The sequence below is a fragment of the Chloroflexota bacterium genome, assembly GCA_009840355.1.
Classification (GTDB): domain Bacteria; phylum Chloroflexota; class Dehalococcoidia; order Lucifugimonadales; family JADFKI01; genus Bin90.
Genome location: VXNZ01000033.1, coordinates 1 through 82,868, shown reverse-complemented (window position 1 = coordinate 82,868; position 82,868 = coordinate 1). Strand labels below are relative to the sequence as shown.

71 protein-coding genes and 2 pseudogenes are annotated in these 82,868 nt (G+C 58.5%); 35 read left to right on the top strand and 38 right to left on the bottom strand.

Going from position 1 to position 82,868, the window contains the following annotated elements:
* Positions 1 to 1,085: 1,085 nt before the first annotated feature.
* Complete coding sequence (locus F4X57_09845; GenBank protein ID MYC07455.1) at positions 1,086 to 1,988, top strand: GNAT family N-acetyltransferase; 903 nt, start codon at positions 1,086 to 1,088, stop codon at positions 1,986 to 1,988.
* 20 nt (positions 1,989 to 2,008) lie between these two features.
* Here F4X57_09845 and F4X57_09840 read toward each other — a convergent pair whose 3' ends face one another.
* From F4X57_09840 to F4X57_09810, 7 genes and pseudogenes are all read right to left on the bottom strand, one after another.
* Positions 2,009 to 2,773: a DUF502 domain-containing protein gene (locus tag F4X57_09840; GenBank protein ID MYC07454.1), complete on the bottom strand. Its 765-nt coding sequence runs from the start codon at positions 2,771 to 2,773 to the stop codon at positions 2,009 to 2,011.
* A gap of 75 nt (positions 2,774 to 2,848) precedes the next feature.
* Entirely contained in the window at positions 2,849 to 3,322 is a 474-nt protein-coding gene (locus F4X57_09835; GenBank protein ID MYC07453.1) for a glycosyltransferase family 1 protein, read from the bottom strand.
* A gap of 870 nt (positions 3,323 to 4,192) precedes the next feature.
* A pseudogene (locus F4X57_09830) lies at positions 4,193 to 4,333 on the bottom strand (glycosyltransferase family 1 protein).
* A 117-nt stretch (positions 4,334 to 4,450) separates the two neighbouring features.
* Entirely contained in the window at positions 4,451 to 5,434 is a 984-nt protein-coding gene (locus F4X57_09825) for a GNAT family N-acetyltransferase (GenBank protein MYC07452.1), read from the bottom strand.
* Between the two features lie 174 nt (positions 5,435 to 5,608).
* Positions 5,609 to 6,169: a GTP cyclohydrolase I FolE gene (gene folE, locus F4X57_09820; GenBank protein MYC07451.1), complete on the bottom strand. Its 561-nt coding sequence runs from the start codon at positions 6,167 to 6,169 to the stop codon at positions 5,609 to 5,611.
* A gap of 15 nt (positions 6,170 to 6,184) precedes the next feature.
* Positions 6,185 to 6,388 carry a superinfection immunity protein gene (locus F4X57_09815; protein ID MYC07450.1) on the bottom strand — a complete coding sequence of 68 codons (204 nt, stop codon included), beginning with the start codon at positions 6,386 to 6,388 and terminating at the stop codon, positions 6,185 to 6,187.
* A 113-nt stretch (positions 6,389 to 6,501) separates the two neighbouring features.
* A complete protein-coding gene (locus F4X57_09810) occupies positions 6,502 to 7,557 on the bottom strand; it encodes a threonine synthase (protein ID MYC07449.1) in 1,056 nt (351 codons plus the stop codon).
* A gap of 175 nt (positions 7,558 to 7,732) precedes the next feature.
* On the opposite strand from F4X57_09810, the gene raiA reads away from it, so the two are divergent.
* From raiA to F4X57_09795, 3 genes are read left to right on the top strand one after another with little or no spacing between them, the layout of a single operon-like run.
* Positions 7,733 to 8,368, top strand: coding sequence for a ribosome-associated translation inhibitor RaiA (gene raiA / locus F4X57_09805; GenBank protein ID MYC07448.1), 636 nt, complete (start codon positions 7,733 to 7,735; stop codon positions 8,366 to 8,368).
* Positions 8,369 to 8,424: 56 nt separating this feature from the next.
* A complete protein-coding gene (locus F4X57_09800; GenBank protein ID MYC07447.1) occupies positions 8,425 to 8,649 on the top strand; it encodes a hypothetical protein in 225 nt (74 codons plus the stop codon).
* A 47-nt stretch (positions 8,650 to 8,696) separates the two neighbouring features.
* Positions 8,697 to 9,947: a serine hydroxymethyltransferase gene (locus F4X57_09795; GenBank protein MYC07446.1), complete on the top strand. Its 1,251-nt coding sequence runs from the start codon at positions 8,697 to 8,699 to the stop codon at positions 9,945 to 9,947.
* A gap of 68 nt (positions 9,948 to 10,015) precedes the next feature.
* Here F4X57_09795 and F4X57_09790 read toward each other — a convergent pair whose 3' ends face one another.
* The 4 genes from F4X57_09790 to F4X57_09775 form a co-directional block, all read right to left on the bottom strand.
* Positions 10,016 to 10,759, bottom strand: coding sequence for a hypothetical protein (locus F4X57_09790; GenBank protein ID MYC07445.1), 744 nt, complete (start codon positions 10,757 to 10,759; stop codon positions 10,016 to 10,018).
* Positions 10,759 to 11,457 carry a ribonuclease III gene (gene rnc / locus F4X57_09785; protein MYC07444.1) on the bottom strand — a complete coding sequence of 233 codons (699 nt, stop codon included), beginning with the start codon at positions 11,455 to 11,457 and terminating at the stop codon, positions 10,759 to 10,761. Before rnc ends, F4X57_09790 begins: the two co-directional genes overlap by 1 nt.
* Before the next feature lie 156 nt (positions 11,458 to 11,613).
* Positions 11,614 to 12,195, bottom strand: a complete 582-nt coding sequence (locus F4X57_09780) for a hypothetical protein (protein ID MYC07443.1) — start codon at positions 12,193 to 12,195, stop codon at positions 11,614 to 11,616.
* Positions 12,196 to 12,306: 111 nt separating this feature from the next.
* Entirely contained in the window at positions 12,307 to 12,516 is a 210-nt protein-coding gene (locus F4X57_09775; protein ID MYC07442.1) for a hypothetical protein, read from the bottom strand.
* Positions 12,517 to 12,809: 293 nt separating this feature from the next.
* Between F4X57_09775 and F4X57_09770 the strand changes: the two genes are divergently transcribed.
* The 5 genes from F4X57_09770 to F4X57_09750 all read left to right on the top strand — a co-directional run bounded on the left by F4X57_09770 (position 12,810) and on the right by F4X57_09750 (position 23,560).
* Positions 12,810 to 14,069, top strand: coding sequence for an ammonium transporter (locus F4X57_09770; protein ID MYC07441.1), 1,260 nt, complete (start codon positions 12,810 to 12,812; stop codon positions 14,067 to 14,069).
* A 512-nt stretch (positions 14,070 to 14,581) separates the two neighbouring features.
* A complete protein-coding gene (locus F4X57_09765; GenBank protein ID MYC07440.1) occupies positions 14,582 to 15,592 on the top strand; it encodes a glutamine synthetase in 1,011 nt (336 codons plus the stop codon).
* A gap of 335 nt (positions 15,593 to 15,927) precedes the next feature.
* A complete protein-coding gene (locus F4X57_09760) occupies positions 15,928 to 17,265 on the top strand; it encodes a glutamine synthetase (GenBank protein ID MYC07439.1) in 1,338 nt (445 codons plus the stop codon).
* 203 nt (positions 17,266 to 17,468) lie between these two features.
* The gene (gene gltB / locus F4X57_09755; protein MYC07438.1) at positions 17,469 to 22,010 is read left to right on the top strand and encodes a glutamate synthase large subunit; all 4,542 of its coding nucleotides are present in this window, start codon (positions 17,469 to 17,471) and stop codon (positions 22,008 to 22,010) included.
* 80 nt (positions 22,011 to 22,090) lie between these two features.
* Positions 22,091 to 23,560, top strand: a complete 1,470-nt coding sequence (locus tag F4X57_09750; protein MYC07437.1) for a glutamate synthase subunit beta — start codon at positions 22,091 to 22,093, stop codon at positions 23,558 to 23,560.
* Positions 23,561 to 23,580: 20 nt separating this feature from the next.
* Here the strand turns inward: F4X57_09750 and hpt are convergent, their stop codons facing one another.
* Positions 23,581 to 24,120, bottom strand: coding sequence for a hypoxanthine phosphoribosyltransferase (gene hpt, locus F4X57_09745; GenBank protein MYC07436.1), 540 nt, complete (start codon positions 24,118 to 24,120; stop codon positions 23,581 to 23,583).
* Positions 24,121 to 24,298: 178 nt separating this feature from the next.
* Between hpt and F4X57_09740 the strand changes: the two genes are divergently transcribed.
* Together F4X57_09740 and F4X57_09735 are read left to right on the top strand one after the other, a co-directional pair.
* Positions 24,299 to 24,592 carry a DUF503 domain-containing protein gene (locus F4X57_09740; GenBank protein MYC07435.1) on the top strand — a complete coding sequence of 98 codons (294 nt, stop codon included), beginning with the start codon at positions 24,299 to 24,301 and terminating at the stop codon, positions 24,590 to 24,592.
* Positions 24,593 to 24,636: 44 nt separating this feature from the next.
* Positions 24,637 to 26,925, top strand: a complete 2,289-nt coding sequence (locus F4X57_09735) for a DEAD/DEAH box helicase (protein MYC07434.1) — start codon at positions 24,637 to 24,639, stop codon at positions 26,923 to 26,925.
* 24 nt (positions 26,926 to 26,949) lie between these two features.
* Here the strand turns inward: F4X57_09735 and F4X57_09730 are convergent, their stop codons facing one another.
* A complete protein-coding gene (locus F4X57_09730; protein MYC07433.1) occupies positions 26,950 to 28,116 on the bottom strand; it encodes a hypothetical protein in 1,167 nt (388 codons plus the stop codon).
* Positions 28,117 to 28,236: 120 nt separating this feature from the next.
* The gene (locus F4X57_09725; protein ID MYC07432.1) at positions 28,237 to 28,749 is read right to left on the bottom strand and encodes a Uma2 family endonuclease; all 513 of its coding nucleotides are present in this window, start codon (positions 28,747 to 28,749) and stop codon (positions 28,237 to 28,239) included.
* Between the two features lie 766 nt (positions 28,750 to 29,515).
* Here F4X57_09725 and F4X57_09720 point away from each other — a divergent pair.
* From F4X57_09720 to add, 10 genes are all read left to right on the top strand, one after another.
* The gene (locus F4X57_09720; GenBank protein MYC07431.1) at positions 29,516 to 30,811 is read left to right on the top strand and encodes a hypothetical protein; all 1,296 of its coding nucleotides are present in this window, start codon (positions 29,516 to 29,518) and stop codon (positions 30,809 to 30,811) included.
* A gap of 174 nt (positions 30,812 to 30,985) precedes the next feature.
* Positions 30,986 to 32,062, top strand: coding sequence for an alpha-hydroxy-acid oxidizing protein (locus tag F4X57_09715; protein ID MYC07430.1), 1,077 nt, complete (start codon positions 30,986 to 30,988; stop codon positions 32,060 to 32,062).
* A 196-nt stretch (positions 32,063 to 32,258) separates the two neighbouring features.
* Entirely contained in the window at positions 32,259 to 32,474 is a 216-nt protein-coding gene (locus F4X57_09710) for a hypothetical protein (protein ID MYC07429.1), read from the top strand.
* A 130-nt stretch (positions 32,475 to 32,604) separates the two neighbouring features.
* Complete coding sequence (locus F4X57_09705) at positions 32,605 to 33,429, top strand: tetratricopeptide repeat protein (GenBank protein ID MYC07428.1); 825 nt, start codon at positions 32,605 to 32,607, stop codon at positions 33,427 to 33,429.
* Positions 33,430 to 33,662: 233 nt separating this feature from the next.
* The gene (locus tag F4X57_09700) at positions 33,663 to 34,586 is read left to right on the top strand and encodes an acetylxylan esterase (protein MYC07427.1); all 924 of its coding nucleotides are present in this window, start codon (positions 33,663 to 33,665) and stop codon (positions 34,584 to 34,586) included.
* 88 nt (positions 34,587 to 34,674) lie between these two features.
* Positions 34,675 to 35,589, top strand: a complete 915-nt coding sequence (locus F4X57_09695) for an acetylxylan esterase (GenBank protein MYC07426.1) — start codon at positions 34,675 to 34,677, stop codon at positions 35,587 to 35,589.
* Positions 35,590 to 35,713: 124 nt separating this feature from the next.
* A complete protein-coding gene (locus F4X57_09690) occupies positions 35,714 to 36,046 on the top strand; it encodes a hypothetical protein (protein MYC07425.1) in 333 nt (110 codons plus the stop codon).
* A gap of 19 nt (positions 36,047 to 36,065) precedes the next feature.
* Positions 36,066 to 36,389: an L-rhamnose mutarotase gene (locus tag F4X57_09685; protein ID MYC07424.1), complete on the top strand. Its 324-nt coding sequence runs from the start codon at positions 36,066 to 36,068 to the stop codon at positions 36,387 to 36,389.
* 79 nt (positions 36,390 to 36,468) lie between these two features.
* Positions 36,469 to 37,233 carry an SDR family oxidoreductase gene (locus F4X57_09680; protein MYC07423.1) on the top strand — a complete coding sequence of 255 codons (765 nt, stop codon included), beginning with the start codon at positions 36,469 to 36,471 and terminating at the stop codon, positions 37,231 to 37,233.
* A gap of 63 nt (positions 37,234 to 37,296) precedes the next feature.
* Complete coding sequence (add, locus tag F4X57_09675; protein MYC07422.1) at positions 37,297 to 38,346, top strand: adenosine deaminase; 1,050 nt, start codon at positions 37,297 to 37,299, stop codon at positions 38,344 to 38,346.
* Here the strand turns inward: add and F4X57_09670 are convergent.
* The 4 genes and pseudogenes from F4X57_09670 to F4X57_09655 all read right to left on the bottom strand — a co-directional run bounded on the left by F4X57_09670 (position 38,301) and on the right by F4X57_09655 (position 41,903).
* The gene (locus F4X57_09670; protein ID MYC07421.1) at positions 38,301 to 38,483 is read right to left on the bottom strand and encodes a type II toxin-antitoxin system HicB family antitoxin; all 183 of its coding nucleotides are present in this window, start codon (positions 38,481 to 38,483) and stop codon (positions 38,301 to 38,303) included. The genes add and F4X57_09670 overlap by 46 nt on opposite strands.
* A gap of 81 nt (positions 38,484 to 38,564) precedes the next feature.
* Entirely contained in the window at positions 38,565 to 40,181 is a 1,617-nt protein-coding gene (locus tag F4X57_09665) for a site-specific DNA-methyltransferase (protein MYC07420.1), read from the bottom strand.
* Positions 40,178 to 41,263 carry a hypothetical protein gene (locus tag F4X57_09660; protein ID MYC07419.1) on the bottom strand — a complete coding sequence of 362 codons (1,086 nt, stop codon included), beginning with the start codon at positions 41,261 to 41,263 and terminating at the stop codon, positions 40,178 to 40,180. The genes F4X57_09665 and F4X57_09660 overlap by 4 nt, the downstream gene beginning before the upstream one ends.
* Before the next feature lie 237 nt (positions 41,264 to 41,500).
* A pseudogene (locus F4X57_09655) lies at positions 41,501 to 41,903 on the bottom strand (hypothetical protein).
* Positions 41,904 to 42,102: 199 nt separating this feature from the next.
* Between F4X57_09655 and F4X57_09650 the strand changes: the two are divergent.
* The 4 genes from F4X57_09650 (at position 42,103) to F4X57_09635 (ending at position 45,306) form a co-directional block, all read left to right on the top strand.
* Complete coding sequence (locus F4X57_09650; protein MYC07418.1) at positions 42,103 to 43,323, top strand: hypothetical protein; 1,221 nt, start codon at positions 42,103 to 42,105, stop codon at positions 43,321 to 43,323.
* A gap of 93 nt (positions 43,324 to 43,416) precedes the next feature.
* The gene (locus tag F4X57_09645; protein ID MYC07417.1) at positions 43,417 to 43,926 is read left to right on the top strand and encodes a hypothetical protein; all 510 of its coding nucleotides are present in this window, start codon (positions 43,417 to 43,419) and stop codon (positions 43,924 to 43,926) included.
* Positions 43,927 to 44,118: 192 nt separating this feature from the next.
* On the top strand, positions 44,119 to 44,649 hold the full coding sequence (locus F4X57_09640; GenBank protein MYC07416.1) for a nitroreductase: 531 nt from the start codon (positions 44,119 to 44,121) through the stop codon (positions 44,647 to 44,649).
* Between the two features lie 171 nt (positions 44,650 to 44,820).
* Positions 44,821 to 45,306: a hypothetical protein gene (locus F4X57_09635; protein MYC07415.1), complete on the top strand. Its 486-nt coding sequence runs from the start codon at positions 44,821 to 44,823 to the stop codon at positions 45,304 to 45,306.
* A gap of 428 nt (positions 45,307 to 45,734) precedes the next feature.
* Here F4X57_09635 and F4X57_09630 read toward each other — a convergent pair whose 3' ends face one another.
* From F4X57_09630 to F4X57_09615, 4 genes are all read right to left on the bottom strand, one after another.
* Entirely contained in the window at positions 45,735 to 47,000 is a 1,266-nt protein-coding gene (locus F4X57_09630; protein ID MYC07414.1) for an LLM class flavin-dependent oxidoreductase, read from the bottom strand.
* A 339-nt stretch (positions 47,001 to 47,339) separates the two neighbouring features.
* The gene (locus F4X57_09625; protein MYC07413.1) at positions 47,340 to 47,684 is read right to left on the bottom strand and encodes a hypothetical protein; all 345 of its coding nucleotides are present in this window, start codon (positions 47,682 to 47,684) and stop codon (positions 47,340 to 47,342) included.
* Positions 47,685 to 47,848: 164 nt separating this feature from the next.
* The gene (locus F4X57_09620; protein ID MYC07412.1) at positions 47,849 to 48,259 is read right to left on the bottom strand and encodes a hypothetical protein; all 411 of its coding nucleotides are present in this window, start codon (positions 48,257 to 48,259) and stop codon (positions 47,849 to 47,851) included.
* A 6-nt stretch (positions 48,260 to 48,265) separates the two neighbouring features.
* Positions 48,266 to 49,066: an alpha/beta hydrolase gene (locus F4X57_09615; GenBank protein ID MYC07411.1), complete on the bottom strand. Its 801-nt coding sequence runs from the start codon at positions 49,064 to 49,066 to the stop codon at positions 48,266 to 48,268.
* Between the two features lie 411 nt (positions 49,067 to 49,477).
* On the opposite strand from F4X57_09615, the gene F4X57_09610 reads away from it, so the two are divergent.
* The 4 genes from F4X57_09610 to F4X57_09595 all read left to right on the top strand — a co-directional run bounded on the left by F4X57_09610 (position 49,478) and on the right by F4X57_09595 (position 54,810).
* On the top strand, positions 49,478 to 50,449 hold the full coding sequence (locus F4X57_09610; GenBank protein ID MYC07410.1) for a MoxR family ATPase: 972 nt from the start codon (positions 49,478 to 49,480) through the stop codon (positions 50,447 to 50,449).
* A gap of 169 nt (positions 50,450 to 50,618) precedes the next feature.
* Complete coding sequence (locus F4X57_09605; protein MYC07409.1) at positions 50,619 to 51,722, top strand: DUF58 domain-containing protein; 1,104 nt, start codon at positions 50,619 to 50,621, stop codon at positions 51,720 to 51,722.
* Complete coding sequence (locus tag F4X57_09600) at positions 51,719 to 54,307, top strand: transglutaminase domain-containing protein (GenBank protein ID MYC07408.1); 2,589 nt, start codon at positions 51,719 to 51,721, stop codon at positions 54,305 to 54,307. Before F4X57_09605 ends, F4X57_09600 begins: the two co-directional genes overlap by 4 nt.
* A gap of 41 nt (positions 54,308 to 54,348) precedes the next feature.
* The gene (locus tag F4X57_09595) at positions 54,349 to 54,810 is read left to right on the top strand and encodes a methylated-DNA--[protein]-cysteine S-methyltransferase (GenBank protein ID MYC07407.1); all 462 of its coding nucleotides are present in this window, start codon (positions 54,349 to 54,351) and stop codon (positions 54,808 to 54,810) included.
* Between the two features lie 111 nt (positions 54,811 to 54,921).
* On the opposite strand, the gene dnaE is transcribed toward F4X57_09595, so the two are convergent.
* From dnaE to F4X57_09580, 3 genes are all read right to left on the bottom strand, one after another.
* Positions 54,922 to 59,052 (bottom strand): DNA polymerase III subunit alpha, encoded by a 4,131-nt coding sequence (gene dnaE / locus F4X57_09590; GenBank protein ID MYC07406.1) that lies wholly within the window; start codon positions 59,050 to 59,052, stop codon positions 54,922 to 54,924.
* 336 nt (positions 59,053 to 59,388) lie between these two features.
* Positions 59,389 to 60,999 carry a chaperonin GroEL gene (gene groL / locus F4X57_09585; protein ID MYC07405.1) on the bottom strand — a complete coding sequence of 537 codons (1,611 nt, stop codon included), beginning with the start codon at positions 60,997 to 60,999 and terminating at the stop codon, positions 59,389 to 59,391.
* Positions 61,000 to 61,067: 68 nt separating this feature from the next.
* Positions 61,068 to 61,373: a co-chaperone GroES gene (locus F4X57_09580; GenBank protein ID MYC07404.1), complete on the bottom strand. Its 306-nt coding sequence runs from the start codon at positions 61,371 to 61,373 to the stop codon at positions 61,068 to 61,070.
* 398 nt (positions 61,374 to 61,771) lie between these two features.
* Here F4X57_09580 and F4X57_09575 point away from each other — a divergent pair, with 398 nt between their 5' ends.
* From F4X57_09575 to F4X57_09565, 3 genes are all read left to right on the top strand, one after another.
* On the top strand, positions 61,772 to 62,731 hold the full coding sequence (locus F4X57_09575) for a decaprenyl-phosphate phosphoribosyltransferase (GenBank protein ID MYC07403.1): 960 nt from the start codon (positions 61,772 to 61,774) through the stop codon (positions 62,729 to 62,731).
* Positions 62,732 to 63,018: 287 nt separating this feature from the next.
* Positions 63,019 to 64,002 carry an aldo/keto reductase gene (locus F4X57_09570; GenBank protein ID MYC07402.1) on the top strand — a complete coding sequence of 328 codons (984 nt, stop codon included), beginning with the start codon at positions 63,019 to 63,021 and terminating at the stop codon, positions 64,000 to 64,002.
* A 303-nt stretch (positions 64,003 to 64,305) separates the two neighbouring features.
* A complete protein-coding gene (locus F4X57_09565) occupies positions 64,306 to 64,644 on the top strand; it encodes an L-rhamnose mutarotase (protein MYC07401.1) in 339 nt (112 codons plus the stop codon).
* Between the two features lie 47 nt (positions 64,645 to 64,691).
* On the opposite strand, the gene F4X57_09560 is transcribed toward F4X57_09565, so the two are convergent.
* The 3 genes from F4X57_09560 to F4X57_09550 are packed head-to-tail and all read right to left on the bottom strand — an operon-like array spanning position 64,692 to position 67,173.
* The gene (locus F4X57_09560; GenBank protein ID MYC07400.1) at positions 64,692 to 64,916 is read right to left on the bottom strand and encodes a type II toxin-antitoxin system HicA family toxin; all 225 of its coding nucleotides are present in this window, start codon (positions 64,914 to 64,916) and stop codon (positions 64,692 to 64,694) included.
* Complete coding sequence (locus tag F4X57_09555; protein MYC07399.1) at positions 64,913 to 65,122, bottom strand: type II toxin-antitoxin system HicB family antitoxin; 210 nt, start codon at positions 65,120 to 65,122, stop codon at positions 64,913 to 64,915. Before F4X57_09555 ends, F4X57_09560 begins: the two co-directional genes overlap by 4 nt.
* Positions 65,123 to 65,148: 26 nt before the next feature.
* Positions 65,149 to 67,173 carry a (Fe-S)-binding protein gene (locus F4X57_09550; GenBank protein ID MYC07398.1) on the bottom strand — a complete coding sequence of 675 codons (2,025 nt, stop codon included), beginning with the start codon at positions 67,171 to 67,173 and terminating at the stop codon, positions 65,149 to 65,151.
* 380 nt (positions 67,174 to 67,553) lie between these two features.
* Between F4X57_09550 and F4X57_09545 the strand changes: the two genes are divergently transcribed.
* The 3 genes from F4X57_09545 to F4X57_09535 all read left to right on the top strand — a co-directional run bounded on the left by F4X57_09545 (position 67,554) and on the right by F4X57_09535 (position 72,360).
* Complete coding sequence (locus F4X57_09545; protein ID MYC07397.1) at positions 67,554 to 68,732, top strand: LLM class flavin-dependent oxidoreductase; 1,179 nt, start codon at positions 67,554 to 67,556, stop codon at positions 68,730 to 68,732.
* A 256-nt stretch (positions 68,733 to 68,988) separates the two neighbouring features.
* Positions 68,989 to 70,596, top strand: a complete 1,608-nt coding sequence (locus F4X57_09540) for a thiamine pyrophosphate-binding protein (protein ID MYC07396.1) — start codon at positions 68,989 to 68,991, stop codon at positions 70,594 to 70,596.
* A 63-nt stretch (positions 70,597 to 70,659) separates the two neighbouring features.
* On the top strand, positions 70,660 to 72,360 hold the full coding sequence (locus tag F4X57_09535) for a proline--tRNA ligase (GenBank protein MYC07395.1): 1,701 nt from the start codon (positions 70,660 to 70,662) through the stop codon (positions 72,358 to 72,360).
* 335 nt (positions 72,361 to 72,695) lie between these two features.
* On the opposite strand, the gene F4X57_09530 is transcribed toward F4X57_09535, so the two are convergent.
* The 10 genes from F4X57_09530 to rpsB form a co-directional block, all read right to left on the bottom strand.
* The gene (locus F4X57_09530; GenBank protein MYC07394.1) at positions 72,696 to 73,838 is read right to left on the bottom strand and encodes an alpha/beta fold hydrolase; all 1,143 of its coding nucleotides are present in this window, start codon (positions 73,836 to 73,838) and stop codon (positions 72,696 to 72,698) included.
* A 71-nt stretch (positions 73,839 to 73,909) separates the two neighbouring features.
* A complete protein-coding gene (ispG, locus tag F4X57_09525; protein MYC07393.1) occupies positions 73,910 to 75,052 on the bottom strand; it encodes a flavodoxin-dependent (E)-4-hydroxy-3-methylbut-2-enyl-diphosphate synthase in 1,143 nt (380 codons plus the stop codon).
* A 219-nt stretch (positions 75,053 to 75,271) separates the two neighbouring features.
* A complete protein-coding gene (locus F4X57_09520; GenBank protein ID MYC07392.1) occupies positions 75,272 to 76,975 on the bottom strand; it encodes a DnaJ domain-containing protein in 1,704 nt (567 codons plus the stop codon).
* Between the two features lie 5 nt (positions 76,976 to 76,980).
* Positions 76,981 to 78,123 (bottom strand): 1-deoxy-D-xylulose-5-phosphate reductoisomerase, encoded by a 1,143-nt coding sequence (locus F4X57_09515; GenBank protein MYC07391.1) that lies wholly within the window; start codon positions 78,121 to 78,123, stop codon positions 76,981 to 76,983.
* Positions 78,090 to 79,025 carry a phosphatidate cytidylyltransferase gene (locus tag F4X57_09510; GenBank protein ID MYC07390.1) on the bottom strand — a complete coding sequence of 312 codons (936 nt, stop codon included), beginning with the start codon at positions 79,023 to 79,025 and terminating at the stop codon, positions 78,090 to 78,092. Before F4X57_09510 ends, F4X57_09515 begins: the two co-directional genes overlap by 34 nt.
* 15 nt (positions 79,026 to 79,040) lie before the next feature.
* The gene (gene uppS / locus F4X57_09505) at positions 79,041 to 79,790 is read right to left on the bottom strand and encodes a di-trans,poly-cis-decaprenylcistransferase (GenBank protein ID MYC07389.1); all 750 of its coding nucleotides are present in this window, start codon (positions 79,788 to 79,790) and stop codon (positions 79,041 to 79,043) included.
* A 20-nt stretch (positions 79,791 to 79,810) separates the two neighbouring features.
* Complete coding sequence (locus F4X57_09500) at positions 79,811 to 80,374, bottom strand: ribosome recycling factor (protein ID MYC07388.1); 564 nt, start codon at positions 80,372 to 80,374, stop codon at positions 79,811 to 79,813.
* A gap of 46 nt (positions 80,375 to 80,420) precedes the next feature.
* The gene (locus tag F4X57_09495; protein MYC07387.1) at positions 80,421 to 81,161 is read right to left on the bottom strand and encodes a UMP kinase; all 741 of its coding nucleotides are present in this window, start codon (positions 81,159 to 81,161) and stop codon (positions 80,421 to 80,423) included.
* Positions 81,162 to 81,168: 7 nt separating this feature from the next.
* Complete coding sequence (tsf, locus tag F4X57_09490; GenBank protein ID MYC07386.1) at positions 81,169 to 81,672, bottom strand: translation elongation factor Ts; 504 nt, start codon at positions 81,670 to 81,672, stop codon at positions 81,169 to 81,171.
* Positions 81,673 to 81,828: 156 nt separating this feature from the next.
* The gene (gene rpsB, locus F4X57_09485; GenBank protein ID MYC07385.1) at positions 81,829 to 82,638 is read right to left on the bottom strand and encodes a 30S ribosomal protein S2; all 810 of its coding nucleotides are present in this window, start codon (positions 82,636 to 82,638) and stop codon (positions 81,829 to 81,831) included.
* Positions 82,639 to 82,868 lie beyond the last annotated feature (230 nt).

The window sequence follows — 82,868 nt, the reverse complement described above, 5'->3', positions numbered from 1 at the left end:
AAGTACGGCTTCGCGCAAGTCGAAGGCAATGTCATACCCTTCGACCCAACCGGCGACGAACCATCAACCGACAACTCTGAACTGATAACTGATAACTCTAAACTGACACCCACGCTCAGAGACATCGTAGCCTACCCCATTGCCCGATACATCCGAGACCGCACAAACGAAGGCGAAACCCTAGTCGAAGCCCTCTGCGACATAATCCACGACGACGGAGAATACGACAGTCAAGCAGCGCAGGGCTTCGGATACGGTGGAGTCCGCCCGCCCGCAAAGCCACACCACAAGCTCGCAGCAGCAAGCGAACTCCTGCGCCGCGCATTCGGCGAGTCCGCCAAACGCCGCAGGTCCGCATCCTACGACCCCGAAGCGGACTTAGACGACGCAGCCCCCATCAACGGACACTTGGCAAAGCTAGTCCGAGACAAGACAAACGGCGGCACGGAAGCCGCAGAACTCCTCATACGCATAGCCGAAGACGACCGCAGCGATGGTGACTGGACAGCCGCGCACCGCGTAGCAGCCGCGCGTGAACTGCTCCACCGCGCCTACGACCTCAACTACGAAGCCGTAAGCTGGGAGCATGTGCAGGCGTACAAGCAAGCCACCGACTTCGCAGACGAAGGCGCAACCCTAGAACACGCCCGCATCCAAGCCGGACGCAACGCCCTGCTCCGCGAATTCAACGAAGCATACGAGTCCGGCGACGAAGAGGCAGCACAAGAAGCCGAGGACAAGTACAACGCCTACAACCGCTACATCACCGAAGGCAAAGACCCCGAAGACGCAATGGCATTCGCCACCTGTGGCCCCAACGACCCCGACCCCGAAGAACTACACACCCAAAACCCTGCACATCCTGTTACCCCAGTCCATTCTGAGCCTGTCCTGAGCGCAGTCGAAGGGCCTGTCGAAGGACGCGACCGCAAGCACACCGCCGCCGCCCAAATCCCCACCCCCAAGCTGACCATCCCCATCAACAACCGCAGCCCCTAAAAATCCTGTCCATTCTGTTAAGTATTCTGTTACAATTCAATGCGGGCTTTGCGCTTATACTTCCATAAAGAGAGAGTCAGCCGGCATTGAGGATACGAAAATTCGCGTGGGCGGATATAGATGCGATAACAAGCCTGTCCAATGAAATAGGCGGCGTGAGCGGAACGGGCAGGGCGTTGGACGCCGCCGGGATGCGCGCCGTTCTGTCTGTGCCGGGCACCGATCCTGAGCGGCACTGCTTCATATCAGAGCGCGATGGCAAGGCGGTCGGCTATGCGATAGTCTCGTATGAGCCGCCGATTTCGCGCGCAGTGGCGAGCGGCGGCGTGCTGGAAACACACCGCGGCAAGGGTATCGGGCGCGCGCTGATGCAAGCAGTCGTGGAACACGCAGCCTGTCTTGGCGTGGACGCGCTGCATGTGGAAGCGGGCGTTACGCACTCGACCGCACAGCACCTGCTCGAATCGCACGGCATGAAAGTGGTCAAGAGCCTGTGGAAGATGCGCTGGGAAGGCGGCAACTTGCCGGATGTGGACTTGCCGCCCTCGTTCGCGGTGCGCTCGCTAGTCGCCGGTCAGGATGAGGCAACGCTGACGGACTTGCAGAATACCGCCTTCAGCGAAAACTGGGGCTTCAGTCCGAACACAGTGGAGCAGATAAGCGCGCGCGTGGCGAACAACCGCGGCGGACCGGAGAGCATCATCTTCATCACCGAGGATGGCGAGCCTGCGGCGTACAACTGGACGATGTTCATGCCCGACGGCGACAGTGCGAGCGGCGTTGTGTCGATGACGGGCGTGCATCCGCGCCTTCGCGGACGCGGCATAGGCAAGGCGGTGGTAACGGCGGGCATCGCGTATCTGGTAGAGCGCGGCGCGTCCATAGTGGACCTAGAAGTGGACGCCGAAAACACCCCCGCCCGCGAACTCTACCTGAAGCTAGGCTTCCGCAAAATCGGCAGCAGCGTCTGGTACGAGAAGCGGTTTTAACATCCCGCTATTCAGGCATGCTATTCCTGCGCATCCATGAAAGTTAACCGCTTGAACATCGAAGTCTCGTGCATCTTCATCGTCTCCGGCAGCACGACGCCTCCGGAGAAGACTATCTTCATCGCCTCTTCAACGGTTATGTCTGTGGCGTAAACCTCTTCCTCGCGTACGAAGGCTAGGTTGCCCGATGTGGGGTTAGGCACGGTGGGGATGTACACCACGACCAGCACTGCGTCGTCCGGGCTGCTTGCGCGCGAATGCCCTGCGGTGAACCCCAGCGCGAACAGACCCGGGCGCGGCCATTCGACCAACACCACGCGATTGACCCTCTGTCCGGATGGCATCGTCAGGCTGTCTGTCGCCTGCTTTGCCACGCCGTAGATGTTCTTGACCACAGGGATGTTCGACAGCACGGCGACTTTGATGTTGACAGCCTTCCTGCCGAGGCTCCAGTTTGTCAGCAATCCGAAGATGTACAGCACGGCGAGCGCGCACAGCACGCTTATCGCGCCGGCGGTGAAGACCGCCAAATTGGGGAACGCGATGGCGATGCCCATCCAGTTGACCGCTACGCCGGACAGCCTGCCGAACATGCTGTCCACCAGTCGAAAGCCGAATATGAGTATCCAAGCGGTGATGATAAGCGGCAGCAGCACTAGGAATCCCGCGAGCACCATGCCCCAAAAGTGCCGTTCGATCCGAATGTGCACCGAAGACTCGCGATGTTCCTCAGCGTCAATGTCGCCAGCAGGGGGAATGTGCGAATCAGAGCCGTTCATGCGCATCCTCCCAATGTGTCTCGCATAAGAATAACAGCGAGCTAACAGGATGGTAAAGCTGGTATGGGTGCAAAAATCCCGCTAGTTCTGTCCATCCGTGTCAGTAATAACATTATGGTAACAGGCAATCATATCATTTGCCATAGCCGCCCAGCTCATCCTATTCGCTTTGCGCCGCGCCGACCCGCCCATCGCCTGCCGCAGCGACGGGTTCTCCAGCAGCGTTTCGAGGCTGCGCGCGAAGGCGTCCGGACAGCGCCAAGGCACAAGATAGCCGGTCTTGCCGTGTTCCACAAATGTGGTAAGCCCGCCGACCCGCGACACTACGACGGGCGTGCCGCAAGCCATTGCCTCCACCGCGACAAGCCCGAAGCTTTCGTACCACGAAGGCAGCACGAACACATCCGCCGCATTGTAGTACGCTGGCAGCAGCTCTTGCTCAACCGACCCGGTGAATGTGACCATATCGCCAATGCCAAGTTCCGCTGCAAGCGTCCGCAGCCGCTCAACTTCCGTATCGCCTTCCAGTGTGCCGCCGACGATGAGCAGGCGCATGGTGTCTTCGCTTTTGCCGGAATTGCCGGAATCCGCGCGGTCATGGTCATACCCGATGCGCGACGGCGCCGCGTCTGCTATACCGCCGTCCTCGCTGACATGTTCACTATCGGCAATTCCCCCATCGTGCCTATCGTGCTCATTGTGCCTGTCGTGCTCATTGTGAATGAGAGACGCCGCGCGGATGAGGATATCGAGGCCCTTCAGCGGCTCGATGCGGCCGACATACAGGATGGTGCGCGTATCCGGCAGTCCGAGCGAATCGCGAGATGCGCGCTTGTCCGCTGGGCTGAACAGCGTGGTATCCACGCCCGGCGGAATGACCACGATGGGCGTGCCGTTAACCTGATACAGCCGCGAAATATCATCGCGCTCGATATATGTGGACACGACGAGCGCCTTTGCGGAGTTGATTATGCGCTGCTCGGCATTGGCGCGCTCTAGCGTTTCGCGTTCGCCTGCGCGCGCTCGCTGCTTGGTGCGCGCGAGCGTGTGGAAGGTGGCAAAGTGCGGCGCATCCCACACACGCCCTAGCTCGATGCCGACCACGCCCGACAGCCAGTAGTGGCTATGCACCAGCGCATACTCAACGCCCTCGCGCTGCTGAAACGCCAGCACCGCATCGACAAACTCGCCCGTGTACTGCAGCAGGTCTTCCTTGTCCGCATGCGCGGGACCCGCGTCAAGGTGGATGACGCGTGCGGTGCCGTGCTGTGGTGGCGTATCCGCGCCGCCTGCGTCGCTGGTATGCGCTGCGCTGCGATTATCTCCCATGCCGCTGCCGTCTGATGTGTCGGCCGGTAAAGTGTCAACAGGCGATATGCCCGCAGGGTATATGGGAATAATCTGCGGTTCGTCGCCGTAGTGCGTGCGGGTGAAAATATCGACATCGTTACCCTGCACGGCGAGTTCACGTGCGAGCTGGCGCACATAGACATTCATGCCGCCGGTGTTCTTCTCTCCCAGACGACCAACGGGCGAGCTGTGGAAGCATATCAGCGCGATTCTCATATTACGATTCGCAAAACTCCCTTCTCTCAAGATGGGGAGAAGGTTAGGATGGGAAGAATATCCTGGAGATGTTTGGCACGGTTGACCATCAATAGGTCAGCGTCGACCAAGCTTGCCCTAGGCACGCTGAATAACTAGCTCGTGGATGGTCTGATTCGTACCGCCGAGGTTGTACTTGTAGCGCTCCGAGCCGCGCAGGAAGTCGAAGGTCTTCTTGCCGCTTTCGATCGCGTCCTGGATGCAGAGCGCCTTGTTCAGCAAGCCCACGCTCAGGTTGGAGTATTCCGGGTCGTAGCCGCTGTTGTACAGCAGGTAGTCGCCGTTGTAGTCGAAGCAGATGCATGACGCCACGCGCACATCGTTAAGCTCCAGGAAGAATAGCTTGAACTGCTGCCGCTCCGAGAGCTCCTTCGCGAGTTCGCGGAAAAATTGCTCGCGGTCTGCGGTCAGGAAGTCGTCCTTGTCCGGTCTGCTCGCGCGCATCAGGCGGAAGAATTCGGGCATCGCGTCCGCAATCTCGCCTGCGTCTTGGAAGGCGTACTGCGTGGCTTCGTTGCCGTTGTTCAGACGGCGCAGCTTGCGGCGAAGTTCGTGGCGGTCCTTCTTGCGCAGCCCTGAAACATACTCGTCCCAAGACGGCTGCAAGTGCGTGTACGGCGATACATCTTCGTCCGATATGTCCGCAGACCAGCCGTTAGCCTCCGCCAGCGCGGGGAAGCGGCGCAGCGTCTCCGAGCTGTCTCGCAGCGACTTCAGTTCCATCGTGCGCCAGTCCATCGCCTCGATGCGCTGCCATATCGCGCCGTAGAAGTCATCCTCGCAGCCCTCACGCACAAGCAGGTCGTGGTAGTCGAACAGGTCTGTGTCGCCTAGGAACGACAGCGTGTCGCCCTTGACCATCAGCGGCGCGATGCCCAGCAGCGAATCGCCGTCGCGCACCGAGAATATCTCAAGGCTGGTGTCCGCGTTTCCGTAGCGCCGCCACCAAAGCTGCTGCCACCACGGCGTGATGAAAATGGTGTTGGCGCCGGTGTGCGGTAGAATACACTCCCATTCGTCGGCGATGCTGTTGAAATCCTCTTGTCGGACGCTGATTGTCATCGATCTCCCTATCTCCACTTATGGCACTCCGTCAAGGGCGCTCCATCAATGGCGGCGCGGGCGCGGTGCAAAATGCCATACGCACGCAATTCGTTTCCGGATATTTCGTTTCCCCATTGCCAAATGTCTGGGCCAAATGTCCGGCCCAAGAAATGTCCGGGACGCTGATTGTCGTTATCGAGTCTCCCTGAGCAGGGCGAAGATGTCCTGACGCAATTCGGGCTGGGTCTTCACGCTGCCTCTTGCGGCGGTGGTAACTATCTTGCTGCCCGGCTTGCGCACGCCGCGTATGGACATGCACATATGCTCGGCGCTCATTATGACCGCGGCGCCGGACGGCTGCAGCGTGTCGTACAGCGTATCGGCGAGTTGGCTTGTCAATCGTTCTTGTATCTGCGGCCTGCTCGAGAGTACATCAAGAGCGCGTGCCAGCTTGGATGCGCCTGCTACGCGTCCCGTTGGTATGTAGGCGATGTGCGCGATGCCGAAGAAAGGCAGGAAGTGGTGCTCGCAGATGGAATGGAACGGAATGTCGCGCAGTATGACCGTCTCGTCGTAGCCCTCGTCGAAAGTGGTGGTGAGCACGCTTGCGGCATCCTTGCCGATGCCCCAAAATAGTTCGCCGTACATCTCGGCTATGCGGCGGGGTGTGTCCGCCAAGCCTTCGCGCTGCGGGTCTTCGCCAATGGCGACCAGCACCTCCCTTACGGCGTCTTGTATCTTGGCGTAGTCCATATAATATATCTAATTCTAATCCACTTTCTTGACAGGACTGAATGACCATGCAACGCACACAACCCAGGCAAAAAAAGTCCAACCTAAGAAAATGTTAATCAAGCATATTGGGACTATCTGATGATGTTTCCGTACAAGGGCGATAATGCATGGAATAAAGTATGCCGCTATAAAGGGTGCGAGCAAGATTAGTTCAAAGAGCCCGAGTCTAAATGGCATCAGAGATAACTCTCCTTAAAGCATTTTTCGGCTTGCGATGGGAAACGAAGATATTCATAGACAGCCACCCCAACCCTAACCTTCCCCCATCGAGAGGGAAGGGACATATGTGATTATGCAAGTCCCATGGCGTCTTCGATGGCGGCGGTATCGGCGGGGAACTCTTCCCTGAATACGGGATCCACGCTCACCGCGGTATCAGGGTCTTTCAAGCCGCTGCCGGTGATGACGCAGACGACCTTGCTGTCATCCAGGCGCATGCCGCCGCGAGCCAGCTTCAGCAGCCCCGCAACTGAGGCAGCTGACGCCGGTTCGCAGAAGATACCTTCCTCTCGCGCCATAAGCGTGTACGCTTCCATAATTTCGTCGTCGGTAACGGAGTCTATCGCGCCGCCGGATTCGTCGCGCGCGCGGACTGCCTTCGTCCAGCTCGCCGGGTTGCCCACGCGGATTGCGGACGCGATGGTGTCCGGTGTCTCTATCGGATGCCCCTTGACGATAGCTGCCGCGCCTTCCGCTTCGAAGCCCATCATCTTGGGCAGCGTCCCCGTCCATTCCATCTGATGCGCTTCCTGAAAGCCCATCCAGTATGCGGTGATGTTGCCTGCGTTGCCAACGGGAATGAACAGATGGTCCGGTGCGGTGCCAAGATCGTTGACAATTTCAAACGCGGCGGTCTTCTGACCTTGCAGGCGATACGGGTTGAGCGAGTTCACAAGCACGACGGGATGCTTTGCGGCGAGCTCGCGCACGATGCGAAGCGCGTCGTCGAAGCCGCCGTCGATGAGCATGATACGCGCACCGTAGGTTACCGCTTGCGCCAGCTTTCCCCGCGCGACATACTTGTTCGGCACCACGATGACGGTGTTCAAGCCGCAACGCGCGCCGTAAGCGGCAGCCGAAGCCGATGTGTTGCCGGTTGAAGCGCAGACGATAGTGTCGCCGCCTTCTTCAAGCGCCTTCGCCACCGCAACGACCATGCCCCTGTCCTTGAACGAGCCGGTCGGGTTGCAGATTTCCAGTTTGAAATACAGTTCGCCACAGCCTGCCTCTGCCGCAATCGACTCGGACTTGACGAGAGGCGTGTCGCCTTCGCCCAGTGTGAAGATGGGCGTTTTTTCGGTCAAAGGAAGGTATTCCCCATACCTTTCGAGGACTCCGTTTATCATCTCTCTCCGCTTGAATCGCGCTGGGCTGGCAGGGTTAGCGTATGACGCTCAGACTGCTTGATTTTAACACAAATCGCCCTGAAAGACGAAAATTAACATCCATGTACAGAGGATAGACGGGATTGGGATGATTTTGTCGTGGCGTACTTGAATAGGGGAGTTGGGAGACAATACAATGGATGCTCACCGATTGGGCAAAGAAGGAAGGGCGCTTATGGAGATACAGATATTTTCCAGAAACATGAGGCTTAGTGAGAGGTCTGAGGATTACATTCAGAAGAAGGTGGCACGCTTGGAGCGGCATCTGACCGAACGGGCGGACGCGAAGCTGGAACTTAGGCGCACTTCACGCCGCTCCGAAACCGACCGCTTCGTGGCACAGATGACGATAAGCGCGAGCGGCGCGACGCTGCGCGGACAAGAGACGGGATTGACGCTGTTCGCGGCAATGGACGCCGTCACGGATGTGATGGACAAGCAGATTCGCCGCTACAAGGGCAGGGCGTACAGGACATCGCAGGCGCGCAGATCGGCACGCACTCAGGCGATGCGCGAGGACGCGGGAGCATTGCTCGAAGAACTGGACGCCGCTATCGAGGATGAGGTCGATGAAGCGATGGAGGAATTGGGTAGCCTCGTGCGCGTGAAGCGGTTCGCTATGAAGCCTATGACCGTCGAGGACGCTATAATGGAGATGGAATTGCTCGACCATGACTTCTTCCTGTTCCACAACACGGAGACGAACAAGTACAGCGTGGTGTACAGGCGCGCGGACGGGGATTATGGGATGATAGAACCGGACGCGGCGTAGGGACGGTGGGTAACAGGATTAACAGGATGGGAAGGATAGGACGTAGTGAGGGTGCGATAGACGAAGAGAACTCGACTAGGCACAGAACAGTTGAAGAGGTGCAGCTAGCAGTGTCTCGATTGTCGAGGGAAGAACTCAACGAATTCAGGGAATGGTACGAAGAGTTCGACGCAGAGGTATGGGACAGGGAATTCGAGGAAGATGTGAAGGCGGGAAGACTGGACGCGCTCGCTGAGAAGGCGATGGAGAATTTTCGGGCTGGCAGGTACACGGAGTCGTAACCGCCGCCGATAACGAAGTTCGCTTGGGTTGACGCGCGATTGCGCGAATGAAGGAGTATGGAATGTCACTGATGGCACAGGATCCCGAAATCGGGCGTGCGATTCAGAACGAAATCGAGCGGCAGCGCAGCAATATCAACCTGATAGCGTCCGAAAACTACGCCAGCTCAGCCGTGCTAGAGGCGCAGGGTTCGGTGTTCACGAACAAGTACGCAGAGGGCTACCCGGGGCGGCGCTACTACGGCGGCTGTGAGTTCGTGGATGTGGCGGAACGGCTTGCCATCAGTCGCGCTAAGCAGCTGTTCGGCGCGGAGCACGCGAATGTGCAGCCACACAGCGGTGCGCAGGCGAACATGGCGGCGTACTTCGCCACTGTCCAGCCCGGCGACACCATCATGGGCATGAGCCTCGACCAAGGCGGACATCTGACGCACGGCGCATCGGTGAACTTTTCCGCGAAGATTTACGATGTCGTGCAGTATGGCGTTGACCGCGAGTTGGAGAAGATAGACTACGACGCGGTCGAGCGGCTCGCGAAAGAGCATCGCCCGAAGATCATAGTAACCGGCGCGAGCGCATATACCCGCATCATCGACTTTCCGCGATTCCGCAGCATCGCAGACGAGGTTGGCGCCAAGCTGATGGTTGACATGGCGCATATCGCAGGGCTTGTCGCCGCAGATGAGCACCCGTCGCCCGTCCCGCATGCCGAAATCGTAACCACGACCACGCACAAGACGCTGCGCGGACCGCGAGGCGGCATGATATTGTGCGACGAAGAGCACCGCCGCGCCATCAACAGCGCCGTGTTCCCTAACATGCAGGGCGGACCGCTGGAGCACATCATCGCGGCAAAGGCGGTCGCTTTCGGCGAGGCGATGCAGCCGGAGTTCGTGGAATACCAGAAGAGCATCCGCGCTAACGCGGTCGCGCTCGCGGACGAATTGCAGGCGGGCGGTCTGCGGCTTGTATCCGGCGGCACGGACAACCACATCGTGCTGGTGGACCTGACGCCGGCGGACATCACCGGGCGGCAGGCAGAAGAGGCGCTGGGCGAGGCGAACATCGTGGTGAACCGCAACGCCATCCCTTTCGACCAAAAGCCTCCGCGCACCGCAAGCGGCTTGCGGCTAGGCACGCCATCCATTACCAGCCGAGGAATGGGCGTCCAAGAAGCGCGTCAGGTAGGCCGCCTAATCCTGCGCGTGTTAGGCAACCTATCCAGCGAAACCACCAAGCGCCAAGTCCGCGAAGAAGCCATGTCCCTCTGCGACCGCTTCCCCGCGCCCGGCTTGTAGCCTTGCTGCCCTTGCGGAAGATGGCAAAAATCCTGTTAATCCTGCGGGTTTAAGATTCTCCACCCAAATCACAGCCACACCGAAGTAATGTCCCACTGCCACAGCAGCAGCGACGCCTGCGATTGCAAGTCCAGCATATTGTGGCAGACGATTGCCGCGAGGCGATTCGTTGTCCACGCGCCATTAGGGAGCCGGTATATCCTGCTTGTGCGGTCGTCCGCGTTAGTGTTCGCGGGGTCTGTCGGCGGGCCTGCGAGCTGCCGTCTGATTTCCGGATCTTGGAGCATCACCAGGTGCTGCCGCCACCAGACATGCGGCGCGCCGCCAAGCGCCTCCCGCGATATGACCTCGTTCACCGACTTCGCGCTGCGCATCGTCCGCCGCATCGTGCTGAAATCACGCTCGCGGTCGTAGCCCGCGATGCCCCAGCGGTAGTAGAAGACGGGTGGACGGATGAGTTCGCGCAGGCGGGGCCACTTCAACGACTGCTGATCCGCGACCGACCGCCAAGCGTCCATCGTGTCGTGTTCGATGTGCGCCTCGCCGCCGATTGCATCGGCAATCCAGCCGCCAACGAACTTGCGATTGTAGGCGTAGAATGGGCGGGGGAGTGTGTTCCAGAGGCGTTTGACTTCGGCTGCCAGCGCCTCGCAGTCGGCTTCGTTCTCGGCTTGCAGGATGCGGATTGCGTTGCCGCTGAGCGTGCCGAATGTGAACATCCCATTCGGCTTGGGCGACAGGCTGACGGTTTCGACGTCGATTATCGTGCCTTCGATGGCGATGCCCTTCAGGGTGAAGTCGAGGGTCTGCATCAGCCGTTATTCAACAGGAAGGTTAGGGCGTTCTTTGCGGCTTCTTGCTCTGCAAGCGACTTGCTGCGCCCAGAACCTGTTCCCATAGCGACGCCGTTGACCAAAACTTCCGCAATGAATGTCGGTGCGTGGTCCTGTCCGGACTCACCGGTGATGCGATATTTCGGCGCGGAGAGACCCTTGCCTTGCGCCAACTCCTGCAGCGCGGACTTCGGGTGCTGCGAGTGCGGCGTGGCGTCCGCTAACTCGGCATTCAGCGAGTTGACGCAGAATTCGCGCGCCGCATCGTAACCCTTGTCGAGGAATATCGCGCCGACAATTGCCTCGAACGCGCCCGCCAAGTTGGAATCGCGCGACCTGCCACCGTTCGCTAACTCGCCTGCGCCCATAAGCAGCAGCTGCCCGATTTCAAGGCGTCGGGCAGCTGCTGCCAGCGTTTCATCCTTAACGATGTTGGAACGCATAGAAGTCAGCGCGCCTTCCTGCTGCTCCGGGAATCGGGCGTAGAGCGCTTCCGCGATTGCCATATCAAGCACTGCGTCGCCCAGGAATTCCAGCCGTTCGTTGTCCTCCGCGCCATTACCAGCGTGTTCGTTGATGTACGAGCTATGAGTCAGCGCGGTCGTGAGCAAACTGCTTTCGTCAAGCAAGTTGCCGATGGACTTCTTGAATGTGTCTGTGGGTGTAGTGTCGGGCATGGCGATGGTCAGTGAATACGTCGAATATCTTACAGGTGCTGGAAACTTACATCGATGAATAGGATAGACAGGATTGGGTTGTTGGCGATGGTTGATAGGAGATAGTGCAGTGAAAGGGGCATCCACATTCGGATGCCCCTCTACACTACTAAAAATCTACCCCAGCACGCCCTTGGGCCACGGGGGCTGCGGGCGCTTGATTTCGCCGAAGTAGTTGCGGTGGTTGGCGAGCGCTATGTAGTGCTCGAACGATGCTACCGCGTCCTCGTCGTCGGGGATGAACGCCTTCAGGTATGCCATGTTGCCGTTCTCGAACACATACGTCGGCGTGCCGAATATGCCCTCGGAGATTGCGGCTTCATGTTCTTCGCCAATCTTGCGGCGCAGTTCCGGGTCCTTCATGTCCTCGCGCATCTGGGCGGAGTCCAAGCCCAAGCTCTCGGCGAGTTCCAGGATCGCGTCCTCGTCGCTGAGCGAGATGCGGCCTTCGCCGCCGTGCCGCGCGACCAGCAGCGCCAGGTGGAACTTCGCATGCGCATCTTCGCCCTGTCGTCGTGCCGCCTCAGCAGCAATCTGCGATACGAGCGAGCGGCGCTCCGATGCGTCTTCCTGCTCCCAGACTTTCCAGTTGGAATCCAAGCCCTCTTTCAGATTGTGAGCGTTCTGCTCGAGGGAGAAGTTCTTCCAAGTGATATTCAGGTTGTCTCCGTAAGCCTTCTTTACCTTATCCAGCCACACGGCTGTATTATAGACCCACGGTCAAGCATAGTCGCCGTAAATTTCTACTTTCAGGTTCTCCATAATGCCTGTCTCCTTTCGGCTTGGATGTCTTCGAGTCGATGGCCCGATTCAGCCTGTTGTAATCAGAGCCACTACGATGGCCGTTCCTACTCCTGCGGCAAGGCCTATAAGCCCGATAATCCAGTTCCTGACTTCCCTGATGTCGGCTTCGAGTTTCTCAAAACTTGCTTTGACGTCGTCTCGGCACTCATCGACGCGCTCGTCGGTCGCCGCCCGAGCGGTTTCAAGTTGCGCAATGCGCTGCTCTCGGTTTGCCATACCAACAATCGATGCTTGTCGTGGCTTGATTGTAGCACAAGGGGAAAGAGTTTTCAGTAGACCAACGGTTCACCGTTCGACAGGCTCCAAAGGCTCGTCACAAAAGGAGTTTGGTATGGGTAACAGACTTGCAACTTTCTTGAAACAACCATGTAACATTTGCTTAACATAAATGAAACATTGGTGGCGTAGATTTTCCCCATCGTGTCATTCTCATACACTACATGAAAGGAAGGGAAAGAGAGATGACTTTATTGGGGGCTATGTTGAAGCCTACGACCTTGAAAATGCGCCTGCTGATGATTGGGCTGCTGGCTGTCGGCATCGTGCTGGGCGGCGGCGGCATCGCATACGCACAGAGCGCCGAAGAGGTTATGGGCACGCTGGACAACGCGATTCTGGTGGTCGCGGCGGCGCTGGTGTTCTTCATGCAGGCAGGCTTTGCCTTCCTCGGCGCCGGACTCATCCGCGCCAAGAACACCGTAAACTACATGACGAAGTCCTTCTTGGACTTCTGCATCGCGTCTTTGGGCTTCTGGGCATTCGGCTATGCGCTGATGTTCGGCGGCGGCGCGGCGGCAGGTTTCATCGGCTTGGAAGGTTTCTTCCTCGCTAACTTCAACGACGGCGACCTCGTGAGCTGGTTCTTCCAGATGGTCTTCGCTGGCACGGCGGCGACGATTATTGCCGGAGCGATGGCAGAGCGCACGAAGATCAACGCCTACTTCGCGTATAGCTTCATCGTCGGCGCGCTTATATACCCAATCTACGGACACTGGGCATGGAGCGACCACGGCTGGCTGGCAAGCATGGGCTTCGCTGACTACGCAGGCTCCGGCGTCGTGCACATGATTGGCGGCTTCCTTGCGCTCGCCGGCGCGATGGTCGTCGGTCCTCGCAAGGGCTGGGAGCAGGGCATCACCATTCGCGGTCACAATGTTCCGTATGTGGTCATCGGCACTTTCATCCTGTTCTTCGGCTGGTTCGGCTTCAACATCAACTCCGCGACGCTCGGCTTGAACGCGGTCAACACGCTGCTCGCCGGCGCTGCCGGCGCGACAGCCGCGATATATGTAACGCTGATTCGCACAGGCAAGGCAGACATCGAGATGGCGGCGAACGGCGCGCTCGCCGGTCTGGTCGGCATCACCGCCGGCTGCGCATACGTCGATACTTGGGGGGCGGTCGTCATCGGTCTGATAGCGGGCATCATAATGATCTTCGGCGTCAGCTTCGTGAAGAATGTGCTGAAGGCGGACGACCCGGTAGGCGCAGTTACGGTGCACGGCATCTGCGGCGCTTGGGGCTTGCTCGCGGTAGGCATCTTTGCCACCGGACATAACGATGTAACCGGAATGGTAGTCGGCAACTTCACGCAGATTATTCCGCAGATAGTCGGCATCGTCGCCGCGATAGTCTGGGGCTTCGGCGGCGGCTTCATACTATTCAAGGTGCTAGACCTGACTATGGGCTTGCGCGTTGATGAGCAGGAAGAGGAAGACGGCCTGGACGAGCACGAGCACGGCACGGTCGCCTATCCGGTAGCCGAGTAATCGACAAAGCTAACGCCGGCTAGCGTCAATGGACAAGTAACGGGACGGGATGGGCAGGAAACGGCACGACGAAGCCTATCCTGTCCATCCTGCGTATCCAAGCTGGTTAATCGGCAATATGTAACATCGATGTAACAATTGCGTAACACGCTTGAAACATGCCTGCCGCAAAATGGTTTGTAACTCATACACAACAGACACATTCTTCTATCACGGGAGGCAGTTATTATGGAGTTGATGCTAGCAGGTGTGGCATTCGCCGCGTTGTTCGCCTTGTGGGTGGTTGTTCCCAGCGCGGTTCGCAGGAACCGCAGTAAGTAATCCCGGCTGAATAATTGGAAATCAGCCATAAATCTTGTAAAATTACCAGCGAGGCTTTATCACATGAAAGTCTCGCTGGTTTGCTGTCTAAACCGATTTGCGGCAGCGTATCACACGCCAATCCGCCCGACATGGCGGACCGATAATCCGTTAAGGCGCTCTAGTCATATAGTCCCAACAGGAGGCAAGGAATGAATGTTTACAAGGCGGAATACATCTGGGTGGACGGCACCGAGCCTACCGCCAAACTCCGCTCTAAGGGCAAAGTTGTGCCCGTCGGCGAAGAGCCGCCGGTGTGGGGCTTTGACGGCTCCAGTACTAACCAGGCGCCCGGCGAGGACTCGGACTGCGTGCTGAACCCCGTGTTCACCTGCCCTGACCCGATCCGTGGCGGCGACAACGTGCTGGTGATGTGCGAAGTGCTGCTGCCGGACATGACCCCGCATCCCTCCAACACGCGCGCAGCATGCGCAGCTGCCGCCGAGAAGTACGCCGACCTGGACTTCTGGTTCGGCATCGAGCAGGAATACACCTTCTTCACCGGCGTCAGGTCGCAGCCTCTTGGCTGGCCCGAGAATGGCTTCCCCGCACCGCAGGGCGGCTACTACTGCGGCGTCGGTTCGGACGAAGTGTTCGGCCGCCCGGTAGTCGAAGAGCATCTAGACGCCTGCATCGCAGCCGGCTTGGAAATCTCCGGTATCAACGCCGAAGTTATGCCCGCGCAGTGGGAGTTCCAGGTCGGTCCCGTCGGCTCGCCCGCAGTGGCAGACCAGCTCTGGATCGCGCGCTGGCTGCTGTATCGCATCGGTGAGAGCCACAGCGTCGCCGCCACGCTCGATCCCAAGCCCGTCAAAGGCGACTGGAACGGCGCCGGAGCGCACACCAATTTCTCCACGAACGCCATGCGCGAGAACTACGATGCCTGCATTGCCGCGGCAGAGGCGCTTGGCGGCAACCACGAAGAGCATATCGCCAACTATGGCGCGGACATCGAACAGAGGCTGACCGGCCTCCACGAGACCGCATCCTACAAGGAATTCAAATACGGCGTCTCCGACAGGGGCGCGTCCGTTCGGATACCTTGGCAGGTCGCCCGCGACGGCAAGGGCTACATCGAGGACAGGCGACCCAACGCCAACATGGATCCGTACAAGGTTACGGAACTCATCATCAACACCGTCGGCTCGGCGGCATCGGCGTAACGCCGGCGCATTCCTGACGATATGATGATAAATTGACGGCTGTCATAGCCGAAGAACCGAAGCCTGTGCAGCGCCGGGGATGGAATTGCGCAGGCTTCTTTCGCGTCAAAATGAAGTCGTAGCAAGAGTTAGGCTGGCAATGTGGTGCCTGCTGCCCATGTACGCTTGCTTCCGCGCATTAGATTGACACAATTTTCACAAACTGATATACTATCTCAACCGCGAATTACAGGCGTGCAGCAGTATCATGGCAATCACCGCAGGCACGGCTGTCTGATATTCGTGCATGCCCACATGCCGCAATCGGCGAGCGTGGCGATCATAAAGAGGCTGACATGTTAGCGAGAGACTACGAAGCGACTGAATTCGTTCTGCGTGAGGCGCGAGAGAACGATGTCAAGTTTATTCGTCTATGGTTCGCCGACATACTAGGCAATCTGAAGGGCTTCGCCATCACAGTCGAAGAACTCGAGCACTCGCTCACACGCGGCATGGGCTTTGACGGTTCCGCGATTGAAGGCTTTGTGCGCTCGGACGAGCGCGATATGTACGCGCTGCCCGACCCGAACACCTTCAACGTGCTGCCATGGCGGCCGCGCGAGAACGCCGTTGCGCGCATGTTCTGCGACATCATCACGCCCGACGACGAACCTCTCGAAAGCGACCCGCGCGCCGTGCTCAGGCGCAACCTCGCGGACGCATCGAAACTCGGCTATACATACTATGTCGGCCCGGAAATAGAGTACTTCTATTTCAAAGACGCGAAGGGCACGGTTACCGAGGACAGGGGCAGCTACTTCGGGCAGGGCGCCGGCGACGATGCGACCGACCTGCGCCGCCAGACCGTCCTGACGCTCGAAGACATCGGCATCCCTGTCGAATCCAGCCATCAGGAAGGCGCGCCCAGCCAGCACGAAATCGATTTGCGCCACACAGACGCCCTCACCATGGCGGATACGATTATGACTTATCGGCTGGTGGTCAAAGAGGTCGCGCGGCAGAACGGCTATTACGCGACCTTCATGCCCAAGCCGCTGGACGGCGTGAACGGCAGCGGCATGCACATGCACCAGTCGCTGTTCCAAGGCGACAGGAACGCCTTCTACGACGACGATGACGAACACCATCTGTCCGAGACGGCGAAGTTCTTCATCGCAGGGCTGATGAAGCACGCCCGCGAGATTACCGCCGTAACTAACCAGTGGGTGAACTCGTACAAGCGCCTCGTGCCAGCGTTCGAGGCGCCGACCTATGTTACATGGTCAACTGTCAACCGTGCCGACCTCATTCGTGTGCCCGACTTCAAGCCGGGCAGGGAAGAATCGCGGCGCATCGAGTTTCGCTCGCCCGATCCGGCGTGCAATCCGTATCTGGCGTTCAGCGTGATGTTGGCGGCTGGCTTAAAGGGCATCGAGAATCGCTACGAATTCCCGCAGCCCGCGCAGGTGAACGCCCTTCGCCTGACGCAAGCGGAACGCGACGAACTTGGCATCGAGGCGCTGCCTGCCAATCTGTGGGAGGCAATTGGCATCACCGAACGAAGTGAACTCGTGCAAGACGCGCTGGGAGGGGCTGTGTTCAACAGCTTCATAGAGAATAAGAAGATAGAGTGGGAGAACTATCACAGCCGCGTGGCGGACTACGAGAAAGAGCACTATTTGCCGGTGCTATAACGCCGGCGGCTCGGCAATCGCACTACGGACGCGGCGTTTCGATTCTCTCGCAAATCCTAATTCCCGCCTACGTGTAGTGCGCAATTCCCCGCGCAACCATGCACCGGAGAGCCGCGATTTCCCCACATTATATTTCCCCCTCTATAAGGGGCAATACCTACCTACACCTATGATGTAAAAGGTAACCGACGAGAGGCACGGACATGTCCGAGAGATACATACCCAACTTGACCAAGCAAGGGCTGTACGACCCGCGCTTTGAGCACGAAGCCTGCGGTGTGGGGCTTGTCGCCAATATCAAGGGTGTGCGATCGCACGACATCCTCAAGCGCGGACTTGAAGTGCTGTGCAATCTCGAACATCGCGGTGCGAAGGGCGCTGACCCGGAGACGGGTGACGGCGCCGGCGTGCTAATACAAATGCCGCATGAATTCTTCCGCAAGGAGATGCAGCAACTTGGCGTCGAGCCTCCGCAGCCGGGTAATTACGCGGTCGGCATGGTTTTCATGCCGCATGACGAAGCGAGGCAGCGCCAAGTCGAAGGCATAGTGCGCAGCTTCGTGGAGCAGGAAGGGCAGGCGCTGCTTGGCTGGCGTGATGTGCCTATATCACCCAATGAGATTGGTACATTAGCATACGAAGTAATGCCTGCTATTCGGCAGTTCTTCGTCGGACGCAGCGCAGACTTGCAGACTGACTTCGATTTCGAGATGAAGCTGTATGTCATTCGCAGGCAGTTCGAGGACGCCGTTGCGGAGTCCGGTCTGGACGAACGGAATGACTTCTATGTGTCCAGCCTATCGCCAAACAAGATTGTGTATAAGGGGCTGATTCACGCCACGCAGCTTCAGCATTTCTACCACGATCTGGCTGATGAGAGTGTGGTTACCTCTTTCGCGCTGGTGCACTCGCGCTTTAGCACGAACACGCTCGGCTCCTGGCGGCTGGCGCACCCGTATCGCATGGTGATACACAACGGTGAGATAAACACCCTGCGAGGCAACATCAATTGGATGACGGCGCGTGAAGGCATGTTCGCGTCCGATGCGCTCGGCGATGATTTGGATAAGCTGCTGCCCATCGTCACGAAGGGCGTGCAGAGCGACACTGCCAGCTTCGACAACGCGCTGGAACTGCTGCTCGCCACAGGCCGCTCCCTGCCGCATGCCTTGATGATGATGATACCGGAGGCGTGGGGCGACCATCTGCCGATGGACCAGGCTAAGAAGGACTTCTACGAGTATCATTCCTGCCTGATGGAGCCGTGGGACGGCCCCGCTCTTATCATCGCGTCCGATGGCACGAAGGTGTGCGCTGTGCTCGACAGGAACGGCTTGCGCCCGTGCCGCTATCTCGTTACCACCGACGACTTGCTGGTGATGGCGTCCGAGACCGGCGTGCTGGATGTGCCGGCGGAAGATGTGCTGTTCAAGGATCGCATCCATCCTGGCCGTATGTTCATGCTGGACACCGAAGATGGCCGCCTCGTGGACGACGCCGAGCTGAAGAGCTCGCTTGCCGCACAGCAGCCCTACGGCGAATGGCTGCGCGAGAACCGCGTGTCCCTGGATGACCTGCCGGACGAGCCGGAGCAGCCCACATTAACCAACGGCGGGCTGACTGCGCGCCAGGTGGCATTTGGCTACACGCTCGAAGATATGCGCATGATTATGGAACCGATGGCGGAAACGGGTAGCGAACCGATAGGCTCGATGGGCAACGACACGCCGCTCGCGGTTCTTTCGGAACAAAGCCCGTTGCTCTTCAACTACTTCAAACAGCTGTTCGCGCAAGTCAGCAACCCGCCGCTGGACGCGATCCGTGAAGAACTCGTTACATCGCTCGAATCGCGCGTTGGCAGCGAGCGCAACCTGTTCACCGAGACACCGGAACATTGCCGCACACTGCGCGTAAAGCGCCCGGTGCTGTCTAATCCTGAACTCGAAAAGATACGCCAAATCGACCTGCCCGGCTTGAAGGCGAAGACGATACGCACGCTGTTCACCACAGACGAGAATGACGGCGCACTCGCACGCGCGGTCCGGCAGATATGCGACGAAGTATACGAAGCCGTCGAAGCGGGCAACACAATCATCATCCTGTCCGATAGGTGCGTGGATGTGTACAACGCGCCCATTCCCAGTCTTCTCGCCGTCGCTGCTGTGCATCACCACCTCATACGGCAGGGCGTGCGTACGAAAGTCAGCCTCATCGTCGAATCCGGCGAACCGCGTGAGGTCGCGCATCTTGCCGTGCTCATTGGCTACGGCGCGGTCGCTGTCAATCCATATCTCGCATTCGAGACAATCCGCGATATGGCGGAAGATGGCGGCGCGCTAGCGGGCATGGTCGATTACGAGACCGGCGTGTACAATTACATCAAGGCTGCTGACAAGGGCATCCTGAAGATTATGTCCAAGATGGGCATATCCACAATCGAAAGCTATCGCGGCGCGCAGATATTTGAGGCTGTGGGGCTGAACTCCGAATTCATCGACGACTACTTCACTTGGACGCCATCGCGCATCGGCGGCATCGGCATCTACGAGATAGAGCAGGAAAGCCGCAAGCGCCACGAAGCGGCATTCCACCAACTTTCGCCTACGAGCAGCCTAAACTTGCAGACCGGCGGTTTCTACCAGTGGCGGCGCGACGGCGAATACCACATGTGGAATCCGGACACTATCAGCCGCCTGCAGTTCGCAACGAAGACGAACAATTACGAGACTTACCAGCAGTTCGCGGATTTCGCCAACAATTTCAGCCGCGAACTCTGCACAATCAGAGGATTGCTGGATTTCAAGATGGCGGATACGCCGCTGTCTTTGGACGAAGTGGAACCCGCGGCGGACATCGTGAAACGCTTCGCCACCGGCGCAATCTCGCTTGGCTCCATTAGCCGCGAGGCGCACGAGACGATGGCGATAGCGATGAACCGAATCGGCGCGCGTAGCAACACCGGCGAGGGCGGCGAAGACTTCCATCGCTACACGCCGGACGAAAACGGCGACTCGCGCAACAGCGCCATGAAGCAGGTTGCGTCCGGACGTTTCGGCGTTACCATCAACTACCTCGCCAGCGCGCGTGACTTGCAGATTAAGATGGCGCAAGGCTCCAAGCCCGGCGAGGGCGGGCAGCTCCCGGGGCACAAGATAGACGAGTACATCGGCTGGGTGCGCAACTCCACGCCCGGCGTCGAACTAATCTCGCCGCCGCCGCACCATGACATATACTCAATCGAAGACTTGGCGCAGCTTATCCACGACCTGAAGAACTCCAATCCCGACGCGCGAGTGCATGTCAAACTCGTCGCAGAGGCGGGCGTCGGCACTATCGCGGCCGGCGTATCCAAGGGGCACGGCGATGTCGTGCTAATCAGCGGCGACAGCGGCGGCACGGGTGCATCGCCGGAATCGTCCATCAAGCACGCGGGCTTGCCGTGGGAGCTCGGTGTCGCCGAGACGCAGCAAGTGCTGGTGCTCAATGACCTGCGCGGCAGAATCGTCGTGCAGACGGACGGGCAGCTAAAGACGGGCAGGGATGTGGCAATCGCATGCCTGCTTGGCGCGGAAGAGTTCGGCATGGCGACCGCGCCGCTAATCAGCCTTGGCTGCATTATGCTGCGCAAATGCCACCTGAACACCTGCTCGGTCGGCGTCGCCACGCAAGACCCCGAACTGCGCAAGATGTTCGCCGGCAAGCCCGAATATGTCATCAACTACTTCTTCTTCGTCGCCGAAGAACTGCGGCAGATCATGGCGGAGATGGGCTTCCGTACCATAAACGAAATGGTCGGCCGCATGGACAGGCTCGACACGCGCGAAGCAGTCGCACACTGGAAGGCGCAAGGCTTGGACTTCTCCAACCTGCTGTATATGCCGCAGGTGCCGGACTCGGTTGCGACATACTGCCGTGAAGAGCAAGACCACGGGCTGGAACGCGCGCTGGACAACGAACTTATCGAGTTGTGCGTGGACGCCATCGATTCCAAGAAGGCGGTGACGCTCGACCTGCCGATAAGCAATCGCAATCGCACGGTTGGCACGACGCTCAGTTACGAGATTGCTAAGCGGCACGGCATCGAGGCGCTGCCTGACGATACGATAACGATAAACTTCAGCGGCTCGGCGGGGCAAAGTTTTTCCGCGTTCCTCGCGAAGGGCGTTACGATGCGCGTGCGCGGCGACGCCAACGACTACTTTGGCAAGGGCTTGTCCGGCGGCAAGGTTGTCATCGCACCGCCGCCGGAAGCGTCTTTCACGCCGGAAGAAAACATTATCGTGGGCAATGTAGTATTATATGGCGCTACGGGGGGCAAGGCGTTTATCCGCGGCGTCGCGGGCGAGCGCTTCGCAGTGCGCAACAGCGGCGCGGAGACCGTCGTAGAAGGCGTTGGCGAGCACGGTTGCGAATACATGACGCGCGGCAAGGTGGTCGTGCTTGGACCGACCGGGCGCAATTTCGCCGCAGGTATGAGCGGCGGCGAGGCGTATGTGCTGGACGAGAGCGGCGATTTCGCGTCCCTCTGCAACCATGAGATGGTCGGCTTGGAAAATGTGGAAGACGCCGAAGACGAACACGGACTGCGCAGCCTGATAGAAGAGCATTACGAACAGACCGGCAGCGCAAACGCCCGCCGCGTGCTGGACGACTGGGACGCAATGCTGCCCAAGTTCGTTAAGGTGATGCCCCACGACTACAAGCGCATACTGATGGAGCGCGCAGCCGCAATTGCCGCGGACTAATCTGAACGACATATCATTTACAACCACGACATTCCTGCAATCGCAGGAATGGCTGAGTGAGAGCGCAGGCGAACCGATACATGGGAAAGCCAACGGGTTTCAAGGAATACGGACGGCAGGGACCGCCGCAGCAGGCTGTTAGCGACCGAATCCGGCATTTCAGCGAGTTCTACTACAATTGGGGCGAAGAGCAGGCTAAAGAGCAGGGCGCAAGGTGCATGAACTGCGCCGTTCCGTTCTGCCATACGGGTTGTCCGCTGGGAAACCTGATACCAGACTTTAACGATCTCGTGTATCGAGGCAAGTGGCAGGAGGCTCTGGCTGAGCTTCACGCCACGAACAACTTCCCCGAGTTCACCGGCAGAATATGTCCCGCGCCGTGCGAAGCCGCTTGCGTGCTGAACATCAACCAAGACCCGGTTACCATCGAGTACATCGAAAAGGCGATCGCGGACAGAGGCTGGCAAGAAGGCTGGATAGTCCCTGAATCGCCGTCGCAGCGCACGGGCAAGAAGGTCGCCGTGGTCGGTTCGGGTCCAGCAGGGCTTGCCGCCGCGCAGCAGATCAATCGTTGCGGACACTGGGTTACCGTGTTCGAGCGCGACGACTACATTGGCGGACTGCTGCGGCTCGGCATCCCGGACTTCAAGCTGGAAAAGACCGTCGTGCAGCGGCGCGTCGATCAGATGACGGCAGAGGGTATTATCTTCAAGTGCGGAGTCAATGTGGGCGTTGACATTTCCGGCGAAGAGCTGACGCGCGAGTTCGACGCGGTCGTGCTGACCGGCGGCTGCACCATCCCGCGAGACCTGCCTGTTCCCGGCCGCGAGCTGGATGGCGTGCATTTCGCGATGGATTTCCTGACGCAGCAGAATCGTTTGAACGCCGGCGAGCATATTCCTGACGATGAGCGTATCAGTGCCGAGGGCAAGCGCGTGGTAATACTGGGCGGAGGCGATACCGGCTCCGACTGCCTAGGCACATCGCACCGGCAGGGCGCTGAAATTGTCTATCAGTGCGAGCTGCTGTCCGAGCCGCCGATCGAGCGCGGTGAGAACAACCCCTGGCCTCAGTGGCCTATGATCCTGCGCACATCGTCTTCGCAGGAAGAGGGCGGTGTGCGCGACTATGATGTGCTGACGACGCACTTCTCCGGCAGCAACGGCAACGTGGAGAAGCTGCACGCCGTTCGCGTCAACTGGGGCCCGCCCGACGCATCCGGCCGCCCGAGCATGGAGCGAATAGAGGGCAGCGAGTTCGTGATAGACACCGACCTCGTGCTGCTGGCGATGGGCTTCGTGAGTCCACAGCGCGAAGGCATCGTGGAGCAGCTGGGCGTCGCGCTAGACGGCCGCGGCAATGTGCAGACCGACACGAACAAGATGACCAGCGTAGATGGCGTGTTCGCAGCTGGCGATATGGCGCGCGGGCAGTCGCTGGTAGTCTGGGCGCTCGCCGAGGGCAGAGAAGCGGCGCGCGGCGTTGACCAATACCTGATGGGCACCACCAACCTGCGCCCCGTCCTAGCCGGCGCAATGGAACGCGCGTAAAGCGCCGGCGCCCATTCCATTTATCCGGCCTGCCCATCCCGTTCGGGTGCCAGCGCCGCGACATACGGCAGATTGCGATACTGCTGGTTGTAGTCCAAGCCGTACCCGACCACGAACTCGTCGGGAATCTCAAAGCCGACATACTTGATCGACACATCGACCACGCGGCGCGACGGCTTATTCAGCAGCGTACAGACCGCGATGCTTGCGGGCTGCGCGGCGCGTAAATCCTGCAGCAGGCGGTCGAGCGTAGTCCCCGTGTCCACAATGTCCTCTACGACAATCACATCACGTCCGTTGACATCCGCATCCAACGGCTTGATAATCTCCACTCTGCCCGTGCTCTCCGTGCCGACGTAACTCGAAGCCGCCACAGCGTAGTATTCAATCGGCAAATCAATCGCGCGCATCAAATCGGCCATAAACACCAGCGCCCCATTCAGCACACCAACCAGCACCGGCCGACCGCCTGCATAATCCCGCGCAATTTCTGCGCCAAGATCGTTGACGCGGAGATGTATCGCTTCTTCGGTTATCAGCGTATTGCCCGCGCTATTCATAGGGCATCTCCTGTGTCGCTCCGGTCCAGCATGGCAAAACGGCGCCGGGAACGACTCTTAATATGCTCATACCCGCAACAGAACACCGCCGCATTATACCATTGGACTGTGCTGTTATAATGCGGCTTTGGCGTCATAGTTTGTTGGGCAAGTGTAGGCGGACAGGGAGACAGGCGAAATGAATGTCGGCGTGTGCAAGGTGCGGTTGCAGATACCTGCGAATCAGAGTCTGAAGGGCAAGCGCAGAGTCATCGCGTCTATGGCGCAGCGCATACGCAATCGGTTCGGCGTCGCGGTCGCGGAGGTGGCGGACAACGACTCGTGGCAGATGGCGACGCTTGGCATCGCCTGCGTCAGCGGTAGCGTGCGCCACGCGGACGAAGTGCTGGACAATGTAATCGCCTACATCGAACGCAGCCGCGAGGATGTCGTAGTACTGGATGTTGAGCAGGAAACCATTTCCGGTTTCTAGCGTAATGTTCTTTTCCCCAGTCAGAAGAGAGTAATCTATTCCCGATGGATGTCGCAGCGTTCTTGGACGCTATACAGAAAATGCCGTGGTACATGGAACAGATCGCGTACAGCGAAGATGTGCCTGCGCGCGATGCCAGCTACGGCGTACTGGACCGGCCGCTTGATCCACGCCTTGAATCGGCGCTCGCGGACGCCGGCATCAATAAACTATACACGCACCAAACGGACGCCATCAACGCGCTGCGCAGCGGCAAGAATGTCATCGTGTCCACGGCGACGGCAAGCGGTAAGAGCCTGTGCTACAACCTGCCCGTGCTTGAGGCGCTGCTGCAAGACCGCTCTGCCGGCGCGATGTATCTATTCCCGACAAAGGCGCTCGCGCAAGACCAGCGCAAGGCAGTCGGGCACCTCATCCCCAAGTCCGCGCGGCTGCGATACGACATCTTTGACGGTGACACGCCACGCCACGAACGCAGCGGCATACGGCGCAGCTCGCGGCTGCTAATCACCAACCCGGATATGCTGCATGTGGGCATCCTGCCACACCACAAACTCTGGTACCAGCGCCTCCGCAGCCTGAAATATGTCGTCATCGACGAGGCGCACATCTACCGCGGCGTGTTCGGTTCGCATGTCGCCAATGTCATACGGCGGTTGCGGCGAATATGCCAGCGGCTGGGCAGCAACCCGCAGTTCGTGCTCTGTTCCGCGACCATCGCCAACGCGGGCGAGCACGCTGAGCGGTTGACCGGCTTACCCTTTGAGGTGGTGGACGACGACGGCTCGCCATACGGCGGCAAGGACTTCCTGTTCTGGAATCCTCCGATGCTGGACTTGGCGACCGGCAGCCGTCGCAGCACCAACACCGAGTCCGCGCAATTATTCGCCGAGCTGCTGCGCCGATATGTCCGCACTATGAACTTCGTGCGCAGCCGCCGCGCCGCCGAGCTGCTGTATGTCTATGTGCGCGATAACCTGCGGCTGTCGAACCCGGAAGTGGCAAAGCGAGTGATGCCCTACCGCGCGAGCTATCTGCCGGAAGACAGGCGCGCCATAGAACGCGATTTGGCGCAGGGACGCTTGCTTGGCGTAACGACCACGACTGCGATGGAACTCGGCATTGACATCGGCGACTTGGACGCGACGCTGCTGACCGGATACCCCGGCACCATCGCGAGCGCGTGGCAGCAGGCGGGCAGAAGCGGACGCAGCGGGCATCGTTCGCTCAGCGTGCTGGTGGCGCACGACAACCCGCTCGACCAATACCTGATGCGCCATCCGGAGGCATTCTTCGGCAAGCCGCACGAGAGCGCGCGCGTATCGCCGGGCAACCCGTACATCCTCAAACCGCACCTGCTCTGCGCGGCATACGAAGCTCCGCTCGTCATGTCGGACACGGAATACTTCGGCGCGGAACTGCTGTGGCATGCCGAGGAACTGGTGGACGCCGAACTGTTGCACACGCGAAACTCGCGCTGGTACCTGAGCGCGGACATGGACTATCCGGCGGGCGAGGTGAACATCCGCTCGGCATCGGCGCGGCAATACTCGCTTGTGGAACAGGACAGCGGCGTGATTCTGGAATCTGTCGAGGAAATGTCCGCGTTCATGCAGCTGCACCCCGGCGGCATATACCTGCATCAAGGCGAGCAGTATCTCATCACGAACTTGGACATGGAAGCGGGCATCGCGTACGCCGTGCAGACGGATGTGCCGTACTATACGCAGGCGCGTGACTACACGGACACGCGCGTATTGCGGCAGTTCAAGCAGCGAAAGGCGGGCAGGACGCAGGCGTATTTGGGTGAGGTAAGCGTTACTACGAGCGTTGTGGGCTTTAAGCGTGTGGCGCAGTTCACGGAAGAGCCGCTTGGCGAAGAGTATGTTGACCTGCCGCCGCAAAGCTACGACACCATCGCGCTCTGGTTCGATGTGCCGCCTGACACGCTCGAATACATACGGCGCAACCGACTCGATCTGATGGGCGGGCTACACGCCATCGAGCATGCCGCGATAGGCGTACTGCCGCTGTTCGCCATGTGCGACCGAAACGACATCGGCGGCATATCCACTCCGCTGCATCCGGACACGGGCAGGCCGCAGGTGTTCATACACGACGGCATACCCGGCGGCGTGGGCATCACCGAGCACGGCTACGAAATCATCGAAAACCTGTGGAGCGCGACCCTGCAAGTCGTCAGCGAGTGCCCGTGCGAGAGCGGCTGCCCCGGCTGCATATACTCGCCCAAGTGCGGCAACAACAACGAGCCGCTGAACAAAGCCGTGGCGGAGTTGATTCTGCAGGCGATTCTTGGCGTGGACGGGAACTGACATTGATGTACAAGATGGGGATGATTAGGGGCTGCGGTTGTTGAGGGGGATGGTGAGCTTGGGGATGTGGATGGCGTTGGCGATGCTGCGGTTGTCTGAATCGCACTCACTGTCGTCTTGAATCTGAACGACTTCGCGGTAGAACTTTGCCTGTTCTTCTTCGCTCAGCGGTGTGTTGTAGTAGTCTATATCAGGGTCGGGGTCATTGGGACCTAGCTCGGCATGCCGCAACGCTTCGTCAGGGTCTTCGCCTTCGTTGACACGGGCATTATAGGCGTTGAACTTGTCCTCCACATTACGCATTGCTTCTTCGTTGCCTGCGTCATAAGCCTCGCTGAACTCGCGGATTAACTTCGCTCGCGTGTCCTCTATGCGGGCGCTCTCTATGTCGATTGGCTCGCGTGGATCGGCGTCTTTGGTGCGGTTGTAGGCATCTATGTGGTCCCATGTTACCGCGTCGTAGTTGAGGTCGTAGGCACGGTGCAGAAGTTCTTTCGCTGCGGATAGGCGATGCGCCGGCTGCCAGTCGCCTTCTTCAGTATCGTTTTCTGCGATGCGGATGAGCAACTCGGCGGATTCGATGCCGTTGTTGGTGCGATCGCGGACTAGCTTGGCTAGGTCTGAGTTCAGAGAGTCTGAGCCGACATCGATGGACGGGATATTTTGTCCTTCGACAAGCTCAGGACGAACGGGGTTAGCCTGCGGTGGGTTGTGTTCGGCGAATGCGCGGCGCAGCAGTTCTTTGGCGGCTGCCAGGCGCTCTCTGGGCTTGACGGTCTGCTGCGGTCTGCCTGTGAACGGGTCGGGTTGGTGGTCGCCTCCGTTCATTATGCGGCAGAGTGTGTCAATTAGGATTTCTCCGTTGCCGGTGCGGTCGCGGATGTAGCGGGCTACGGGGTAGGCTATGATGTCTCTGAGGGTGGGCGCGGAGTTAACAGGACTTACAGGATGGGTAGGATTTTCTTCACCACCATCCTGACCTTCCTCCATTGAAGGGGAAGGAAACTTTGTGATGTTGTCGGGTTGGGGGATGCCGTACTTGGTGAGAATGCGAGCAGCGTCAAGACGATGGCAGACCTTGATGGCAGGGTCAGATTGACCTTGCAGGGTGTCTGCCAAGAAGACTGCTATGCTCTCGCCGTTGTTGGTGAGTTCGGCGATTTTGGATTGTATGGTTGTCTGAATGCACATGTAAGCTAACCCGATGTACAGGATGGATAGGCGTGGTTGGTTGGATTATATGTTCTATTATAGACACAAATGTTTGGGGTTGTCAAGGGGAGAGCTGACATCTGTGTTTAGCTATGACAATCAGTCGGCTATGAGACTGCCGACTTCGAGAACCACTTCCGGGAACGCCTGCGGAGCTATGCTTTCGCCGGGAGCGGCATAGCGCACATTGGAGTATTCGCCCTCGACGGGTTCGGTGTAGGCTTCGATGCGGCGGTCTTGCCTAGTGGCAATCCACACTTCCGGAATGCCTGCGCGAGCGTATTCTGACAGCTTGTCGTTGCGGTCGTAGTCAACACTCGTATCGGAGACATCGATGAGTAGCAGCACATCGGCCGGTCCGGGGTGTCCTGCGCCGTAGAAGTCATCGCGCCATCGCAGCAGCATAATGTCGGGCTGAGGCTCGCTGTTGTCGTTTAGGCGTGTCGGGTTTTGGACGCGCACGATTGCCCGTCCCTGCAATCGGGGAGGCAGCATATTGGTAAATCTGTCAACGCTGGCGGCGTGCCAGTCTCCGATGGGCGGCATAACTATCAGGTCTCCGTCCAGCAGCTCGATGCGGTCGTTTTCGTGCAGGATGCCGATGTTTGCCATGGCGTAGTATTCCGCTACGGTGAAGCGTCGGCGCGTCGGCGCTGAATCCGGACGGCTGGCAGTGAAGGTTATCCCCCTGGCGCGCGCGATGTCTTCGAGCGCGGCGGCTATGAGCTTGCCGTCACCGTCTGCCAGCGCCGCCTCCAAGTAAGCGACTATGTCTTCCTGCGTCTTCAGGTGTCCTAAGGGATCCCGATTTTTGGTAATTGTCATTGCCAGCGCCGCCCCCGTTATAATGGGTTTCGGAGTTTTGCCATAGGCTTATTGTATGCTGGCGGATACATTGCTTCAAGACGCAATTAGCTATCGCATAAGACTGACAACCGCGCGGGGATGCGATATGATTGCTGGCAATCATTATTGGGAGAGTAGGATGGCGACGAATACCGCCGAATATACCGCCTGACGTTCCACACTCTGCTGAAGGCTTTCGGGCACGGTATCGGTGGTAAGGACATAAAATGGCGATGCGAGGATGCGATACGATCTGCAGCATTCTGGGGCTTGAAATTTCTTCAACGCTTATTTCTGACCCGCCGCCATCGGTGCCGCCGGTTATCTATACACAGCAATCCTCCGCCGAATTGCGCGACAGTTACGGTAAGGGGCCTCGGCGACCGAGGGGCTGCGGCAGCAGGATAGTCTTGTGGCTGATTGTATTGGCGGTGGTTGCACTAATTGGGGTAACCGCATGGCCCTGGATATGGAGTTTGCTAACCGGAAACCCGGGTATGAATGGCTGAAAGAGGCAAGGACAGGATAGAAAATGGCAAGACGCAGATTTGGGCATGCGGTTACGAGACCCGGACGAGAGCACGGCGACGAGGATGTGGTCATTCCGGTGGCGAAGGACTTGGAGAAAGCGCCGGACTCGCTGCGGCGTGAGCAGGAGATAACCTTCTACGCGCGCGAGTATCCGCTGGAAAGCTTCGCCCTGGAACAAAGCGCATCAGTCGAATGGGCGGACGACATACGGCGCGAAGTTTCGCCTGAAACTCAAGAGCTGTACGAAGAGTTTCAGGACGACATGATGTCTGAAATCAAGTGGGTTCGCTCGAGCGGCGACCTGGAACCGACTGCCGAGCCGAGCGGTGAGGATGTTTCTCAGTCCATCAGGGAGAAGGCGCGCGCGCTGGGATACAGCGAAGTTGGGTTCACGCGATTCGACCGCCGCTACATCTACAAGGCGCGGCTGAACGATGTGCGGCGCGGCTTGCCGAACGCCATCTGCCTCGCGCTCGAACAGGAACACTCCGCCACTCAGACATTGCCAAGCATTCAAGCGGAAGAGGCGCAGGGCGAGACATACCGGCGGCAGGCAACGCTGGTGAAAGACCTAGTCGCGCACATCAATGAGCTTGGTTATCGGGCGCAGGTGTCGGGGCCGACATGGCAGTTCGGTCCCATGATACCGATGTTCGTCGATGCCGGTCTGGGGCAGCTCGGCGTGAACGGGCAGCTGCTGTCGCCGCACTTCGGCTCACGCGCGCGGCTGCAAATCATCATCACGGACGCGCGCGTTACGCACGACCGTCCCGTTGACTACGGCGTGCCGAAGTTCTGCGAGATATGCCAAGTATGCTTTATGCGCTGCCCCGGTCGCGCGATTCAAGGTCAGCGGCTGTGGTATCGCGGCGTGGAAAAGGCGAAGCTCATCGCTAAGCGCTGTCGCCCCGTGATGACGCGCTATTCCGGCTGTGGTGTCTGCATGAAGACCTGCCCAATACAGAAGTACGGCATGAAGCCGGTGATGGAACATTACATCGAGACCGGCGATGTGCTGGGCAAGGGCACGGAAAATCTCGAAGGGTATGAATTGCCGGACAAGGGCTATTTCGAGGTGGGCAAGCTGCCGCGCTTCGATACGGAGTTCTTCAGCATGCCCACGGGCCGCGCGGAAGACTACCTGATGGAAAACTTGCAGGACAGCCTCAAGTCCGCCGACAATGTGGAAGACGAAGAACTAGCCTGGCGCGAATACCGCGACGGCTTAGAGACTACACTAAACAGGCAAACCGCCGTTGTGGACATGGGAATGGACCTAGGCGTTTGGGAACGGTAACGCCGTCCAATAGTCCTTTTGCCTTGAAGTGTGGGCGGTGTGGATCGGGCACGAATAATCGCCAATTCCCAACCGAAGATAGATATTCAACAGATAGATATTCAACAATCGTCTCATCCATCAGGATGAAATAGAGACACGGGATTATCACAGAAACAGCACTAGGAGAAAAGCGTGGTATCACAGTTTTTGAGCAACGAAGAGATAGTGCAGCGAGCGAGGAAGAACCTGCCGCAAGGCGCGTGGGACTACCTCGTTGGCGCGTCCGAGTCGGAGACGACGATGCGGCGCAATCGGCTGGCGTTCGACCGCATCGCCTTCCGTCCGCGCGTATTGCGCGATGTGTCGTCGGTGGACACTTCGACCACATTCCTGGGGCATAATTTGCGCATGCCCGCGCTGCTCGCTCCAATCGGATCTCTGCAAGAGTTTCACCCGGAAGCAGGCGCAGCGTCCACTCGGGCGGCGGCAGAGTTCGGCATTATGCATGTACTAAGCTCCGTCACGAACCCGACGCTTGAAGAGACGGCGGCTGCGGTGGACTATCCTAAGGTGTACCAGCTTTATCTGCACGGCGACTGGGGCTGGATCGAAGAGATGGTCGGACGCATCAAGGACGCGGGCTATATCGGGCTGTGCATCACGGTGGATACTGCGCACTATAGCCGCCGCGAGCGCCCGATGCTCACGCGCTACACGCCGCCCACGCAGCGCACAAGGCCCGACCCTCGACACGCTGCATCGGTTACTTGGGACATGGTTGACCAGATAAAGAACATCGCCGGTCTGCCATTCATGCTGAAAGGCATTGGGACCGCCGAGGACGCCAGAATCGCCGTAGAGCACGAAGTCGATGTTGTGTGGGTGTCGAACCACGGCGGACGGCAGCTCGACCATGACAGAGGCACGATGACAATGCTGCCCGAAGTCGTGGAGGCGGTTGACGGCAAGGCGGACATCGTGCTAGACGGCGGAGTTCAGCGCGGCGCGGACATCCTGAAAGCCGTCGCGATGGGCGCGCGCGCCGTGGCGCTCGGCAAGATGCAGGGCTGGGGACTCGCCGCCGACGGGCAGGCAGGCATCGTCCGAATGCTGGAACTGCTCGAAGACGAAATCATCGTGGCGATGGCGCTGCTCGGCGTAACATCCATCGACCAGCTTGATTCAAGCTATGTATGCCCCGCCGAAGCCGTAACCTCGGCGCACGAAATGAGCGCCTGGACCAACATGCCCGGCAACCGCATACTTTAGGCGTAAACGCCGGTTGACAGTGTAGAATTGGCGTGATACGCTGATTCAACATCAGCGAGTGCCTGTACAGAGATTAGCAAACACTCTCTAATGGGCTTAAATCTTAGCAGGAGGATCAGTTATGGCTGGCGAAGGTCTGTTGGACATTGAGATCATCTACTGCGTACCTTGACAGTACCACAGTGTTGCGGCCTGGATGGTCAACGAGTTTGTGGATGTCGGTGGTAATGCAGTTTCTATCGAGGTAAGGCCGGGTGTCTCCGGTGTGTTGCAGGTCTATGTCGATGGCGACAAGATCTATGACAAGGCCGAAGAGGGCAACGAAACCCCGCACCTTAACCGAGTCAAGGAATTGAAGGCAATCGTTAAGGATAGGGTGGATTCCGTAAGGGCATCTGCCGCCGCTGACTAAGCTCATACGCTTTTGCCATAATAACAAAGCCCCGAACTGGCAACGGTTCGGGGCTTTGTTACGTTTACAGGATGTGCAAGATCGACAGCCGCTTGCCAGTTGCCGATATAATGCGTATTCTGTATCCATCATGGAGCAGCGCGAAGTTTGGACACAGTTTGACCGCATAGTTGGCGAGCCGGACGAAGAGATCGATCTGGGGAGAGCCGCGCTGCTGATTGCCGCCACCGAATATCCGCGCCTCAACTTGGACCGCGAGTTGTTCAAATTGGACGGCATTGCTGAGGGTGTCGCCGGGCGCATGGATGACGACGCGCCGCTCTACCAGCTCAACACGCTCAGCGAGTACCTGTTCGATGAGCTGAAGTTTGCCGGCAACCACACGAACTACCACGACCCGCGTAACAGCTTCCTCAACGATGTTATAGAACGGCGGCTTGGCATACCCATCACGCTGTCGCTGCTGTACCTCGAAGTTGGCAAGCGGTTGGGCGTGCCGCTGCTGGGCATTGGCATGCCGGGGCATTTCATCGTGCGCCACCGCGACGAGTTCGATGTGTTCGTCGATCCGTTCCATGGGGGCATCCTGCTATCCGAAGACGAATGCGCCGAGCGCCTGAAGCAAGTTACGCAAGGCTCGCTCGCGTGGAGTCCTGAATTCCTTGAACCGGTCAGCAGCCGCGAGTTCATCGCGCGTATGCTGCGCAACCTGAAGGTCGTGTCCTTGCAGAGACGCAACTACGAGCGCGTGCTTGCGACAATCGACCGCGTGATCGCGCTGCAACCTGAAGCTGCCGTTGAGTTTCGCGATCGCGGCGTGGTAAACTATCGCCTTGGCAATTACGAGGACGCCCTGGAAGACTTGGGCGCGTATGTCGCGTCCGGCGAGGGCGTATCCGACGGTGCCACCGTAATGCGCCTAATAGACCAAATCCGCGACATGATCGACGAATAGCCTTTGCCGGTCGTATGCTGATTGTGAAAGTTCGATGTCCCCTCCGCTTGAAGGGGGTAAGGCTAGGATGAGGGTGAGAGTCGCAATTTATTGCGTATTAGCCAAATAATCGCAATCAACCTAACAATTACCGTAATCGTCAATCACCACAATCATCACAATCACCACTCACTGTAAGCGCCACAATCCCAGCTCACATAACCAATCACGAACACAACAAGCAGACTTTCAGGATGGACGACATGATTTCGGATTACAAGTGCAGTGTCAGCAAGCCTGACGATTTCGACGAATTCTGGGGCAATGTGCTGGACGAGGCGGCGAATATCCCGCTCAACCCGGAGACGGTATCTCTTCCCTTGCGCAGCTCGGACGAATTGGAGACATTCGAGATTTCCTACGACAGTCTCGACGGCGTGCGGGTCGCCGCGTGGTACTGCGTGCCGAGAGACAGGCAGAGGCCGCTGCCCGCCGTTGTGTTGATGCCCGGCTACCAGAGCGACCCGGCGATACCGAAGGAATGGGCGCGTCAGGGATACGCTGCGGTTACGGCGGCGCCGCGCGGCAAGCTCCGCAGCAATGCGCAGTTCAACCCCGGCTACCCGAACCTGCTGACACATAACATCATTGACCGTAACACATACTCGTACAGGGGCTTCTATGTGGATGCGTGGCGCACCATCGACTACCTGCTGACGCGAGATGAAGTTGATCCCGATCGTATTGGCGTTACGGGCAGCAGTCAGGGCGGCGGGTTGACCATCACGACCGCCGCGATGCGCCCTGAAATCAAAGCCGCATCGGCGGGTGCGCCGTACCTGTGTGGCTACATGGACGCTATCGCGCTCACTAGCTCGTATCCGTATCAGGAAATCAACGACTATCTGAAAGCGCATCCCGACAGCCGTGAGGATGTTGAGCGTACGCTCGCCTACTTCGACGGCATCAGCTTCGCCGACAGGATACAGTGCCCGATTATCATGAACATCGGTTTGCAGGACAATGTATGCCCGCCTGAGACCGGCTATGCCTTGCACAACGCCATAGCCAGTTCCGACAAGCAGCTGTACGCCTACGACGGGCACGGCCATGAAGCAGGCCGTTACAAGCACACAGCAATAACAAACGAGTTCTTCGCCAAGCACCTGCAGCCGTAATAAGGCTAGGACGTGTGCGAGTTTGAAGACTGACAACTGATAACTAACTACTAATGTTTGAATTGAAACACCAGATAAGTCAAAACGAATGGACACAGCCATTATGAATATCGCTAACGATTTCGGACAGTACTGGGAACGGACGCTAGAAGAATTGGCGGGCTATCCTGCTGCGCCTGAAGTAGAACTGCTGCCGATGCGCTGCACGGAGTTCGCCACGATGTACACCGTCCGGCTCACCGGCATCGGGTCATACCGCCTGTTCGGCTACTTGAGCATACCTTCGGGTGAGGGACCGCATCCCGCCATCTATTACGCGCCGAAATACATGAGCGTGCTAGAGCCGATACCGCAAGGCTCGGCGAACGGCCTTCGCAGCCGGTTTGTCGTTTTCTCGCTCGGATCGCGCGGGCAGCGGCTGTCGGACAAGCCGTATTCCGCGGGATTCCCTGGCATGCTTACGGACGACATCGATGACGCGCAGGGCTACATATTTCGCGGCGTCGCTGCGGACAGCGTGCGCGGTCTGGAATATCTGCTAACGCGTCCGGAAGTGGACGCGGGGCGCGTGGTGGCAATCGGCAACGACATTGCGCTGGCAACCGCCGCGCTGCACAACGGCGCGACGCATGTGATATGCCAGCCCGGCGTGTTCGTGAATACGCTCGCAAGGGCAGCGCAAACGGGCGACTACCCGCTTGAAGAGATTAACGACTATCTGAACCTGCATCCGCAGCGCCGGGACGCCGTATCCAAAACGCTGTCGTACTTCGACCTGGGCGGCTTCGCGCCGGATGTGTCCTCAAGAACGCTGCTGATGGCAGGCACTCCGGGCAGCGCGCTCGACGCCGATGGTCTGTCCGCCATATCGGACTCAATACAAGGCGAAGTCAGTGTGTACGAATCGCAAAGCTCCAGCTACCGCGACGGCGTGCATCAAGAAGAATGGTTAGCCCAAGAATTCGGCTACGCAGAAGCCATCCTCCCCGAACACTGGCGCTAGTTTCCCTTCACCTTATTCACCCTGTGGGAGAAGTGCCAGGACGGGAGCAATCCCTATCAATCGAAAGCCGAACAGCCCATTTGATACGCGGATAATACCATCACCCCAGAACGCGGAGGCACCATTGAGCGGCAAGGTGTACACAGGCGAGCGCACCGGACAGGGCGCCAAGTCCGCCGTGTCGGTGGTGGTTGTGCAGGATGACGAAGAGTACCCGCTACCCTCGCGCCTTGATCTGCGCGAGCACTCCGTCAACCTAGAATGGGGATACGGCATGGGAGGTCCGGCGCAGCTCGCGCTTGCTATACTCGCGGACGCCACCGGCAGCGACGCCTACGCCGAGCGCCACCATCACTGGTTCAAGCAGGACATTGTTATGAGGCTGGCGTGGGACGGCTGGGAGTTGTCGGAAAGCCGTGTCCATGATTGGATAGCCGAGCACCATCCCATTAGTTAATTCACCGAAGGGCACTTAAATGAAGCGCGTAGGCTTTCTGCTGAAAGTGAAGCAGGACAGAATCGATGAATATAAGGCGCACCACCGCGCCGTCTGGCCTGAGATGCTGGACGCGCTCTCGCGCAATGGCTGGCACAACTACTCGCTCTTCATGCGCGAAGACGGCTTGATGTTCGGATATTTTGAGACCGAAGATACCTTCGCCGCCGCGCTGGAAGGCATGTCCAAAGAAAATGTCAACACGCGCTGGCAGGACATGATGTCGCCCTTTTTTGAGATACCGGATGGGGCGCATCCTGATGCGATGATGGTGGAGTTGGAGGAAGTATTTCATTTAGAGTAATCAGTTGTCAGTTCACTGGCTGTATGAGTGGACTGATTCCCAATCACTGACTACTGAAACCTGATAACCGGAGACTACCATGAGGCTTGAGGGCAAGGCTGCGATAATTACCGGCGGCGCGTCCGGCATTGGGCGCGCGATATGCGAGCTGTTCGCCGAGGAAGGCGCGCGGCTGACCATCGCGGACATCGACACTGATGGCGGCGAGCAGACCTTGGCGAGTGTCAGGGCTGCCGGCGGCGAGGCGCAGTTCGTGGCGACGGATGTGTCCAAGGAGGCGGATGTGCAAGCGATGGTGCAAGCCGCAGCCGACGCATACGGCGCGGTGAACATTCTGGTCAACGACGCGGCGGCTTTCGTGTTCGGCGAAGTGCAGGACATCAGCGACGCGGATTGGGCGCGCGTGTTCGGAGTGAATGTCGTCGGTCAGGCGTATTGCGTGAAGCATGTGCTGCCTCACATGCAAGCTGCCGGCGGTGGCGCAATCGTGAATCTGGCATCGGTGAGCGGATTCATCGCGCAGCCCGGCTTTATCCCGTACAACGCATCCAAGGGCGCGGTTATGCAGCTGACGCGCTGCCTAGCGATGGACCTCGCGCCGCACAACATCCGTGTGAATGCCGTATGCCCCGGCTCAGTCCTAACGCCCGCTACGGAGCGACACCGTCAATTCGTAGGCGCCGACCCGGAAGAATTCTTGGCGGAGGCGGGCGCGTCCAACTTCATGAAGCGAGTCGCCGATCCGCGCGAAATCGCCTACGGCGCTCTGTTCCTGGCGTCGGATGAGGCGTCATTTGTTACGGGAACGCCGTTAGTGATGGATGGCGGGCTGACGGCGCAGTAGTAGTTCGTCAGTACTTCAGTCTATCAGTCGGTCAGTCCGGGCTGACAGGTTGGGGAGGATGTCATGTCTGCGATAGGCATAGACGCTTTTATTCGGGGATTGCCGAAGGCTGAACTGCATGTGCATTTGGAAGGCACACTGGAGCCTGAGATGCGTGTGCGGCTGGCGGGGCGGAACGGGGTCGATCTGCCGTATCGGACTGCGGATGAACTTGCGGCGTCTTACGAATACCGGGACTTGCAATCGTTTCTTGCGCTGTATTTCAGCGGCATGGATGTGCTGTTGACCGAGCAGGACTTCTTTGACCTCACTTATGCCTATCTGCGGCGGGTTCGTGCGCAGAATGTGGTCTATACCGAAATGCACTTTGATCCGCAGGCGCATACGAGCAGGGGGATCGCGTTCGATACGGTCATCAGTGGTATTCGGAGGGCGCAGGAAGCGGCGCAGGATACTCTTGGCATTCGGTCTCAGCTGATACTGGGCTTCTTGCGGGATATGAGCGTGGAGTCGGCGATGGAGACGCTCACCGATTCGCTGCCGTATAAGGACTGGATTATCGGCGTAGGGCTGGATTCTGACGAGAAAGACAACCCGCCGGTGAAGTTCCGTGAGGTATTCGAGCGGGCGCGGGCGGAAGGCTACATGCTGACGATGCACTGCGACCACCTGCAGGAGAACTCGGTGGAGCATATCCGGCAGTGTCTCGATGTAATCGGCGTGGATAGAATCGACCACGGCTACCATGCGCTGGACGACGCGGGGCTGATTGCAGAGGCGAGGCGGCAGCAGGTGTGCCTGACATTCTGCACGACGGCTACGCCGACCAATCCCACGCCAAGACGCGCCGCCGAGCTGAAGCGCGCGCTGGAGCTGGGGCTGAATGTTACGGCGAACACGGACGATCCGGCGTATATGCGGAGCTACTACATGAGTGAGGTGCTGGCGAATACGCAGCAGGCGGTGGGGCTGACGCGGGGGCAAGTCGCGCAACTAGCGCGCAATGCGTTCAGAAGCGCGTGGGTTGGGGAGGATGAACGGGACGGGTACTTGGCAGCGGTGGATGGTTACGCAGGGAGCAGTTCGCCGGCTTCTACCATATCCTCGATATAGGCTTCGGCGGCGTCTTGGAGGGCGTCTAGGGCTTCGTTTTGCGTGTATCCCCAAGCGGCGCAGCCGGGGAGTTCGTCTATCCACGCGCTCCACCTGCCGTCTTCTTCCCGTTCAAGTTGTGCTTTGTACACACTCATTGCGTTATCTCCGGCGCTAGTTCTGAGTGATTATCGGGACAGACTGATTTTAGCATACTGAGTTCGCAGTCAGTCTATCCGCTACCCCAGTCTCCCTTGCCGTCCTTGCCGCCGTCGCCTCGGCGCGCGGGGGAAGGTTGCGGCGGGGGCGTAGCGGGGGTATTGGGGCTGCGTGCCGGAGAGTAGGTCTTCGATGGTGAGGACTTGCACGCGGGGGAAGCGGTGGTCGGGGAAGGCTTCGGGGGCGTAGAAGCCGGCTTCCAATGCTTCTTGCTGCATCGGGCGCGTGGGCGGCTTGAGGGTTACGAACAGGGCGAGGTCGGCTTTTTCGCGCTCCATGTCAGATTTGAGCGTGGCGATCTGGCTGCGCTGCACGCCGCCGCTCTTGACCTGTACGACTATGCGCTTGGGCTTGCCGCTGTTGTCGTCGAAGAAGCTGATGTAGCCGTCTATGCCGGCGTCTGCGCCCTTCTTGCGGTCGCGGGCGGGGCGGGCATCGACCAAGCCGAGCGCCCACCACTCGAACTGGTAGCGGTCGTGGAGGGCTAGGGACTCGGCGCTGGGCAGGTCTTTCGGCTCGCCGACGACTTCGTAGGGGCGCAGGTCTTCGCCGAATGTATCGTGCAGGCGGTGGCGGATGAGGGTGATGGCGAGGTGGGTTATGTCTATGCCGACCCAGCGGCGGTTGAGACGCTCTGCGGCGGCGACTGCTGTTCCGCAGCCGCAGAACGGGTCGAGTACGACATCGCCTTCGTTGCTGGACGCGCTGATGATGCGTTCGAGCAATGCCTCGGGCTTTTGCGTGGGGTAGCCGAGGCGTTCACGGGCTTGCGCTGACAGGTTCTTAATATCTGTCCATAGATTTGTAGGTGCTCTGCCCTGAGAGAGGTACGTTTTGCGGTACGGACGCCCGGTACTTGACCAGACAAGACGCCCATCATTGTCAAGAGACTCCAGCTTGTCCCGTTCCATCCGCCATCCCCATTCGGGGGTGTAACCTTTGTACTCATAGGCGAGATTTGGTCGAGGACCCATTGAGGCGGTTCGTATAATCTCTTGAAGCCTGTATTTGCCTTTGTCATCTTCATAGCGATAGAAATTCGACACGTACTTTTCGTCGTGCGGCACAAATACGGGATTCCATTTTCGACTACTGGACTTAGAATAGAAAAGTAGCGCGTCCTTCACCTGCCCAAATCGCTTTGAGTCATTGTGGGAACTCGTGCGCTGCCAAGTGATTTCGCTCTGAAAGTTCTCCGGGCCGAACACGGCGTCCATCAGCAGTTTGAGGTAGTGGCTTGCGGTGGGGTCGCAGTGGAGGTAGATGCTGCCGGTGGGTTTTAGGACGCGGTGGAGTTCGACCATGCGCTGCGCCATCATGGTGAGGTACGCCATCATGTCGTTCTGTCCGAGGAAGGCGCGCATGGCTGCGAGCAGTTCGCCGACTTTTCCGCCCTGCTGGGTTACGACGTCCTGATATGCAAGCTCGGATTCGATGTTCCAGCGCCATGTGTCGTCGAAGGCGGTGATTTGCGCCGCCGACTCCTCGCCGCTGCGCTCGCGGAAGAGCACATTGTAGGTGGCGTTAGAGTTAAACGGCGGGTCCAGGTATATGAGGTCAACGGACTCGTCGGGGATGTGCTGGCGCAGGATGTCGAGGTTGTCGCCGAAGTAGAGGGCGTTGGGGGAGGGGATCATGTCGCGCTTTCTGTCTCATTTTCACTATTGGATAACATTTCAACATAATTGTGTGCTTCAAGAAATGCTTCCCCAATCTCGTTTACCAATTTCTGTAATATCATCAAGACGACCGCGCAGTCGAAGTTTGACCTAGTTCCGAGCAAGACTGCGGTTATCTGATTGAGTGAGATTGCAGTTGAATGCCCGGGATCGACTAATCCCGCGTTGCTTGGTCCCGCCAAAATCATATCCTCGTCAAGTGGGGCCAAACCTAGTCTAAAGTGACTTCCATGTGCATTTGCATGCACATTATCGCTTGCCATTTTGTAGTAGGGACGCCAATGAGCCAATTCAACGCGCTCTTCAATTGCTGTCATCGTAGGGCTCTTTGGTGATGCTGCCCATCCGTAGGGTTTCTCGAATGGTTTGCAAAATCGGGCTATGAGCTTGTTGTACTCTGTCTGGAGATTATCGAACTCCTCTTGTGGAATCGGCTTCAAGTCAAGCCTCTCGCCGTACTTCTGATATTGGCACGCCAATTTATATCGCTGTATGGTGTCATGCAGTAAATACTTTTCAGCTAATTCTTGTCTGTGCTCGTCCTCTTCTGGTTCGCTGAGACAAAAGCTTATAACTGCAATCTCGTGTAAGGTCCGCCAGCGTGCGTGTGCTCCATCTGCATAGCCTGAGCGCAACAGGACAAGAATTTCATTGGACACTTGGCATGCTCTGCCATGCAATCTAGTGAGTGCTTCAAACAAGTAATCGTCTGAACTTACGGCTTCGTTGCCGAACTCGCTGTTGAAATCTACGCCTGCTTCCGTTGCTAATGACACGAACAACTCAAGAAGCTCTATCGGCTTTTTCCAAACCTCCATTAACCTTCTTTCAAATTCGCGTCTTCCCGTCCTAGCTTCTTCCAGTCCGCCTGAAAAGGCGTCTTCTTTGATACTGGCCAACATATCTGTTGCTGTTTCATCGCAGACATCTGGAATCATTTTGGAAATCTTGTCCTCCAATTGATTGGCATCCAGATTGCAATCATCACTTTCCACAATCTCGTGTAGTGCGGATTCTAGAAGTTCTTGTAATTTGTACATCGGTGCGAGTCTCCCACGCTTCCGAAATGTTAGGTTACGAGAATCTGGTGAATCGTCTATTCGCTCACGCTGCGCTTTCGCTCGTCCTTGTAGAGGCGCCTAGTTGCTGACGCTTTCCTTTTGTTTGCGGAGGCGTTCGCGGTGTCGTTTCTCGGTAGTTACGATTGACCAAACAGCGACGCTAAGTCCTACCACGCAGGCGATTGCGGTTAGCACGATTATCGGTATTGTCAGCATTTATTTCTCCCCTACCGACTTTGAAGTCGCGTTGTACACAGAATAACTTATCAAGAACGATATAATTCCTAACAACATAGCACCGATTTTCATAGTTTGAGTGTCTATGAGTCCGGGATTTGCTTCACCGAACAGGTGAGACGTCAACAAGATGCTGTACACGATGAGCAGAAACACCGATGCGCCGTTCTGGACTGTCTTCCATGACTCTTCTCTTTCGTCGAAGTGCTCTAATTCATTGATATTGGATATGTGCAGTACCAGTCCGAAGATTATGAAATCTACGGCGTTGAATAGATCGGTGTCCGGGTTCTGGGATTAGCCATACTATCATCCGCGCCATTGCCGGTATCAGCGCCACTAGAACGGTGTATATGAGCCATTTGGCTTTTCGATCTGCCATTCTTGGGTTTGGGTGTGCCTCCTACATGATGGTGGCTATTGTATGATACTAATGTTCGGCACGCAACTTGCGTTTGTGTAAGAAAATCCCGTATAGCAAGTTTAGCAGATGGACAGTTTCATGCGCTCGCACTTGCCAATCACTACTGAACAGGCGATACTTACCGCGCTGCAAGTATTTGCAATTTAGGAGGGTTAGCATGGAAGGACGATTGAAGGATAAGTACGCTATCGTTGGCGTGGGCGAGACGGAGTATAGCCGCGCGTCCGGCAGAAGCACGCGGGCGCTTGGGGTTGAGGCTATTCGCAATGCCATATATGACGCGGGGCTGACGCCGCAGGATGTGGACGGGATGCTCAGCTACCATGGCGGCGATTCCACGCCGTCCACAACGATGATGTACGACTTGGGTATGCGCCTGAACTTCTACATGGACTGCTCGGGCGGCGGCTCTAGCACTGAGGCGCTTGTTGGGCTTGCCATCGGCGCGATAGAGGCGGGGATGTGCGATACGGTGGCGATATTTCGCGCGATGAACGGCTATTCGCAGGTGCGTATAGGCGGCACGGGGGCGCGCGCGGCTGCGCCCATCGGCGGCTCCGACCTGATGAAGCGCACTTACGGCGTGGCGAGCGCGGTGCAAAACTTTGCCTTTACTTTCACGCGGCACATGATGGAATACGGCGTTACCGGCGAAGACCTGGCGCACATCAAGGTTACGCACAGCAAGCACGCCAGCAATAACCCGAAGGCGCTGATGAAGCAGCGCGTTACCGTCGATGATGTGGTCAACTCGCGCTGGATAGTCAAGCCGTGCGCGCACTTGTTGGACTGCTGCCTCGAAACCGACAACGCGACCTGCATCATCGTAACATCGGCAGAACGCGCGAAGGACCTGCGCCACACGCCGGCGTACATCATGGCGGTGCAGGGCAGAGGATCGAAGCCGGGCGGCGACTTCCACTACCAGTACGCGCCGATTACGCGCGTGGCGGGGCATTACATCGGCCCGCGTCTGTTCGAGCTTGCGGGCATTACGCACGATGACATCGATGTTACCGGCTGCTATGACGCTTTCACATACACGACGCTCTTGCAGTTTGAGGACTACGGATTCTGCGAGAAGGGCGAGGGCAAGGAGTATGTGAAGAGCGGTATAACCGACCTCGGCGGCAGGCGTCCGAACAACACGAGCGGCGGGCATCTGTGCGAAGGCTACACGCACGGCATGAACATGGTCATCGAGAATGTACGGCAGCTGCGCGGCTTGGTGGACGACTACTGCCCGCATTGGGAGAACGGTGAGCATTCCTACGACTATGCGGAGGGCGGCTGCCGCCAAGTGCGGGATGTGAACATCACTATGAACATGGGCTGGGCTATGCCGGGCGTGGGCAGCGCGCTTATTATGCGGAAGTAAATAACATCGATGTGCAGGATGGGTAGGGCGGATTGGATGTGAATATACCCATCCTGTAGCGGCTAATGCGCCGATTGCGGAGGGAAAAGAGTAATGCCGATATATGATTATCGCGGTATGGCATTGAACATTACGGAACTTGACAGCGAGTACAAGGGCTACTTCGATGCGGCGATGGAGCATAGGCTGGTGGTGAAGAAGTGCAGCGAGCTGACTTGCGGGATGCTGCGCGGTGATCCGGGCGCGGCGTGTCCGTGGTGCGGCTCGCTGAACTGGGGATGGCAGGAAGTCAGCGGCAAAGGCACGATTTACAGTTACCAGGTCATCACTCACGCCATTATGCCAGCGTTCCGTGACTGGGTGCCGTACACGGTCGTGCTGGTCGAACTGGACGAGCAGAGCGGCGAGCCAAACCCTGAGAATGGCTTGCGTATCACCGCGAACCTGCTGAACGATGATATGGAGCCGGAAGACCCGGACGAAGTGGGCATCGGCAAGCGCGTCGAAGTGGTGTTTCTTGACACTGACGAAGGTTTCTCCGTGCCGCACTTCAGGCTGTCGGACGAAGAGCCGGCGGGCGAAGTGTGGCGGTATCCGGTGTAGAGAGTCTGTCAGTTCATCAGTCTGTCAGTCTATCAGACTCTTGTCATTTCGATCGCAGCGAGGAATCTTAAATCGTTATCAGACGGCAGTGCGGATAATTCTGGATTCTTCACTCCGCTGCGCTGCGTTCAGAATGACAGAATGAACGGAGATGCGTTCAGAATGACAAAGGACTGTCGTGGAGGGTAAATCATGGATGTTAATGATGCGGTGTTGACGCGGCTGACGGTGCGGGAGTACAAGCCTGACGCCGTGCCGGACGATGTGGTTGATAGGCTTTTGGAAGCGGGCAGGCTTTCGCCGAGTTCGCAGAACTTGCAGCCTTGGCACTTCATCGTGATTCGGGACGCAGCCACGATAAAGCGGCTGGGCGAGATGGCGACGCAGGGACCGTGCCTGGGGGATGCTCCGCTTGCCATCGCCGTCGTGACCGACGACACGCCGAGAGCGCCATTGGACGCGGGCAGAGCTATACAGCACATGGAACTTGTCGCGTGGGAAGAGGGCATGGGCACATGCTTCATCGGTATCCGCGACGCCGACCAGAACGCGGCGATCAAGGAAGTGCTGAGCATACCGGCGCATCTCGTGCTGCTGACCATCTTGCCGTTCGGCTATCGCAAGAGCGCGAATATGGGCAAGTTCGGGCGGCGCAATCGCCGGGCACTGTCGGAAGTGGCGCATAGCGAACGCTTCGGCAATACTTACACGCATTCGGGCTGACGGCGCGGCAAGTCTGCTATCATGAGACTATGCGATAATGCTATGGCGGTAGTTTGCTATGGGATTAACTTGATGGCAATTGGGGGGCTTTTGGCCTCATTCTTAACCTTCCCCGTAGGGATAAGGGACTTTGAGAAGCGCGGCATTCTGTTTCTAGTGCGGGATTGGTAAATGCAGAAAATCGGCTCGGCGGTCTATAGGCACATGCAGCTCCTCGCCACAATTGGCGCGCTGCTGAAGTTCGTATTGGTATTCGCTAGGGGCGTGTTCGCATTGTTCGTTGCCGCCGTTGTGGGGTTCGGGTCGTATGTGATGATACAGGCGCTGTATCTGTCCATCTGGGGCTATGGCGGCGGCGTGATAGCGGTGCTGGTGTGCACTACGGGTATCGGCGCCGGGGTGGGGAGCTACATCGCTTGGCTGGACAGGGACCACGACTTGCGCATTCAGGCGCTGCTGGTCGTCATCGCGCTGGCGTTCGGTCTTGGCGGCGCGTGGTTTGGCTTGCAGCGCGGCATAGATATCGGCGCGCTGCATCCCATCTGGAAGCCCGGAATCCCCGAAATCCACATCACCACAGTAGGCGCAGTCATCGGCGCGAATATACCGACTTTCGCGTTAGGGCTGTACAAGGCAATCAGGGATCCGCGCCTGTAAGGGTACGAGGGTTGACATGGATGGACGGGGTGCATAAGATTTCAGCCCTATCCTAACCTTTCCCCTGATAATAATATCTAACGGAGGGTAATAATGATGGGCACAAAGGCAAAGGACACAAGAATCCTAGTAGGAATCGCGCTCGGAACCGTGGTTGGTATGGCTCTAGGTGTTGCGCTCGGCAACGCTGTCCTCGGTGTGGGGATAGGGTTTCCTGTGGGAATGGCGCTAGGTCTCGTTTGGGCCAGAAGGTTCTAACACTTCCCTCCTAGACATCCTCCCCCCTGCCGCGCAACGACGTCCGGATAGGCGAGTATAGACAGGATAAGGGGATGCTCCACAGCGATGTGAGCGCATCCCCTTAGTTTTTGGGGTTATTCTTCCCCCACCTAACCTTCCCCCACTGGAGAAAGGGACTGAAAATGTGGCTAGTCGGCTACTGCTTGCGCTTCTGCCGTCTCGGTTTCCTCGATTGGCTTGCCGGTCGCGGGATCGACCTCGAACGGGCTGTTCAGCTCTAGCTCCTTGCCCATCTCGCGGACTGCGGGGATTACATATTCGCCCATCAGACGCAGCGAGCGCATCTGGTCCTCGTGCGTCATGGCGCCGTCGCCGTCCCAGAATATCACGCTGCCCGGGCGCAGTGTCTCCAGCACATGTCGAATCTTTGGCAGTATGGAGTCGGGTGTGCCGGTTACGATGGTGTAGTTTTCCTGCTGCTCTTCAAAGGGCCGGGCGAGCACATTGCCGCCGCGGTTGGTGGTTGCGAAGTCGCGAGTCGGCAGGACGCGACGGCGCGATGTCAGTCCGGGCAGCGACAGCAGCGCAGGGTTCGCCGTGCCTTCGTTGCCCGCAAGGAACGGGTTGCTGGGTCCCTGCACATACTTGCGCGCGGTTGCTTCCGCCAGCTCTTCCGTCTCGTCAACATGCACCTTCCAGAGGTAACCGATGTTCTGCGAGCCGGACTCGTATCCCTCTTCCTCGGCGGTTTCATGGTAAATCTGGAACGCCTGCTTGGTCGGCTCCATCTGCGTTGCCAGCATGATGTACGGAATGCGGTTGCGCGCCGCCCACTGCAATGAGTCGCGGCTGACTACGCCGGGCAGCCAGATGGGTGGGTGCGGCTTCTGGTATGGGCGCGCCCACGGATTCACATAGCGGTAGTTGTAGTGTTTGCCTTCCCAGCGGAAGGGGCCGGGAGTCGTCCACGCCTTCACGATGAAGTCGTGCGCTTCTTGGAAGCGTTCCCAGTTGTATGGTGGCGGCGCGTTGTGCGCCACGCTCTCGCGTCCGGTGCCGCGCACCCAGCCGGAGACCAGCCTGCCGTGCGAAATCATATCGATGATGGCGAGCTGCTCCACAAGCCAAAGCGGGTCGTCCCAGATGGGGATGATGTTGCCCAGCAGGACAATCTTGGCGCGCTTGGTCATCCGCGCGAGAATCGCCGCCTCGATGTTCATCGCGCCGCCCATGCAGAAGGGCGTGCTATGGTGCTCGTTGAGCATCAGCCCGTCGAAGCCCATCTCTTCGGCATACAGCCTTTCGTCGAGATAGCGGTTGTACAAGTTCGCCCCAATCTCAGGGTCGTAGATTTCGTTGCTCAGGGTCAGATCCTTGATGGACTTGCCCGTCGCGCCGAAGTAGCCTGACGCCGGGTCTTGATAAGGGCGTTCGGTAAAGTGTGCGATGAACATGGGCGGTCTCCTTTAAGAGTGTACAGCTATGGCAAAAGTTTAATGAGCGCGACTACCAGCCCGCCGACTGCAATCATCATGCCGCCGAGCCTGAGTGTCAACCGAAGTTCGAGGTCTTTCAGGTCAGCTTTTGTGGCTACATCGCCAGCGAGCGCATTGCTCATGGCCGAAAGACAGATTCAGCCTGCGATTCGCTGAATCCTGCTTCAGTGAGAGCCTTCACGGCTTCATGTGTATCGAATCCGATCGTTGCCATCTGGCAGTTTCCTTCTAGTCGTCCCAATCCCGATGGTTATCAGTATTTATACCACAAAATCGCTTGCTTGGGGCTAACGCGCTTCACTTACCGCCGGACGCGCCGACTTCGATTAGCAGACGGCAATGGTCGCTCGGTCCCCATTCTTCCACTTCGTTCATGGCGCGCACGCTAACTTCGTTGTGAAAGCCACGCGATGCGAATGCGTAGTCGAGTTGCTGGCTGGCAGATTCGGGCGTTTTTTCGCCCGTTGTGTAGTAGGTAGGCACGTTGCGGCTATCCGGCGCAAGCCAATCTCGCTGATTGAATGCCTTGCGCCCGTTAGGGTAGCACGGTCCCATGAACTCCAAGCCCATCGCGTTCATCCTGGTCCAAACACTGTGATCTCTCGATCCAATCCACTCAGGGTCGCCTGGATTGTAAATCATATTGAGGTCGCCTGCTGCGAGTATGCGATGCGTTGAAGGCTCATAATCGCCGATAAACCCAGAAATGTCCGTTATTATGCGATGCGCCGAACCGTCAGCAGTTCCTACGCTCCACGGGCTCTTTACGGTTGGATGCCATCGCAGCCATCGAGCGTACATCGATACTACGATGAAAGGCTCGCCGTCCTGGGGGCTTTGGGAGTTACGCGGGCGGCTGCGATTGTCCCAATACCGCTAACCGCAATCTCATCTTCCGCCACTACTCCGATAGGGCTGATTTGCTTGAACCACTCCACTTCTACGCGATTGGATAGTTTTACGACTTTACACCAGCGGTCATATAGCCCTGATCTTCCCCAACGCTCGCGTAGCTTCTCCTTACCCCATAACTTTTCGTAGTCCGCATTCCACATACGAGAATCCCAACTCGCCTGCGGGCCGGTGTTGAAACAGGCGTCCATCCCGGTGGGTTTGTTGCCCGCTTCTTGCAGCAAGGCGACGTCCGCGTCCATTTCCAGCAGTTTTTTCCAAGCGGCGTGCCGTCTGTTGATGTTCCAACTTACTACTTTGATCATTGAGGATTACCCGGAGAGGAAGTCCTGCACCAGCGCCAGGAACTTGTCGGTCTGCTCGATTTCCGGGCGGTGTCCGCAATTGTCGATGACTTCTAGGCGTGAACCTTTGATGGACTGCCGGTAAAGCTCGCCCGCGTTCACCGGCACCATGCCGTCTTGCGCGCCCCAAATCAGCAGCGTTGGCAAGTCCTGCAATCGACCTAGCAGTTGTGGCAGCCCGCGATAGTGCATGTATGGCTTCCAGCTCAGGCGGCAAGCCTCTTCGCGCGCCACAGCCCACGCCTCTGCCAATTCCGGCGAAGGCTCTGCCGGGCGAACCGTGTCGAACTCCGGCACTGCTGCGTTGTCCAAGCATACGGTGTCAAGGTACTCTTCGGCGGTTACGAGGAATATGTCGAATATCTCGCCGATGTCGGGCTTGATGCCGGCAGCGCCTACGAGCACCATCTTGTTGAATTGCTGCGGGCACATTGTCGCCATCTCCGCGGCGAGCCAGCCGCCGAGCGAGAACCCGATGACATTCACTCCCTGCAAGCCCAGTTCGTCTAGGGCGCGCAGATACCAGCCGGCGAGATCGCGCATGTTCATTATCCATTCCATGCGCGGCGATTCGCCAAAGCCCGGATGTGACGGGATGTGCAGCGTATTGTTCGCGGCAAGCGCTTCGTGCCAGCGCAGCGCGCCGTGATGCCCCATCTCGTCGTGCAGCACCAGCAGCGGATCGCCGTCGCCTCCCCGCGCTATCTCAATGCGCGTGCCTGCCACCTCGATGATTTCCTCTGTCAATATGCTCGTAACGGTAGTCATTAATGTCTCCTGTAATAGCAGCGGAGTTCGTCGTTCGCGGCGCCTGCCGAGTCGCCCTGATTTTCTGTTTATATGGGCTGAATGTCAAGTTGGGGTGTGTACGAGACGATTTCATAAATGCAGTTTAGGTCTGTCATTTCGAGCGAAGCGAGAAATCTAAAGTCGGAAACGGGTTTGCATTCAACGATTTCAGATTCCTCACAGCGTTCGGAATGACACAAATATAATGCGGTGACATAAAAGTACTGCCGATGACAACATTAGGGATTTGCGAAATCTCTGTGAGAATATCCTCCAATATGACACGCACACGATTTTCCATTATGATAGTTGTGAGCGCCGAGCGTTCCTGCGGCGATTCGTGGCGAATTAGGCAATTTCGCCGTCATTTCTTTTCTTGAGGAGAGGCTGTTGCAGCAAGTTGAAACCGCGCGAGGAATCGCCCAACTGATTGTGGACAATGTTAAGCGTGTGATTATCGGCAAGGATCAGGCAATCGAGCTAGGTGTTATCGCGCTTATGTGCGAGGGACACGCGCTGATAGAAGACGTGCCGGGCGTAGGCAAGACTATGCTGGCACGAAGCATCGCCCGATCCGCCGGCTGCTCCTTCAAGCGGATACAGTTCACGCCGGACCTGCTGCCTACCGATGTTACGGGCGTATCCATCTTCAATCAGCGCAGCGGCGATTTCGAGTTCCGGCAGGGACCGATCATCGCGCAGATTGTGCTTGCGGACGAGATCAACCGCGCAACGCCGAAAACGCAGTCTTCGACGCTCGAAGCGATGGAAGAACGGCAGGTAACCGTCGAAGGCGTAACGCACACCGTACCCTCGCCGTTCATGGTAATGGCGACGCAGAACCCCATCGAGTATGAAGGCACATTCCCGCTGCCGGAGGCGCAGCTTGACCGTTTTTTCGTGATGATTACGCTCGGCTACCCGTCCATCGAAGAGGAAATCGCGGTCATCAACGGGCAGCAGGTCGGGCATCCGATTGAGTCGCTGCAGGCGGTCGCGTCCGCAGAAGAGATACAGCAAATGCAGCGCGCCACCCGCGATGTCTATGTGGACGACCTCATCAAGCAGTACATCGTAACCATCATATCCGCCACGCGAGACCACGCGGACATCGCGCTCGGCGCATCTCCGCGCGGGTCGCTGTTCCTATTCAGAGGCGCGCAGGCTTTGGCGCTCATACGCGGCAGAGACTATGTGCTGCCCGACGATGTGAAAGAGCTCATCGTGCCCATAATGAGGCATAGGATTATCGTGTCGGCCGCGGCGCGAATGCGCGGCGTCAATCCCGGCAATGTCATGAACGAAATCGCCGACAGCATACCGGTCCCCGGCGCTCAGGCGCAGGGCTGGTTCAGGAGCTGACATCATTTACGAGGCAAAGGCTTACCTGCTGAGGCGGTTCTATCTCATCATTGCGCTCTGCGCCGCGACTGTTGTCACGGGCGCTGCCACCGGCTTCGGGCTATTTTACCGCCTGTTCTACATTCTCGGGCTGACGCTCATCTTCGGCTACATCTGGAACTACATCAGCTTGCAGTCGCTCGAAGTGAGCGTGGACAGGCGCTCGCGGCGCGTCCGCGTGGGCGACGATATCGAAGAGCGCCTGACTGTCCGTAACCTGAGCACGATGCCAAAGCCGACCTTGGAAGTGGAAGACATGACCGACCTGCCGGGCTACTCCAGTGGCATGGCGGTCAGTCTGCCCACGAAGGGCTTCCGATCGTGGCGCACGCAATTGCCAGCACGAAGGCGCGGCGTCTATACGCTCGGTCCGGTGCGTGTGTCCAACACGGACGCATTCGGCATTTTCCGGCGCGAGCGGTTCTTCTGCGACACAGAGGATCTCATCGTATATCCGCGCACGCACTACATACCCGAGTTTGCCATACCCGCGGCGGACCTGTCCGGCGACAGTTCCACCCGGCGGCGCTCGCACGACCTTACGCCGCATGCGTCAAGCGTGCGCGAGTACGCGTTCGGCGATAGCATCAGCCGCGTCCACTGGGGCAGCACGGCGAAGTTGGGCAAGCTGATGTCCAAAGAGTTCGACCTTGGGCAGTCTAGCGATGTCTGGGTGCTGGTTGACCTGCACCGCGATGTGCAAGCGGGCGAGCTAGATGAAAGCACGGACGAATACGCCGTGTCCATCGGCGCATCGCTGAGCCGCAAGTATCTCGAAGCAGGGCTGCCCGTCGGCTTGATTGCGCAGGGCGACCAGCGATACTTCCTGCCCGCGGATACCGGCGCCGGACAGTTCGACCGCATTCTAGAGTTCCTCGCACTGAGCAAGTCCGAGGGCAGTGTCGCGCTCGAATCGCTGCTTGCGCAGGAAGAGCATCTTTGGGGCTATCACAGCTCGCTTGTCGTCATTACGCCGTCGAACAGGCCCGACTGGGTTACCGCGCTTCGTGAGCTTATGAGGCGGCGGGTGCGTGTGGCTGTTGTCCTGCTAGACGGCGTATCGTTCGATGGCTTCTTCAACACGACCGATGTGATACCGCACCTGTACTTGGCGGGCATACCGCCGTATCTGGTGCGCAAGGGCGAAGACATTCCCGTGGCGCTGAGCCGCGTGTTCACGAGCGCGGAATTGGATCAGGCGCAAGAATTGGCGGCGACGGAGGTTCGCGTATGAGCAGCGAAGCCATCACTTCGGTATTGCCGCCACGCCGCGCCGAGGCGGAACAACAGCGCCATAGACTGCTGCAAATCTACGACAGGTTCCACCCGGTACAGGGCTGGGCGAGCTTCGTAATCCTGCTGCTCGCTCTGATGATTATGGGTTTGTCGGTGCAGGACGGCTCGTGGGTGCCGGTGCCGCAACTGCAATCGCTGCTCATCATATCCGCGATAACGGGGCTAGGACTCGCCAAAGTGCGCGTGCCGGCGATACTGCTGCATCCGGTCGGATTGGCAATCGGCGCTGTGTTGATAGTCTGGCGCGCGATGGAACTCTCCGATGAAAGCACGATACTCGCATCGCTGCCTGAGATGTGGGGCAGGCTTGCGGTCTGGTACGAGGCGGCGACGAACGACGGCATATCGACCGACTTGCTGCCATTTACACTGGCGCTGCTAACGATGGCGTGGTGCATCGGGTATTTCAGTTCGTTCTTCGTCTTCCGCGCGACCAACGCCTGGGTGATGGTGGTGCTAGGCGGCGTGTCTATCCTCACCAACCTGAGCTTCCTGCCGCCAAGCATCAACTTCTCGTCAAAATTCTTCATATTCACGCTGCTGGCGATGCTGCTTGTCGTCAGGTTGAACGATGTGCAGAACGAACAGCGCTGGCGGCTGCGCGGCATTCGCTTTGAAATGGTAAACAGCTGGCTGACGATGCACTCGGCGATATGGTTCGCGCTGCTGGTGATGGTGCTCGCCGCGATGCTGCCGCTCAAGGTGTATGTGTCGCGCGATCTGGCGAACTGGTGGAACACCGCGCGCTCCCCCATTTCCAGCTTTGAGGAAGATGTGGCGCGGCTGCTGGCGGGCATACCGTCGCGCAAGAATGTGCCGGGCAGGTTCTTCGGCACGACGCTGCCGTTCATCGGCTCCATATCCTTCGGCGGCGAAGCGGTCTTCTGGGCGAGCTCGGAATACCCGTCATACTGGCTGTCCAACACTTACAGCGAGTACACATCGCAGGGCTGGAAGGCGGGAGAGACGACCAAGCTCGAAGTGGGACCTGATACGGTTGCGCCACCGCGCGCGGAATGGCTGCGGCGTGAAGATGTGGAGCAGACGGTGCAGCTCGCCTTCGACAGCGACAGTTTCCTCGCCGGTGGCAATTTGGACTGGCTCAGCCACGATGCCGTAGTCGAGACGCTGCGACCGAAGAGTTTCGCTATTGACCTGCACAATCCGGAGTCTGACGCCAATTTGCCGGAGGACATACAGGAAGTCGCGCAGGCTATCCGCGATGCAGGCGAGCCGCCGCAGCGATTCGCGGAGTCGTATATCTCGCGGATGCTGCCGGACGACCTCGTGCTGAACAGCGTCGGCTTCGTGTCGGATGAGCACAGCAGCGATGGGGGCATGGTGCTGCAGACTTTGAACGTCGAGCGTAAGGCGTCCGCAATACCGGAGATAGTTTCGTGGGAATTCGCCGAACGCCAGCCGGAAAATCACCCGTATGCGATGGTGTCTTATGTCTCGGTTGCGACCGATGACGAACTGCGAGAAGCGAGCACGGACTATTCCGCGTTCATTACGGATCACTACTTGCAGCTGCCGCAGTCGCTGCCGCAGCGGGTCGTGGACAAGGCTGAAGAGCTGACGGCAGGCGCGACCAATCCATACGACAAGGCTGCCGCGATTTCCGACTATCTCCGCGGCGAAACATTCACCTATTCGCAAGACATCGAAGCGCCGCCGCGAGACGCGGACGGTGTGGACTACTTCCTTTTTGAGACAAAGACCGGGTACAGCGACTACTTCGCGTCGTCGATGGTCGTGATGCTGCGCGCGGTGGATGTGCCGGCGCGCCTTGCCGCCGGTTACGCGCCGGGCGAGTTCGACCCGGAGAACAATGTGCGCGTGGTGCGCGACTTCGACAGCCACGGCTGGGTGCAGGTGTTCTTCCCCGAGTACGGCTGGATTGACTTCGAGCCGACACCGCGCTGGCCAGAGCACGAGCGGCAGTTCGCGGCGGCGCCGGAAGCACTGGCGCTTTCTGCCACCGGCGGCACCGACGGCATCGCCGACCCGTCCGAGTTTCTGGACCCGTTCGACGACATCGGAGGGCCGGGGTTGTCGCGCATAAACAGCGGCGCGACATTCGGCAGCGATTTCCTCGCGAACATCGACATCGTCGCCATCGGCACGCGAGCGGGCATCGTAGTTGGCGCGGCAGGCGCAGTCTGGCTGCTGCTGTATGTGATATGGAATCTAGGTCTGCGCAGATTGTCCACAGTCGAAAGAGCATACACGCGCATGAACAGGCTAGGCACACTGGCAGGCTTACGGCGCAGAGCATACCAAACACCTAACGAATATTCGGCGATGGTGGCGCGGGCGCTCGGTGAATCCGGCGCGGGTGCACAGAGCATAGGTCGCGAGTTCGCGGCGCTGCGCTACACAAGCGGCGCACGACCGGACACCGCAGACGACAACGATGGCAGCAGCGACACGGACGAGATGGAGCAGGCGTGGCGGAGCATTCGCGGCGCGCTGGTATCGCGCGCCTTCAGGCGCCTGCTGCCCGGAGGAAGTCAAGAATGACGACTACTTACTATGACATATTCGAAACGCCGGCGGGTTGGATGGGCTTGGTCGCGTCCGACAAAGGCTTGCGGCAAAGCACACTCCCCCAAGCGTTCCCTGAAGATTGCATTGAGCAGATGGGCAACGCGATAACGGATGCGACACCATCGCCAACGCGTTTCGAGGGTATCAAGGAAAAACTTGCCCGCTACTTCTGCGGCGAAGATGTCAGTTTCGCGGACGAACCCATCGATGTGGATGACGCATCGCCGTTCCACCAAGCCGCATGGCACGCATGCCGCACAATTCCCAAAGGCGAGACGCGCACCTACAAGTGGCTGGCGGAACAAGCAGGCAATGCGCTTGCGCCAAGAGCCGCCGGCCAAGCGATGGCGCGAAACCGTCTCGCCATCATCATACCCTGCCACCGCGTAATCGCAAGCGACGGCAGCCTGCGCGGCTTCGGCAAAGGCAGGGAGCGGTTGGACCTGAAACAGCGCCTGATGGACTTGGAGGGCTAACGACTACGCGGCAACTCTTGCTGTCGAGCCGTAAGTGGGATACGAGACACTCCCTTCCTACACATTACATAGGGGAAGGAAGTTGAGGGATCGCGCACTTATTTGACGCGCTCATTCATTACTGATTTCCATGAGGCGCGCTTCGCCGGCGGTGCCCAGAGCTTCGTTGTTCAGGCGCGCTATCAGTTCGTCGTTGGCGCGGACGCGTACGGCGGGCCAGTCCATTTCGACAATGTGCCCTGCAGTCGCGATTTCGAGCGTTACCTCGCACTCGCCTTGGTAGTCCATCAGGATGCTGCTCAGGATTTGCAGCATTCGCCTGTCATGCTCGGGCTCGCCTTCGGTCAGGCGCAGCAGCAAGCGCTGTCCGGCTTCGGCAGGCATTGGTGTACTTACTTCGACAGGTCGGGAAGGAAGGACGCTTGCTCCATCGCTCGCGTCATTGTCGTTTTGCGGCGTGTATCCGTTGGTGCCGTTCGTTACATTCGTGCTATCTGTCGTGCTGCCTGCCCCGTTTGTCCCGCTTATCCCATCATTGGTCGGCGCAGACTCATCCCAAGGCGGAGCATCGTCCGACTCACTGCTAGGCGCACTTTCGCTGTATGTGCCGTTAGTCTCCGATACGGTAGGACTAGAGGGCTGGGCGCTTGGTGTGCCTTCCGGCAGATCGTTGGTCACGGCGTCGTGTGAAGGCTGCCAGTCTTGCGAGAGTGAAGTTGCGCCATTTGCCGCCGCCGCTTGTGCCTCCGGTTCATCATTGTCGCGCGATTCGGTCTCGCCGGCCGTTGCATCTGCCGGTGCGTCGTAGTCCGATGTGCCATATGCAAATGCGCCGTTGCCATTCGTGCCGGTCTGCGTTGCGTCGTTGACCGTGCTGTCATTCGCCGACACACCGTTAGTTGACATTCCGTTGCCGTTCGCCTCGCTGACAGATGCACCATTCACGGGAACGACATCGTTTGCAATACCGTTCTCTGCCATGTCGTTGTTCGCTGCGCCGTTTTTGGAGGCGCCTTCACTTTCTGCCCCATTGGGGGCTGAGGCGTTGGTTTCGGACAGCACGATTTCGTGTGCTTCTGAGCAGCTTACGCTGATGTTGTCGTCGCGGTGGCGCACGTTGCCGGTTACCGTAACCAGCTTGCCATCTTCCCAGAGATGGCCGGTGGCTTTCAGCTCATCTTCCCAGACGAACACTTCCTGCTCGCCGTCAAGCAGAGACAGCGACACAATGGCGAATGGTTGCCCTTTGCGTGTCTCGCGGCGGTTCACGCCGGACACTATGCCAGTTACTTTCACGCGCCTGCCCGCCGCGACGGATTTCAGGTCTTCAATCGCTACGATGTCGCTTGGTCCGGCTCTTTGCGTCAGCAGATCGAAGAGCGCGCTGTTCGATGTGGACACGCCGAGCAACTCTCGTTCCCATTGGCTTTTCTCCACATCGGTTGTGTGTCGATTGGGAATGTCGATGCTGGCTAGTTCGGCGGGCATCGAAGCGCCCATCATGTCGAACATCGACGCCTGCTGGGAATTGCGCATGCCCGCTTCACTCTTCGACAGCGAAATAATGCGGTCTAGCGCCTCGTCCATTCCCGTGCGATCGCCGAACTCGTCGAGAGCGCCGGCGCGGATTAGGCTTTCGAGCGCCTTCTTGCCCACGCGACTGAGATCGACAGACTGACAAAGGTCTTCTATCGAGGAGAACTCACCGGCTTCCTTGCGGTCGGCGACCAGCGGTAAAACCGCGCCTTCGCCCACGCCCTTCACTGCGGACAACCCCCAGCGAATTGCGTCGTTGCCGTCCGCGTCGGTATCAATGGAATAGTTGACTTCGCTCTTGTTGACGCTGGGTGGCAGGACAGAGACGCTCATTCGGCGACATTCCGCGACTACGGACGCAATCTTGTCGGAGCTATCTTTGGACGAGTTGAGGAGCGCAGCCATATATTCGATGGGGAAGTTCGCCTTGAGATAGGCAGTCCAATATGAGATTAGCCCGTAGCTGACGCTGTGCGCCTTATTGAAGGCATACCCGGCGAACGGTTCAATGAGCGCGAAAATCTCTTCCGCCATCGCCTGCGTGTAGCCTTGTTCGAGCGCGCCCTTCAGGAAATTTTGCTTTTCCTCTGCCATAATCTCGGGGATTTTCTTGCCCATCGCCTTGCGCACGATGTCCGCCTGCCCGAGCGAATATCCGGCGAATGTGCGCGCGATTTGCAGCACCTGGTCCTGATAGACGATGACGCCGTATGTCTCTTCCAAGATGTCCTTCAGCGCCGGGTGAGGATAGTGCGGCACGGCGCGGCCATGCTTGGAGTCGATGAAGGTGGAAATGTGCTCCATCGGACCTGGGCGATAGAGCGCAATCATGGCGGCTACATCGCTCAGCGCGCTGGGCTTCAACTCCTTGATGTAGCGCGTCATGCCGTCGCCTTCCAATTGGAAAACGCCGACTGTCTCGCCTCGGGAAAGCAAGTCGAATGTCGCGCCGTCGTTAAGCGGTATCTCGGTTAGCGCGAAATTGATGCCCCTAGTCTCGGCGATAAGGTCGCGAGCGTTGGCGAGAATGGTCAGGTTGGTGAGACCGAGGAAGTCCATTTTCAGCAGACCAAGGTCGGCGCATGGATCCATGGAATACTGCGTAACTGCGACGCCGCTGCCGTCGTCTGCGCTGCGAGCCGGACGCTGCAGCGGCACGATTTCGTCAAGCGGCTCTTGCGAGATTAGCACCGCGGCTGCATGTGTTCCTGCGTGGCGCGTCAAGCCTTCCAAGCCCATCGCGGTGTCCACTATCTTGGCGACATCATCGTCTGCGTCGTATTTTTCCTTCAGCTCCGCGCTCTGCTCCAGCGCGTCTTTCAGCGTGATATTGAGGCGGTTGGGTATGAGTTTCGCCACGCGGTCGCCGTCACTGTATGGCATTGCGAGCGCGCGCGCGACATCGCGGACGCCGCCCTTCGCGCCGAATGTGCCGAAGGTGATTATCTGCGCCACGTGCTCTTTGCCGTATTTTTCGACGACATAGTTGATGACCTCTTCGCGGCGATCGTCCTGGAAGTCCATGTCGATGTCGGGCATTTCCTTGCGCTCGACATTCAGGAAACGCTCGAATACGAGCTGGTAGGGAAGCGGGTTGACATCGGTTACGCCGAGGCAGTACAGCACAAGGCTTGCTGCCGCGCTGCCACGCACGGCAAAGAATATGTCGCGCTGGTGCACGAACTTGGCTATGTCCCAGACGACGAGGAAGTAGTCCGGGAACTGCGTCTGCCGGATGACTTCGAGTTCGTAAGCAAGGCGTTCGTGCTCTGCTTCGCCGGCGTTGGGGATGCGCGTTGCCAAGCCTTCGTAGCATATCTTCGCCAAGTATTCGTCGGCGGTCAGCCCGTCCGGCACGGGGTATTCGGGCAGGCGCATTTGCGAGAAGTCCAAACTCAGATCACACATCTCGGCGATGCGCTGCGTGTTGGAAATGGCGTCCGGCAGTTCCTTAAAGAGCTCTGCCATTTCTTCAGGGCTGCGTAAGTAATACGAATCGGCCATCTGCATCCGCCCCGAGTCTGCGACATTCGTGTTCGTCTGGATGCAGATTAAGATGTCCTGAAATTTCGCGTCGTGTTTGTGCGTATAGTGCGAATCGTTGGTCGCGACGAAGGGGATGTCCAGCTGCCGGTGAAGTTCCATCAATCCCTTGTTAATCTGCGGCAGTTGGGGGACATTGTTGTGGCTCATCAGCTCAAGGAAGTATCGCCCACCCAGCAGTTCCTTGTACCACGCGGCGGTGTCGAGCGCTCTTTCCATATCGCCATTGGTTAGCGCGCGCGGCACTTCGCCGGCGGGACAGCCGGACAGCACGATTAGCCCTTCATTGTGCTCTTCCAGCAGTTCGCGGTCGATGCGCGGCTTGTAGTAAAAGCCTTCGAGATTGGACTTCGACACAAGCTTGAGCAGGTTGTGGTAGCCGCGCTCGTTCTGAGACAGTATGGTCATGTGATACGGCGATCTATTGTTGGAGCTGCGCTCGTGACGGTTGTCCGGTGCAACATACACCTCACACCCGATAATGGGCTTGACATCGTGCTTCTTCGCAGTCTTATAGAAGTCGATTGCGCCGTACATACCGCCATGGTCTGTCATGGCGAGGCTGTCCATACCGAGTTCTTTGGTACGCAGCACAAGGTCTTCGATACGACTGAGGCCGTCAATCATGCTGTATTCGGTGTGGACATGAAGGTGGGTGAACATAAAGAGCCGGACCTCAATCGTTCAGTTGGGCGTTCAATTGTTCTCACTGCTATGATGTGCTGATTATAGCACTGCGGCACCGTCCATGCCCTCACAATTGAACGCAGAAATTGACGATTTTGGCTGATTGCGGTGGCGGTTATGGCATGGTTGCCATGTTCCAAAACCTTCGTTTGACTGCCAACAGAAGAGGGTAACAGAATGGGTAGGATGGGGAGGGAGATAATGAAGCTGCGCACAAGAAGAGCGCCCCGAACTTTCGCTTGTTCGGGGCGCTCTAGTTATGCCTATGCCTTATGCCATGCTAGCGCTAGTGGCAAGTGCTAGACTAATTGCCTAGTAGTCCATCGGGGGCATTGCCGGTGCTGCGGGCGCTTCTTCCGGGACGTCGGTGATGAGCGACTCGGTGGTGAGTACCATCGATGCGACGCTGGCGGCGTTCTCGATCGCTGCGCGCGTTACCTTCGCCGGGTCCATGATGCCGCGCTCCAGCAGGTGGCCAAACTCGCCGACTTCTGCGTCGTAGCCCCAGTCGCCCTCTGCCTTGATGCTCTCGGAGAGGATAACCTCGCCGGAGACGCCAGTGTTCTCGGAGATGAGCTTCAGCGGCTGTTCAAGCGACTTGCGGAGGATAGAGACGCCGGTAGCCTCGTCGCCGGAAAGTTCAACGCCCGCGAGCGCGTCTCGCGCGCGAATGAGCGCCAGTCCGCCACCGGGGACGATGCCCTCTTCGACTGCTGCGCGGGTTGCGGACAGGGCGTCCTCAACGCGCTGCTTCTTCTCGCGAAGTTCGACCTCGGTCGCTGCGCCAACCTTGATGATGGCGACGCCGCCGGAGAGCTTGGCAAGGCGTTCCTGCAGCTTCTCGCGGTCGAAGTCGGAGGTAGTCTCGTCGATCTGCGCCTTGATCTGGTTGATGCGGCCCGTGATGTTGTCATCGGTGCCTGCGCCGTCAACGAAGATAGTCTCTTCCTTGGTGGCGACAACCCGGCGCGCCCTGCCGAGGTCTTCCACGACCACGGAGTCGAGCTTGCGGCCGACTTCTTCGCTGATGACCTGACCGCCCGTGAGGATTGCCATGTCTTCGAGCATCGCCTTGCGCCTGTCACCGAAGCCGGGAGCCTTGACGGCGAGGCAGTTCAGCGTGCCGCGCAGCCTGTTGACGACCAGGGTGGCGAGCGCTTCGCCTTCGATGTCCTCGGCGATGATGACGAGGTTCTTGCTGACCTGCAGGATCTTCTCCAGTGCAGGCAACACATCGGCGACTGCTGAAACCTTCTTGTCGGTGATGAGGATGTAGGGGTCTTCGATAGACGATTCCATCTTGTCCTGGTCGGTGATGAAGTAGGGCGAGATGTAACCTCGGTCAATCTGCATGCCCTCAACGAACTCCTGCTCGAAGTTCAAGCCCTTGGACTCGTCAACCGTGATGACGCCGTCCTTGCCCACGCGCTCCATAACATCGGCGATTAGACCGCCCATGTCGTCGTCGTGAGCGGACAGGGATGCGACCTGCGCAATCTGCGTCTTGCCCTCGACCGGTGTGGACATAGAGCCGACCTGATCGCGAAGGGCGACGACGCCCTTTTCGATGCCGCGCTTCAGAGCCATAGGATTGGCGCCGGCGGCGATGTTCTTGAAGCCTTCGTGGATGATCGCCTGCGCGAGAACGGTCGCGGTGGTCGTGCCGTCGCCTGCGACGTCGTTGGTCTTGCTGGCGGCTTCCTTGAGAAGCTGCGCGCCCATATTCTCGAACGGGTCTTCAAGCTCGATTTCCTTAGCGATGGTTACGCCGTCGCTGCACACCTGCGGCGGGCCGAACTTCTTGTCGAGAACGACATTGCGTCCGCGCGGTCCGAGCGTAACGCCGACGGTGCTTGCCATCTGGTCGATGCCGCGCTTCATGGCTGCGCGGGCTTCCTCACTGAATGTGAGCTGCTTGGGCATTTCTTCTTCCTCCTTACGAGAGTTGACTTATGAGAATTGTGATTGTCTTGGGTGGGCTAGGGCGTCGATTACTTCTTGAACAGAATGTCGTCTTCGCGCAGCACGAGATACTCGTCGTCGCCGTCTTTGTACTCGGTGCCGGCGTACTTGGAGTACACGACCAGATCGCCGACCGTGAGTTCCATAGGCACGCGGTTGCCGTCATCGGTGAGCCTGCCGGGGCCGACCGCCACAACTTCGCCTTCCTGTGGCTTCTCTTTCGCCGTGTCGGGTATGTAGATGCCGCCCGCGCTCATCGACTCTTCAGCCTCTGAAGGCTTCACCACCACGCGGTTGCCGAGCGGGTTGAAAGTAACCTGGGTTTCTGTCGCCATTGTCCTCAATTCCTCCTGATTTGCTTGAGAATTGTTGCCGGTTCGTGTGCCAATTTGCGCTGTCTGGGACGCCAATTAGCAGACTCAAGAATAGTCTGCTAAATAAATATAGCGAAGGCGCAGCGGCGTTGTCAACAGAATTATACGGACGCCCTACCCACGCGCTTGACACCGCATGAAGAAGGAACACGAAGAGCAGAGAGGACAAGATGAACAATAGTCTATTGCCGCTTTTGAGGGAAGGTTAGGAAGGGGCGAAATATCCGCTGCACAACCTCGTCTGGGTGTCAAATTCGCGCCAATTACCCGCTATTAGGTTGACCTGCATCGCTCCCAATCCATATCATCCTGCTACGGCGGCTATCACTATCACCCACTATCACCATTCCGGGATCATCATGGGAACGCTTGAAAGAAATGCCGGATATGGCAGGATCAAACGAATGAAGAATGCGGCGAGACTAGGAGCGGCGCTGTTCGTCAGCATGCGCCCCCGCCAGTGGTACAAGAACCTGATCATCTACCTCGCGTTCTTCTTCACAATAAACGAGGCGTGGTCGCTGGACGCTGACATAGGCGCGGCGCTGCAGTTGTTCGGCGTCATCACGTTGGCGTTCCTGATATTCTCCGCGCTCACCGGCGCCGTCTATCTGCTAAACGACATCCTAGACGCGGACAGCGATCGCCGGCATCCGCGCAAGCGCAATCGTCCCATCGCATCCTGCCGCTTGCCCGTAGCTGCTGCGTGGATTGCCGCCGTTGCGCTCACTGCCATTGCGCTAGGCGGCGCGTTCACTCTGAATCCGATATTCGGCGTCATATCGCTGCTTTACGCGCTGGCGAATATTGCGTACTCGCTGGCGCTCAAGCACATCGTGCTGGTCGATGTGTTCGTGATAAGCGGGGGTATGGTGCTGCGCGCGGTCGCGGGCGCGGCGATCATGGGCGTTCCGATTTCGCCATGGCTTTACCTGTGCACTGCGCTCGCGGCGTTGCTGCTGGCGCTCATCAAGCGGCGCAGCCAACTCACGACTGCCGGCACGGACGCTGCGAGCCAACGCCCGTCGCTGAGCGGGTACAGCGTCGAATCATTGCATAAGCTGGTGGTCATAACTGCCACCGCGTCGCTGATAGCTTACTCGCTGTACACATTCACCGCGCCTAATCTGCCCGCCAATGGTGCGATGATGCTGACGATTCCATTCGTCGCGTTCGGCCTGTTCCGCTACCTGATATTGAGCGACAGTGCCGACGCCGGCGAAAATCCCGAAGATCTGCTGCTCGGCGACATACCGCTAATTGCGACGGCTCTGCTATGGCTAAGCAGCGCAGCGGTAATACTTGCGGTCTTCCGGTAGCGGGGCGATTTCATAAGAAAATCCTACAAGGCGACCGGTCGCTCTGTGTGCACACTTGCATGCGAATTCTGGCTCTTTCACCCTCAGACTAACTTTCCTACATCAAGAAGGAAGGGACTTCGATGTCAAACTATGCCTGAGTAATCTCGCAGGAGTTCCGAAGAACGAAGGCAAAGACACTTGAATTGTCTCCCATGTCGAGAGATTACGAGCGGCTCTGTGAATATCCGCAGGCTTGCGTTAGTATGCGTTCAGTATCGGACGACAATGAGTGAGAGGAGCACGACATGAATCCACTGGATAAGGCAGAAATCGGCTCGACAAGCGTTATGGTATCGCGGCTTGGCGTGGGCGGCGCGCCGTTCGGCTCAATGCCGATTGAGGACGCGCAACGAAGTTCCATCGAAAGCATCGGTAAGGGGCTGGATCTGGGCATATCGTATTTCGACACCGCGCCATTCTACGGCGCAGGCAGGAGCGAGCGGTATTACGCGCAGGGACTTGATGGCGTGAACCGCGATTCGTATGTGCTGTCCACGAAGGTCGGACGAGTGCTGAATCCGGTGGACACCGCGCCCGGACAGGATATATTCCGCGACTTGCCGCAGATGGAAGTCGCTTTCGATTTCAGCCGCGACGGAGTGCTGCGCTCGTTTGAAGAAAGCTTGAAGCGGCTGGAGCTGGACCGCGTGGACATACTGCTGATACACGACCCTGACGACTTTCACCAGCAGGCGGTAGATGAGGCATTTCCGGCATTGGCGGAACTTCGCTCGCAGGGCGTCATCGGCGCGATAGGGGCGGGCATGAATTTTTGTGAGCCGCTGGCGCAGTTTGGCCGCGAGGCGGACTTTGACTGCTTCCTGCTCGCCGGGCGATACACTCTGCTCGACCAGTCCGGATTGGACGACCTGCTGCCATTGTGTGAAGAGCGCGAGATGAGCATCATCCTAGGCGGCCCGTACAACAGCGGCGTGTTGGCGTCCGATTTGGGCGAGGGCACGACATACTTCTACCAGTCCACGCCGCCCGAAGTGCTGGAGCAGGCGCGCAAGATAAAGGCGGTCTGCGACAGGCACGATGTGCCGCTGAAAGCCGCCGCGCTGCAGTTCGGCTTGGCACATCCGGCCGTCGCTGCCACGATACCGGGCGCAGTATCAGCCGCCGAAGTGCAGGAAAACTTCGACATGGTTAGCTACACCATCCCCGCCGACCTGTGGAACGAATTGCGGCACGAAGGCTTGCTGCCCGAAAACGCGCCGACGCCGTAATGAGTTTGCGGTGTGGGCATAGTCGATTTGTGCATGCTAGGAAGCGTTGACACAGACACAAATGTAGCAGTCTTTGTTATATTAACGCCGCTTGCAAGCACCGGATTCTTGCGTCCGCAAGCGAAGAAGGCGGAAGTGCTTGTAAAAGCCAAGGAAGGGGAGCGTCGTCATATAGAGGCTGCCTTGACCCGACCCGGCGTGCAACCGGGCAGAGAATTCGTGGACGAAGTCTTCGGCGATTCCCGCTCCAGCTAGGCCGGATTAACTAGGCAACTCGGATTGCGACGGACGAGAGGCAAAGACATGAAATCTTATGCAATGGCGCTAGATTTGCGCGATGAAGCCGATGTAATCGAGCAGTACAAGGAATATCACCGCGCCGTTTGGGACGAGGTGCTGGAAGGGCTGCGCTCTCTCGGCATTGCCAAGATGAAGATATTCCTGCTCGGCAACAGGCTTTTCATGTACCTTGAAGCGCCGGACGAATTCGACTTGGAGCGCGACTTCCCCCGCTACATCGAAGCATCCCCACGCGCAGCAGAGTGGGACGCCCTGATGCGCGAGTTCCAGACTCCCGTCCCCGATGCCAATCCGGACGAATGGTGGGCAGCGATGGAAGAGGTGTTCGACCTGTATGGGTAAATCCTTAAGCTAGAGTTGCCATGGGGAGTGCGAGCGACCCTGACTCGTCATAGCAGTGCCTGAAATTCTTCTCTTGTCATCTCTGTATCTCGGAGAATTTTCGACATAAGCCCAGGTCCGATAATTTGCCTGTGATGAACTGGCACTACTGTTGTTCTGCCGTCAGGATGTCTCATCATCAGGTGGCTCCCTCGTTGCCTTATTCTCTGGAATCCCGCTCTTGATAAGGCTCGAAGCACTTCATCCGCTGCAAGGCTTGGCATCCGACTCATACGCCGACTCTGTGTACACCGACCAAAGTGAGGTTGTTAATTTCGTCTTCGTGTTCGACTTCAAGACAGAGTAGGATAGCTTCTCTGATATTCTCTAGAAGTTCCTCTAGGTTGCTTGCCTGTGTGTGGCAACCTCTCAGCGCAGGAACGCTCCCCACAAGCCAGCCGACTTCGTCCCGTTCAACTATGACGGTGAACTCTCGCATCTGTGCCCTCCGGTTCATCTGCTTGACTACCCCAAACTCTCGTCCAATATCTCCAGCAAATCCTTCGCGCGGTGGGAGTTTTGGGCTCCTTTGGTGCCTATGCCCTCTTCCATCATTTGCAGGCAGAAGGGGCAGGATACGCCAACCGTGTCGGCGCCGGTATCTAGGAAATGATCGGTGCGCACATGGTTGACGCGCCTGCCGCGGCTTTCCTCTACCCACATGTGCCCGCCGCCCGCGCCGCAGCAGAAGCTCTTACTGCGGGATCGCTCCATCTCCACTAATTCCAAGCCCGGTATTGCTTCGGCGATTGCGCGTGGCTGGTCGAATATGCCGTTCTGCCGCCCGAGATAGCACGGGTCGTGGAAGGCGAGCGTCGTGTTCATCTCCACCAGCGGCTTGATCCGTCCGTCCGCTATCAGCTCGGAAACGAACTCGCTGTAGTGCATCACTTCGTAATTGCCGCCCAAGTGTGGGTACTCATTCTTGATGGTGTTGAAGCAGTGCGGGCAGATGGTAACGACCTTCTTCACATCGTAGCCGTTTAGTGTGTCGATGTTCTGCTGCGCCATAATCTGATACAGATATTCATTGCCCATGCGCCGCGCCGGATCGCCGGTGCAGCCTTCTTCCATGCCCAGTATGGCAAAGTCCACGCCGGCGCGCTTCAACACAGACGCCATAGAGCGCGCGACACTTTGGCTGCGCTGCTCTAGCGCGGGAGTGCAGCCCACCCAGAACAGCACTTCCGCTTCAGGATGGTCGGCGAGCAGAGGGATGTCTAAGCCTTCCGCCCAGTCCGTGCGCGCGAATGTCGTGCCGCGCCAGGGGTGTCCGCGCTGTTCCATGCTCAGTAGCGCGTTCATCGCCGTCTCCGGCATCTCCGCCTGCTCCATTACGAGATATCGGCGCATGTCCACGATGGTGCTGATGTGCTCCACGCCTACGGGGCACTCCTCAACGCACGCGCCGCAGGTCAGGCAATCCCACAGCGCCTCTTCCTGAATCCAGCGGCCTATCAGCGGCTTTTCTTCTTGCGGGTCTTCGCCGGCTATGACGCCGGGCGCCGTCTCGAGCGTATGCTCTTTAAGATTTTCCACGATGTGCATCGGCGATAGGATTTTGCCGCTGATATTCGCAGGGCAGACATCAGTGCAGCGGCCACAGACGGCGCAGGCGTAGCCGTCCAGCAGTTGCCGCTGCGTGAAGTCCTGCACACGATGCGCACCAAATACCTCTGCCGTCTCCAAGTCGGTGGGCGTGGGCAGAGCGCCACGCGCCTCCAGCGATCGCGTGTAGAAGTTGATGGGCGCGCCGACGAGGTGCATGTGCTTGGACAGCGGGATGTATATCGCAAAGCCCAGAATTATGGCGAGATGCGCCCACCAGAAGAAGGCTTGCAGAACGCCTGCCGCTTCAGCGTTTACTCCGGTGAATATGTTGGCGATTGCGCCACCGACAGGCGCGGCTGCATGTGAACCACCTCCACCGCCAACGATGTAAAACGCCTCCGTTAGCAGCGTGAATATCATCAGCATGGCAATTAGCGCGAGGATGATTGCCGATTCCTTCTTCTGCGTTAGGTCGAACTTCAGGCGGCTCGGCGTGAAGCCCCAGCGCCTAATCGCCGCCCACGCCAGCACGACCAAGAACAGCGCCGCGAGCACATCGAGATATATCGTGAACGCCTTCAAGCCCGTCTCGGTGAGTATCTTGCCGGACAACGGATGCCACAGCGAATCGCCAAAGATGAACAGCGCGTAGCTCAGCGAGAACGACAGGAAGCCCCAGAATATGAAGAAGTGCGCAAGCCCGGCGCGATCTCGCAATGAAACGCGCTGCAGAACCTTGCGCTGCCCGAAGATGAACGGCAGCGCGCCGAAAAATCGCCGCACGGGCTGGTCGAACCGCTCCGCCGGCTTGCCAAGCAGCACCAGCCGGAACACGCGCTGGTACAGGAAATAGCCCGCGACGGCGAACGCGACTATCGACGCGACATACACGCCCACCCAAGTGGGTATTATTCCGAAAATGCTGTCAGGCGGGACCATTGCCGTCTCCTAGTTTGATTGTCATGCGGCAGCGTTAGATGGCAGTGCCGTAGCGCGAAATATGCACGGGCGAGTTTATCACATGGTGGTGTTCGCGTCAGCCATTGCGCGGCGCTGAGATGGTGATATGACTAGGCAATATTGTGTATCTTTAATCCCATCTTAATCTTCCTCCATCAGAGGGGTAAGGGAATACATCCTGTACATACCCTTGTCAGCCCTTCCTTTCCTGTCCATCGAAACTAACTCTTGGATAGCGGGGAAGCTGACCGCACATGCCGCAATTGCCCTGTAATAGGCATCGTGCTAAAATCGTTGCGAGGCGACAGCCGCCTCATCCGCGCCTGCATTGTCAGGCGGCACAGGTAAAGGACGCACCTATGACACTCCCCGAAAGAATGAAGTTTGGCATCTTCATGGCGCCGTTCCACTGGAAGGGCGAAAACCCTACCTTATCGCTTGAGCGCGATCTTGAGATTATCCAGTGGCTCGACTATCTCGGCTATGACGAGGCGTGGATTGGCGAACACCATAGCGCGGGCTGGGAAATCATCGCCTCGCCGGAGCTGTTCATGGCGACGGCGGCAGAGCGCACGCGCAACATCAAGCTCGGCACGGGCGTCATAAGCTTGCCGTACCACCACCCGATGATGGTTGCCAACCGCATGGTGCTGCTAGACCACCTGACACGCGGGCGTGCGATGCTCGGCGTCGGTCCTGGCGCGCTCGTCACCGACGCGGCGATGCTCGGCATCGACCCGCTTGAGCAGCGACGGCGCATGGACGAGTCCATGACGCTCATTATGCGCCTGCTTAACGAGACCGAGCCTATCACGTATCGCTCCGAGTGGTTCAACTTGGTTGAGGCGCAATTGCACCTCAGGCCATATACCAAGCCGCACTTCCCCATCGCGGTGGCGGCGGCACAGTCCCCGTCCGGCATGGTGCTGGCAGGAAAGCACGGCGCGGGCGTCCTGTCTGTCAGCGTAACGCGCGGCGACAGCATCGCCACGAACCTCGCCGATTTCTGGAAGATTGCTGAAGAGACTGCCGCAGAGCACGGCAACACGATGGACCGCAACGAATGGCGTGTGGTGATGCATGTGCATCTTGCGGAGAGCAAGAAAGAGGCGATAGAGCAGGCGCGCGTGAACGCGGGCCGCTACCAGTACGACTACTTCGTGAAGACGCTGGGTCACCAACTCCCGTTCGAGGTGAAGAGCAACAAAGACCGCGACAAAATTATCGATGTGATGACCGAAAACGGCGCGTGGTGCGTCGGCACGCCGGATGACCTTATCGAAACAATCAAGCGAGTGGACGCGGAAAGCGGCGGCTTCGGCGGCTTTATGATTCAGGCGACCGAGTGGGGCACACGCGAACAGGTGATGCACAGCTACGAACTCGTCGCCCGCTATGTGATGCCGCACTTCCAAGGCTCGCTGGAAAGCTTAGATCGCTCGCAGGTTTGGTCGGAAGGCAAGAAGGACGAGCTGCTCGAAGCCCGCGCCAAGGCAATGGAACGAGCCCGCTCCGACTACGCCGCGACTAGGAATTAGCGCGGACCGGGTGCAATCGCCGCTCCAAGCGTCTCTTCCCCATCTAGGGGAAGGCTTGGATGGATACAAGCGTATTGCACCAAAATAGATTAGGCACGCGCAGTCAGATATAATAAGCAACCAAGTGCCCTTGTCCTTGCGGCATGGGCACTTCTCATATATCAAACTTTAGCGCACACCTACCATGCAGTCAGACATAAACAGACACCAGTAGAAACTGCGACAGCAAAGTACCAGAAAGAGGTAATCGAAAGAAATGCCAAAGATGACAGGCGGACAGGCGTTGGCGAAGCAGCTCCATCGTGAGGGAGTGCGCGTGATATTCGGGTTGCCTGGCGTGCAGCTCTACCACGCGCTCGACGCCCTGGCGGAAGAGACCGACATCAAGTTCATCACCACGCGCCACGAACAGGCTACGGCGTATATGGCGGACGGCTATTCGCGCGCGAGCGGCGGTAAGGAACTTGGCACGGCATTGGTCGTGCCGGGGCCCGGTTTGCAGAACGCGTCGGCGGCTATCGGCACGGCGTACGCGGCATCGTCGCCAATTATGGTCGTCGCTGGGCAGGTGGAACGCGACCTGATTGGCGTTGACCGCGGCGTGCTGCACGAGATTAACGACCAGTTGGACACCATCCGCCCGGTCACGAAGTGGGCGCAGCGAATCCTAGACCCGCGTGATGTTCCTGAGGCGGTTCACGAGGCGTTCTACCAGCTGAAGTCAGGGAGACCCCGCCCGGTCGAGATTGAAATCCCGCCGGAGACGCTTGCCGAAGTGCAGGATGTCGAGCTGCTAGAGCCTGTCAACTACCAGCGTCCCGCCGCAAGCGCGGAATCCGTTCAGGAAGGCGCGCGCATCATCGCGAACGCGAAGAATCCGCTGATATACGCGGGCGGTGGCGTCAACTTATCCGGCGCGAACGCTGCACTGCTCGCGCTCGCAGAGCACTTGCAAGCGCCCGTCATCGAGACGGCAGAGGGTAAGGGCGCTATTTCGGACAGGCACTACCTGTCGCTTGGCGTGCCGCGCCGCATCGACCCGTATCACGACTACATGGCAGAGCACGATGTCATCCTCGCCGTCGGCACTCGCATCCAGACGCCGCAGATTTTGCGTGGGCAGCGTGTCGTGCAAATCGACATCGACGAAGCCGAACTTGGGCGCAACTACGAGAACACATTCGGCATCGCGGGCGACGCGAAAGCAACGCTTGAAGAAATGCTGAAGGTCGTTTCTTCAATCAAGCCCGCGCAGCCAAGCCGCGAAGCTGAGATACAGGAAGTCCGCGATCAGTTCTTCGGCGCTGAGCGCGAGCTTGAGCCGTTGCACTCGCTGTCCAACGCGGTGCGCGCTGCAATGCCGGACGACGGCATTCTGGTCGCCGGCATGACACAGGTCGGTTACTACAGCCGTACACGCTTCCCCGTGTTCGAGCCCAACACATACCTAACATCGTCGTACTTTGGCAATCTGGGCTTCGCGTATCCGTGCGCGCTTGGCGCAAAAGTCGCCTGCCCGGACAAGGCGGTTGTCGCGGTCTCCGGCGACGGCGGCTTTATGTACAATGTGCAAGAACTCGCGACTGCGGTGATGTACGGCATTAATGCGGTGGTCGTGGTGTTCAATGACAGCGCGTTCGGCAATGTGCGGCGCGATCAGTCGGACCGCTTTAACGGCCGTATATACGGCTCTGAACTGCATAACCCCGATTTCGTGAAGCTCGCCGAGTCGTTCGGCGCGAGAGGCGTCCGCGTGGGCAAGGAGAACGCCGACGAACTACAAGCCGCCCTCGAAGAGGCGCTAATTATCGACGCGCCAACCCTAATCGAAGTGCCGATGGGCGTGATGCCGTATCCGTACTAGGAATGGGAACGAAACTAACGTCGAATACACGGGCGATACACAGGATAGCCAGGATTAACCACCATGCGAATGTCTAGGATGTTCGGAAAGACACTGCGCAACGACCCGGCGGAAGCCGAGCTTGCCAGCCACCGCCTGATGCTGCGCGCGGGCATGATTTATCAGGTGTCCGCGGGCTTGTATAGCTACATGCCGCTGGCGCTGCGCTCTTTGCGGAAGATCGAGCAGATTATCCGCGAAGAGATGGACGCGGCGGGCGGGCAGGAAGTGCAGATGTCAGCGCTGCAGCCGCTTGAGTTCTGGGTTGAATCCGGGCGCAGCGCGGCGATGGGCAGCGAGCTATTCCGGCTGAACGACCGCCGCGAACGACCGCTCGTGCTCGCGCCAACGCACGAAGAGCTGCTGACATACATGGTCAAGGCGAATGTGCACAGCTACCGCGACCTACCGCTCATCGTATATCAGATACAGACGAAGTTCCGAGACGAGCCACGACCGCGCGGCGGTCTCATCCGCGTGCGCGAGTTCGACATGAAGGACGCTTATAGTTTCGATGTCGATCAGGCGGGGCTGGATGTGAGCTACGGCGCAATGGCGCAGGCGTATCGCAACATTTTCAGCCGCTGTGGTCTGGACACCATCGAGGTTGAGGCGGACAGCGGCGCAATCGGCGGCAAGGACTCCACCGAGTTCATTCTGGTCGCGGACGCGGGCGAGGACACCGTGGTAATCTGCCAGACCTGCCACTACGCGGCGAACGCTGAGAAGGCGGTGTTCGCCAAACCGCAGCAGGATGCCGAGCCGCTGCTTCCTATCGAAGAGGCGCATACGCCCGGCATAAAGACCATTGAAGAACTGTGCGAATACCTTGAGGCACCTGCGAGCAAAACGCTCAAGGCGGTCTTCTACATGACCGGCGGCGAGTTGGTGTTCGTGGTGATTCGCGGCGACTTGGAAGTGAACGAAGTCAAGCTGTCGAATGTGCTGGGCGGCGCGCCGGATCTGCGTCTCGCCACGCAAGAAGAGGTGGCTGCGCACGGGTTGACGGCGGGTTCCGCATCGCCCATCGGCATCGAAGGCATCCGCATCGTCGCGGACGATTCCATTGATATGGGATCGAACTTCCTCGCCGGCGCGAACCGCCCGGACTACCACCTTCGCAATACCAACCACCACCGCGACTTCGAGGCGGACATCGTGGACGACATCGCGCTCGCGCAGCCTGGCGACGCCTGCGCCAAATGCGGCATGAAGCTGATTATGCGGCGTGGCATCGAAGTCGGGCATATCTTCAAGCTCGGCACGCGCTACAGCGATGTGCTGGAAGCGCAATATCCGGACGAGAACGGTGAGCCGCACCTCATCCTTATGGGCTGCTATGGAATCGGCGTCGGACGGCTGCTCGGCGCCGCCATCGAGCAGAACCACGACGAGCGGGGCATGGTGCTGCCCTCGACCATCGCGCCATACGATGTTTCGCTTGTTGCGCTAAACATGCAAAATGAAAGCGTGGCAGAATCCGCGCAGGCGCTCTACGATGAACTGCGCGCAGCCGGCATCGAAGTTCTCTTCGACGACAGAAACGAGTCTGCCGGCGTAAAGTTCAACGACGCGGACCTAATTGGCTTACCCGTCCGCCTAGTCGTCAGCACACGAAACATACGCGAAGGCGTAGTAGAAGCGAAAGCCCGCGCATCAGACGACGCGGAGACGGTTGCCACCGTAGAAGTTGTCGGTAAGGTAAAGGCAATACTGGCGAGCTAGCGGCTCTTGCCAGACTGATTTCAAGGCCGTGCTCCCTAATATCGGTTACCGTAAAGATAAGAGCATCCCCGAACACTAATGCAAATTAGTAGGTCAGAGATAATTTCACAAATGCAATTTACTCCTGTCATTTCGAGCGAAGCGAGAAATCTAAAGTCGGAAACAGTTTGCATGCGACGATCCCTGCCTTCGCAGAGACATGCTTTAGATTCCTCACTGCGTTCGGAATGCTAAGAACAGCGCGGAATGACAACATTAAGGATTTGTGAAGTCGTCTCGTCAGGATGGTGCTAGCCGGCCGCCGCTCGTCGCAATAAAGCGACAATGCCCGCCGACTAGCCATTGTCCGCGAGAACAGCCCGCAGGAAGCGCCGAACCTCTGCTTCGTAGCGCACATTGTCATGATTCCACGAGCGCGCGTGGCTTGCTGAGGGGAAGCCGACATAGCGCACTATGTCCTGCCGCGCATCCGCGAGACGCCTGCTGATTGGCGCTGGCACTAGCTCGTCTGCCTCACCATGCAAGATGAGCACCGGCGTGCGAAGTTCGGACGCCCTGGCTAGGTAGTTCATTCGCCGCCAGTCTATACCAAATCGCAGCGCGGCAATCGCTTTGCCCCACTTCACGATGAAGCGCGGATAGCCCCGCAAATTCCCCACGATGTCCAGCGTCCCGCTAAAGTCCAGCAGCGGCGAATCCATCACCGTACCGCGTACTTTGTCCGCAAGCGGCGATTTGCACAGCAAGTTGACGCACATACCGCCGCCCATGCTGTAGCCGTACAGCACGAAGTCGCCCGCGCCGTTGTCCAGCGCGTACTGCATTGCCGATTCCAAGTCGCGCCACTCGGTCATTCCTAGCCAGTGTTGCTTGTCTGCGCTCGCGGGCGCTTGCTCATCGTTGCGATATTCGATTGCCAGAATTGGCATCCCTGATTCGGCAAGCGTGGGCATTATGCGCAGCGATTCGTTTGGATGTGCCCCACGCCCGTGCACGAACACGATCCATGTACTACCGCTGCCCGGCACGAACCAAGAGTGGCATTCGCCTAACTCGGTGTTGTATCGGACCTGTTCGTAGGCGATGCCGTGCGACGTCAGAGGATTTTCGGGGCATGCGTAGAGGTCTAATCGCGCCGGTTCGTCCGCACCGATGGTTGCGGTTAGCGGTATGTATTCGCGCACCGCGTAGCCTTTGCCCCGCTGCAAAATGCGCCCTACTTGCCCATAACCGCCCGCGCTCACAATGCCGAATATACCATCGTGGTGCAAATCCATCGCGCCGCGCTGTGTGTCAACGGCACGAAGGGTTATGCGCCCATCGCCATCGCTATGTGCGATTAAGTCGAACGGCGGCGTCCGGTGGTTCGCCGATAGGCTGCCGGCATGTAGCAAGTTCGACAGGTGGATGCCGTACACACCGCCGGCAATTGCAAGTGCAATGACGGCGATAGCAAGTACGACTAGCGCTAGTTCCATTCGCTACTCCCGCTGCCGCTTGTTGCGGGGAATCGAATGCTTGGCGAATAATAGGGCAGCGCCGGCAGCACTTATGCTTCCGCCAGTTCGAATTCGACTTGCCGCACCTCTTCCATCAGCGCGACGAGCATGTCTGCCTCGTCCACGATGCGCGCCTTCTGCCCTTTGCGGAAAATGATGGCGCGACCGGCGCCGGCCGCTATGCCAACATCGGCATCTTTCGCCTCGCCGGGCCCGTTCACCTCGCAGCCCATCACCGCCACTTTGATGGGCGTCTTGATGCTCCGCAGCAGCTCATCGACATTGTTAGCGAGCGCGCGCACGTCCACATCCGCCCTGCCGCAACTCGGACAGGCAACGAGCGTTGTACCTTCCTTGCGCAGTTCGAGCGACTTCAGGATTTCCATGCCCGTGTAAATCTCTTCGCACGGGTCGTCGCTCAGCGAGACGCGGATTGTGTCGCCGATGCCTTCGTACAGCAGCATGCCGAGTCCGATTGCGCTGCGAATGCTGCCGGACTTCGCCGTGCCCGCCTCAGTGATGCCCAAGTGGAACGGGTATGGTACCAGTCTCGCCAAGCGCTGGTAAGCCTCAACGGTGGTGTCGATGTCGAACGCCTTCAGCGAAATCTTGATGAGATCGAAGTCTAGGTCTTCTAGAATGCCAATCTCCCACAGCCCGGTCTCAACCATGTGATCGACGACGGTGTACTCGCCCTCGGACGCCTCGCCCGCCTTCGGCAGCATATTCACGCCGTCTTTGTGCCGCGACAGACCGCGCGTAACGCCGATACCGCCGACAGGAGGGAGGCTACCAAAGTTCACGCCAATGCGAATGGGCACCTGCCGCGCTTTCGCCTCCAAGACTACTGCCTCGACCTTTTCGCGGTCGCGGATGTTTCCGGGGTTGAGACGCAGGCAATCCACGCCGCTCTTCAGAGATTCTAACGCGAGCTGATAGTGGAAGTGAATGTCCGCAACGATGGGGATATTGACCTGCTTCTTGATTTCGGCAAGCGCTTTGGCGGCTTCCATATCCGGCACGGCGCAGCGGATAATTTCGCCGCCAGCATCCTCGACCTCACGGATTTGGCGCACGGTGGCTGCGACATCGCGCGTGTCCGTCTTCGTCATTGACTGCACACTCACCGGCGCATCGCCGCCAATCTTCACATCGCCGACATACACTGGCTTCGTTACGCGTCTCTTTCGCACTCGCCTGTCTCCTGTCCACTGTGGCATATCCACTGTGGGGGATTGCCGTTCCGACTTGTCCGTTCTTCGTTGATGCAAGATTGACAGTATAGGATGTATTACCTGCGCTGCGCCTGTGTGCCCTTGCTTTGCCTTCTCCATAGATTGGTGAAAGATTGGTGAAGGCCACGATGACACATCAATTCTTCCCCCGTGTTCTTATCGACGCTTCCGCATCTATTACGGTATCACGCTATCCCCGTTTATCAGCCGCAAAATGTCGAAGTAGCTCACAACCACTATCAGGCCGATTAGCACTACGAAGCCGACTAGGTGCGCCATGCCTTCATAGCGCGGCGATATGGGCTTGCCGCCGCGCAGGAACTCTAGTAACACGAACATTAGCCTGCCGCCGTCGAGCGCCGGGATGGGTAGCAGGTTGACAATGCCCAGGCTTATGCTGATTATCGCCGTCAGCTGCAACAGTGGCGATATGCCGCTCTCCGCGACTTGCCCGGTTACGCGCGCGATGCCGACGGGACCGGACAATCCAGGATCAGGCCCGCCGGACGCCCAGCGCGATATGCTTGACTGCGTTAGCGTGAGCACTTTCCACATTTGCTGGAACGACATCGGTACTGCTTGGAATATGGAATAGTCGCGCTCCACAAGCCGCGTGTCGTAGGTGCCAATCATCACGCCCATCGCGCCTTGCCGCATCGTGTCGCCGATTTGCAGGCTGGACTGGTAGCGCCGGGCGTCCGCCAGCGACACTTCGCTTGTTGGATCAACCACGCGTTCCACGACACGCAGTTCAGGCGGGTCAACGCGTGGCACGAGTATCGCGATTTCGTGGCTGCCGGATGTGGGCTGCGGAGCGGGCGGATTGCCGATGAACACGCCGCGCTGTATGGTCAACTCGGTTGGCGAGCCTAGATTGGACATCGTTTCCTGCATCAGATCGGCGTGCGTGTCCAGCTGGCTGCCGTTCACCGCGACAATCGCATCGCCCGATGTCAGCCCTGCCTGTTCTGCCGGAGAGTTTGGGGCGACTGCGGTGATTACGACTCTTCCGCTCGGCACATCGTGTGGTAGCGCGAACATCACCGCGAACACGATTACCGGGAAAATCAGGTTCACGAATGAGCCGGCGAGCAGCACAATGGTACGCTTCCATGCCGATTGCGAGGCAAAACTGACCTCTTGCGGCACGACGGAGCGCAGCCGGCGGTCGTATGACTCGCGCGATTCCGGGTCGGACACAACAGAGTGGGCGTGTTCGGCGTATCGCAGCATGCCGGCGCGGTTATCCGGATTCTTCTTGTTTATCAGATCGACAAGCTCCGCATAGCCATCGTCTATTTCCTGCTGCGTGGCGTTCGGCGCGACTTCGAGCAGCCCGTAGTAGTCCGGCGGGTCGGCAGGTTCCATTTTTACATTCTTGATAAGCTCGTCGTAGGCGGCGCGCTTTTCCGGATTGGACAGCTCGCTGTACGCGATTTGCAGCGTGTGCAGCATACGGTCGCGGCGCTCCGGTTCACGCAGGTTGATAAGTTCGACCAGCTCGACATACGACCTTCGGATGTCCTCCTGTGATGCGTCTCGCGGGACGGCGAACAAGCCGTAGAAGTCAGGGTAGTTGTGCCTGCCTCTTATGAGAATCACATTCTTGTCTGGCTTTTGCCGCACATACTTGCCCTCTTCGATGCCCTCGCCGTGCTCTCCGACCATTCGCACGAAGCCGCCCAACGGAATCCAGTTTATGGAATAGATCGTGCCGCCCGGCGAAAAGCGCACGCCGACAAGTCGCGGCGGAAAGCCGAAGCCGAACTCCTTGACCGTGATGCCAAACCACTTAGCGGTCAGGAAGTGCCCCATCTCGTGGATGAAGATGAGAAAGCCCAGCACGGGGAATACGAGCAGCCATGAGGGAAGATCGAACAAGAGAGTTATACCTCCACGGTACTTGCGGCGCGCTGCCGCGCGGTTGCAGCGGCGTCCAGCGCGTCCTGCAATGTTGGCTCTTCGATATTGCGGTGGTCGCGCAGCGCGTCCGCGATGACTTCCTTAATCTCCAAGAAGCCAATCTTGCCGTCTAGGAACAGGTCCACGGCGGCATCGTCCGCGCCGCATAGTGCGGCAGGCCAAGTGCCGCCGCGCCGCGCAACTTCCAGCGCGAAGTAGAAGCACGGATAGCGCGATTCGTCCATCGGATCGAAGTTTAGCGCTCCGGTAGCGAGCGGGTTGAACGGGGTGATGGCGGGGTTGTGCAGGCGGCGCGGGTAGAAGAGCGCATATTGGATTGGCAGGCGCATGTCCGGCGGGCTTATCTGCGCCTTCACCGAGCCGTCCACGAACTCCACCATCGAATGAATCATACTCTGCGGGTGAATGACCACATCGATGTCGTCCCAGTCCACACCGAATAGCCAGTGCGCTTCGATGACCTCAAACGCCTTGTTCATCATCGTTGCGGAGTCCACGGTTATCTTCGCGCCCATACGCCAGGTTGGATGGCGCAGCGCCTGTTCGCGCGTAACGCCGGCGAGCTGGTCGAGGGGCGTATCGCGGAATGCGCCGCCCGACGCGGTAATAATCAGCTTGGAAATCGTCCTGTCCTCGCCGCGCAGGCACTGCCATATAGCGTTCGGCTCGCTGTCTAAAGGCAGCAGCGAGACACGATGCTCACGCGCCGCGCGGGTCACCAGGTCGCCCGCGATGACGACAGTTTCCTTGTTGGCGAGCGCGATGTCCTTGCCCGCCTCTATGCCGGCGAATGTGGCAGGAATGGCGACATCGCCCGTCGTCGCCGCGACCATGATGTCCACATCGGCACAGGACGCCATGTCGTCGATGTTGCAGCTGGCGCAGCGGTGTTCGTCGAGGAACTCCCGCTCGAATTCTCTGCTTTCGCAATAAGCCATCGCAGGATGAAACTCGCGAATCTGTTGTGCGAGAAGGCTGTGGCTACGGCGCGCGGCGAGTCCCACAACGACGAAATCATGCGGAAAAGTGCGCACGATGTCCAGCGTCTGCGTGCCTATGGAGCCCGTAGAGCCTAGGATAGCAAGCCCTTTTGTTGTACTTCCCATATCACGAAGTAGAATACGACCGGCAGGGGGAAAAGAATCGAGTCGATTCTGTCGAGAAGACCGCCGTGCCCCGGAATCAGAAAGCCTGAATCCTTGACGCCCGCCTTGCGCTTCATCGAGGATTCGACGAGGTCGCCTATCTGCGCTAGAATGCCGATGAGCGCGCCCAACAGTATCGCTTCCATCATTATAGCATTTAAGCCGAGCAGGTTCACGGAAAGCGCGCTTGCGACGACCGCGCCGACAAACCCGCCGATAGACCCTTCGCGCGTCTTGTTCGGGCTGATGTTCGGCGCAAGCGGCGTCTTGCCTATGGTGCGCCCGACGAAATAGGCGCAGGTGTCGGTGGCGAAGACGACTATCAGGATGTAGAAAATCCACTCCATGCCCTGGTCGAGGGCTCGTATCTGTGGTGCGAAGAAAAGGAATCCGCTCGCGTAGATCGAAATCGCTATGGCGGAGAAGAATCGGGGGGAGCCGCCGCTACCCCAAATCTGATCGGTTCTCGCCAGCCGCCATGCGGCGAGATACATCGACACGACAATTGCATACTTGGTGAATGTGACGACAAAGTCGGGCGTGAGTTCGCCCCAGGCTTTCAGCTCGACTCCGTTCGCCGCCTGATGCCCGCTGCTAATCATGAACGCGGTCAGGATGACGGGTATGCCGACATGGACGGATTCGCCCCATTTCGCCGCGAGCTGTCGTACTTCAACGGTAGCGATGATGGCGACGATGAATATGAACGCGGAGAACCAGTGAATCTCCTGATCTGGCGGCCCGAACCACACCACGAACGCGAGTATTGGCAGCCCGAAGGCGGCGCTGGCAAATCTCAGTAACACGCTGCCCTCTCCTGCTTGCTCAGGCACGGCGTGACTGGACACGGCTTGACTATGCAAGACATGGGCAAAGTTCTAGCGCACTTCGCCGAAACGCCGCTTGCGCCCGGCATAGGCGTCGAGCGCATTATCAACTTCGGATTCGTCGAAATCGGGCCAGAGCACCGGCGTCGTGTAGTACTCGGCGTACGCGGCTTGCCAGATGAGGAAGTTGCTCAGCCGCTGCTCGCCTGATGTGCGAATGATAAGGTCGGGGTCCGGCATCTCGCCGTCGTACATGTACTGCCGCAGCAAGCCCTCGCTGACATCCTCCGCGCGCACGCCGTCGGCAATCATGGAGCGCACGGCTTGCACAATCTCCGCCCTGCCGCCGTAGTCGAAGGCGACGCACACCGTCATACGGGAGTTGTGCTTGGTTAGCTCGACGCTTTCGCAGATAGAGCGGCGCATTTCCGGCGGCAAGCGGTCGAGCCTGCCAATGTGCCGCAGCCGAATGCCGCCGCGGTGCAGCTCATCGACCTCGCTGCGAATGACTTCGTTGACAATCGCGAGCAACGCCTGCACTTCTGCGCTCGGTCGATTCCAGTTCTCGGTGGAAAATGCGTACAGCGTCAGGTATTGTACGCCGCGCTTGATGAATGCCTGGATAATGCGGCGGATGTTCTCGGTGCCGGCGCGGTGTCCTTCGCTGCGGCTCATGCCACGTTGGGACGCCCAGCGCCCGTTGCCGTCCATTATGATCGCGACATGGAGAGGAGGCGGCTCCGGCGTCCGTGAGCATGCGGACAGGTCGGCAGCGGTGTTCGGTTCCACTTGTGTGGCCATCGGTCAGAGGCTGGTGCGCCTCATACCTCCATAACCTCTGCTTCCTTCTCCTGCTTCATTTCTTGCATTTGGCTGGAGAAGGCGTTGGTGATTTCCTGCAGTTCCTCCTGCATGTAGCGGCTTTCGTCTTGGGAAATCTCTTTGTTGCGCTCCATCGCTCGAAACTCGCCCAAGCTGTCGCGGCGAATGTTGCGGATCGACACCAAGCCGTCTTCCACCTTGCGCCCGACAAGCCGCACGAGTTCCCTGCGGCGCTCCTCGGTCAATACGGGCAGGTTGAGCCGAATGGCGGTGCCGTCGTTGTTCGGAGTCAGCCCGAGGTCAGACATCAGGATGCTGCGCTCGACATCCTTGATGGACTGCTTGTCCCACGGCTGTATCATCAGCACGCGCGCTTCCGGCACGGATATGGATGCCAACTGGTTCATAGGTGTGGGGATGCCGTAGTATTCGACGGTGAGCGTCTCGACCAAGGCGGGTGATGCGCGGCCTGTGCGGATAGTATTCAGCTCGCGCTTCAAAGCGTCAACAGACTTCTGCATCCTATCGTCGGTTTCCAACAGCACATCTTCAGCCGTAGCCATAGTCGAACTCTCCATTGCTCTCGCGAGTCTATTCAGAGTTGTGTGATTAGGGTGGTGGGTCTGACGCCACCACCGATCCTAGCCTGTCGCCCGCGATTATCTTCTCTATGCTTCCGGTCTCGAACAGGTCGAACACGATTATCGGCAGGTCGTTGTCCATGCACAGCGACAGCGCGGTCGCGTCCATCACACGAAGCCGCCGCTCCAATGCTTCCTGATGCGTGATGAAATCGATCTTCGCCGCGCCGGGAAATAGGTTGGGGTCGGATTCGTAGATGCCATCGACGTTGTTCTTTGCCATCAGCAGCACTTTGGCTTCGATCTCGATTGAGCGAAGCGCGGCAGCAGTGTCCGTCGTCATAAACGGATTGCCGGTGCCGCCGGCGAAGATTACCACACGCCCTTTTTCCAAGTGGCGAATGGCGCGCCGCCGGATGTACGGCTCTGCAATCTGCTGAACTGTGATGGCGCTCTGCGTCCGAACCTCAAGTCCGTGATGCCGTTCAAGGGCGTCCTGTAATGCAAGTGCGTTGATTATGGTCGCCAGCATGCCCGCGTAGTCTGCGGTCGAGCGGTCCATACCTTCGGACTCGGCTTCCCAGCCTCTGAGAATGTTGCCGCCACCTACGACGATGCCAATTTGCACGCCCAGTTCGCATATGTTCCGTATCTGCTGCGCCATGTAGGCTACGGCGCCGGAATCGGTACCATAGCCGCGTTCGCCGGTGAACGATTCGCCACTCAGCTTAAGCAGCACACGCTGGAAATTCGCGCTGGCACGCCGCAAGGGTGCGTCACTCTCCCAGCGAGAATCTGCTAAACCTGCGCACGCGGATGTTCTCGCCCAGCTTGCCGATGCCCTCGTTGACCAGGTCTTGGATGGACTTGGACGGGTCCTTGATGAAGGGCTGGTGCATCAGCACGGTCTCCGCGCTTTCGGCGTCTTCGCCGTCCGGCACATCGTCGCCGCTGACATAGGAAGGCGCCATCGCGGCGACCTGCATCGCTATGTCATGCGCGAGTTCCTTGAAGTCGTCGGTGCGCGCCACGAAGTCCGTCTCGCAGTTCACCTCGAGTAGCACGCCGATGCGTCCGCCGCTGTGGATATAGGACTCGACGATACCCTCTTCGGTCGAGCGCGCAGCCTTTTTGGACGCGCTGGCGATGCCCTGCTGCGTAAGCAAGTCTTCTGCCTGCGCCAAGTCGCCTGCGGTCTCTTCTAGCGCACGCTTGCAGTCCATAATGCCCGCGCCCGTGCGTTCCCTAAGTTCTTTGATTGTCGCTACACTGAGTTCCAACTCTGCACCTGATTGTCGCGCAGTGTGTCTGCGCGTATTGCTATTGAATTATGAAGAATGCTCTTGTCGTACTTGGTCATTCACCGGTGAGCGTTCACCGATGGCAGGTACTCGCCGGCGCCGGACATTAGTATGTGGGATGATCGTAGATGTTGATTATGCAGGCGCGGCTTCGCTTGCTGCCGGAGCAACGGCTACTGGTTCAGCAGCTACCGGCTCCTGTGCAGCTTCCGGGACTGCCTGCACATCGCCCTCAGGAGTTGCGGCTTCGCCCATCTCTTCGTACTCGAAAGCGTTCGCCCTGTTCACGCCCTCGATGATGGCGTTGCTAATCCTGCCTGTTACGAGGCGGATTGAGCGAATGGCGTCATCGTTGCCGGGAATGGGATAGTCGATAAGGTCCGGATCGCAGTCCGAATCGACGAGCGCGACGATGGGAATGCCCACGCGCCTAGCCTCTGCTACGGCGATCGCCTCCTTGCCGATGTCGATGACGAACAGCGCTCCGGGCATCTCGGTCATTTCTTTGATGCCGCCGAGATAGCGATTCAGGCGCGCGATGGAAGCCTCTCGTTTGAGCGCTTCCTTCTTCGTGTAAGTGATGAATTCGCCTTTCGCGCGCTGGGTTTCCAGCTCGACGAGGTAGTCGATGCGCGACTGGATAGTCTTGAAGTTCGTGAGCGTGCCACCGAGCCAGCGAGTCGTGATGTGGTAGGCGTTGGCGCGCTGCGATTCGCTGACGATAGTGTCCTGCGCCTGCTTTTTCGTGCCGACCATAAGCACTTTCTTGCCTTCAGCCGCAACATCGCCAATGAAGCTCGCTGCTTCTTCGAGCATACGCAACGTCTTTTGCAAGTCGATGATGTGTATGCCGTTGCGGTGCGTGAAAATATAGCGCCGCATTTTGGGATTCCACCGGCGCTTTTGGTGCCCGAAGTGGACGCCCGCTTCAAGAAGGGACTTCATAGTGATATTTGCCGGCACACTTGGCTGCGGCGCGCGGGACGCCTGCTGGACCACAATGCTCGACGTCGGTGATGCGGCTGGTACGGTTTGCTGCATATACGCCTTCCTAGACTACCTCACATGGAACAATTTAACATCCAAAAGAGTATAGCACACCCGCGATATACGGGGCAATTTTCGGTACTGTATCAGTTTGAAATTTGTTCAATCGCTAAATGAGACTCAACCAA

Bases quoted from the DNA above. Each gene is read 5' to 3' on its own strand.
- F4X57_09815 (MYC07450.1), bottom strand. From the start codon at position 6,388: ATGCCATTTAGACTCGGGCTCTTTGAACTAATCTTGCTCGCACCCTTT.
- F4X57_09725 (MYC07432.1), bottom strand. From the start codon at position 28,749: ATGGCAAACATCGGCATCCTGCACGAAAACGACCGCATCGAGCTGCTG.
- F4X57_09680 (MYC07423.1), top strand. From the start codon at position 36,469: ATGAGGCTTGAGGGCAAGGCTGCGATAATTACCGGCGGCGCGTCCGGC.
- F4X57_09775 (MYC07442.1), bottom strand. From the start codon at position 12,516: ATGGCAAACCGAGAGCAGCGCATTGCGCAACTTGAAACCGCTCGGGCG.
- F4X57_09660 (MYC07419.1), bottom strand. From the start codon at position 41,263: ATGTACAAATTACAAGAACTTCTAGAATCCGCACTACACGAGATTGTG.
- F4X57_09540 (MYC07396.1), top strand. From the start codon at position 68,989: ATGCCAAAGATGACAGGCGGACAGGCGTTGGCGAAGCAGCTCCATCGT.
- F4X57_09765 (MYC07440.1), top strand. From the start codon at position 14,582: ATGAATGTTTACAAGGCGGAATACATCTGGGTGGACGGCACCGAGCCT.
- F4X57_09705 (MYC07428.1), top strand. From the start codon at position 32,605: ATGGAGCAGCGCGAAGTTTGGACACAGTTTGACCGCATAGTTGGCGAG.
- F4X57_09665 (MYC07420.1), bottom strand. From the start codon at position 40,181: ATGATCCCCTCCCCCAACGCCCTCTACTTCGGCGACAACCTCGACATC.
- add (MYC07422.1), top strand. From the start codon at position 37,297: ATGTCTGCGATAGGCATAGACGCTTTTATTCGGGGATTGCCGAAGGCT.
- F4X57_09750 (MYC07437.1), top strand. From the start codon at position 22,091: ATGGGAAAGCCAACGGGTTTCAAGGAATACGGACGGCAGGGACCGCCG.
- F4X57_09635 (MYC07415.1), top strand. From the start codon at position 44,821: ATGCAGAAAATCGGCTCGGCGGTCTATAGGCACATGCAGCTCCTCGCC.
- F4X57_09555 (MYC07399.1), bottom strand. From the start codon at position 65,122: ATGCGAGAGTTCACCGTCATAGTTGAACGGGACGAAGTCGGCTGGCTT.
- F4X57_09565 (MYC07401.1), top strand. From the start codon at position 64,306: ATGAAATCTTATGCAATGGCGCTAGATTTGCGCGATGAAGCCGATGTA.
- groL (MYC07405.1), bottom strand. From the start codon at position 60,999: ATGCCCAAGCAGCTCACATTCAGTGAGGAAGCCCGCGCAGCCATGAAG.
- gltB (MYC07438.1), top strand. From the start codon at position 17,469: ATGTCCGAGAGATACATACCCAACTTGACCAAGCAAGGGCTGTACGAC.
- F4X57_09630 (MYC07414.1), bottom strand. From the start codon at position 47,000: ATGTTCATCGCACACTTTACCGAACGCCCTTATCAAGACCCGGCGTCA.
- F4X57_09530 (MYC07394.1), bottom strand. From the start codon at position 73,838: ATGGAACTAGCGCTAGTCGTACTTGCTATCGCCGTCATTGCACTTGCA.
- F4X57_09795 (MYC07446.1), top strand. From the start codon at position 8,697: ATGAAGGAGTATGGAATGTCACTGATGGCACAGGATCCCGAAATCGGG.
- F4X57_09695 (MYC07426.1), top strand. From the start codon at position 34,675: ATGGACACAGCCATTATGAATATCGCTAACGATTTCGGACAGTACTGG.
- F4X57_09825 (MYC07452.1), bottom strand. From the start codon at position 5,434: ATGACAATCAGCGTCCGACAAGAGGATTTCAACAGCATCGCCGACGAA.
- F4X57_09670 (MYC07421.1), bottom strand. From the start codon at position 38,483: ATGAGTGTGTACAAAGCACAACTTGAACGGGAAGAAGACGGCAGGTGG.
- F4X57_09595 (MYC07407.1), top strand. From the start codon at position 54,349: ATGGGCTTGGTCGCGTCCGACAAAGGCTTGCGGCAAAGCACACTCCCC.
- F4X57_09650 (MYC07418.1), top strand. From the start codon at position 42,103: ATGGAAGGACGATTGAAGGATAAGTACGCTATCGTTGGCGTGGGCGAG.
- F4X57_09545 (MYC07397.1), top strand. From the start codon at position 67,554: ATGACACTCCCCGAAAGAATGAAGTTTGGCATCTTCATGGCGCCGTTC.
- F4X57_09570 (MYC07402.1), top strand. From the start codon at position 63,019: ATGAATCCACTGGATAAGGCAGAAATCGGCTCGACAAGCGTTATGGTA.
- F4X57_09760 (MYC07439.1), top strand. From the start codon at position 15,928: ATGTTAGCGAGAGACTACGAAGCGACTGAATTCGTTCTGCGTGAGGCG.
- F4X57_09700 (MYC07427.1), top strand. From the start codon at position 33,663: ATGGACGACATGATTTCGGATTACAAGTGCAGTGTCAGCAAGCCTGAC.
- F4X57_09730 (MYC07433.1), bottom strand. From the start codon at position 28,116: ATGTGCATTCAGACAACCATACAATCCAAAATCGCCGAACTCACCAAC.
- F4X57_09735 (MYC07434.1), top strand. From the start codon at position 24,637: ATGGATGTCGCAGCGTTCTTGGACGCTATACAGAAAATGCCGTGGTAC.
- F4X57_09560 (MYC07400.1), bottom strand. From the start codon at position 64,916: ATGAGTCGGATGCCAAGCCTTGCAGCGGATGAAGTGCTTCGAGCCTTA.
- rpsB (MYC07385.1), bottom strand. From the start codon at position 82,638: ATGAAGTCCCTTCTTGAAGCGGGCGTCCACTTCGGGCACCAAAAGCGC.
- F4X57_09720 (MYC07431.1), top strand. From the start codon at position 29,516: ATGGCAAGACGCAGATTTGGGCATGCGGTTACGAGACCCGGACGAGAG.
- F4X57_09500 (MYC07388.1), bottom strand. From the start codon at position 80,374: ATGGCTACGGCTGAAGATGTGCTGTTGGAAACCGACGATAGGATGCAG.
- rnc (MYC07444.1), bottom strand. From the start codon at position 11,457: ATGCCCGACACTACACCCACAGACACATTCAAGAAGTCCATCGGCAAC.
- raiA (MYC07448.1), top strand. From the start codon at position 7,733: ATGGATGCTCACCGATTGGGCAAAGAAGGAAGGGCGCTTATGGAGATA.
- F4X57_09580 (MYC07404.1), bottom strand. From the start codon at position 61,373: ATGGCGACAGAAACCCAGGTTACTTTCAACCCGCTCGGCAACCGCGTG.
- F4X57_09640 (MYC07416.1), top strand. From the start codon at position 44,119: ATGGATGTTAATGATGCGGTGTTGACGCGGCTGACGGTGCGGGAGTAC.
- F4X57_09710 (MYC07429.1), top strand. From the start codon at position 32,259: ATGGTCAACGAGTTTGTGGATGTCGGTGGTAATGCAGTTTCTATCGAG.
- F4X57_09810 (MYC07449.1), bottom strand. From the start codon at position 7,557: ATGATAAACGGAGTCCTCGAAAGGTATGGGGAATACCTTCCTTTGACC.
- hpt (MYC07436.1), bottom strand. From the start codon at position 24,120: ATGAATAGCGCGGGCAATACGCTGATAACCGAAGAAGCGATACATCTC.
- F4X57_09645 (MYC07417.1), top strand. From the start codon at position 43,417: ATGCCGATATATGATTATCGCGGTATGGCATTGAACATTACGGAACTT.
- F4X57_09625 (MYC07413.1), bottom strand. From the start codon at position 47,684: ATGATTTACAATCCAGGCGACCCTGAGTGGATTGGATCGAGAGATCAC.
- F4X57_09600 (MYC07408.1), top strand. From the start codon at position 51,719: ATGAGCAGCGAAGCCATCACTTCGGTATTGCCGCCACGCCGCGCCGAG.
- F4X57_09620 (MYC07412.1), bottom strand. From the start codon at position 48,259: ATGATCAAAGTAGTAAGTTGGAACATCAACAGACGGCACGCCGCTTGG.
- F4X57_09840 (MYC07454.1), bottom strand. From the start codon at position 2,773: ATGCGCATGAACGGCTCTGATTCGCACATTCCCCCTGCTGGCGACATT.
- F4X57_09615 (MYC07411.1), bottom strand. From the start codon at position 49,066: ATGACTACCGTTACGAGCATATTGACAGAGGAAATCATCGAGGTGGCA.
- uppS (MYC07389.1), bottom strand. From the start codon at position 79,790: ATGGCCACACAAGTGGAACCGAACACCGCTGCCGACCTGTCCGCATGC.
- F4X57_09575 (MYC07403.1), top strand. From the start codon at position 61,772: ATGGGAACGCTTGAAAGAAATGCCGGATATGGCAGGATCAAACGAATG.
- dnaE (MYC07406.1), bottom strand. From the start codon at position 59,052: ATGTTCACCCACCTTCATGTCCACACCGAATACAGCATGATTGACGGC.
- F4X57_09535 (MYC07395.1), top strand. From the start codon at position 70,660: ATGCGAATGTCTAGGATGTTCGGAAAGACACTGCGCAACGACCCGGCG.
- F4X57_09740 (MYC07435.1), top strand. From the start codon at position 24,299: ATGAATGTCGGCGTGTGCAAGGTGCGGTTGCAGATACCTGCGAATCAG.
- F4X57_09790 (MYC07445.1), bottom strand. From the start codon at position 10,759: ATGCAGACCCTCGACTTCACCCTGAAGGGCATCGCCATCGAAGGCACG.
- F4X57_09515 (MYC07391.1), bottom strand. From the start codon at position 78,123: ATGGGAAGTACAACAAAAGGGCTTGCTATCCTAGGCTCTACGGGCTCC.
- folE (MYC07451.1), bottom strand. From the start codon at position 6,169: ATGGACTACGCCAAGATACAAGACGCCGTAAGGGAGGTGCTGGTCGCC.
- F4X57_09685 (MYC07424.1), top strand. From the start codon at position 36,066: ATGAAGCGCGTAGGCTTTCTGCTGAAAGTGAAGCAGGACAGAATCGAT.
- F4X57_09550 (MYC07398.1), bottom strand. From the start codon at position 67,173: ATGGTCCCGCCTGACAGCATTTTCGGAATAATACCCACTTGGGTGGGC.
- F4X57_09835 (MYC07453.1), bottom strand. From the start codon at position 3,322: ATGCGCCTGCTCATCGTCGGCGGCACACTGGAAGGCGATACGGAAGTT.